This is a genomic window from Cellulomonas carbonis (assembly GCF_014636275.1).
In the GTDB taxonomy this organism is placed as follows: domain Bacteria; phylum Actinomycetota; class Actinomycetes; order Actinomycetales; family Cellulomonadaceae; genus Actinotalea; species Actinotalea carbonis.
Genome location: NZ_BMEB01000003.1, coordinates 165,594 through 277,342, shown reverse-complemented (window position 1 = coordinate 277,342; position 111,749 = coordinate 165,594). Strand labels below are relative to the sequence as shown.

Genomic DNA, 111,749 nt, shown 5'->3' with positions numbered 1-111,749 from the left:
CGAGGGCGCCCTGCGGACGAGGCCGAGGCCCTCGAGCCGGTCGACGCGCCCTGTGACACCGCCCGACGTGAGCATGAGCGAGGCCGTGAGCTGCGTGGGCGACAGCGCGAAGGGCTCGCCCGAGCGGCGCAGCGTCGCGAGGACGTCGAAGTCGGCCCGCGTGATCCCGAACTCGGCGTAGGCAGCGGCGACGGCGTCGCCCGCGACGCGCGCGAGCCGGTACACCCGCCCGAAGATCCCCATCGCCTCGGTGTCGAGCTCGGGCCGCTCGCGCGCCCACTGGTCACGGATCCGGTCGACGCCGTCGCGCGGGACGGGACCGGACGCGACCGAGGCGGCGCCGCGGGCGGCCGGGGTGGAGCCGGCGGTGGAGCCGGCGTCGCGGGCGGTCGGGCTGGCCATGGCTCCAGCGTGGCACAGCCCCTTGCACATCATCTTCTCAGCGGTAATCATCTTAGCGGTAAGATACTTACTGCTGAGGAGAACCATGGCCACCGACGCGGCACTCCGCCGGATCCCGCTCCTGCTCGTCGCGGCCGTGGCGCCCGCGATCTGGGGAACGACGTACCTGGTCACCACCACCTGGCTGCCGGACGACCGTCCGGCGCTCGCGGCCCTGTGCCGCGCGCTCCCGGCCGGGCTGCTCCTGCTCGCGATCGGTCGGCGGCTGCCGCACGGGTCGTGGTGGTGGCGGTCCCTCGTCCTGGGCGCGCTCAACATCGCCGCGTTCCTCACGCTGCTCTTCGTGGCCGCGTACCGGCTGCCCGGCGGGGTCGCGGCGACGCTCGGCGCGGTGCAGCCGCTGCTGGTGGCGGGGCTCGCCGTGGTGCTGCTGGGCGACCGCCTCCGCACGCGGACGCTGGTCGCGGGGCTGCTGGGCGTCGCGGGCGTCGCGCTCCTCGTCCTGCGGGCGGGGGCCCGGATGGACGGCGTCGGCGTCGCGGCCGGGCTGGGCGCCGCGGTCGTGGCCGCGCTCGGCGTCGTGCTCATGCGTCGGTGGGGACGGCCCGTGGGCCTCGTGCCGTTCACGGCGTGGCAGCTCACCGCGGGCGGCGTGCTGCTCGTGCCGGTCGTGGTCGCCGTCGAGGGCCTGCCGCCCGCGCTGACGCCCGTCGAGGTGGGCGGGCTCGCCCACATGGCGCTGATCGGGACCGCGCTGCCCTATCTACTGTGGTTCCGGGGCATGCAGCACCTGCCGGTCACGGACGTGTCCTTCCTCGGCCTGGTCAGCCCCGTCGTCGCGACCGCGCTCGGGTGGGCGGTGCTCGGCCAGGCGCTCGGGCCGTGGCAGCTCACCGGTGCGGCGATGACGCTCACCGGCCTCGTGCTCGCGCAGCTCACCACGGGCGGGCGGCGAGTGGTCGCCGACCCGTCCGGGCCGACGACCACCTCACCACGTCAGTGGAACCAGGCGCCGCCGTTGACGTCGAGCACGGTCCCGGTCGAGAAGGAGCCCGCGGGCGACGCGAGGAACAGCACGGCCTCCGCGACGTCGTCGGGCGTGCCCGCGCGACCCAGCGGGGTGCCCGCGACGGCCGCGCGCTGACCGGCCTCGGGCGTGAACCGCTCGTGGAACGGGGTGTCGCCGATGAAGCCCGGCGCGACGCAGTTCACCGTGACGCCCCTCGGCCCGAGCTCCTTGGCGAGGGCTCGCGTGAACCCGTCGACGCCCGCCTTGGCGGCGGCGTACGCGACCGCTCCCGCGCCGCCGCCGTTCTGGGCCGCGAGCGAGCCGATCGTGACGACGCGGCCCCCGTCGGGCATCGCACCGCCGTCGGCCCGCAGCACCGCGCGGGTCACGAGGAACGCGCTGGTCAGGTTCACGTCGAGCACAGCCCGCCAGTGGTCCTCGGGCATCTCGGCGAGCGGCCGGCGCCCGACGAGCCCGCCCGCGTTGTTGACCAGGACGTCGATCCCGCCGCCCAGGTCGCCGACGGCCCGCGCGACGACGTCGTCGACCGCTGCGGCGTCCGTCGCGTCGAGCGCGTACGCGACGCCACGCCGCCCGAGCGCCTCGACCTCGGCCACCACGTCGGCGGCGTCGTGCGTCCGGTACGTCACGGCGACGTCGGCGCCCGCACGCGCGAGGCGCACCGCCACCGCGCGGCCGATGCCGGTGCCCGCACCGGTCACGAGCGCGCGCCGGCCCGCGAGGGGCAGCGCCGGGTCCGCGGGCGTGGTCGGCGTCGTGCCGGTGGGCGTCGTACCGGCCGCCATCAGCGGTCGACCCGTGCGCTGCCGCCGCCCGCGAGCTTGAGGACCTCGGCCTTGGTGACCATGGTCGTGTCGCCCGGGGTCGTCATCGCGAGCGCGCCGTGCGCGGCGCCGTACTCGACCGCCGTCCGCAGCGGCTGGCCGTCCAGCAGGCCGAAGATCAGGCCCGACGCGAACGAGTCGCCGCCGCCGACGCGGTCCATGATCTCGAGCCGCTCGCGGTGCGTGGACTGCACGACGCCGGTCTCGCGCGACCACGCGAGGGCGCCCCAGTCGTTGATGCTGGCCGAGTGCACGGTGCGCATCGTCGTGCCGATGACGGCGAAGTTGGGGTAGGCGGCAGCAGCCGTCTCGATCATCGCGGCGAACTTGTCGACCTCGAGCGACGAGAGGTTCTCGTCGACGCCCTCGACCTCGAAGCCGAGGCTCGCGGTGAAGTCCTCCTCGTTGCCGATCATGACGTCGATGTGCTCGGCGATGCGCTTGTTGACCTCCTGCGCCTTGGCCTGGCCGCCGATCGACCGCCAGAGGCTCGGGCGGTAGTTGAGGTCGTAGGAGACGACGGTCCCGTGCTTCTTGGCCGCCGTGACCGCCTCGACGACGACCTCCGCGGTCGTCTCGCTCAGCGCCGCGAAGATGCCGCCGGTGTGCAGCCAGCGCACGCCCAGGTCGCCGAAGAGGTGGTCCCAGTCGACGTCGCCCGGCTTCATCTGCGACGCCGCCGTGAGGCCCCGGTCCGAGACGCCGACGGCGCCGCGGACCCCGAAGCCGCGCTCGGTGAAGTTGAGACCGTTGCGGACCGTGCGGCCGATGCCGTCGTACGGGACCCACTGGACGAGCTGGGTGTCGAGGCCGCCCGTGAGCATGAGGTCCTCGACGAGGCGACCGACCTCGTTGTCCACGAGCGCGGTGACGATCGCACCGCGCAGGCCGAACGCGCGGCGCAGGCCGCGGGTCACGTTGTACTCGCCGCCGCCCTCCCACGCGCGGAACGAGCGCGCGGTGCGGATGCGCCCCTCCCCCGGGTCCAGGCGGAGCATGACCTCGCCGAGCGACACCGCGTCGTAGCGGCACTCGTCGGCGGGGCGGATGGTCAGTGCGGCGTGGTCGGCCATGGTGCGGGTCCTCGGTGGTGTCGGGGCGTCGTCGTCGGCGCGGGTGGTCCCGGCGGGTGGTGGAGCCGGCGGGTGGTGGTCGCTGCGGTGGTGGTCGCGGCGGTGGTGGTCGCTGCGGTGGTGGTCGCGGCGCGTGCCGCCGCGGGGGGTGCGGTCAGGCGGCCGGGCGGGTGAGCGCGACGGCCTCGGCCGTGAGCGCCGTGATCCCGGCGAAGTCACCCGAGCGGACCCGGTCCTTGGGGACCATCCACGACCCGCCGACGGCGGCGACGGCCGGGATGCCCAGGTAGTCCTGGACGTTCGTGGGGCCGATCCCGCCGGTGGGCACGAAGCGGACGCCGCCGAACGGTGCGGAGAGCGCGGAGATCGCCGCGGCCCCGCCCGACGTGCCGGCCGGGAAGAACTTGACCGTCGTGAGCCCGAGCTCGAGCGCGGCCTGGATCTCGGTCGCGGTGACGGCGCCGGGCAGCGCGAGGACGCCGTGCTCGCGGCAGCGCTCGACGACGGCGCGGCTCAGGCCCGGCGAGACGACGTACGACGCGCCCGCGGCGACGGCCTGGTCCACCTGCTCGGGGGTGAGCACGGTCCCCGCGCCGACGAGCATGTCGCCGCGGTCCGCCATCGCGCGGATCGAGTCCTGCGCAGCGGCGGTGCGGAAGGTCACCTCGGCGACCGGCAGCCCGCCGGCGACGAGGGCCTCCGCGAGGGGTGCGGCGTCCTTCGCGTCGTCGAGCACGACGACGGGGACGAGGCGGGCTTCGGCGAGGGCGGCGAGGATGTCCATGGCTTCGTTTCGCTAGACGGAATGCACGTGTCGTTGGGCGAAACCATGGTGGCATGCCGACGCGACGCCGGGCAAGGGCCCCCGGGCGTCAGGCGGCGGAGGCGCCCAGGCGCAGCTCGCCGAGCACGTCGTCCGCGAGGACGTCGGCCAGGAGGTCGGCGACCGCCAGGCCGTGCAGGGCCGGCAGGGCTGCGCGCAGGAGGACCGGGTCGGCGTCGGGCTCGGCCTCGAGCGCCGCAGCCGTGACGTCGACGACCGTCAGGAGCTGGGCCCGCAGGCGCCCCGTCGCGTGCGCGGCCCACGCGGCCGCGTGCATCGCGCGCGCCCACGCGCCCGCCGGCCACCGGACCTCCGCGAGCGCGTCGAGCGGCACGGGTACGGCGGGCACCGGCACCCGCACGGCCGCGCCGGCCGCGCTCACGCGCTCCCACGCGCTGCGCAGGACGACGGAGTGCTCCTCCCCCAGGCCGGGCCGCAGCCACGCCGCGACCACCGCGCCCGCGGCGGCCGCGGCGGGTGCGGGGACGTCCCCGACCCCGAGCACCGGCCGGACCGGGGCGTCGGGCCACCGCGCGGCCTCGCGGACCACCAGTCGCGCCACATCCCGCGCACCGCCCAGCCCGCTGCGCGCCAACGCGGTCGCGGACGGCAGCCGGCCGAGCGTCGCGGCGAGCCCGACGTCCGCGGTCGAGGGGACGGCGTCGTCGGCGGCCTCGGCGGCGTCCCACGCACGCTCCGCGGCGCCCGGGTCGACGTCGAGCGCGTGCAGGCCGAGACGGACGGCGGCGTCGTCGGCCAGACGGAAGACGCCCGCGAGCGTGCGGAGCACCTCCGCGCCACCGGGCCGGCAGGCCGCGTCGGTCGCGAGGACCGTCGGCGAGGACAGCGTGTACGGCATGTCGGGCTCCTCCCGGTCTGCCTCCCGAGGCTAACCGGGCAGAGCGGGACGTTCGCGGCGGATCACCCGCACGGACCAACGGGTGCCCTCACGCACGCCGACCCGCCCGCCGCCCCGCGCGGGGCGGGCGAGGCCGGGCGACGTCTCAGGCGGGCCCGGGTCGACGTCGCCCGACGTCGCCCGCCGTCACCTGCCCAGCCGGGCGGCCACGTCACTCCGGCAGCGTGATCCCGTTCGGCAGCAGCGGGGGCAGCACGCGTCGCATCTCGGCGTGCAGCGCGGCGAGGCGCTCGGGGGTCATCCGCTCGGCGGGTGCGGTGACGCTGACCGCGGCGATCGCCGACCCGGACCGCAGGAGCGGCACCGCGACGCAGCTGATGCCGACCTCGTTCTCCTGCTCCTCGGTCGCGTACCCCGTCTCGCGTGCGCGCTCCAGCACCGACCACACGCGGTCGGCGTCGACGGGCCGCTCGGCCTCCGCGGCCCGCACGTAGCCCGCGAGCATCGCGCGGTCCGTGCCCCGGTGCGCGAGCAGTGCGCGCCCGAGCGCCGTCGTGACCGCCGGGCTGCGCCGGCCGATCGCCGACCACACGCGCACCGACCGCTCGGGCTCGACCTTGTCGAGGTAGACCACGTGGCTCCCGCTCAGAACGCCGAGGTGCACGAGCTCGTCGGCGGTCGCGCACAGCGCGACGAGCGCGGGGTGCAGCAGGACGGGCAGGTTCTCCTCGCCGAGGAAGTCGTCGGCCAGCCGCGTCGCGGACGCCCCCAGGAGGTACGCCCCCGTCGTCGGGTCCTGCGCGACGAAGCCCCGGTAGCGCAGCGCCGAGAGCACGCGGTGCAGGGTCGCCTTGTTCAGGCCGAGGGTCGAGGCGAGCTCGGCGAGCCCCGTGCCGTGCGGGCCGGCGGGCGCGAGCGCCTGGAGCACGAGGAGCGCGCGGTCGACCGCCTCGACGGGCGAGCCCGAGGGGCCCGCCGTCGTCTGCCCGGCCGCCGTCCCGGCCGTCGTCCGCTCCGTCACGGCGCCCAGCGTAGGCACTCGGGCCGTCGTCGTACGGTCCCCGGCGCCTGCGCCATCCAGCGCGACCCGGCGCGACCCCCGCGGCTAGGGTCGGTGCCCGTGAGCAGCACCGCGCGCGCCGTCAGCACGACCACCGTCGGGGAGTCCGGCGCCCGGGTGGTCTTCCTGCACGGGCTCTTCGGGCAGGGGAAGAACTTCACGCAGATCGCCAAGGCGCTCGAGCCCGACGCGCGGTCCCTCCTGGTCGACCTGCCCAACCACGGCCGCTCCACGTGGACCGACCGCTTCGACTACGCCGAGATCGCCGACCTCGTGGCGGACGAGCTCCGGACGGGGTTCGCGGCCGACGGGCCCGTGCACGTCGTCGGGCACTCGATGGGCGGCAAGGTCGCGATGGTGCTCGCGCTGCGCCACCCGGACCTCGTGGACCGGCTCGTCGTGGCCGACATCGCCCCGGCGTCCGGCGGCTCGCTGGGCGAGTTCGCGTACCTCCTGGACAGCCTCGCGGCGATCGACCTGGCGTCGCTCGGGCGGCGGCGCGGCGAGGCCGACGAGCGCCTCGCGGAGCGCGTCGACGACGCCCGCGTGCGCGGCTTCCTGCTGCAGAACCTGCGCGCCCACGGCGACACGTTCCGTTGGCGGGCGAACCTCGACCTCCTGCGACGCGAGCTGCCCGCGATCGGCGGCTTCCCCGACGTCGGCGACGCGACCTTCGACCACCCCGTGCTGTGGGTCGCGGGCGACCGGTCCGACTACATCCGCCCGGACGAGCACGGCCCCGTCATGCGCCGGCTCTTCCCGCGCACGACCCTCGTGACCGTCAAGGGCGCCGGCCACTGGGTGCACTCGGAGCAGCCCGAGGCGTTCGTGTCCGCGCTGCGCACGTTCCTCGGCCTCGACCGGGCGTAGGCCCCCGACCCGCCGGCGAGGCGCGCGCCCCGGAGACCGTCAGGTCACCCTCGACGCCGGTCCCACGCCCCCGGGTTGAGCACGTGCTCGGGACGACGACCGTGCGCGACGTCGAGGAGGGCCTGCACCACGTCGGCGGACACCTCGCGCGTGAAGTCCGCCGTCCAGCACAGCGCGTGGGGCGTCACGACGACGTCCGGCATGGTCAGCAGCGGGTCGTCGGCCGCGGGCGGCTCGGGGTCCAGGACGTCGAGCGCGGCGCCCGCGAGCCGTCCCTCGGCCAGCGCCGCGGTGAGCGCCACCTGGTCGACGACGCCGCCGCGCGCGACGTTCACCAGGTGCGCGGTGGGCCGCATCGCGGCGAGGAACGCCTCGTCGACGAGGTGGTGCGACGACGGCGTGAGCGCGGCCGTGACGACGACGTAGTCGGACTCCGCGGCGAGGCGCTCGGTCGGCACCATCACGACGCCGAGCTCGGCCGCGCGCGGCGACGTCCCCGACCGGTTGCTCGCGACGACGCGCACGCCGAGCGGCAGGAGCAGCTCGGCGAGCTCGGCGCCGACCGCGCCGAAGCCGAGGATGCCCACGGTCCGTCCGACGACGCCGGCGCCGCGGTACCGGCCGCGGTCGGCCCACCGCCCCTCGACGGCGGCGCGGTGGTTCTCGGCGAGGCGGTGCGCCTGCGCGAGGAGCAGCGTGAGGGCCGCGACGGCGAGCGGCCGCCGCACCGCCGTCGGCGTGTTCGTGACGACGACGCCCTCGGCCGCCAGGCCGTCGAGGTCGATCCCGTCGTACCCGGCGCCGAACCGCGCGACGTGCCGCAGGCGGGGGGCGGCCGCCACGAGCTCGCGCGGGAAGTGCAGGTGGCCGACCGCGAGCACGGCGTCGTAGCGCGCGACGAGCTCGACGGGCGGGACGTCGCCGTCGACGGCGGGCATGAGCTCCCACTCGAGCCCGGCGTCGACGAGGCGGTGCAGACCGATGTCGCCGAACAGGAGCGACCCGTCGGGGCGCCTCAGCTCGGACGTGACGCCGATGCGGTACCCAGCCATGCTCGTTCTCCATTCGTCGGATCTCTGGGCACCCTATCGCTCCTACGTGACCGGCTGTTCGCGGACGGGTGCCAGGATTCATCAGATGATTGCTACGGTGGTGCCGCCCACCGCAGACACATCACCCACCCGTGCCCACCCGTGCCCACCAGCCCGTCCGTGCCCACCAGCCCGTCCGAGGAGGACGCATGAGGATCACCCACGTCGAGGTCGAGGACGTCCGCTTCCCCACCTCGCTGACCGCCGACGGCTCCGACGCGATGAACAAGGACGGCGACTACTCGGCCGCCTACGTCGTCCTGCACACGGACGGCACCGCAGCCGACGGCACGCCGCTGGCCGGCCACGGGCTCACCTTCACGACCGGCCGCGGCAACGACATCGTGGGCGTCGCGGCGCGTCAGCAGGCCGCGCTGCTGGTCGGGATGGACGTCGAGGAGATGGCGGCCGACATGGGCGCGGTCTACCGGCACCTGACGTCCGACGCGCAGATGCGCTGGCTCGGCCCCGAGAAGGGTGTCGTCCACCTCTCGCTCTCGGCCGTGATGAACGCGGCGTGGGACCTCGCGGGCCGGCTCGCGGGCAAGCCGGTGTGGCGCCTGCTGGCCGACATGACGCCCGAGCAGCTCGTCGACGTCGCGGACCTGCGCTACCTGTCCGACGCCCTGACGCGCGACGAGGCGATCGCGATCCTGCGCGCGCAGGAGGACGGCAAGGCGGCGCGCGTCGCCGAGCTCGAGGCGACGGGCTACCCCTGCTACACGACGTCGGCCGGTTGGCTCGGGTACAGCGACGAGAAGCTGCGCCGCCTGTGCCAGGAGGCGGTCGACCAGGGCTACCGCCACATCAAGCTCAAGGTCGGCGCGGACCTCGAGGAGGACGTCCGCCGCTGCGGGATCGCGCGCGAGGTCATCGGGCCGGACCGCGTGCTCATGATCGACGCCAACCAGGTGTGGGACGTGGACCAGGCGATCGAGTGGACCACCGCACTCGCTCGCTTCGACCTGCTGTGGATCGAGGAGCCGACGAGCCCCGACGACGTGCTGGGCCACGCCGCGATCAAGAAGGGTGTCGCGCCCGTCGGCGTCGCGACGGGCGAGCACTGCCACAACCGCGTGATGTTCAAGCAGTTCATGCAGGCCGGCGCGCTCGACTTCTGCCAGCTCGACGCGGGTCGCCTCGGCAGCCTCAACGAGATCGTCGCCGTCCTGCTGCTCGCCGCGAAGTTCGGCGTCCCCGTGTGCCCGCACGCGGGCGGCGTGGGCCTGTGCGAGATGGTCCAGCACGTGTCGATGCTCGACTTCGTCGCCGTCTCGGGCACGCGCGAGGGACGCGTCACCGAGTTCGTCGACCACCTGCACGAGCACTTCACGGACCCCTGCGTCGTGCGCGACGCCGCCTACGTGGTCCCGAGCCGCCCGGGGTACTCGACCCAGATGCACCCGGAGTCGGTCGCCGAGTTCCGCTTCCCGGACGGCGCGTACTGGTCCGCACGCCTCGCGCGGGCCTGAGCGGTGGGTGCGACGGGCGGCGCGAGGGCCGTGCCGGATACTCCTGCCATGTCACGGACCGACCGCGTCGTCGACGGCATCACGCGGATGATCCTCGACGGCGAGCTGCGCGCCGGGGACCGGCTGCCCGTCGAGAAGGACCTCGCGGCGGCCCTCGACGTCTCGCGGGGCTCGCTGCGCGAGGGGGTCCGCGCGCTCGAGGCGCTCGGCGTCCTCGAGGCGAGGCAGGGCGCGGGGACGTACGTGACGAGTCTCGACCCGAGCCTGCTCGTCGGACCGCTCGGCATGGTCGTCGAGCTCCAGGCCGCGGGCCACGCGCTGCCCGTGCACGAGGTGCGGCGCACGCTCGAGACCGAGGCGGCGGGCCTCGCGGCGCGACGGGCCGACGACCACGCGGCGTCGTCGGCGCTCGCCGCCGCGCGCGCCGCGCTCGACGACGCCGCGGGCGTCCTCGCGTCCGGCGACGTCGACCACGAGCGCCTGCTCGAGGCGGACATCGCGTTCCACCGGGCCCTGGCGGACGCGGCGGGGAACCCCGTCCTCGCCGCGCTCGTCGAGGCCCTCGCCGGCCGCACCGCGCGCCACCGCCTGTGGCGGGGCCTGACCGACGACGGCGCCGACGCCCGGACCCAGCGCGAGCACGAGGCGGTCCTGGACGCGGTCGTCGCGGGCGACGTCGAGCGGGCCCGCGTCCGGATGGCGGCGCACCTGCTCGAGGTCGAGGACTTCCTGCGCCGGTCCGACGACGCCTGAGCGGACGCGCCCGACCCGTCGCACCCGAGCCGCCCGCGCCTCGGGTGCCACCGCCCGGCCGAGTCAGGGACACTGGACCCGACCGACCGCATCACCGACGAGGAGCTCACCGTGCCCCAGGCGACCGTCCGCTGGTTCGACGCCGACCGAGGGTTCGGCTTCCTCGCCCTCGAGGAGGGCGAGGAGGACCTGTTCGTGCACGCGTCCGAGATCGTCAGCCGCGACGGGACGCGCGTGCTCCGCGAGGGGCAGGTCGTCGAGTTCGAGCTGGGCGAGGGCGACCGCGGGCCGCAGGCGCGCCGCGTCCGGGTCACGGGCGACGGCGCCGCCGGTGGGACCGTGGGCGTGCTCGGCACGGTCACCTGGTACGAGCCGGGCAAGGGGTACGGCTTCGTCACGCCCGACGACGGCGGCGCCGAGATCTTCGTGCACAGCTCGGCCATCGTGGGCGGTGGCGTGATCACCGACGGGCAGCGCGTCGCGTTCCTCGTGGTCGACGGCGAGAAGGGCCCGCAGGCCGATCACCTGCTGCCGCTCGGCCCCGAGGCGGGCCGGGCGGGCCAGGCGGGCCAGGCGGGCCACGGCGGCCAGAAGGGTCGCCACGGCGCCGCACCCGACGGCGCCGACGGCACCGTGACCTGGTACGACACCGAGAAGGGCTTCGGGTTCGTCGCCCCGGACGCCGGCGGCGAGGACGTCTTCGTCCACGCCAAGGCGCTCGCCGGTGGACTGAGGGAGCTCGCCGAGGGCGACCGCGTCACGTACGGCGTCACGGCCGGCGACCGGGGGCCGCAGGGCCGCGACGTGCGGCTCGTGGGCGGCTCGGGGTCGCGCGGCGGGTTCGGCTCCGCGCCGCGCGGCGCGTCTGCGGGCGCACCCCGCGGCCGGTCCGGGCACGCGGCGCCGTCCCGCACGCCCGTGCGCGGCGGCGAGGGCGTCGTCGCGCGCTACGACGCGGACCGCGGGTTCGGCTTCATCACGCCCGACGCCGGCGGCGACGACCTGTTCGTGCACGTGTCGGTCGTGCGGGGCTCCGACGTGCTGCAGGAGGGCGACCGGGTCCGGTACGCGGTTCGTCAGGGCGAGCGGGGGCCGCAGGCCGACCGCGTCGAGCTGCTCTGAGCCCCGCCGCCGGGCGCCCGCACGGCCCGGCCCCGGCGCACCCCTGCCCGCGCGCCGTCAGCTGGCCCCCGGGCGGCACGCGGCGAGGCAGTCGTTGTAGCGGTCGGACGCGAGCTGGTACGCGTCACCGGCGTTGTTCGACTTGTCGCGCGCGGTGTCGACCTTGGCGACCGCGATCGCGAGCGCCGTGACGGCCGCGGCGCACGCGGCTCCCGTGAACCCGAACCCGCCGAGGGTCCAGATCGCGACGCCGCAGCTCACCGCCATCGCGGCATCGGCCGCGAGGGCCAGGTTCCTCGCCTCCTCCCAGTCGTCGTAGGCGTTCCGCCACGCCTGGAACTTGTCGTCCTTCCGGTTCAGCTCTGTCGTGCACGGCATGGTGATCAGTCCGTTCGCACAGGTGGGGTGAAGAACATGCTCATCCCGTCGGGACGGAGCAGGGAGTGGTGGCGCAGGCGTGCCGTCACGTCGTCGTACCAGCTCTGCCTGGCCAGGTCCGTCAGGTCGACGCGGTCCACGTCGAGCCCGACGGTCGGCTCCCAGGGCGCCGAGCGGCGCACGAATCCGGTGAGCCGGGTGAACGCGCCGTCCTGGAGCCCGTTGTTGAGCAGGCTGAACATGTGCGCGCGCACGCGCACCGACGTGCCCGTGGCCAGGTCGACGACGTCGCAGAACGTCGAGAACTTGGGCGGGGCGGGGTCGTCCGCGATCGCGAGCCCGTCGACGACGCCCTCGACCGTCACCATGTCGCCCTCGGCGCCCGTGCCGTCGAGGAGCTCCTGGGCCGTGACCGGCTGCCCCTCGGGGACCTGCGACGCGATGGTGCGCGTGTCGGTCCGGCGGCGCTCGTTCGAGTACCACCGGCCGGCGTCGGGCCCGAGCAGCCCGACCTGGACGGTCCACGTGTACGCCAGCACGAGGTGCAGGCGCTCGACGAGCTCGACCACGTCCAGCGCGGAGCGGTGCTCGGCGAGCGACCCCTGCGGGCTCGGACGCTGGTGCAGCAGACCGAGGTAGGCGCCGACGACCATGGCCGCGACGGGTGCGCGCGAGGCGATGCGCGAGCCGAGCGCGACCGCCAGGTCGGCGAACGCGTCCCGGTCGTCCTCGGTGTCGAGGTGGGCGAACAGCGCACCGACCGCGTCGTCGTGGAGGGTGCGCAGCGCGTCCGCCTCGTCCTGCACGACCTGGAGGTCGGCGGGCTGGTCCGGCCCCGCGGCCTGCGCGGTCGTGACGACGTACGCCTTGTGCAGCGCCGAGTCGATCGCGGCCCGTGCCGCCAGGGCCGCGGTCTGGACGCACGCGGCACCGACGACGTCGAGCTCGGCGACCGTCGCGGACCTCTCCGCGTCACGCGCGTCGAAGACCGCGTGGTTCCCCGCGAGGAGCGCGTCGACGAGCGCCTGGGCCGCGGCGGGGTCGCCGAGCTCGGTCGTCGCCTGCGCGAGCAGGGCGTCCCGGATCGCGGTCGCCTCGGGCGAGCCGTCGGCCGCGAGCGCCGCGAACACCTGCGTCAGGCCGGCGTCGCGCTCGGTGAGGTAGCGGGCGTGGTGCGCGTGCAGGACGGCTCGCGCCTCGGCGTGCTCCCGCAGGGCGGCCGCGAGCCCGGCGAGGGTCGCCGCGTGCCCGTGCAGGAGGTCCCAGCTGCGCGCCAGGAGCAGCCCCCGGAAGGCCTCCTGGGCCGCGTCGGCGGCCGCGACCTTCGCGGGAGCCGTGGACGTGAAGGGTGGTAGCAGCTCGAGCGGCAGTGCGCGCAAGCCGGTCATGGTCGCCTCCTCGGAGGTGGCTGTCGTGGGTGGGGGTCGGGCGTCGTGCTCCTTCCTTCCTTCCGGCCGGGCCCCTCTCGGGTCCTGCCTCGGGTACCGCCGGACGTCAGCCGGCGGCGAGCTGCAGCCCGACCTCGACCGCGCGGGCGAAGACGGGGGTCGTGCGCGCCTGGTAGTCGCGGATGATCGACGTCACGCGGACGGGGAGCGTCCCGCGGGCCGAGGCGCGGGTCAGCGACCGCGCGAGGCGGTCGATGATCCAGTGGTTGTGCCCGACGCGCGCGTAGCTGACCTCCCGGCGCAGCTCACCGGCGGCCGGCTCGGACAGCAGGGGGTACGCCTCGAACAGCGCACCGCCGGGTGCGAGGTCGGCGGTCGTCACGTCGGTCGCACCCGTCGTCGCGAACCACGCGTGGCCCCGTGCGTAGTCGAACGGCGACCTGCCGGTGAAGTCGGTGCAGAAGGGGCACGGGCAGTCCCAGGTGAGGGCCGGCTCGCGCGCGAGGCGGTGCGCGACCTTGCGCGTCCGGAGCTTGAGGTGCGCGGGCCGGTCGCTGTAGATGGTCCCGCCCTGCGTCGCGTCGAGGATCGGGCTCGTGGCGTCGAAGCTCAGCTCGGGCGTCCGCCGCGCCGCGAGCGCGAGCAGCGCGATCATGATCGGCGCGCCGACGCCGAGGAAGTGGAACCGCGCGGGCGGGCGGTGCGCGACCTCGTCGTAGCCCTCCCAGAAGCCGACGGCGGCCGCGACGGTCCGCGTGTAGCGCTGCGGGAGGTTCGCGCCGAGGTCGATGCGTCGGCGGTCCCGGTAGAGGTGGTCCGTGAAGTGGTCGTCGGCCATGTACGCGCCGAAGCCCATCGAGATCGAGGTCAGGCCCGCGGCGGCGAACTCCCGGCCGGCGTCCTTCGCGGTGTTGAAGGACAGGGCCGACGCGACGGGCAGGGTCGGGACGGCCGCCGGGTCGCCCCGGGCCGCGGCGGCGCGCACCGCCCGCCGCGCGACGGACCGGTTCATCCGCCGGTAGGCGCGGCGCGGTCGACGCAGGTACGCGGGCTCGACGTCGAGCCGGAGCCAGCACGCCATCGTGAGGTCCTCGACGCCGATCACGCTCGTGGGGTCGAGCGCGTCCTGGGCGAGCGCGAGGGACGCGTCGGCGGGCACCGCGTCGACCGCCGCGCGGCGCACGCGGTCGGCGAGGTCGCCGTACCGGGCGCTCAGGTCCGCCGGGAGGTCCCCGGGCCCGCGCGCGGTCCGGCCGAGCGCCCGCTCGGCGGTGCGGACCTCCTCGTGCAGCGTCCGGGCCTCGACGCCGAACTGCCGCCCGATCGGGCCCAGGAGGGCGAAGTTGCCGTTGTCGACGAGCAGGTCGAACCCGAGCCCCCGGACGAAGCGCGTCAGCTCGAGCCCCTGGCCGGTCGCGTTGCCGGGCGCGACGAGGTACCCCGCCGGGTCGCTCATCCCGCTGACCGCGGCCTGCACCGCGTCGGGCTTGAGGTTGTGCACGAACGTGACCTTCGGCATGGCGCGCGCCTCTCGAAGGAGCACCACCGATCCGGCCAGGCTATGCCTCGGTGATCACCGTGACAATGGTCGTGACCGGCCGTGCGGTACGGCTGCGACACCGCTGCGACTGCGCTGCGGCACGGCGGCGGCACCGCTGCGACTGCGCTGCGGCACGGCGGCGGCACGGCGGCGGCACCGCTGCGACTGCGCTGCGGCACGGCGGCGGCACGCCGCGACCCCCGGCCCGCGCCACGGGCCGGTACGGTCTCGGGACGTGGAGAGCTTCGTGTCCGACGACGGTGTCCGGATCGCCTACCGGGGCTGGGGTGACAGCGACGGCAGGCCCGTGCTGCTGCACCACGGCTTCGGCGCGAGCGCCGAGGTGGACTGGGTCGCGACGGGCGTCGTGGACGCCCTCGTCCGGGCAGGCCGGCGGGTCGTCGCGCTCGACGCGCGCGGCCACGGTGCGTCGGACACGCCGCACGACCCGGCCCGGTACGGCGAGGGGCGCATGGCGGCCGACGTCGTCGCACTCGTCGACCTCCTCGGGGTCCCCGCCGTGGACCTCGTCGGCTACTCGATGGGCGCCGTCGTCGCGCTGCTCACCACGGCGCGCGACCCGCGTGTGCGGCGGCTCGTCGTCGGCGGGATCGGCGCCGCGGCCGTCGAGCAGGGCGGTGTCGACACGGCGGTGCTGGACCGCGAGGCGCTGCAGCACGCCCTGCTGACCGACGACCCGAGCACCATCACGCACCCGGGCGCCGCGGGGTTCCGCGGCCTCGCCGACGCGACGGGTGCCGACCGCCGCGCGCTCGCGGCGCACGCGGCGGCCGTCCACCGCGACCCGATCCCGTTCGCCGACGTCACCGTCCCCACGCTCGTCCTCGCGGGACGCGACGACGCGCTCGCGCGGCGCCCCGACGTCCTCTCCTCGGCGCTGCCGGACGCCACCCTGCGCCTCCTCGACGGCGACCACGGCGGCGTGCTGCACGACGCCGACTTCCGCGGTGCGATCGTCGACTTCCTCAGCCGGTCCGACGACGTGGGCGCGGACGTCGGCACGACCCCCTGACCGCTCCTCGGTCACCCGCGCGCCGACGCGCCGGCACCACGCAGTCGGGCACCGTCCGGCGTCAGGCCGCGCTCATGTCCCCCGTCGCGGGCACGCCGTCGGCCAGCGCGTAGCGCAGCAGCACGGTCCCGCTCGGCCCGGCGGCGGGCGGCTCGAGCAGCTCGAGGCTCGTCGGCACCGCGCCGCCGTCGAAGACCTTCTTCCCCACGCCGAGCACGATCGGGTGGACCCACAGGTCGAGGCGGTCGAACAGCCGCTCGCGCAGCAGGGTCTGGACCAGCCCGAGGCTCCCGACGACCTTGACGTCGTCGTGGCGGTCGCGGACCTCACGCACCGCGGCCGGGAGGTCGGGTCCGAGCCGGGTCGAGCCGGCCCACGAGAGGTCGGGCGTCCCGTGCGACGCGACGTACTTGGGAACGCGGTTGAACAGCTCGGCTATCGACCCGGGGCCACCCTCCTGGTGCGGCCAGTACGCCGCGAAGATGTCGTAGGTCCGCCGCCCGAGGAGCAGCGCGTCGGTGCCCTCGTAGGCCGCGGCGATCTGCTGCCCCGCGACGTCGTCGATCAGCGGCGCCTGCCAGCCGCCGTACGGGAACCCGATCGGGTCCTCGTCGGGTCGGCCGGGCGACTGCCCGACGAGGTCGAGCGTCGCGAACAGCTCGATGCGGATCAGTCCCACGATGCTCTCCTCGCCCAGGTCGACGAACCGGTCAGGGAGGCAGACCCGCCGCGCGCGCCGAACTCATCGCGGCCGGGCCCATCGCGTCAGCGCGCGAGCCACCCGCCGTCGACCGCGACGACCTGGCCGTGCACGTACGCCGCGGCGTCGGACGCGAGGAAGACGACGACGCCGCCCATGTCCTGCGGCGTGCCCCACCGCCCGGCCGGGATCCGCACGGAGAGCTGCTCGAGCCGCACGGGGTCGGCGAGCAGCGCCTCGTTCATGTCGGTCGCCATGTAGCCGGGCGCGACGGCGTTGACGTTGACGCCCTTGCCCGCCCACTCGTTGCACAGCGCCTTGGTGAGCTGCGCGACGGCGCCCTTGCTCGCGGCGTACGCGGGCACGGTGATGCCGCCCTGGAAGGACAGGAGCGACGCGAGGTTGACCACCTTGCCCTCGCCGCGCTCGAGCATGGGCCGGCCGAAGAGCTGGCACAGCTGGAACACCGCGCGCAGGTTGACGTCGATCACGCGGTCCCACGCGTCGAGCGGGAAGTCGACCGCCGGGTGCCGGTCCTGCGTGCCCGCGTTGTTGACGAGGACGTCGACGCGGTGGTCCGCCAGGACGCGCTCGGCGGTCGCGGCGATCGCGTCGCCGTCGCCGAGGTCGAGCGCGTAGTGGCTCACGGTCCGGCCGAGGCCCGCCGCGTACGCGGTCAGCTCGTCCGGCACGGCACCGCGCGACAGCACCACGACGTCGGCGCCCGCCGCCAGCAGTGCCTCGCTGATCCCGCGGCCCAGGCCGCGCCCGCCCCCGGTGACGACGGCCGTCCGGCCCGTGAGGTCGAAGGGCGTGCTCATGCGTCGGCCTTTCCGTCGAGGGGGGTCACGAGGACCTTGAGGCAGTCCTGGCCCGACGTCGCCGCGGCGAACGCGGCCTCGACGTCGCCCAGGTCGTACGCGCGGGTCGGGAACGACCCGAGGCCGAGCGCGTCGTCGGCGAGGAGCTCGATCGCGCGGCGCACGTCGGCGGTCGTGTAGACGCGGACGCCGACCATCGTCTGCTCCTTGAAGCAGACCGCCTGGAGGTCGACCGGCGTCGGCTGCTTGTAGACGCCGACGACGACGATCCGGCCGAGCACGCGCGTCGTCGCGGTGAGCTGCGCGGCGACGCTCGGGTGCGCCGCGGAGTCGAACGTGACGTCGGCGCCCTCGCCGTCGGTCAGCGGCGCGAGCACGTCGGCCATCGACGAGCCCTCGGGCACGACGGTGAACCCCATGCCCTCGGCGACCTCGCGGCGCCACGCGCTCGGCTCGGTGACGACGACGGTGCCGGCGCCCTCGTGCCGCGCGACGAGCGCGGTGAGCACGCCGATCGGCCCCGCGCCGTGCACCGCGACGGTGTCGCCGGGCTGCATGCCGGACAGCGCGACGGCGTGCACCGCGACGGCGAGCGGCTCGGCGAGCGCGGCCGTGCGCGGGTCGACCGAGGACGGGACCTCGTGCAGGACGTCGGGCGGCAGCGCGACGTACTGCGCCATGCCGCCGGGGGCGTCGATGCCGTAGAGCTTCAGGTCGCGGCACACGTGCCCGTGCCCGTCGCGGCACGCGCGGCACGTGCCGCAGCTGATCAGCGGCTCGGCGATGACGAGCGCGCCCTCGCGCGGGCCCGAGGCGCCGGCCCGCTCGACCCAGCCGGAGATCTCGTGCCCGGGCACGAGCGGCGCCTGCGCGCGCGGGTGCCTGCCGTGCAGGATCGACAGGTCGGTCCCGCAGATCCCGTTGTAGGCGACGCGCACGAGCGCCCAGCCCTCGGGAACCTCGGGCAGGGCGACGTCGCGGACCTCGACCGCGTCGGTGCCCGTCCACACGGCGGCGCGCATGCTGCTCGTGTCGGTGCTCATCCGGCTGCTCCTGACGTGGGGGCGGGCGTGGGGGCGGGCGCGGGTGTGGGCGTGCGCACTGCGCGGACGGTCGCGTTGCGGCCGGGGGCCCCCAGCACCTCGGGGTTGACGACGTTGCGCGGCACGCGGTCGGAGCACACGTCGACCACGTTCTCGATCGTCCGGCGCTTGAGCTCGCCGTAGGACTCCTCGGTGTACCAGGCCAGGTGCGGCGTGAGCACGACCGAGTCGAACGACGTGAGCGGGTGGTCGGGTGGCAGCGGCTCCTGCTCGTGGACGTCGATCGCGGCGCCGCGGATGCGGCCCTCGCGCAGGGCGTCCACGAGCGCGGGGGTGTCGACGACGCCGCCCCGGCTCGTGTTGACGAGGATCGCGTCGGCCCGCATGAGCGCGATCTGCTCGGCGCCGACCATGCCGCGCGTCTCGTCGGTGAGCGGCGTGTGCAGCGACACGACCTGCGACCGCTCGAGGAGCTCGGTGAGCGTCACCGCGGGGAACCCGTGGAACTCGGTCCCGGGCTCGGCGAGCACGTCGTACCCGATGACCTCGTACCCGAGCCCGGCCGCCTTGCGGGCGGTCGCGGTGCCGATCAGGCCCATCCCGACGACGCCGAACACGCGCCCGCGCGTCTGGAACAGCGGGCGGACCGCGACGAGGTCGAACGAGCCCGCGCGCACGCCGCGGTCGAGCCGCGGGATGCCGCGCGCCGTCGCGAGCGCCATCGCGATCGCGTGGTCCGAGACCGCCTCGGTGCCGTAGTCCGGCACGTTGCACACCGCGATGCCGCGCTCGGTCGCCGCCGCGACGTCGACCGAGTCGACGCCCACGCCGTACCGGCCGATCGCGCGCAGGCGCGGCAGCGCGTCCATGACCTCCGCCGTGATCGACGCGTACTGGACGAGGATCCCGTCGGCGTCGGCAGCGTTCGCGACGAGCTCCTCGGGCGTCCGCGACTGCGTGAGCACGAGCTCGGCACCCACCGGGTCGACGACGCCGTGCTCGTCCTCGAACGAGTCGTGGTCGCACTCGGTGATGACGATGCGCATCAGCGGGCCAGCCAGCCGCCGTCGACGGGCAGGATCGCGCCGTGCACGTAGTCCGCGGCGCGCGAGCAGAGGAAGAGGACGGCGCCCGCGATGTCGGACGCCTCGGCCCAGCGGCCCGCGGGGATGCGGTCGAGGATCGCCTGGCTGCGCTCGGCGTCCTGGCGGAGCTGGTGCGTGTTCGCGGTCGCGACGTAGCCCGGCGCGACGGCGTTGACGTTCACGCCCTTGTCGGCCCACTCGTTGGCGAGCGCCTTGGTCAGGCCCGCGACGGCCGACTTCGACGACGTGTAGCCGGGCACGTTGATCCCGCCCTGGAAGCTCAGCATCGACGCGGTGTTGACGATCCGCCCGCTCCCCCGCTCGATCATCGTGCGGCCGACCTCGCGCGACAGGACGAACGTCGCGCGCAGGTTGACGTCGACGACGTGGTCGAAGTCCTCGTCGGAGTGCAGCGCGGCGGGCGTGCGGCGGATCGTGCCGCCGTTGTTGACGAGGATGTCGACGCCGCGGCCCGCGAGGTCGGCCGCGAGCGCGGTGACCTGCGCGCGGTCCGAGAAGTCGGCGCGCAGCGGCGTGAACGTGCGGCCGAGGCCCTCGACGACGGACCGCACCTCGCTGTCGCCCTCGGGCATGTCGTGGCTCACGCCGATCACGTCCGCGCCGGCGGAGGCGAGCGCCTCGGCGATCGCGAGGCCGATGCCCTGGCTGGCGCCCGTGACGACGGCGAGCTTGCCCTCGAGGCTGAACAGGCCCTCGACGTAGGCGGCGGGGCTGGTGGCTGCGTTGGTCATGTCGCGGTGCTCTCTGTGGTGTCGGTCGGTGCGTCGTGCGGTCGTGCGACCGGGCACCACGCGCGGGGGTCGGCTCAGCCGACGTGCCCCAGCGCCGCGGAGATCCGGTCGGCGGTGGCCACGGCGTGCGCCGCCATGGCCTCCACCTGCTCGAGCGTGTGCTCGAGGGTGATGGTCGAGATGCTCAGGCCGTACTTGATCGTCCCCGTGTGGTCGCGGATGGGTGCCGCCACGCACGCGACGCCCGGCACGTTCTCCTCGCGGTCCAGCGCGTAGCCCTTGGCGCGCACGTCGGCGATCTCGTGGCGCAGCTGCTCGAGCGACGTGATGGTGTGCTCGGTGCGGCGCGGCAGGCCCGCGCGGACGGCGAACCGGACGAGCTCGTCGTCGGAGTACCCGCTGAGAACGACCTTGCCGATGCCCGACGAGTGCATCGGGATCGACAGGCCCACGCGCGAGGGCATCTGGTACGGCTTGTCGCCGTCGGATCGGATCAGGTAGATGATCTCGTCGCCGTTGACCGCGCCGACGTGCACGGTGCAGCGGACGGCGGCGACGAGCTCGTCGACGAACGGACGCGCGATGGCCGAGATGTCGATGCGCTGCAGCGCACGCCCGGCGAGCGCGAGGATCTGCGGCCCGGGCTGGTAGCTCCCCTCGGCGGTCACCGTGACGAACCCGCGCTCGACGAGCGTCGTCAGGATCCGGTGCACGGTCGCCTTCGCGAGGCCCGTCGCCTCGACGACGTCCGTGAACCGGGCGTGCGTCAGCGCGGCCTCGAGCACGAGCAGCGTCTTCTCGCTCGCGTTCGCGGCGGCGAGCGGCGCGGCGGCCTGCAGCGGCTCGGTGCCGACGTCGCCCGGGTGGGCCCCGGGGGTTGCGGTGGTGACCATGGTCGTCGCCTTCTGTGGGGTGGGGGTCAGCGCATGTCGGCGATCGCGAAGCCGTCCATGTCGTCGAACGACTGATTCTCCCCGGCCATGGCCCACACGAAGCTGTAGCTCGCGGTGCCGACGCCGCTGTGCACGGACCAGCTCGGCGAGATGATCGCCTCCTGGTTCGCGACGAGGAGGTGGCGCGTCTCGTCGGGACGGCCCATCAGGTGCACGACGCGCGCGTCGTCGGGCAGGTCGAAGTAGAGGTACGCCTCCATGCGCCGGTCGTGCGTGTGGGCCGGCATGGTGTTCCACATGCTGCCGGGGTGCAGCGTCGTGACGCCCATGACGACCTGGCAGCTGCGCACGCCGTTCTCGTGGATGTACTGGTTGAGCGTCCGGCGGTTCGACGTGAGCGGGTCGCCGAGCTCGCGCACCGTCCCCTGACCCGCGGGCACGAGCGTCGTCGGGTACGCGGTGTGCGCGGGTGCCGAGACGCCGTAGAACCGCGCGCTGCCGTGCTCGTCGTCGGCGGCGGTCGACGCGAAGACGACCTCCTGGGCGCCGCGGCCCACGTACAGGCACGCGCCGTGGCCGAGCTCGTGCACCGTGCCGTCGACCGTGACGGTCCCGGCGCCACCCACGTTGACGATGCCGATCTCGCGGTGCTCGAGGAACACGTCGGAGCGGATCTCGGGGAACGTCGGCAGGGCGACCGGCTCGGCCGTGGGGCTCGCGCCGACGAGCACGACGCGGTCGTGGTGCGTGTAGACCGCGCGCACCTCACCGGGCACGAAGAGGTCCTGGACGAGGTACCGACGGCGGAGCTCCGCGGTGTCCATGCCGGGGATCTGCTCCGGGCTGGTGGCGTAACGCTGTTCCATCACGTGCCTCTCGGGTCTGTCGGGTACGGCGGGTGTGTCGGTGGGCGGCCCGGGCGCCGGCCCCGTGGAGGCGGGCGCCCGGGCGGCCGGCTACGGCGTGACCAGACCCAGCTGGGTCGGGAGCCACATGCTCAGGGCGGGCGTGAAGATCACCATGACCAGGACGACGAGCAGGGCCGCGAAGAACGGCAGCAGGCGCCGGGTGACGTCCTCGATCGAGATGTTCGCGACCTTGGCGCCGACGAAGAGGATCGGGCCGACCGGTGGCGTGATGGTCCCCAGCGAGAGGTTGAAGACCATCATGATCCCGAAGTGCACGGGGTGGATCCCCATGGCCATGACGATCGGCAGGAAGATCGGCGTGAAGATCAGCACCGCGGGCGTCGGGTCCATGAAGCACCCGATGACCAGCAGGATGACCGCGATGAGCAGCAGGATGACGATCGGGTTGCTGCTGATGCCGTAGATCGCGTCGGCCGCCATCTGGGGGATGCGGGCGAACGACATGACGAAGCCCATGATCGACGAGACGCCGATGAGGAACATGACGACCGCCGTCGTGCGGGTCGCGTCCATGAGCATGCGCGGGATGTCGCCGACGTTGATCGCCTTGTAGGCGAAGGCCAGCACGAGCGAGTAGATGACCGCGATGTTCGAGGCCTCGGTCGGCGTGAAGTACCCGAGGAGGATGCCGCCGATGACGACGACGATGAGCAGCAGCGCGGGGAGCGCGGCGACGACGGTCCTGACGCCCTCGGCGACGCCGATGCGCTCGCTGACCCGCATCTCGGGGCGCTTCCGCGCGTAGAGGAAGACGATGAGCATGCACGCCAGCACCCACAGCGCACCGGGGATGTAGCCGGCCACGAAGAGCGCAGCGATCGACGAGCTCGAGACGAGCGAGTAGACGATCATCAGGTTGCTCGGCGGGATGATCATCCCGGACGGGGCCGACGCGATGTTCGTCGCGGCGGCGAACGGCCGGGGGTAGCCCTCACGGGCCTGGATCGGGCCGATCGTCGAGCCGATCGCAGCGGCGGCCGCGACGCCCGAGCCGGACACGGCCCCGAAGAGCGCGTTCGCGGCGACGTTGGTCTGCGCGAGCGAGCCGGGCGCCTTGCCGACCATCACCTTGGCGGCGTTGACGAGCCGCAGGGCTATCCCGCCGTTGTTCATGATGACGCCCGCCAGCACGAAGAACGGGATCGCGAGCAGCGGGAACGAGTTGATCCCGCGGAACACCTGCTGGGCGGAGGTGAGCACGCCGTTCTCGACGCCGAGCGCCGTGAACAGGGCGACGACCGACGACAGTCCGACGGCGATGCTGATCGGCGCGCCGATCAGGAGGAGGAGCGCGATCCCGCCGAGCAGGATCAGCGCCGCGAGGCCTGCAGCTTCCATGGTCGTCGCCTCAGATCACGTCGGGCTCGGCGTCGTCCACGGCGGCGGTCTCCTCGCCGGTGAACAGCTTGAGCAGGTGGTAGACGGTGTAGAAGGCGATGAGGACGCCCGAGATCGGCAGCGCGAGGTACAGCGGGCCGACGTTGACCGGCAGGCCGGTCAGGTTCTGCTCCCACGCGAGGTCGACGACCCGCAGCCCACCCCACACGAGCGCCAGGCCCGTGAAGGTGAGGACGGCGAGCTGCACGACGACCGCGAGGGTCCGCTGGACCATGACGGGGAGCTTCTTGGCGAGCACGTCGACCGCGATGTGGCCGCGCTCGCCGAAGACGAGCGCCGCCCCGAAGAGGCCCAGCCAGATGAACAGGTACTTGGCGAGCTCCTCGGACCAGCCGCTGGGCTGGTCGAGGACCTGCCGCGCGAAGACCTGCCATGCGACGTCGACCACGAGCAGCGCGAACAGCGCGACGCAGGCCCACGTCAGCACGCGGTCGAGCGCGTTCTTGACGAGATTCACGGGAAGGACCTCTCCGGGGCGACGGTGCGGCTCACTCGGCCGCGGCGCGGACCTGGTCGTAGATGGAGCGGGTCACGTCGTTCGTCAGCTTCGACTCCGTGAGCGGCGCGATGACCTCGGCGAACGCCTCGGCGTCGACCTCGTTGAACTGCGCACCCGCGGCCTCGGCGGCGGCGATGCCCTCGGAGACCTGCTCCTTCCAGAGCTCGGCCTCGTGCACGCGGGCCTCGGCGAGGAGCTCGGTGAAGATCTCCTGGTGCTCGGCCGACATGCCCTCCCAGACGGTCGGGTTGATGATCAGGTAGTCGGGGAACATGAGGTGGCGCGTGTAGCTGTAGTACGGCGCGACCTCGGCGTGCTTGAGGTTCGAGTAGATGAGCTCGTTGTTCTCGCCGCCCTCGATGACGCCCGACTGGATCGCGGTGTAGACCTCGCCCTGACCCATCGGCGTCCCGGTGCCGCCCATCAGCGACATCATCTCGATGTTCGTGTCGGACTCGATGACGCGGATCTTCATGCCGGCCAGGTCGGCGGGCGTGGTGATCGGCTTCTCCGAGTTGTAGACCGACCGGACGCCGCCGTGGAACGCGCTGAGGACCTTGATGCCCTGGTCCTCGAGCGAGGAGTAGAGGTCGCCGACGATCTCCGGGTCGTTCGTGACCTCGCTCTGGTGCTCGGGCGAGTCGAAGACGAACGGCAGGTTGAAGACGACGAAGTCCGGGTTGAAGTTCTCCAGGAGCGGACCGCCGACGTAGGCCATCTCGATCGTGCCGGCCTGGACGAGCTCGATCGTCTCGCGCTGCGCGCCGAGGGTCTCGTTCGGGAAGACCTCGATGTCGTACGCGCCGTCGGTGGCCTCCATGAGCTTGTCGCCGAGCTCGTCGAGGACGATGTACTGCGGATGGGTCTCGGGCTGGTTGAACGCCGCCTTCATGACCACGGTGTCGGCGTTCGCCGCGGGCGCCTCGGCGCCGCCGGCGTCGCCGGTCTCCTGCGCGACCGGGGTGGTGCCGGCGCTGCACGCGGTGAGCGCGACGAGCGACGCGCCCAGCAGCGCGCTGATCGAAACAACCTTGTTCCGCCTCATGCTTGGACATCTCCTCTGCGGTTCAGGGGGCTGAACCTCGTCTGGCCGGGGCGGCGGCGCCACCTCACGGATCGGACCCAACTCCTGTGTTGCGGTCGGTCTGACCTCGGCGTCAGCAGTTGGTTCATGGAACACAGTTCCGGTGTACGGAACCGAAAGTAGCCCTCCTGGCGCCATCGGTCAACGAGACCTTGGTCCCGCCGCATCTCAGGGACGCGGGAGACACTGGCGCACAACCAGCCAGTGGAACTATGTTCCGCCTTACGGAACGACGAGGCTCCTGCGGGTTTCGTCCTCCGCTGAGGCCGACCTCCCCGAGTGGACCGAGGACCGATGGACGACGACGTCGCACGACCCCTCCCCCTGCTGGGCGCCTACGCCCTCGAACCCGCCGACCCCGCCGAGGCGCGCGCGCTGTACGAGGGCGTGGCCGCGCTCGGCGTCGGGGGCCTCGAGCTGCCGCTGCCCGCCGAGCCCCTCACCGACGCGGGCGTGTGGGACGTCGACCCCGCATGGGACCTTCTCGTCACGTGCATCCCGACCGTCATGGGACGGCTCGCGCACGACGCCGCGTACGGGCTCGCCTCCGCGGACGACGACGGCCGGGACCGGGCGGTCGCCGACGTCGCGCGCGCCGCGAGCTTCGCGCGTCGGCTCGCCGACCGCGCCGGCCGTGCGCGCGTCGTCGGGATCGAGGTCCACAGCGCGCCGGGACCCCGCGAGGGATCCACGGACGCCCTCACGCGCTCGCTCGACGAGCTGGTCGCCGTCGACCTCGCGGGCGCCCGCCTGCTCGTCGAGCACTGCGACGAGCGCGTGGGCGACCGACCCGCAGCCAAGGGGTTCCTGCCGCTGGCCGACGAGCTCGACGCCGTCGCCCGCGCGGCCGGCGTCGGCGTCGCGGTCAACTGGGGACGCTCGGCGATCGAGGGACGCAGCACCGCGACGCCCGTCGAGCACGTCCGGGCCGCGCGCGCCGCCGGCGTGCTGGGCGCGGTGGTCCTGTCCGGGGCCACGGACGCCCCGACCGCGTGGGGCGACGCGTGGGGGGACGCCCACATCCCGCCGCGCGGCGACGACCCCGCGCTCGCCGCGTCCGCCGCGTCGCTCCTCGGGGTCGACGAGGTCCGCGACACCCTCGCGGCGGCCGGTCCCGCGACCCTCGTCGCCGTCAAGGTGTCGGTGCGGCCGCGGGACGCCTCGGTCGAGGCGCGCCTCGCGGTCGCACGGGCGAGCCTCGGGCTGGTGGCGGCCGCACGCGAGGTCCGCGAGCGGGCCACGCGCGAGGGTGCGCAGCCGCTCGCGGACGAGGTCGCGCGGTGACCGCCGTCGGGTTCGTCGGCCTCGGCGTGATGGGCGCCCCCATGGCGGAGCACGTCCTGCGGGCGGGCTTCGACCTGCACGTCACGGCGCGACGCCGCGCGAGCGCCGACCGGCTCCTCGCCGGGGGCGCGACCTGGCACGACTCCGCACGCGCGATGGCGGCGCACGTCGACGTGGTCGTGCTCATGGTCCCCGACCTGCCGGACGTCGACGCGGTGCTCGACGGACCCGAGGGCCTGCTCGCGGGCGTGACGCGCCCGGTCGTCGTCGTCGTCAGCTCGACCGTGTCACCCGAGGGGGTGCGCGCTCTCGACCGGCGCGCGCGCTCCGCGACAGGCGGCCTCGTGCACGTCGTCGACGCACCCGTGAGCGGCGGCGAGGAGGGCGCGGTGGCCGGCACCCTGTCGGTCATGGTCGGCGGACCCGCGGACGACGTCGCCGTGGTCGCGCCCGTGCTGGCGGCGACCGGGACGGCCGTCCACCTCGGGCCGCTCGGCGCCGGGCAGGTCGCCAAGGCGTGCAACCAGATGATCGTGGCCGCGACCGTCCTCGCGCTCGGCGAGGCGTCCGTCGTCGCGGAGCGCGCCGGGCTCGACGTCGGCGCGATGCTCGACCTCCTGGGCGGCGGCTACGCGGGCAGCCGTCTGCTCGAGGTCAAGAAGCACCGCTTCGCCGCGCACGACCACAGCCCGTCCGGCCCCGCACGCTTCATGGTCAAGGACCTGCGCTTCGCGGCCGAGGAGGCCGCCCGGACCGGCACCGCGACGCCTCAGCTCGACGCCGTCCGCGGCGTCTTCACCGACCTGACCGCGGCGGGCCTCGGGGACCTCGACACGAGCGTCGTCCAGGAGCACGTCGCGTCGCTGACCCGGGCCGGTGCGCCCACGGCGGGCACCTCCGCGACGGCCCCCGCTCCCCCCGAGCCCGCTGCCACCACCCCAGCCCGCGGCACCCCCGCTCCCACCACCCACGAGGAACCGGCATGAACGACCGACCGCGGACCTTCGGCGTCCTCTCCCCCGGCGGGCTGCGCAACTTCGCCGACACCCTGCGCGCCGAGAACACCGGCGCGCTGCTGCTCGTGGTCGGGGCCGCCGTCGCGCTCGTGTGGGCCAACTCCCCGGCACGCGACGGCTACGCCGCCCTCAGCGGGCTCGTCGTCGGCCCGCACGCGCTGCACCTCGACCTGACGCTCGCGCAGTGGGCGACCGACGGGCTGCTCGCGATCTTCTTCTTCGTCGTCGGGCTCGAGCTCAAGCGCGAGATGGTCGAGGGGCAGCTGCGGCGCCCGTCGACCGCGATCGTCCCGATCCTCGCCGCGGTCGGCGGGATGGCGGCACCCGCGCTGCTGTACACCGCGGTCAACGCGCTGAGCGCCGACGGCGCGGCCCAGGGCTGGGCGATCCCCGTCGCGACCGACATCGCGTTCGCCGTCGCCGTCCTCACGCTGTTCGGACGGCGCCTGCCGACCGCGCTGCGCGCGTTCCTGCTGACGCTCGCGGTCGTGGACGACCTGCTCGGCATCGTCGTCATCGCGGTGTTCTACAGCGACGGGATCGCCGCGCTGTGGCTCGGGGCCGCGCTCGCGCTGGCCGCGGCCTTCGCCGTCGTCGTGCGGCGCAGCGGCTCGCCGTGGCTGCTCGTGCCGGTCGCCGTCGCGACCTGGGGCGCGATGCACGCGTCCGGGGTGCACGCCACGATCGCGGGCGTCGTGCTCGGCTTCACGGTCCCCGTCGCGGCGCGCGCGGGCCGCGAGCGCGGGCTCGCCGAGCACTACGAGCACGTCTGGCGGCCGGTGTCCGCAGGGCTCGCGGTGCCCGTGTTCGCGCTGTTCGCGGCCGGCGTGAGCCTCTCGCCCGAGGCGCTCGCCGGGACCGTCGCCGACCCCGCGGCCCAGGGCGTCGCCGTGGGGCTCCTGCTCGGCAAGCCGCTCGGCATCCTCACCGCGACGTACCTCCTCGTCCGGCTCACACGCGCGAACCTCGACCCGTCGGTGCGGTGGGCCGACCTCGCCGCGGTGAGCGTCGTCGCGGGCATCGGGTTCACGGTGTCGCTGCTCATCGGCGAGCTGTCGTTCGCCGAGACGTCGCCGCACGCGGAGCACGCCAAGGCGTCGATCCTGCTCTCGTCGCTCGCCGCGGCCGCCGTCAGCGGCGTGCTCCTCACGTGGCGCTCACGCGTGCACGCCGCGCGGCAGACCCGGCACCTGGAGCAGGTCCCGAGCGTCTGACGCGGACGGGGCCTCGCAGGCCGGCCGGTCCCGGGTCGACCGGCCGCACGCGTCGGCGTGGGCCGGCCGCGGGGACGGCGCCCGCCGAGCCGCGGCTGGCAGGATCGCCGGGTGAGCGACCGGACGCCCCTGACCCCGCCCGACGTCGACGCCGCCGAGCGGATGTGGGCCGAGTACGCCGCCGCACGGCCGGCGCAGGCCGCGGCCGGGCCCGAGCACGTCGCCGACCACTTCGGCGACTCGGTCGAGCTCTCGGCCGAGCTGCTCGGCCTCGTGCTCTCGGGCGCCAAGCGCGCGACGGCGGCGCTCGCGTCGGACTTCCCCGCGCACGGCGAGCCGCTCCCGCGCATCGGGTCGCACTGGGTCGCGTGCGACGGCGACGGCGCACCCGTCGTCGTCCTCCGGACCACGGAGCTGCGGCTCGGGCCGATCGACAGCGTCGACGACGCGTTCGCACACGACGAGGGCGAGGACGACCGCACGCGCGCGTCCTGGCTCGAGGGTCACCGGCGCTACTGGACGCGGGTCTGCGCCGCGCGCGGCGAGGCGTTCGACGAGGCCGAGGACGTCGTCTTCGAGCGGTTCGAGGTCGTGTGGCCGCCGGAGCACGCCGACCGCTGAGGGCGCAGACCCGCTGGGACCAGGCCGCGGGGATCAGGCCGCTGGGCTCAGCCCGCGAGCGCGGCCCGCAGGAACGCGATGTCCTCGGCCTGGCGCTCGACCGGCGTCTCGACGACGACGTCGCACCCCGCCTCGCGGACGACGTGCGCGATGAGCTCGGGCGGGATCGTGCCCGTGGCGAAGTTCGCGTGGCGGTCGCGGCTCGATCCGAACGGGTCGCGCGAGGAGTTCGCGTGCACGAGGTCGATGCGGCCGGTGATGGCGCGCACGCGCTCCACGATGGTCTCGAGGTCCTCGCCGGCAGCCCACGCGTGGCACGTGTCGAGGCACAGACCGACGTCGTAGCCGCCGATCGCGTCCCACAGCATCGCGAGGCGGTCGAGCGTCCGCGCGCACGCGTTCTCGCCGCCGGCCGTGTTCTCGACGAGGACGAGGACGGGGAACGTGTCGCGCTCGAACGTCTTGCGCCAGTTGTCGACGCCGACCGCGATGTCGTCGCCGTCGCCCACGTGACCGCCGTGCACGATCAGCCCCTTGCCGCCGAGCGCGGCGGCCGCCTCGGCGTGCTGCGCGATCATCTTGCGGCTCGGGATGCGGATCTTGTTGTTGGTCGACGCGACGTTGACCAGGTACGGCGCGTGGGCGTAGAGACCCAGGCCCGACCCGAGGATCGCGTCGGCGTCGTCGCGCGGCACGGGCTTCTTCCACCCCTGCGGGTCGGCCAGGAACACCTGCACGGCCTCCGCGCCGACCGTCGTCGCCGCCTCGACCGGGTCGTCACCACGCACGTGCGCGCCGATGAGCGCCATCGCGCCTCCCTCCGTCCCGGTCAGGCTAGACGAGGGCGTCGGGGCACACGCCCGGGCCGGACCGCCCCTGCGCCCCCGTCGGCCTCACCCGCCCGTCGCGCCGCGCCGCTGCCCGCGCCGGCCTTGGCGGGCGTGCGCTGTCCTGCGCTGTCCTGCGCCGTCCTGCGCCGTCCTGCGCCGTCCTCACTCGCCCGTCGCACCGTCGACGGCCTCGCGCAGCAGGTCCGCGTGGCCGTTGTGCCGCGCGTACTCCTCGACCATGTGGACGAGGATCCAGCGCAGGTTGGGCGCGCTGCCGTCGGCCTTGCGCCGGTCCGCGAGGCGGTCGAGGCCGCCGTCGGCGAGCGCCTGCTCGACCGAACGCCGTGCGCGTACGACGGCGTCCTCGCAGAGCCGTCGGAGCGCGTCCGGCTCGTCGTCGGCGGCCGAGTGCCAGTCCCAGTCGCGGTCCGCGGACCAGTCCACGGTGTCCCACGGCGCGACCGGCTCCTGCCCGAGCAGCACCTCGCCGAACCAGCTGTCCTCGACGTAGGCCAGGTGCTTGAGCAGCCCGCCGAGCGTCATCGTGGACGGCGGGAGCGTCGCGCGCAGGGCCGCCGCGTCGAGCCCGGAGCACTTCCACGCCAGCGTCGCGCGGTGGAACTCGAGGAAGCCCAGCAGGGTCGAGAGCTCGTCGCCCGTGAGCGGCGGCTCCGGGCGGCCCTGCTCGTCGACCACGAGGGTGGGCGTGGGGGTCGTGCGACGGTCGTCGTCCTCCGGCATGGGGCGAGGGTAGGCGCGGGGTGCGCGGCGCCGTCGTCGGCGGCCTGTGCGCGGCGCGTCGCCGTCGTCGGCGCCTGTGCGCGACGCCGTCGCTGTCAGTCGCGCCTCGTACCCTTCCCGGGTGACCTCCCCCTGGCCCGTCGACGTCGAGCCGCCCTTCGACCCCGCGTACGACGACGTCCCGTACGACCCGGCGTACGACGACGCTCCACCGGAGGACCCGTTCGCGTCCGGCCCGTCGTCGGGTGCGTCGCCGGCCGGTTCGTCGGCGGCAGGCTCGTCGTCGGGCGCCCCCGGCCGACGCGCGCGCCCCCCGCTGCCACCCCCGCCGCCGCGCGCGGTCCCGCCCACGGCCGACGACGGCCCTCGGCCCGACCCGCTCGACGTGCTCGGCACGGTGTTCGGGTACGACTCCTTCCGCGGCGAGCAGGCCGAGATCATCCGGACCGTCGTCGACGGCGGCGACGCGCTCGTGCTCATGCCGACCGGCGGCGGCAAGTCGCTGTGCTACCAGATCCCCGCCCTGGTCAGGCCGGGGACGGGCGTCGTCGTCTCGCCGCTCATCGCGCTCATGCAGGACCAGGTGGACGCGCTCTCGGCGCTCGGCGTGCGCGCGGGGTTCCTCAACTCGACGCAGGACCCGGACCAGCGCCGCGCCGTCGAGCGCGACCTCCTCGCGGGCGAGCTCGACCTGCTCTACCTCGCACCCGAGCGCCTGCGCGTCCCGGCGACCGTCGAGCTGCTCGACCGCGCGCGCATCGCGCTGTTCGCGATCGACGAGGCGCACTGCGTGTCGCAGTGGGGTCACGACTTCCGGCCCGACTACCTCGAGCTGTCGATGCTGCACGAGCGCTGGCCCGACGTCCCGCGCATCGCGCTCACCGCGACCGCGACGGCGCAGACCCGCGCCGAGATCGCGACGCGGCTCCAGCTCGAGGACGCGCGGCAGTTCGTCGCGAGCTTCGACCGTCCGAACATCCAGTACCGGATCGTCCCGAAGGCCAGCGCGCGCTCGCAGCTGCTCGACCTGCTGCGCACCGAGCACGCGGGCGACTCGGGGATCGTCTACTGCCTCTCGCGCGCGTCCGTCGAGCAGACCGCCGCGTTCCTCACCGCCGAGGGCATCCCCGCGCTGCCGTACCACGCCGGCCTCGACCGCCGGGTGCGCGCCGCGAACCAGTCGCGGTTCCTGCGCGAGGACGGGCTCGTCATGGTCGCGACGATCGCGTTCGGCATGGGGATCGACAAGCCGGACGTGCGGTTCGTCGCCCACCTCGACCTGCCGAAGTCGGTCGAGGGGTACTACCAGGAGACGGGGCGCGCGGGCCGTGACGGGCTCCCGTCGACGGCGTGGCTCGCGTACGGCCTGCAGGACGTCGTGCAGCAGCGCCGCATGATCGACACCTCCGAGGGCGACGCCGCGCACCGGCGGCGGCTCGGCGCGCACCTCGACGCGATGCTCGCGCTGTGCGAGACGGTCACGTGCCGGCGCGTGCAGATGCTCGCGTACTTCGGCCAGGACGGGCAGGCGTGCGGCAACTGCGACACGTGCCTCACCCCGCCCGAGTCGTGGGACGGGACGGTCCCGGCGCAGAAGCTGCTCAGCACCGTGGTGCGCCTCGAGCGCGAGCGCGGCCAGCGCTACGGCGCCGGGCACCTCGTCGACATCCTGCTCGGCAAGCAGACGCCGCGGATCACGCAGCTCGGGCACACGAGCCTCAGCACGTTCGGGCTCGGCGCGGACCTGTCCGAGGGCGAGTGGCGCGGCGTCGTCCGGCAGCTCCTCGCGCAGGGCCTGCTCGCGGTCGACGGCGACGGGTACGGCACGCTGCGCGTGACCGAGGAGAGCGGCGCGGTCCTGCGCGGCGAGCGCGAGGTGCGGCTACGGCGCGAGCCCGAGCGTGCTGCGCGGGTCCGGTCCCGCGGGTCGCGCAGCGGGTCGAAGCAGCCCGCCGCGGCGGTCGGGCTCGACGACGCGGCCACCGCGACGTTCGAGTCGCTGCGCGCGTGGCGTGCGGGTGCCGCCAAGGAGCAGGGCGTGCCCGCGTACGTCGTCTTCCACGACGCGACGCTCCGCGAGATCGCCTCGAGGCGCCCGACGACGCTCGACGAGCTCAGCACCGTCACGGGCGTCGGCGCCGCCAAGCTCGACCGCTACGGGGCGGGCGTCCTCGCGGCCCTCGCGGGCTGACCCAGCCCAGCCGAGCGCTCCCGAGCCCGCGCGCTGCCGCGCCCGCGCGCTTGCCCGCCCTCCAGCGCGCCCGCGCGCCCGTGCCCGCGCGCTCCCCCGCCCGCGCACTCCCCCGCCCGCGCGCACGCACCCGCGATCCCGCGCGCACGCGCTCCCGCGCGCTCCCCCCGCGCGCGTCCGGGCCCCTTCGAGATAAGACTTCGCGTCGGCGTGTCGCGCGACTCGCTGACAGGAAGTCTGATCTCGACCGAGGCCGGGCGAGCGCGCGTGACCCCGCAGCGAACAGGGGCGTCTGAACGGTGCACAGGCTGGGCGGTCCGTGGGTCGGTCGGCGGGCGGCGTCCGGCATCGTCCGGCCGATGGATCTCCCCGCCGAGCTGCGCCGTCGCCCCTTCACGGTCGCCGAGGCCCGCCGCCTCGGGGTGACCGACTCCACGCTGCGCGCGCGTGACCTCTGCACGGGACTCCGCGGGGTCCGTGCCGCCGACGACGTGCCGGACACGACACGGTCGCTCGCGGCGGCGGCGCTCCTCGTCACACCCGAGGGCGCCGTCGTCAGCCACCTCACCGCGCTGAGGCTGCACGGTGCCGAGCCGCCCTGGCCGCTGGACTCCGACCACCGGGTCCACCTGACCGTCCCGGCGGCGCGAACGATCTCGGCGCGGTCGACGCTCGCGGTGCACCGTGCCGGCCGTCGGCCGCCGTGGGTCCTGGTCGACGACCTCCCGGTCGTGACGCCCGAGATGGCGTGGCTCCAGGTCGCGGCCACCGTCGGCGTCGAGATGGCGACCGTGATCGCGGACAGCCTCCTGCGGAGGGTCGCGCCGATCTCGTCGTCGGACCGCCTCGCGGAGGCGCTCGCAACGCTTCCTCCCCGGACGCGAGGGCGACGTGTCGCGACGTCGGCGTTGGCCCTGAGCCGGCCGGGCACCGACTCGTCGATGGAGACCCGTGCGAGGCTCGCGCTCGTGTCCGGCGGTCTGCCGTGCCCGCTCGTCAACGTCCCGGTGCTCGACGACGACGGGCGCTTCGTCGCCCTGCCGGACATGCAGTACGCGCGCGAGCGGATCGTCGTCGAGTACGACGGTGACGTGCACCGCACCGACCGTGCCGTCTGGCGCCGGGACGTGGAGCGCCGTCAGCGGCTCGAGGAGCTGGGCTGGGTCACGGTCACGGCCACGGCAGACGACGTCCTCCGCGACCGCGACCGGCTCGTCGCTCGCGTCGCGCGACTCCTCAGGACCAGGAGTCGCCTCAGTCATCCGTCCACTACTCGTTGAGGTCAGGCTTCGCGTCGGCGTGTCGAGCGACTCGCCGACAGGAACTCTGACCTCGACGGAGGCCCCGGACCTGGGGCAGAAGCGCACCGGCCACGGGGCCCTTTCTGGGACGATCACGCGCATGCTGCGTCACGAGCCCGACCCGTCCGTCGGGGCATGGATCCGACCCCGACTGGCGCCGTTCGGCGACGTCGTCGGGTCCGTGGTCCCGCGAGGCTTCGAGGCGTACGCACGCATCCTCCATCCCGTCCCCGCACCGCTCGACGACCGCACGACCGTCGACACGGAGCGCCACGTCCGGTGGGCCGACGTCGCCGCGGTCACCGGACGGACCGTGCACCCGACCGCGCAGTTCTGGGCCGTCGCGGCGAGGAGCCAGTGGCGCGACCAGGAACCGGGCACGTGGGCCGGCGGTGAACCCCTGGAGGGCGACCTCGGCCCGGACGCCACCCACGCGCTGGTCGACGTGCTGGCCCGCCACGCGCCCGGCGGCGGCGACGCACAGGTCGTCGTGGCGCTCTGGGACGGGTACGGCTGGATCGAGGGCGGCGGCGCCGTGTCGGTCGTCTCCGTGGACGACGACGGCGTGGGCGCCGTTCGTCACCCGGGCCCCGCCTTCGAGCCGTCGGTCCTCCGGGGCCCACGCCTCGAGCTCCCGCACCGGGAGTACCTGCTGTTCCGTGGCTCCCTCCGCGACGTCACGTCCCTCGGTCACCAGGTGACGCCGTCGTGGTTCGAGGCCCAGTCCCCCAACCTGCTGTGGCCCGTGGACGGCTCGTGGTGCGTCGCGACGGAGATCGACCTCGACTCGACCCTGGTCGGCGGACCCCGGCCGCTCGTCCGTGCCGTCGTGGAGTGCCCGGGGCTGGAAGCGCTGGACGTGCACGTCGACGACCCGATCACGATCGACAGCGACCACCTCAACCGCTGAAGCCAGGACCTGAGGAGGCCTCCGGTCCCGCAGGCCTCCCCCATCCCGTCGAGATCAGAGTTCGTGTCGGCGTGTCCCCCGACTCGCCGACACGAACCCTGATCTCGACGAGGGCGCACGAGGACCGAGCGCGCGGAGTCGGGCCGATCGTCCCTGTCGCCGCCGCCGGTGCGGGCGTTCAGTGGCTGCATGAGCACACTGCGTCGTACCGCCGTCCCCGTCGCCGCTGCCGTGGCGACGGCTGTCGTCGCCGCCTACCCCACCGCCCGCCGCCGGGCACTGGAGTGGGGGGCCACCCCGGACGAGACCACCGCCGTCCTCCCGGGCGACTCTCTCGTCCCCCGCGCCGACCTCGTCGCCACGCGCGCGACCGACGTCGACGTCCACCCCGACCACGTCTGGCCGTGGCTCGCGCAGATCGGGCAGGGCAAGGCCGGCTTCTACAGCTACGAGGCGCTCGAGAACCTCGCCGGCTGCGACATCCACAACGCCGACCGCGTCGTGGGGTCGTGGCAGGACGTCGCCGTCGGCGACGAGGTCCACCTGCACCCCGACGTCGCGCTGCGCGTCGCGCTCGTCGAGCCGCCCGACGCCCTCGTCCTGCACGGCGGCGCACCCACCGACGACGACGGCCCCGCGCTGTTCGACTTCTCGTGGGCGTTCGTCGTGCGGCCCGGCCGCGACGAGGGGCACAGCCGGCTCGTCGTCCGCGAGCGGTACCACTACCGGGCGCCGTGGGCGGGGAGCGTCGTCGAGCCGGTCGCCTGGGTGAGCGCGCTGATGACCGAGAAGATGCTGCGCGGCATCCGTCACCGCGCGGAGGGCGTACCCGTCTGACGGAAAAGCATGGACATGCAGTCCACCGCATGTCCATGCTTCCGTCATGGATGCTCTCTCGCGAGACCTCGAGCTGGTCGTCCCCCTGTGGCGGGGCGGTGGTGACGAGCGCGTCGTCGCGGGCGCCGACGCCCTCGCCGCCCTCGTCCCGCAGCGGGCGCCCCGCGTCGAGGTCCCCGATCCGCACGGTTCCGCCGCACAGCGTCCGCCCGTCACGACGCGCGGCCTCGGCGTCCTCGACGCCGAGGCCGTCGTCGCCCACGCGCGCGCCGTCACGGCGGCACTGCGCGAGTCCCGGGCGTCACGCGTCGTCGCCCTGGGTGGCGACTGCGCGATGGGTACGCCCGTCGCGGGCGCGCTGCTCGACCAGCACCCTGACCTGCACGTGATCTGGGTCGACGCGCACGGCGACCTCAACACGCCCGGGACGAGCCCGAGCGGTCTGGCCTACGGCATGCCGCTGCGCGCGCTCCTCGGCGACGGGCACCCCGGCCTCGTGCCGGACCGGCCGCTGCGCGGCGACCACACCATGCTTCTCGGTGTCCGGGAGCTCGATCCGGCGGAGCGGGACTTCCTCGCCGCCGGCGACGTCGCGGTGGTCCCGCCCGCGGGCGCCGACGCGCTGGTCGCCGCGGTCCTCGACCGCATCCCGGCCGGGGCTCCGGTGCACGTCCACCTGGACCTCGACGTGCTGGACCCCGAGGTGTTCCCCGCCGTCGCCGTGCCCACACCGGGAGGGCTCGACGTGCCGACCCTGGCGGCCGTCGCGACCACGCTCCGCGCGCACGCCGACGTCGTCGGGTTCACCGTCACGGAGTACGTCCCGGAGGTGCCGCACGACCCGGCACCGCTGGTCGAGGTGCTCCACGCGTTCGGCGCCTGAGGCGGTCGGCCTACCGGCCGGTGCCGTCCACGGCGTGCGGCTCGATCGCGGCGAGCTCGTCGTCGGTGAGGTCCGGCCCGCTCAGCGCGGCGACGTTGTCCTCGAGCTGGGCGACGCTGCTCGCGCCGATGAGCGCCGACGTGACGCGCTGGTCGCGCAGCACCCACCGCAGCGCGAGCTGCGCGAGGCTCTGCCCGCGGGCCGTGGCCACGTCGTCCAGGGTGCGGGCCCGCGCGAGGTACTCATCGGAGATGCGCTCGGCCTTGAGGAAGTGCCCGACGGCGGCCCGCGAGTCGGCGGGGACCTCACCGGACAGGTAGCGCCCGGTCAGCAGGCCCTGCTGGAGCGGGCTGAACACGATGGTGCCGACGCCGAGGTCCTCGACCGCGTCGAGCAGCGTCTCGACCTCGCCGTCGGCGACGTGCTCGACGTGCCGGTTGAACATCGAGTAGCTCGGCTGGTGGATGAGCAGCGGCGTGCCGAGGTCCGCGAGGATCCGGGCGGCCTCGCGCGTCTGGGACGGCGAGTAGCTCGAGACGCCCGCGTAGAGCGCGCGCCCGCTGACGACGGCGGTGTGCAGCGCACCCATCGTCTCCTCGAGCGGCGTCGTGGGGTCGAAGCGGTGGCTGTAGAAGATGTCGACGTAGTCGAGGCCCATGCGGCGCAGCGACTGGTCGAGCGACGAGAGCAGGTACTTGCGCGAGCCGCCGTCACCGTAGGGGCCGGGCCACATGTCGTAGCCGGCCTTGGTCGAGATGATCAGCTCGTCGCGGTACGGGCGCAGGTCGAGCGCGAGGGCGCGGCCGAAGTTCTCCTCGGCCGACCCGTACGGCGGGCCGTAGTTGTTCGCGAGGTCGATGTGCGTGATGCCGAGGTCGAACGCGCGCCGCAGGATCGCGCGCTGCGTCTCGAACGGCTTCGTGTCACCGAAGTTGTGCCAGAGCCCGAGCGAGAGGGCCGGAAGGTCGAGACCGCTCCGGCCGCACCGCCGGTAGGTCATCGAGTCGTAGCGGTCGGGGGCAGCGGTCCACGGCGTCGTCACGGGTCCACGCTAGTCCTCGGCGGCGCCGCCGAGGCCCGCGATGCCCACCGTCACCGGAGGTCGTCGAACTCCGTCACGACCGTCCGCCAGTACTCGCTCCCGTCGCGCGTGCGCGTGAGGACCCCCGCGTCGACGAGCTCGCGCCGCAGCCCTACGGGATCCCGTGCCAGGTCGGCGAGGCGCTCCGTCAGCTCGCGCTCGCCGACCGGCTCGTGGACGCCGACGGCGCACGTGCCGAGGTACCGGAGCACGAGGTCCTTGTCGGCGCGGCGCCGCGGCATCGTCTCGAGCCTCCCCCGGAGGAGGAACCGCTCGGGCGGCGGGGCTGGCGCGAGCTCGGGGCTGTCGTCGACCACCCGTCGAGGCTACGAGGCGCGCCGCCGGCCGGGCGACACCCGACCGCCCCGGCCGTCGCCCGGACCCGTGCCACGGGTCAGCGCCCGTGCGACGCGTCAGCGCCCGTGCGTCTCCGCCCGCACGGCCTCCGGGAGCCCGGGGTGCTCGAGCCCCGCGTCGCTCAGCCAGCGCCACGTGTCGCGGACCGTCTCCTCGACCGGCCGTGACGGGAGGCCGAGCCGCCGTGCGCGGGACGTCCCGACCTGCCACGCGGTCGCCGCGACATCGCTCGGCATCCACAGCGGGAGGTCGCGCCACGGCTGCGCTCCGGCGGCGAGCAGGTCTGCCTGCGGCACGGCGACGAGATCCGCGGCGCGACCGCCGTCGGCGGCCACGGCGACCCGGCACGCCTCGACGAGCGCGCCGAAGGTCGTCATCCCCGCGTCGCCCGTCGCGTTGACCGCGCCGGACCAGTCGGCCGCGGCGGCGTCGACGAGCCACCCGCCGAGGTCGCGCGCGTCGACGACCGCGACCGGCTGGTCGAGGCCCTCGGCGGGGACGACGACGCGCTCCTCGCGGGCGATGCGGTCGAGCCACCACGTGAGCCGCTTCGTCCGGTCACCGGGTCCCACGATGAGCCCGGCGCGCACCGCGAGCGCCGCGTCCCCGAACGTCGCCGCGAGGACGCGCTCGCTCTCGGCCTTCATCGGCCCGTACTCGTCGAGGTCCGCGTCCGCCCCGAACGTCGGCGCGCTCTCGTCGGGGACAGGACCCGGTGGCCAGTCGCGGTAGGCGCTGATGCTGCTGACGTACACGTACCGCGGCACGTCGGCGAGCACCTCGGCGGCGGCGCGAGCGCCCGCGACCGTGTAGCCGCAGCAGTCGACGACGGCGTCGACGCGCCGCGCGAGCACGGGCGCGAGCGCCTCACCCAGCGACCCGGCGTCGTCGCGGTCGCCGACGACGTGCCGGAGTGCGCCGTCGTCGGCCGTCGCCAGCATCGGCCGCGTCCCGCGCGTCACGGCCGTCACGGTGTGCCCGCGGTCGAGCGCCGCGTCGACGACGGCGCCGCTGAGGAAGCCCGTCCCGCCCAGGACCACGAGGTGCATGGACCGAGCGTGGACGACGACGAGGGCCGCCGCCAGCACGTCCGCTCAGGGCGGACGGCCGACGACGGCCCTCGGACGGGTCGGCACGGGTCGGCACGGGGTGAGGCGCCACCGGCCTCAGCGGGCGGAGCCCACCTCACCGGTCGACCCACCGGTCGGCCTGGTCGTCACCCGGCGACGACGACCCGCTCGTTCGGCACGCAGTGCGTCATGACGAGCCCGCTGACGTCGCGCGGGCCGTTCTTGCCGAGGTTCGCCAGGCGCGTCCGCTCCTCCTCGGTCAGCGTCTGGCCGGGCAGCGGCTCGAGGTGGCGTACGTCGTCGGCGGTCAGGCCGATGCCGTCGCCGACGCGACGGCCCAGCTCGTCCTCGACCATGAAGAAGTGCCAGAGCATGCGCTCCTGGATCGCGCGGTCGCACTGCGACAGGGCAGCGACGAGGTTCGCGACCAGGTCGTCCTGCTCCCACGGCTCCGACAGGAGGAAGCGCTGACCTGCCTGGAGGTAGTCGTTGGTCCGCTCGATGCGCTCGCGCGTGAGGCGGCCCCTCACGACCGGGCTCTGCTGGGGCGCCGGCTTGGCCGCCTCCCGCAGGCCGCCGGTGATGGACGGCTCGTAGTTGACGTGCGGGTTGGTGCCCACCTCGTCGCGGCCGTACGCCATCTGGCCGCCCTGCTGGTTGGTGTGCACCGGAGCCTTCGGCTTGTTGACCGGCAGCTGCAGGTAGTTCGGACCCACGCGGTACCGCTGCGTGTCGGAGTAGGAGAACGTGCGGCCGACGAGCATCTTGTCGTCCGAGAAGTCCAGGCCGTCGACGAGGACTCCGGTGCCGAACGCGATCTGCTCGTTCTCGGTGAAGACGTCGCCCGCGTTGCGGTCGAGCACCATGCGGCCGACGGGGCGCAGCGGGAACTGGTCCTCGGGCCAGACCTTGGTGTCGTCGAGCGGGTCGAAGTCGAGCTCGGGGTGCTCGTCGTCGCTCATGATCTGGACGTTGAGCTCCCACTCGGGGAAGTCGCCGGCCTCGATCGCGTCGTAGAGGTCCTTGGTGTGCGCACCGAGCGTCTGCGCCTGGACCGCGGCGGCGTCGGCGGCCGTCCACGACCGCACGCCCTGCTTGGGCAGCCAGTGGTACTTGACCAGGACCGTCTCGCCCGCGGCGTTGACCCACTTGTAGGTGTTGACCCCGAACCCCTGCATGGTCCGGTACGACGCGGGCGTCCCCCGCGGGCTGAAGACCAGCATGATCATGTGCATGGCCTCGGGCGTCTGGCTGAAGAAGTCGAACGCGCGGTTGGCGACGTTCGCCTCGAAGGTCACGGGGTCGGGCTTCTGCGAGTGGATGAAGTCCGGGAACTTGATCGCGTCGCGGATGAAGAAGACGCCCAGGTTGTTGCCGACGAGGTCCCAGTTGCCGTCCTCGGTGTAGAACTTCACCGCGAAGCCGCGCGGGTCGCGCGCCGACTCCGAGGAGTCGCGGCCGCCGGCGACCGTCGAGAACCGCAGCGCGACGTCGGTGCGCTTGCCCTTCTCCTGGAACAGCTTCGCCCGCGTGTACCGGGCGATCGGCTCGTCCCCGAGCGTCCCGTACGCCTCGAAGTACCCGAAGGCCGTCGTCCCCCGCGCGTGCACGACGCGCTCCGGGATCCGCTCGCGGTCGAAGTGGCTGATCTTCTCGAGGAACTGGTAGTTCTCGAGCGTCGCCGGGCCGCGCGACCCGACGGTGCGCTGGTTCTGGTTGTCCGCGACGGGGTGGCCCTGGCGGGTGGTCAGCACCGGGCGGTCGTCGGGCTGCTGCTGGTCGGTCATGCGGTTCCCTTCCTTCGTGCGGTCGCCGACGCCGGTGGGCGCGGGCGGTCAGGCCGTCAGGCGCCGGGCGTCGCGCGCGGCGCAGGCCCGGCGGCAGCGGCGCCGTCGGCCGCGGCCGGGACTGCGGGAGCCCCGGCGGCAGCGGCACCGTCGGCCGCGGCGCACGCGGCGCAGCGGCCCCAGAACGTCACCTCGGCCTCGTCGACCACGAAGCCGACGGGCGCACCGTGCGGCAGGAGGCACGGGGCCGCGCCCACGGCGCAGTCGACGTCGGTCGTCGCGCCGCAGCCGCGGCACACGAGGTGGTGGTGGTTGTCCCCGACGCGCGCCTCGTAGAGCGTCGGCAGCCCGGCCGGCTCGATCGCGCGGGCCAGACCCGCGCGGACCAGGGCGTCGAGGCAGTCGTAGACCGCCTGGGTCGAGAGGGACCCGAGGCGCGCGCGGGCCCGCTCGGCGACGGCGGCTGCGGGCAGGTGGTGCTCCGCGGCGGTCAGGGCCTCACCCAGGACGTCGAGCACCGCGACGCGCGGGCTCGTCACGCGCAGGCCGGCGGAACGGAGGCGCTCGACGGAGCTCGGGGCGGTGGGCACGGCGCCATCATGGCAGGTTGTCTGGAACGGTTCCAGTATTGGAGCCCTTCCAGGCGTGGCGCGGGCGGGGCGTCGCCGACGGCGGGACGCGCCCGAACACGAGCACCCCGGGCCTGACAGCCCCGCGCCCGCCGCACCCGCCGCACCCAGCGCAGCCCCCGCACCCCCGCACCCCCGCACCCCCGCACCCCCGCACCCCCGCACCCCCGCACCCCCGCACCTGGCACGATCACCCCGTGCTGCGCGTCATGCTCTTCGAGCCGCGGATCGCCGGGAACACCGGCAACGCGATCAGGATGGTCTCCGGGACGGGCGCCGAGCTGCACCTCGTGGAGCCGCTCGGCTTCGACCTGTCCGAGCCCAAGCTGCGGCGCGCGGGGCTGGACTACCACGACCTCGCGCACGTCACGGTGCACGCCGACCTCGACGCGGCGCTCGCCGCGGTCGCGCCCGCACGCGTCCTCGCGTTCACGACGCGCGCGACGACCTGGTTCACCGACGTCGACTACCGCGACGACGACGTCCTGCTGTTCGGCCCCGAGCCGACCGGGCTGCCCGACGACGTGCTCGCCCGACCCGAGATCACCGCCGAGCTGCGCATCCCGATGCTCGCGGGCCGCCGCTCGATGAACCTCTCCAACGCCGCCGCCGTGGCGACCTACGAGGCGTGGCGCCGGCTGGGGTTCCCCGGCGCGGTCTGACCGCCGCGCCGCGGCCCGCTCACTTCCAGCGCCGCCGGGTCCCGCCGAGGAACTGCGTGTAGCCGACCAGCGACGCCGTCGAGCACAGGACCTGGTAGAGCAGCAGGAAGCCGATGTACCCGAGCCTGTTGCGGCGCACCCGCAGGTCCAGCGGCGCGAACACGTGCCGCGACTGGAAGATCCGCAGGCCCCCGTAGACGAGCAGCGTCACCGGGAGCACCGCGAGCGTCCACATCGAGACGACGAGCGGGTGCCCGAGCAGGAACAGCACGAGCCCCGGTAGCCAGATCAGGGCGTACCCGACGTCGAGCAGCGGGATGAGCAGGTCGATCCCCGCGACGAACTTCGTCAGCACGCGCTCCTGACGCCACGGCGGGACGGCGCGGATCCCCTCGAGCATCCCGCGCGCCCACCGCGCCCGCTGCCGGAAGAAGTGCCGCACCCGCTCGGGCGCGTCGGTGAACGCCACAGCCGTCGGCTCGAAGAACACGCGACGTCCGGCCTCCATGAGCCGCCACGTGACGACGATGTCCTCACCGATCGCGTCGGGCCAGCCGCCGACCTCCCGGACGTCCTCCGTCCGGTAGACCGAGAACGCCCCCTGCGCGACGAGGGTCGACTGGTACAGGCCCTGCATGCGCTTCACCGCGGTGATGCCGAGGTAGTAGTCCCACTCCTGCATGCGGGTGAGGAAGTTGCGCCGCGAGTTGCGGACGAGGACGGACCCCGCGACGGCGACCGTGTCGGCCGGGGCGGCCTCGAGGCGCGCGACCAGACGGCCGAGCGCCTCGCGGTGCAGCAGCGTGTCCGCGTCGACCGTCACGACGAGCGGTGTGGTCACGGTCGCGAGGGCCGCGTTCAGCGCGTGCGCCTTCCCCGGGGTGGCCTCGTGGACGACGCGCAACGGGACCCCGAGGGTCGGTGCGGCAGCGAGCGCGCGCTCGACCGTCGCGTCGGTCGAGCCGTTGTCGGCGAGCACGATCGTGAGCTCGCCCGCGTACTCCACGCGCGCGACGGACTCGAGCGTCGCGACGATCCCCTCCTGCTCGTTCCGTGCGGCGACCACCACCGTGACGGCGGAGGTGGCGTCGCTCGAGCGGAGCGGGGGCTGGCGGTCGAGCGCGAGCGAGACCGCGAGGAACGCGACGACGGCACCGGGCAGGTACGCCACGAGGCCGACGACGACGAACGCCCCGACGGGTCCGACGACCGGCGTGAGCTCAGCGATCCACGGGCGGGACAGGACCACCGCGAGGGTGACCCAGAGCGCGGCACCGACGACGGCGACGAGGAACTTCGCGGCCACCGGGACGTAGCGGTGCCGAGAGCGCGGGACCTCGACCGCACCGGCCTCGGCCGTGGTGTCGACCTGCGGTCCGGCTGGCGCAGGGAGCGCTTCCACGACACCGACGGCGGAGCCGTCACCGGTCCCACCGACGGCAGAGCCGTCACCGGTCCCTGCCAGGACGCCGAGCGGGTCGGCCGGGGCGCGCGGCGTGGGCAGCACACCGGAGGGCGCGTCGTCGCGCAACGGAAATGGGGTGGCGTCAGGTGCCGACATGGGTCCTCTGCGGGGGCTGAGGCAGGACGGCGGCGCGGGCGTGGGGGCGCCCTCGCCGCCGTTGGTCACCTGCTACGTCGTCGTGCACGGACGCGCAGGTGAGCGCGGTCGCGGCGGTTCACCCGCCCGGAGCGGGTGAAACCGGACGCGACCAGCCCGCAGCGGGCACGACGACGCCCGGGTCACCGCGGTGGTCTCCCACCGGGTGGCCCGGGCGTCGGGTGCGGCCTGCGCCGGCCGGGGTCGTCCCCGGCCGGCCGGCGGTCAGTCCTCGGTGCCGGTGCTCTTCGCGTCGTCCGTCGTCGTCAGCGGCGGCATGGACGCCACCGAGACGCCGACGGGCTCGGCGTCGGAGGCCTCGTCGGCCTTGCCGATGCCGCGGAAGATGAACTCCCCGAGCAGGCCCTCGCCCTGGGCGTCGACCAGGACGGTCTGGCCCGGGCGGAGCTCGCCGAAGAGGATCTTCTCCGACAGCACGTCCTCGATCTCGCGCTGGATGGCGCGGCGCAGCGGCCGGGCGCCCAGCACGGGGTCGTAGCCCTTCTCGGCGAGCAGCTGCTTGGCCGCGGGCGTGAGCTCGATGCCCATGTCCTTGTCCTTGAGCCGTCCCTCGAGCCGGGCGATCATCAGGTCGACGATCTGGATGATCTCGTCCTGCGACAGCTGCGGGAACACGACCACGTCGTCGACGCGGTTGAGGAACTCGGGCCGGAAGTGCTGCTTGAGCTCGTCGCCGACCTTCGCCTTCATCCGCTCGTAGGACGTCGACAGGTCGCCACCGGCCTGGAAGCCGGTCTGCAGGCCCTTGGCGATGTCCCGCGTGCCGAGGTTCGTGGTCATGATGATCACGGTGTTCTTGAAGTCCACGACGCGGCCCTGCGAGTCGGTCAGGCGACCGTCCTCGAGGATCTGCAGCAGCGAGTTGAAGATGTCCGCGTGGGCCTTCTCGACCTCGTCGAAGAGGACGACCGAGAACGGCTTGCGCCGCACCTTCTCGGTGAGCTGGCCGCCCTCGTCGTACCCGACGTAGCCGGGGGGCGAGCCGAACAGCCGCGAGACGGTGTGCTTCTCGGAGAACTCGCTCATGTCGAGCTGGATGAGCGCGTCCTCGTCGCCGAAGAGGAACTCCGCGAGGGCCTTGGCGAGCTCGGTCTTCCCGACGCCCGTGGGCCCCGCGAAGATGAACGACCCACCGGGACGCTTCGGGTCCTTGAGGCCCGCACGCGTGCGGCGGATGGCCTGGGACAGCGCCTTGATGGCGTCCTCCTGGCCGACGACGCGCTTGTGCAGCTCGTCCTCCATGTGGAGCAGCCGGCTGGACTCCTCCTCGGTGAGCTTGAACACCGGGATGCCGGTGGACAGCGCCAGCACCTCGGCGATGAGCTCCTCGTCGACCTCGGCGACCGTGTCGAGGTCACCGGACTTCCACTGCTTCTCCTTCTCGGCCCGCTGCGTCCCGAGCTGCTTCTCGACGTCGCGCAGGCGCGCGGCCTTCTCGAAGTCCTGCTCGTCGATCGCCGACTCCTTGTCGCGACGCGCCTCGGCGATCTTCTCGTCGAGCTCGCGCAGCTCCGGCGGGGCCGTCATGCGGCGGATGCGCAGGCGCGCGCCGGCCTCGTCGATCAGGTCGATCGCCTTGTCCGGCAGGAAGCGGTCGTTGACGTAGCGGTCGGCGAGCTGGGCCGCCGCGACGAGCGCGCCGTCGGTGATGGACACGCGGTGGTGCGCCTCGTAGCGGTCCCGCAGGCCCTTGAGGATCTCGATCGCGTGGCCGAGGTTCGGCTCCGCGACCTGGATCGGCTGGAAGCGGCGCTCGAGCGCGGCGTCCTTCTCGACGTGCTTGCGGTACTCCTCGAGCGTCGTCGCGCCGATCGTCTGGAGCTCGCCCCGGGCGAGCATCGGCTTGAGGATGCTCGCGGCGTCGATCGCACCCTCGGCGGCACCCGCCCCGACGAGGGTGTGGATCTCGTCGATGAACAGGATGATGTCGCCGCGCGTGCGGATCTCCTTGAGGACCTTCTTGAGGCGCTCCTCGAAGTCACCGCGGTAGCGCGACCCGGCGACGAGCGCGCCGAGGTCGAGCGTGTAGAGCTGCTTGTCCTTGAGCGTCTCGGGGACGTCGCCGCGCACGATGTCCTGCGCGAGCCCCTCGACGACGGCGGTCTTGCCGACGCCGGGCTCTCCGATCAGGACGGGGTTGTTCTTGGTGCGGCGGGACAGCACCTGCATGACCCGCTCGATCTCCTTCTCACGCCCGATGACCGGGTCGAGCTTGCCCTCGCGGGCGGCCTGCGTGAGGTTGCGACCGAACTGGTCGAGCACGGCCGAGCCCGAGGGCTGACCCTCGGCGGGGCCGCCCGAGGCGACCGGCTCCTTGCCCTGGTACCCCGAGAGCAGCTGGATGACCTGCTGCCGGACGCGGTTCAGGTCGGCGCCGAGCTTGTTGAGCACCTGGGCCGCGACGCCCTCACCCTCGCGGATGAGGCCGAGCAGGATGTGCTCCGTGCCGATGTAGTTGTGGCCCAGCTGCAGCGCCTCGCGGAGCGACAGCTCGAGCACCTTCTTGGCGCGCGGGGTGAAGGGGATGTGACCAGACGGGGCCTGCTGGCCCTCGCCGATGATCTCCTGCACCTGGGAGCGGACGGCGTCCAGGGAGATGCCGAGCGACTCCAGGGCCTTGGCCGCGACGCCTTCGCCCTCGTGGATGAGCCCGAGCAGGATGTGCTCGGTCCCGATGTAGTTGTGGTTGAGCATCCTCGCCTCTTCCTGGGCGAGGACGACCACGCGTCGGGCACGGTCGGTGAATCTCTCGAACATCTGCGCTCCTTGCCAGGGATGTCGTCCTGCAAGGCTAACGGCGGGGCTCCCGCCGGGCTTCCGTGTTCGCCGCAGGCGTGAAAGCGGGGGCCGGCCGTGCGCCGACGGGCCGCACGGCGTCGCGCGGGCAGGGGCGCCGCAGGACACCACCGGGCGCGTGCCCGTCGTCAGGCGACGGGCACGCGCCCCGTGAGGTGCTCGACCGCGGCCGTGACCGTCGTCGGCGCGGCGAGCACGCGGTGGTGCCCGAGCCCCGTCGTCGGCACGAGTCGCGCGTCGTCCCAGGTCGCGACGACCGCCTCGGCGACCGCGAACGGGGTCTCGCGGTCCAGCCGGTCGTGCACGACGAGCGTCGGCGGCATGGTCGCGTCCGCGGCGCAGCGCGCGAGGTCGAACGTCTCGATCGACGACCCGACGATGGCCTCGAGCGTCGCGCGCAGGTGGTCGCGCGTCCGGTCGCTCAGCCGGAGCAGCGTCGTGAACTGGTCGAGGACGTCGACGAACGGGTGCGAGGGCGCGACGAGCACGAGCCGGTCGGGCGCGAGCGAGCCGGACGCGACCGCGCGCGCCGTCGCCATGGTCCCCATCGAGTGCGCGACGACGCCGACGACCGGGCCGGTGCGTGCGGCGACCGCCTCGATCGCCTCGAGGAACTCCATGACCGTGCCGCGACCCGCGCCGAGGAACCCGTCGTCGGCGTCGCCGTGCCCGGGCGCGTCGAGCGCGACGACCCGGTGACCGGCGTCGACCAGGGGCTCGACGAACGCACCGAGCTGTCCGCGCCAGCCGCCCCAGCCGTGCACGAGCAGGACGGTCGGCCCCTCGCCCCACGACTCGGCCGCCACCGTCCCACCGCGGGGGACGGGGACGCGCTCGACGACACCGGGCCTCGGCCGCAGGTCCGTGCGACGCGCACCCTGCGGGAACGTGCACCACAGGTCCAGCGCGAGGCGGTCCGCCGCCGCCGGGGCGACCCGCTCGAGCACCCGCAGGCGCGTGCGCAGCGCCGCGAGCTGCACCGCGGCCGCCGTCCGGCGGCGCGTGCGACGGAGCCGACGGCGGAGGGTCGTGCTCGTCATCGGGCTGCTCCTGCGGTCGCGGGGACGGTCGGCGAGGGGTCGGCCTCGGCACCACTGGCGCCGTCGTCGGTGCCCACGCGGTGGTGGGCGCCGTCGCTCCGCGGCACGCGGACGGCCGCGAGCAGCGCGTCGACAGCGGCGCGGGCGCGCTCCTCGGCCCGCGCGTCCCCGAGCAGACGGTGGCGGTGGTGGAAGCCGAGCATGATCGCGTAGAGGTCGGCCGCGAACTGGCGCGCGTCGGTGCCCGGGCGCAGCAGGCCGTCCTCGACCCCGCTGGTCACGATGCGCGCGATCGTGTCGTCGAGCTGCTCGTGGAGCTCGACGAGCCGGTCGCGCACGGGCCCGGGCTGCTCGTCGAGCTCGGTGCCCGCCTTGACGAAGAGGCACCCGCCGGGCCGGCGCTGACGTCCGCACGTGAGCCAGCTGTCCACGAGCGCGCGGATGCGGGGCTCGCCGCGCGGCGCGCGGAGCGCCGGCTCGACGACGGTCGCCGCGAAGTCCCGGCCGGCCGCGTCGAGGACCGCGATCTGGAGGGCCTGCTTGGACCCGAAGTGCGCGTACATGCCGCTCTTGGACATCTCGACCTCGGCGGCGAGCGCACCGATCGTGAGCCCCTCGAGACCCACGCGGTACGCCAGCGCGATCCCCTGCTCGAGGATCACGCCCCGCGTCCGGTCACCCTTCGCCACCCGAGCAAAATAGCACGATCGTTCGTGCTGGTAGCCGCGCCCCTTTCCGTCGAGATCAGAGTTCGTGTGGGCGTGTCGCCCGACACGCCGACGGCAAGCCTTGTCTCGACGACGGCGGCTGGGGGCCAGGCCTCATCCCGTTCCCAGGTGGCGGTGGATCGCCGAGGCGAACGCGGCGTGCGCACGGTCCGACGCGAGCACGAAGCGCACCAGCCGGACGGCCGGCTCGTCCCCCGCGAGCGCCGCGTGGTCGCGCACGGTCGCGACGGCGACGTCGGCCACGACCTCGACGTCCCACCCGTAGACGCCCGCGCTCACGGCGGGGAAGGCCACGGACCGCGCGCCGACGTCGGCGGCCACGGTCAGGCTCCGCGCGAAGCACGAGGCGAGGAGCGCGGGGTCGGTCTGCCCCGCGTGCCGGTTCGGCCCGACGGTGTGGACCACCCACGTCGCGGCGAGCTCGCCCGCACCCGTCGCCACGGCGTCGCCGACCGGCAGCCCCTGCGGCAGCACCGTCCGGCGCAGCGCGCGGCACTCGGCCAGCAGCGCGGGCCCGGCGGCCGCGTGGATCGCGCCGTCGACCCCGCCTCCCCCGAGCAGGGACGAGTTCGCGGCGTTGACCACCGCGTCGACCCGCTCGTGCGTGATGTCACCCAGGACCGCCTCGACCGTCGCCCGCATGTCCCCAGTCTGCGCCCGCGGTTCACCACGCACGCGGGCGCCGGGCGTGATCGAATCGGTACGAGCGCGCACCGGCCCACGGCCGACGACGACGCGCCCACCACCACGGGCCGCACCCGACGCACGCGCGGCCCGGACGAACCAGCACCGAGGAGCACCATGCAGCAGCGCACCATCGGAGACCGCACCGTCAGCGCGATCGGCCTGGGCGGCATGCCGATGTCGATCGAGGGCCGTCCCGACGAGGACCGCTCGATCGCGACCATCCACGCCGCGCTCGACGTCGGCATCACGCTCATCGACACCGCGGACTCCTACCACCGCGATCCCACGGACGTCGGCCACAACGAGCTGCTCATCGCCAAGGCGCTGCGTCTCGCGGGGCGCTCCGCCGACGACGTGCTCGTCGCGACCAAGGGCGGCCACCGCCGACCGGGCGACGGCTCCTGGTACGTCCAGGGCGACCCCGACTACCTGAAGAAGGCGTGCGAGGCCTCCCTGCAGCGCCTCGACGTCGAGGCCATCGGCCTCTACCAGTTCCACCGCCCGGACCCCGCGGTCCCGTACGCGGACTCGGTCGGCGCGATCCGCGACCTGCTCGACGAGGGCAAGATCCAGATGGCGGGGATCTCCAACGCGAACCCCGAGCAGATCCGGGAGGCGCAGGAGATCCTCGGCGGCCGCCTCGTCTCGGTGCAGAACCAGTTCTCGCCGGCGTTCCGCAGCAGCGAGCCCGAGCTCGAGCTGTGCGCCGAGCTCGACATCGCGTTCCTCCCGTGGAGCCCGCTCGGCGGCATCGCGCGTGCGGGGGAGCTCGGTGAGCGGCACGCCGCCTTCGCCGAGGTCGCCGCGGAGCGCGGCGTGTCGCCCTACCAGGTCTGCCTCGCCTGGGAGCTCGCGCTCGAGTCGGTCGTCGTCCCGATCCCGGGGGCGAGCCGCCCGGAGAGCATCCGCGACTCCGCAGCCGCGGCGGAGCTCGCGCTCACGCCCGAGGAGATCGCGCGCCTGAGCGCCTGAGCCCCTGGGCTCGCACGACGCGCCGCGTCCGCCCTCTCGCGGTGAGCCACCCCCGGCGACGGGGGTGGGCTCACCGCGGGAGGGCGCTCCCATGTCCCGCGCCGAGGCGACCCCGACGGGTCGGCCACGGTCGGGCCGTCAGGCCTCGAGCAGGATCGTCACGGGGCCGTCGTTGACGAGCTCGACCTGCATCATCGCGCCGAAGCGCCCGGTCTCGACCCGCAGGCCGCGGCGCCGCAGGTCCTCGACGACGGCGTCGACCAGGGGCTCCGCGACCGGCCCCGGTGCCGCGGCGTTCCACGTCGGCCGCCGCCCCTTGCGGGTGTCCGCGTAGAGCGTGAACTGGCTGACGACGAGCACGGGCGCGCCGACGTCGACCGCGGACGCCTCGTCGCGGAGGATCCGCAGCTCGGCCACCTTGCGCGCGATCAGCTCGACCTGCGCCGGCCCGTCGTCGTGCGTCGCGCCGACGAGCACGACCAGGCCTGGCTCGTCGATCGCGCCGACGACCTCGCCGTCGACGGTGACCGACGCACGGGTCACGCGCTGCACGACCGCCCTCACGCCCGCTCCTCCCAGACCGCCGGGTCGGTGCCGCCGAACGCGGGGACGACCGCTCCGACCGGCGAGCCGTGACCGAGGACACGCGTCCGCCCGACGGCCCGCAGCGCGGCGACCACGCCGTCGACGTCGTCGCCGTCTCCGCCGCCCGACGAGCGCACCGCGACCTCGAGCGCCGCCGCCATGACGAGGGCCCGCGCGCGCCCACCGCCGTCGGCGATCTTGAGCGCGACCGACGTGCCGTCCGGGAGCGCCGCGGCGTAGACCGCCTCCGCCCCGTCCTTGGCGACCAGGCCGGGGACGGCGCGCAGGAACCCCGTGACGTCGCGCCCCGTGCCGCCCACCAGCGCCGGGCGGGACGCCACCGCGCGACCGACCCGCGCCTCGGGCGACCCGTCGTCGGCGGCCGCCGCGCGCGCGAGGCGCGCGAACCCGTGCGCGAGCCCCCGCAGCGTCGTCGACAGCAGCGGGGCGCCGCAGCCGTCGACGGTCGCGTGATGCACCGGGACACCCGTGAGCTCCTCGACGCCCGCACGCACGGCCTGCTGGAGCGGGTGCGTCGGGGCGAGGTACGTCGACGTGTCCCAGCCCGCCGACGCGCACGTCGCGATCATCGCGGCGTGCTTGCCCGAGCAGTTCTGCGTCAGCGACGTCGGCCCGCGGCCCCCGGCGCGCCACGCGTCGGCGGCGGCGGCGGCGAGCGGCAGGTCGGGCGTGTTCTGGAGGTCGCCCTCGGCGTGGCCCACGCCGGCCAGCACCGCGCGGACGACGGCGAGGTGCGCGTCCTCACCCGAGTGGCTCGCGCACGCGAGCGCGAGGCCGTCGTCGTCGACGTCGAGGCCCGCACGGACCATCGCGACCGCCTGCAGGGGCTTCAGGGAGGACCGCGGCCAGACGACCACGTCGGGGTCCCCGACCGCGAGCACGACCCCGCCGTCGGGGTCGAGCACCACGAGGTGACCGGTGTGCACCGACTCGACGAGCGGCCCGCGGACGACGTGCGCGAGCGCGCCCCCCGGGTCGAGCGGTCGGGCCTCGGGCGCGGCCGTCACCAGCTGCCCGTGCCGCCGCCCGGACCACCGCGGCCCGAGTACGGCGCGACGGCCGGCTTGACGTCGACGAGGTACACCGACGCGGCGACCGCCGAGAGGATCGCGAAGAGCAGCAGTCCCCCGCCGCCCCCGCCGAACGGCGTCGCCACGAAGGACAGCGCGGTCGCGACCCCGAGGATCGCGAGCCAGAAGTTCCTGGTCCGCTTGCCGGCGGCCGTGAAGGCGCGGGCGGGACGGCGCAGCGCGTCGACGAGCGCGACGACGCACAGCACGAGGACCAGCAGGTGGAGCGCGAGGAAGATGGCGCTCTGGACGGCCTGGATCACCCTCAGAGGGTACGGCCCGCGGCCGTGGGCCGCTCCGTCCGCGCGGGTGGCCCGCCCATCCCCGCCACACCGTCGCCTCCCGGGCGGGCCGGCTGGCTCAGAGCTCGGGCAGGCGCTCGCGCGCGGCCGCGGGTGCGACGCCGGCCGTCTCGAGGAGGTCGACGACGAGCGACCGGATCAGCAGGACGACGCCCTGGACGTGCCAGTCGTCCGTCGAGACCGCGCGCGGGTCGGCCGCCGCGGCGACCTCGGCGAGGCGCTCGCGCGCACGGAGCGGCTCGGCGCCCGCGCCGAACGCCACGGCGAGCTCACCCGTCGCCCGCGCGAGCTCGGTCACCAGCCCGGCGAGGCGGTCGAGCTCGTGCGCGGACCCCACGAGCGGCCGGCAGCGGCGCGCGAGGACGCGCGCGTTGCGCATCGCCCGGTCGGCCCGCACGGCAGCGCCCTCGAGGTCGAGCAGCTCGGGCCGGTGCCTCCGGTGGGCCGGTGACACGCGCGCGCCCGCCCGGGCCTGCGCCGCCACCGACCGCCACTGGTCGAGCGTCGGCTGCGACGCCCGACCCCGCACGAGCGCCTCCTCGACGAGCTCCACGTCGTGGCCGGCGAGCCCCCGCGCGAGGTCCCGCAGGAGGTGCGAGACCTCCTCGAGCGCCTCCTCGGCGAGCGACCGCACGCGTCGGCGGGGGTCCTGCGGCCACAGAGCCGTGACGACGAGCGCGACCGCGCCGCCCACGAGCGCGTCCGCCCAGCGCCCGAGCGGCGACCCGGCCTGCGCGGCCGGGAGGCCCACGATGACGATCGCCTGGACGCCGGCCTGGGTCGTGAGCAGGTCGCCGCGGTCGATGAACCGGGCCACGAGCGCCGCGACCGCCAGGACCGCCGCGACCTGCACGGGCCCGCTGCCGATGAGGTGCACGAGCAGGTCGCCCAGGAGCACGCCGACGGCGACGCCGACCGCGAGCTCGGCCACGCGGCGCGGGTGGCGGTCGACGCTGAAGCCGAGCGCGACCCACGCCGAGACGGGCGCGAAGAACGGCGTCGCGTGACCGAGCCCGTACACCGCGATCGCCCACGCGACGCCCGCGGCGAGGCTCGCGAGCACGACGGGCAGCAGCGCACGCCGCACGCGCGCGCTGCCCTGACGCAGCCGCGCGACGACGCGGACCCGCCGCATCCGGGCACGTGCCGACGCGCCCTCCGCCACGGTCAGGCCGAGGGGCGGGGTGCGAGACCGCGTGCGACCGGGGCGCGGGGCGCCGGCCGGTCGACCGACACGCCCTCCCCCGGGACGACGACCTCCTGCGCGGCCGAGACGTCACCGCCGTCGCACGCGACGACGAGCTCGGCCGAGGTGTCCAGGTTGCGCTTGACGAGCGCGAGCGCGACCGGACCCAGCTCGTGGTGCCGAGCGACCGTCGAGACCGCGCCGACCGGCCGCCCGCCGGCGGACACCTCCGCGCCCGGCTCGGGCAGCAGGTGACCGGACCCGTCGAGGTGGAGCATCACGAGGCGGCGGGGCGGGCGCCCGAGGTTGTGCACGCGCGCGACCGTCTCCTGCCCGCGGTAGCAGCCCTTCTCCAGGTGCACGGCCGTGCGCAGCCAGTCGAGCTCGTGCGGGATCGTCCGGTGGTCGACGTCGGTCGCCGCGCGCGGGCGCCACGCCTCGACGCGCAGGGCCTCGGTCGCCCACGTCCCCGCGGTCCGCCACCCGGCGGCCTCGCGCGCCGTGACGGCGTCGACGAGCTCGGCGCGGGGGACGAGCACGAGCCGCCACGCCCGCGCGGAGCCCGGGTGCTCGTCGTCGGCGACCGCGTAGCGCGTGCCGCCGGGGAGGGTCCTCGGCCACGGGTCGCGCCACGTGACGGGCTCGCCCTCGGCGCCCTCGGCGTCGACGGGCTCGCCCACCGCGGCCCACCGGTCGGTCACGTCGGCGACCTCGACGCGCAGCATGAACCGCATCGAGTCGAGCCACGCGGCGAGCGCGGGCGCGGTCTCCGTCAGCAGCCACGTCGTCGTGCCGTCGTCGACGACGCCGGCCTGGTGCTCGACGTGCCCGTGCGGGCTCAGCACGAGCGTCTCGGTCGAGGTGCGCGGCGCGAGGTCGGCGAGCCGCTGCGACGTGATGTTGTGCAGCCAGGACAGGCGGTCCGGGCCGGTGACCGTCACGACGCCCAGGTGGGACTGGTCGACGACGGCACCGCCCGCGGCGAGCGCGCGCTGCTCGGCGGTCGGGTCGCCGTAGTGCCACGCGACGCCGGCGTCGGGCCCCGACGCGGCGACCGCGCCCGTGCGACCCAGGAGCGGGCTCACGGGCCGGCCCGACGACGGGTCCGGTGACGTGCTCGGCGGCGGGCTCACCGTCATGCGTCCTCCTGCACGCGGGTCAGGCGCACCGCCGCGTACGACTGGAGCGGCTCGCCGAACGCCGCGATGTCCCACGTCCACATGAGCTCGCCGTGGACGTTGCCCATGAGCCGCGTCGCGGCGCCGACCTCGGCCGCGTCCGGGGTACGCGCGATGAGGTCGCTCGCGAGGTCGATCCGACCGTTGCCGGTCACCCCGGCGTAGAGCGTCAGGTGGCCGGCCGGGTCGACGAGCAGCAGCTCGACCGGGTGCCGGTCGGCGGGCAGGTCGGCCGGACGCTCGGGCGGGACGCGCCAGTAGCCCGTCTCGGTCGCCCACACGCGCCGCTGACCGGCCCGCTCGGCGGCGTCGCCCGCGGCACCGTGCGCGCCGGCGGCACCGTCGCCGCCGTCGTCGTCGGGGACCCAGGTCGTGACCTGCCAGCGCAGGTACGGGCCGCCGTCGTGGTCGACGACGACCTCCTGCTCGACGGTCGTCTCGGGGATGTTCGGGTAGGCGACGGTGCCCGTCCCGCGCCAGGTCCCCACGAGCCACGCGAGCGGGTAGACCTCAGGGGCCAGACCCTCGGGGATCGTGAACACTCAGCGCTGCCCCTTGTAGAGCTTCCAGACGACGTAGACCGAGAACCAGCCGATCGCGAGCGACGCCGCGACCAGCAGGCCGATGAAGAAGATCTCGAGGGCCTCCATGCCCCGATCCTACGGGTGCCGCGCGGGGTGGACCGCGAGCGCCGACGGCAGGCGCCGGCACGAGCCCGCGACGGCGGGCAGCGGCTCAGCCGACGAGGACGCGACCGACGACGTAGACGAGGATCCCGCTCACCAGGACGGGCAGCACGACCGCCGCGACGGACGCCCAGCGGCTCCGCAGCGCGGGGACGCGGTCGAGCAGCACGTGCAGCGACGCGACCAGCAGCCCGGTCGCGAAGCCCAGGGCCGCACCCGTCACCGACCCGACGGCCGGCATGACGGCGCCGACGCCCCCGCCCGCGATGACGCCCGCGGCCGTGGTCACCGCGGCGCCCGTCCGGACGCCCAGGTGCACCGCGGACACCGCGGCGGACACCGCGAGCGCCGCCGCACCGGTGACGACCAGCGACGTCGCCCCCGGCGTGCGGCCCGCCGCGACCCAGCCGGCCGCCGACGCGACCACGAGCAGACCCGTGACGGTCCCCGTCACCGACTCCACGAGCCGGCGTCGGCCGTCCTGGCGCGCGAGCTCGTTGACGAACGCGAGGAGCACCGCGAGCGCGACGACGATCGGCACGTCCCGCAGGAGCGGCTGACCGCGCGTGGCCGCGACCGCGAGCACCGAGCCGGCGCCGCCGAGCGCGACGACGACCGCCGAGCCGAGCGGGCTCGGGAGCCCCAGCAGGACGGGCCAGCCCGCGGCGAGGAGCAGCGTCAGCGCGAGCGAGACGCCCACGAGCGGCGTCTCGCCGAGGATCGCCGCCCCGGCGACCAGGGTCGACGCCGCCGCGGTCAGGACGGCGCGGGTCGAGACGTCCATCAGGCCATGGCCTCGGGCGACGTGGGGGCGGCGAGCACGGAGCAGAGTCTCGCAGATCGCCCGTCGGCGACAGGCACCCGCGTCGCGGCAGTACCGTGAGCTCGGCCCTTCTGCCGAGGAGGCGAACGACCGGTGGCAGACCTCTTGCTGCTCACACCCAGCGCTGGGGGCTCCGCCCAGGTGCTCCCCGCCCTCGGGCTGCTCCCGCACCGCGTCCGCGTGCTACCCGTGGAGCCGTCCGCGCTCCTCGACGCGCCCGACGCCGACGTCCTGCTCCTCGACGCGCGGCGCGACCTCGCGGCGGCCCGGTCGACGTGCCGCCTGCTGCGCGCGACCGGCCTGACCGTGCCGCTCGTCCTCATCCTCACCGAGGGCGGCCTCACGGTCGTCACGGGTGAGTGGGGCGCGGCGGACATCGTGCTCGAGGACGCGTCCCCGGCCGAGGTCGAGGCGCGCCTGCGTCTGGCGATCGAGCGCGTGCACGGCGACGACGGCGGCGCCGGCACCGAGGAGATCTCGAGCGGCGACCTCATGATCGACGCGGGCGGGTACACGGCCCGGCTGCGCGGCCGACCGCTCGACCTCACCTACAAGGAGTTCGAGCTCCTCAAGTACCTCGCGCAGCACCCGGGCCGCGTCTTCACGCGCGCCCAGCTGCTCCAGGACGTGTGGGGCTACGACTACTTCGGCGGCACGCGCACGGTCGACGTGCACGTGCGCCGGCTCCGCGCCAAGCTCGGCCCGGAGCACGAGCAGCTCATCGGCACCGTGCGCAACGTCGGCTACCGCTTCGACCCGCAACCGCGCCGCGCGCCCGAGGAGGAGCCGGCCGACCACGAGACCGCCGGGCGTCCCGGCTGACCGCCGCATAGGATCGCCCGCGGTGTGCCGGGAAGTCTGGTCGGCGGTCACGTCCGCGACCCCCGAGGAGCACCATGGCCCACGAGCCGACCCCCGCACCGCCCACCGCCCCTGACGGACCCGAGGGACGGGGCCTCTTCCGCGCCCTGACGCCCGGTGGCCTGCGCAACGTCGCCGACACCCTGCGCGACGAGACCGCGGGCGGCGTCCTGCTGCTCCTCGGCGCGGTCGTCGCGCTGGTCTGGGCCAACTCGGCGGCGGCCGACGCCTACGAGGCGCTGCGCGGGACCGTCGTCGGCCCGTCGGCCGTGCACCTCGACCTCAGCCTCGCGACGTGGGCCAAGGACGGGCTGCTCGCGATCTTCTTCTTCGTCGTCGGGCTCGAGCTCAAGCGCGAGATCGTCGACGGCGAGCTCCGCCGCCCGGCGACGGCGGCGCTGCCGATCCTCGGCGCGGTCGGCGGGATGCTCGTCCCCGCGGGGATCTACGTCGCCGTCAACGCCGCGTCGCCCGACGGCGCGCTCCAGGGCTGGGCGATCCCGACCGCGACGGACATCGCGTTCGCCGTCGCGGTCCTCGCGGTGTTCGGCCGCGCGCTGCCTCTCGCGCTGCGCGCGTTCCTCCTCACGCTCGCCGTCGTCGACGACCTGCTCGCGATCGTCGTGATCGCGATCTTCTACAGCGACGGTCTCACGCTCGGCTGGCTCGCCGCCTCGGCCGCCGCGGTCGCGCTCTTCGCGGTCCTCGCGCAGCGCCGCATCACGTCGCCGCTGCTCCTCCTGCCGCTCGCCCTGGCCGCGTGGGCCTTCATGCACGAGTCCGGGATCCACGCGACCATCGCCGGCGTGCTGCTGGGCTTCACCGTCCCGGCGCTGGCCCGCGGTGGCGAGGGCGAGAGCATGGCGGCCCGGTGGGAGCACCGCTGGCGCCCGATCTCGGCGGGCGTCGCGGTCCCGGTGTTCGCGTTCTTCGCGGCGGGCGTGGCGCTCGACCCGGAGTCGCTGCGCGCGGCGGCCGGCGACCCGGTCGCGCAGGGCGTCGCCCTCGGGCTCGTCGTCGGCAAGCCGCTCGGCATCGTGGCGACCACGTGGCTCGTGTCGCGCGTGACGCGGACCCCGCTCGCCGCGGGGCTCGGCTGGCGGGACATCGTCGCCGCGGGCATGGTCGCCGGCATCGGGTTCACGGTGTCCCTGCTGATCGGCGAGCTCGCGTTCGCGGGCGACGACCGCACCGAGGTCGCCCGGGCCGCGATCCTCGTCGGGTCGCTCGTCGCGGCGGTGCTGGGTGCGGTGCTGCTCGCCGCGCGCGGGCGCCACCACGCCTCCAAGCCGCTGCCGGGCGCCGCCCCCGGGTTGTAGGTTCGCCCGGTGACCGACTCGTCCGCCGTGCTGATCGACGGCCCGTGGCGGCACCACTTCGTCGCCGCCAACGGCGCCCGCTTCCACGTCGCGGTGAGCGAGCCCGCGGGTGACGGCGCGACGGACGGGACCGCGCCGCTCGTCGTCCTCCTGCACGGCTTCCCCCAGATGTGGTGGGCGTGGCGCCACCAGCTGCCCGTCCTCGCGGCGGCCGGGTACCGCGCCGTCGCGATGGACCTGCGCGGGGCCGGAGCGTCGGACAAGCCCCCGATCGGGAACGACGTGCCGACGCTCGCGCGCGACGTCGCGGGCGTCGTCCGGTCGCTCGGCGCACGCACCGCCGTCGTCGTCGGCCAGGGACTCGGGGCCACCGTGGCGTGGTCGATGCCGGCCCTCCAGCCGCGCGTGACGCGTGCCGTCGCGGCCCTCTCGACGCCGCACCCGGCCGCGATGCACACCGCGGCGGTCGCCCGCCACCTCGCGACGCGCACGACGGCGCGCCGTCTGGGCTTCTTCCAGCTCCCGTGGCTCCCCGAGCGCCGGATGCTCCACGGGGACCTCGCGGTGCGCCTGCTCACCGAGTGGGGTGCGCCCGGCTGGCTCGACGCCGGGACGGCGGAGACGTACCGCACCGCCGCCCGCGTGCCGTTCGCGGCGCACAGCGGGATGGAGCAGCTGCGCTGGCTCGTCCGGTCGACCCCGCGCGTCGACGGTCAGCGCTACCTGGCGGCGGTGCGGCGCCCGGTCGAGGTCCCCGTGCTCCAGGCGCACGGCACCGCCGACCGGTGCATCCCCGTCGCGGCGGCCCGCGCGGCGGCGGGGACGGCCCCGGGCTCGCCGCTGACGTTCCGCCTGGTCGAGGGTGCCGGCCACTTCCTCGCCGAGGAGGCGCCCGAGGCGACGACCGACCTGCTCGTGGACTGGCTGGGCCGGCTCCCCGTCAGCTGACGGACGCGCCCCGGCGCGGCGGGCCGTCCTTGACGAGCCGCGCGGCCGCCTGCGGGTCGGTCTCGCCCGCGCCGTAGGCGGGGCACAGCCCGGCGAGGGGGCACGCGCCGCACGCGGGACGCCGGGCGTGGCACGTGCGCCGCCCGTGGACGATCAGCCGGTGGCTGAACATCGTCCACGACCGCGGCGGGAGCATCGAGCACAGCTCGCGCTCGACGACGACGGGATCCTCGTCGGCCGTGAGCCCGAGCCGGCGCGCGACGCGGCCCACATGCGTGTCCACCGGCAGCCCGGGGACGTCGAACGCGTTGCCCAGCACCACGTTCGCGGTCTTGCGCCCCACGCCGGGCAGCGTGACGAGGTCCGCCATGCGCGGGGGGACCTCGCCGTCGAAGCGCTCGACGACGGCCTGCGCGAGGCCCAGCAGCGACTGCGCCTTCGCGCGGAAGAAGCCCGTCGGCCGGATCGTCTCCTCGAGCTCCGCACGGTCGGCGGCGGCGAGGGCGCGGGCGTCGGGCCAGCGCGCGAAGAGCCCGGGCGTCACGTCGTTCACGCGCACGTCCGTCGTCTGCGCCGAGAGCACGGTCGCGACGAGCAGCTCGAACGGGGTCGAGAAGTCGAGCTCGCACCCGGCGTCCGGGTAGCGCTCGGCGAGCAGCCGGTCCACCCGGCGGGCACGGCGGGTCAGCGCGAGGGGCGTCGGTGCGGGCCGTGGTTCGGGCACGGGGGCAGCGTAGGGGGCAGCGGACCGGCCGCCGCGGGCTCGCGCCGTCGGCGGGCGGAGCGCGAGGCGTCGAAGTCGCGCGCGGACGGGTGAGCGGCGTCGACCGTTGGGGTGAAGATCATGGAACTGGCTCAAGAGGCCCCCGGCGCCGGTCGAACCCAACCCCGTGGCGAGATGCGGTGTGCATCGCCGGAGCGGAGGAACGATGGCGCTGGTCGAGGTGCAGGGCATCCGCCCGCCCGGACCCGGCGACGCGCACGCCACGCGTCGTGCGCTCCGCGCGGAGCGAGCGCAGCTCGCGCACTGGCGGCGGCTCCTGCGGGCCCGTCTCGACCTCGCGGTCGGCGCCCTGGCCCCGCCCGAGCCGCTCGGCACGCTGAGCTGGGACCTCGTCCCGGGCGTCGAGGGTCTTCTGCCCTCGGCCGCCGACCTCTCCGACGCCGTGGCCACCGACCAGCCGGACGACGTCGTCGACCTGATGACCCGGCTGCGCCGGCTGGACCGGGCGCTCGGCCGCTACGCGGCGCGCCTCGACGAGGCGCTCGAGAGCACGACCGACGAGCTCGTGCTGGGCCTCGCGGGGGTCCTCGACGACGACGCGCCCACCGACCCGGACGGTCGCTGACCTCGATCGCGTGGGGCAGGATGGTGACGTCGACCACGGTCGACGCACGGTTGCGGGCACGACGAGGGCGAGGACGGGACACGTGGACGACGAGGTGGTGCTCTCCGCTCCGCTGTTCGTGGGGATCGACCCCGAGGCAGCGCACGCGCTCATGGGCTCGATGCGGCCCATCCGTCTGAGCCGCGGTCAGTCCGTGTTCTCCGAGGGCGAGCCGGGCGACCGGCTCTACGTCATCGGCTCGGGCAAGGTGAAGCTCGGTCGCCGCTCGACGGACGGCCGCGAGAACCTGCTGGCCGTGCTCGGCCCGGGCGAGATGTTCGGCGAGCTGTCGCTGTTCGACCCGGGTCCCCGGACGGCGACGGCGACGGCCGTGTCGGACACCAACCTGTACGAGCTCGGCCACGACGAGCTGATCAGCTGGCTCGAGCGGTACCCGCCCGTCGCGAAGCACCTCCTGCACGCGCTCGCTCGCCGGTTGCGCCGCACCAACGAGGCGCTCGCCGACCTCGTCTTCTCGGACGTCCCCGGCCGGGTCGCGAAGGCGCTGCTGGACCTCGCGCGCCGCTTCGGCGAGCGCACCGACGACGGCGTGAAGGTCGCGCACGACCTGACGCAGGAGGAGCTCGCGCAGCTGGTCGGCGCGTCGCGCGAGACCGTGAACAAGGCGCTCGCCGACTTCACGACGCGCCGCTGGGTGCGCCGTGACGGCCGGGCCATCGTGCTGCTGGACCTCGAGCGGCTCGAGCGCCGCGCGCGCTGACGGACGCCGGGACGCCAGCGACCAGCGTTGAGCTGACCCGTCCCTCGCGCGCCGAGCGCAGGAGGGACGGGTCAGCTGAGCTCGACGACCAGCTCGATCTCGACGGGCGACCCCAGCGGGAGCGCCGCGACGCCGACCGCGCTGCGCGCGTGCACGCCGGCCTCGCCGAACACCTGGCCCAGCAGCTCGCTCGCCCCGTTGACGACGGCGGGCTGCCCCGTGAAGCCGGGTGCGCTGGCCACGAACCCGACGACCTTCACGACGCGCCGCACGCGGTCCAGGCTCCCGGCGAGCTCGGCGACCGCCGCGAGCGCGTTGAGCGCCGCGGTGCGGGCGAGCCCGGCGGCGACGTCGGGCCGGACGGTCCCCTCACCGTCGCCGACCAGGCCCGTCACCTCGAGCACGCCGCCGACGAACGGCAGCTGGCCCGACGTCCAGACCTGGTTCCCGGTCCGCACCGCCGGGACGTAGGCGGCCACGGGCGCGGCGACCTCCGGCAGCGTGATGCCCAGCTCGCGGAGCCGGTGCGCGACGGTCGCCGGCACGTCAGCGCTCGCCGGTGGGCCGCTTGAGGTAGGCGACGAGGCCGTTGCCGTCGGGCCCCGTCACGACCTGCACGAGCTCCCAGCCGTCGGAGCCCCACTGGTCGAGGATCGCCTTGGTGGCGTGCACGATGAGCGGGACGGTCGCGTACTCCCAGGTGGTCATGGCGCGAGCCTAGTTGCTGCCCCGCGCCCGGTCGCCGACGCCCCACGGCCGTCCACCCGGGCCTCGCCCCGGACGTCCCGGGGCACGTGGCGCGTCATGTGGCGGCCCAGCGGCGTGACGAGCTCGGGCTCGGCCTCGAGCACCTCGCGCCACGAGACGACCTCGGGCCGTCGACGCAGCAGCGCACGGCGCTCGCGCTCGGTCATCCCGCCCCAGACGCCGAACGCGACCCGGTTGTCGAGCGCGTCGACGAGGCACTCGAGCCGCACCGCGCAGTCCCCGCACAGCTGCCGTGCCGTGCGCTGCGCCGCGCCCTCGACGAAGAGCTCGTCGGGCTGCGCCTTGCCGCACAGCCCGTACGCGGTCCAGTGCTGGTCCGCCCCGACGTGCGCCGTCGTCACCTCCTGCCCCATCAGGCCACGGTAGAAGATCAGGACCGCCGGTGACAGGGACCTTCGCACCAGCGGGGCCCGTGCGGGAGGTCGCTCACGTACCCTGTCGGACATGTCGTCCGCCTCCGCGCGCCCGAGAGGCCGCCAGGTCAACTTCTTCCAGGCCCTCGCACTCCTCATCGCCTTCCTGCTCATGGCAGGCGTCGGGGGCGTGCTCGCGGCCGGGCTCGTCATGCCCGCCGTCGCGACGACGAGCGTCGTGACCGACACGTCGGTCCGGCTCTTCGACGACCTGCCGAGCGAGCTCGAGCCGCAGGAGCTGTCCGAGCAGTCGCGCGTGTGGGCGGCCGACGGCAGCCTGCTCGCGACGTTCTGGTACCAGAACCGGATCGTCGTGCCGCTCGAGGAGATCGCGCCGGTCATGCAGCAGGCCGTGGTCGCCGTCGAGGACCACCGCTTCTGGGAGCACGGCGGCGTCGACGTCGCCGGCATGGGCCGCGCCCTCATGACCAACCTGACGTCCGACGACACGCAGGGCGCCTCGACGCTGACGCAGCAGTACGTGAAGAACGTCCTCATCGAGACCGCCATCGCGAACAACGACGTGCAGGCGATCCAGGACGCGCGCGTCGCCGAGGGCACCGCGGGCATCGCCCGCAAGCTCCAGGAGGCCAAGATGGCCATCGCGCTCGAGAAGCGCATGACCAAGGAGGAGATCCTCCAGGGCTACCTGAACATCGCGCAGTTCGGCACGTCGGTCTACGGCGTCGAGGCGGCCGCGCGTCACTACTTCTCGGTCTCCGCGAAGGACCTCAACTACCTCCAGGCGGCGACCATCGCGGGCATCACGCAGGCCCCGAGCGCGAACGACCCGATCGCGAGCCCCGAGCAGTCGCAGGCCCGCCGCAACGTCGTCCTCGGCACGATGCGCGCGCAGGACATGATCACCGAGGAGGAGTACCAGGCGGGCATCGCGACGCCCCTGGCGGACACCCTCAACGTCTCCGACTCGGGCAACAACTGCCAGGCGGCCGGCGGCGCGGCGTACTTCTGCGACTACGTCACCAAGGTCATCCTCGAGTCGCCGGAGTTCGGCGAGACGCGCGAGAACCGCCGTGACCTGCTCTTCGCGGGCGGCCTCGACATCTACACGACCATCGACCTGCGCATGCAGGCCGTCGCCGACGAGGAGATCCGCGCCGCGGTGCCGGACACCGACCCGACCGGCATCGGCCACGCCCTCGTCTCGGTCGAGCCGGGCACGGGGAAGATCCTCGCGATGGCGCAGAACCGCACGTACAACCCACGCACGGACCCGCCCCCCGGGCCGGGCGAGAGCGCCATCAACTACAACACCGACGCCCCCTACGGCGCCTCGACCGGCTTCCAGGTCGGCTCGACCTTCAAGCCGTTCGTGCTCGCGGAGTGGCTCGCGCAGGGCAAGAGCCTCAACCAGTCGGTCGACGCCTCCAGCAAGGAGTACAAGTCGCGCGACCTCAGCGCGGCCTGCATCCCGGGCAACCCCTTCGCGAGCCTCGACGCCGACCCGTACGAGCCGAAGAACGTCGACGGGCAGGGCTCGGGCCGCATGTCGGTCCTCTCGGCCACGGCCAACTCGGTCAACACGGCGTACATGAACATGGCGTCGCAGCTCGACTACTGCGGCATCGTCGAGATGGCCAAGACCATCGGCTTCCACCGCGCCGACGGCGCGGATGTCGAGATCCTCCCGTCGACCGTCCTGGGGGCGCAGCAGGCGTCGCCGCTCACGATGGCCGCGGCCTACGCGACGTTCGCGGCGAACGGCACGTTCTGCGAGCCGATCGCGATCACGCGGGTGACGGACAGCGAGGGGCAGGAGCTCCCGGTCCCGTCGGCCAACTGCCGCGAGGTCCTCGACCCCGCGATCGCCTCGACGGTCACCTACGCGCTGCAGTCGGTCATGACCGACGGCTCGGGCCGGCGCTCGCAGATCTCGGGACGGCCCTCGGCCGGCAAGACCGGGACGACCAACGAGAACACGCACACGTGGTTCGTCGGGTACACGCCCCAGGTCGTCTCCGCCGTCTGGCTCGGCAACCCGGACGTCAAGCTCCCGATGCAGCAGATCCGCATCAACGGCCGGTACTACCCGCAGGTCTACGGCGGCCTGATCGCCGCCGGCACGTGGGACCGGTACATGACCCGCGCGCTCGACGGGCTGCCCGTCGCGACCTTCGCGCCGCCGTCGAACCGGCTCGTCCAGGGCACGCAGACCCGGGTGCCGAACGTCAACGGCCGCAGCGTCTCGCGAGCGACGTCGACGCTCGAGGCGGCCGGCTTCACCGTCCGCGTGAGCGGCACCCAGGAGGAGTCCCGGCAGCCCGAAGGCAGCGTCGCCCGGACCCAGCCCGCGGGCGGCTCGCGCGCCTCCGAGGGGAGCACCGTCACGCTCGTGATCTCGAACGGGCAGCCGCCCGCAGAGGCGTCGGGCGGCGACGAGGACGACCGGGCGAGCCGCGGCCGGGACGACCGCGACCCGCCCCCCGGTCAGGACGACTGAGTGATCGGGACCGTCGGCCGCGCCCTCGCGGGCGCGGCGCTCGCGGGTGCCGCCGGGATCGCGTACGCGGCGGTCGAGGCGCAGCTCTACACCCTGCGCCACGTCACCGTCCCGGTCCTGCCCCGGGGTCAGCGCCCGCTGCGCGTGCTCCACATCTCGGACCTGCACCTGACCCCCTCGCAGGACCGCAAGATCGAGTGGGTGCGCTCGCTGGCGGACCTCGAGCCGGACCTCGTCGTCGACACGGGCGACAACATGGCGCACACCGAGGTGCTGCCCCACCTGCTGCACGCGCTCGAGCCCCTCACGCGCTTCCCCGGGGCGTTCGTCATGGGCTCCAACGACTACTTCGCACCCGTGCCCAAGAACCCCGCGCGCTACCTCCTGAGCGACTCGCGGCGCACGATCTCCGAGCCGCGCCCCCTGCCCGCCGACCAGCTGGGCGCCGCGCTGTCCGAGGCCGGATGGGTCGACCTGTCGAACCGGCGCGACGTCGTCGTCGCGGACGGCCGCACGCTCGCGCTGGTGGGCGTCGACGACCCGCACATCGACCGCGACCGGTTCCCCGCCCCCGACGTGCCCGCCGCGGAGGCGGACCTCCGGGTCGGCGTGACGCACGCGCCCTACCGGCGCACCCTCGACGCCATGCACGCCGACGGGAGCGACCTCGTCATCGCCGGGCACACGCACGGCGGCCAGCTGTGCCTGCCCGTGCTGGGTGCGCTGGTCACGAACTGCGACCTCGACACGAGCCGCGCCAAGGGTCTGCACGGCTGGCCGGGAGCGCGCCCCGACGAGCCGCGCGGGGCCGGGTCGACGTGGCTGCACGTGTCCGCGGGCCTCGGCACGTCGCCGTACGCGCCCGTGCGGTTCGCGTGCCGCCCCGAGGCGACGCTCCTCACGCTGGTCGCGCGCTGAGCCCGCCGCGACCGGCCGGCCGCCCGCGGTGGTGAGCCGCCCGGAGGCGCGCTCGGGACCCGGTTTCGTCGCTGCCCCTCCGAGGGGCTATCCTTCTCGGGTTCCACCGGGGTGTGGCGCAGCTTGGTAGCGCGCTTCGTTCGGGACGAAGAGGTCGTGGGTTCGAATCCCGCCACCCCGACAGACGGCGTCGACGACGTCGAGAACGGCCCGGGCCCTCGCGGCCCGGGCCGTTCTGCTCGAGCCGGGTCGTCGACCGGGCCGGGAGCCCACGCCACGACCGGTCGCTCAGAGGTCCGCGGGCTCCACCAGCAGGTCCGCCGCGTCGGTCACGAGCCCGCCCGCTCCCTGCAGGAGAGCACGCGCGACGGCGACGACGACGGGCGTCGCACGTGCCCGCGCGAACCGGTGGGCGTTGGAGGGTCGCTCGAGGGCGGCCTCGACGGGGTCCGGCGGCGCCCAGCGGACCCGGTGCGCGACCACGGTCCCGACCTCGTGCACGCGCGGCGGGACGACGTCGTCGGACACCACCTCGACGACGAGCGTCCCGTCGCGCCCCAGGTCGGCACCGAGGCCGACCGTGACGCGGTAGCCGAGGGACGCGGTCGCGCGCTCGACGCGGGCCCTCGCCCCCGTGACGCGGTCGACGACGTCCACGACGACGGGGGCCGGCAGGGGTACGGACGCCCACACGGTGAGGTCCACCGCGGCCGCCGGGTCGGGGACGAGGACCGTGGTGCGCGCGCCGTCGGCCGTTCGCACCGCACCGCCGAGGCGCCGCGCGCACGCCACGGCCCAGGTGAGGACCTCGCCCTCGGCGCCGATCGGCACCCCGAACGGGAACGCCCGCCCGAGGCCGTCGGGGTCGCCCAGGATCGGGGGACGCACGGCGCCGCGACGCACCGGCGCACCGAGGACGTAGACGTGCGTGCAGCCGAGCGGCAGCCCCAGCCCGCCGGCGGTGGTGTCGTCGACCTCCCAGGGTCCGGCGAGCTCGACGTCGTCCGCGAGGCGTAGCAGGCCCGGTGGTGCCGCGAGCACCCGGAGCCCGCGCGCCCCGCCCGCGCGGCGCGGCGGCGCGAGGCTCGGCTCGACCTCCCACGCGGCGGCAGGGAAGCGCTCGACCGCGAGGCCGTGGACGTCGGCCGGCTCGGTGTCCGCCGGCAGGGCGAGCAGGTGGCGCTCGGCGACGGCGGGCACGTCCAGGGTCGGCAGGGGCATGTCGCCGAGGCTACGAGCGGCCCTGTTGCGGCCGTGGGTCCGCGCTGTTGCGGTTCGCGCACCGCTGGGCCGAACGGGTGCCGGGCGGCTCCGCGGGCCGCGGCGGCCGGTCCTGGCGGGCGCGGCGCCCGGGCTACAGTCGCCCCGTGCCGATCCCCGAGTTCGTCCTGCGCCTGCGTGAGCGGGTCGGGACCGACGTGCTGTGGCTGCCGGGCACGTCCGCCGTCGTCGTCGACGACGAGGCGCGGATCCTGCTCGGCCGGCGCGCGGACAACGGCCGGTGGGCGGTCCCGAGCGGGATCCTCGAACCCGGCGAGGAGCCCGCGGTCGCCGTCGTCCGCGAGGTCCGTGAGGAGACCGGGATCGACGTCGAGGTCCTCGCGCTCACGGCCGTCTCGACCACGGGCCTCGTCGAGTACCCGAACGGCGACCGCGCGCACTACCTCGACACGTGCTTCTGGTGCCGCCCCGTGGGCGGGACGCTCGCGATCGGCGACGACGAGTCCACGGACCTCGGCTGGTTCGCGCAGGACGCGCTCCCCGAGCCGCTCAACCCGTCGTCCGTCGAGCGGATCCGGCGGACCCTCGACTACGTCGACACGCTCCGGCGCGGCGAGCCCGCGACGGCGTGGTTCGCCCGCTGACCGCGACCACCGCGACCACCCGACGTCCGCGGTGACCGCCGCGCGCGCCGGCCGTCCACGACCACGTCAGGTCCAGCGGAACAGGCGCGCCGCGAGCGGACCGAGCACCGCCGTCCACACGACCATGACGACGAGCTGACGAGCCGGCAGGCCCGACCCGAACCAGGCCTCCTGGAGCGCCTGCGCACCCGCTCCCAGCGGGAGGAACGACGCCACCTCGCGCAGCGTCGCGGGCATGAGCGGCCCGGGCAGCCAGACGCCCGCGACGAACAGCAGCGGGAAGTAGAGCATCATCCCGAACGCGTTCGCGTTGGCCGCCGACCGCACGACCGCGGCGAGGACGCACCCCAGCGCACCCATGTGCGCGACGGTGAGCGCGAAGGCGAGGACCGCGACGGCGGGCTGGGCGGGCGCCGCGATGCCGAGCACGACGCCGGCGAGGCCGAGTGCGAGGCCGACGGCCACCACGAGCGCCCCGAGGCTCACCGCGAGCTCGGCCACGAGGAGGCGGCTCGCGGGCAGCGGGGTGGCCGCGAGCCGCCGCAGCACGCCCCGCTCGCGGTACGTGCCGAAGACCGTCGGGAACGTCGAGACGGCGACGGTCGCGACGGCGGTGCACAGGACGACGGGCACGTACACGTCGATCGTGCGCAGGTGCGTCAGCCCGGGCACCTGGATCGGCTCGCGCATCCCGGGCAGCAGCAGGCCGACGAGGACGAGCAGCACCGCGGGGAACGCGAGCGCGAAGAACGCGTTGCCGGGGTCGCGCAGCAGGAGCCTGGCCTCGTTGGCGGTGAGGGTGCGGACGGACATCTCAGACCTCCTCGAGCGCTCGGCGGGTGGTGAGGGCGACGACGACGTCCTCGAGGGTGCCGCGCTCGGCGGCGACGTGGACCGGCTGCACGCCCGCGTGTGCGAGGCCGAGCAGCGCGGGCCCGACGACGTCCGCGTCGCCGTCGACCACGACGTCGCCGTCGTGCACCGCGACCGACCGCACGGACGGGACGCGGGCGAGCGCCGCGGCGACGTCGGCGGGCACCTCACGGAGCACCTCGTGCGGGCCCACCCCGGCCGACGCGCCGTCGGCGGACGGGACCGGCGCGCGCGGCGAGAGGCGGAAGCGCAGGCGCTGCCCGGGGCTGTGCGCGGCGACGAGCCCCGCGGGCGTCCCGCTCGCGACGACGGTGCCGCGGTCGACGACGACGAGCCGGTCGCACAGCCGCTCGGCCTCGTCCATGAAGTGCGTGACGAGCAGGACCGTCACGCCGGCGTCGCGCACCTGCTCGACCAGGTCCCACGTGTCGCGCCGCGCAGCGGGGTCGAGGCCCGTCGTGAGCTCGTCGAGGACCGCGAGCTCGGGCCGACCGACGAGCGCCAGCGCGATCGAGAGGCGCTGCCTCTGGCCGCCCGAGAGCGCCCCGAACCGCACCGCGAGCCGGTCGGCCAGGCCCAGCTGCTCGGCGAGCTGCACGACGTCCGCCGGGGTCCGGGTAGAACGACGCGTAGAGCCGGAGCGCCTCGCCGACGGTGATCCGGGCGGGCAGCTCGCTGGCCTGGAGCTGGCACCCGACACGGCGACGGACCGTGAGCGGGTCGACCTGCGGGTCGACGCCGAGGACGCGGACCTCGCCGCCGTCGCGGCGGCGCAGTCCCGTGACGCACTCGACCGTCGTCGTCTTGCCCGCGCCGTTGGGGCCGACGACGCCGACGATCTCGCCGCGGTGCACGTCGAGGTCGACGTCGCGGACCGCGACACGCGTGCCGTACTCCTTGCGCAGCCCGCGCACCGTGACGGTGTCGGTGGTGGCCATCCGGACCTCCTGAGGTGTGCCGAGCCCGATCGTGCGGCGGGGCGCGCAGGTGCGGCCCCGTGGTGCGGGCGCGTCGTGGGCGCCCGGGTGGTGGTAGGGGGTGGAGCGGTTGTGGTCGTGGTGGTTCGGGTGGCGAGGCGGTTCTGCTCGCGGTGCGGCTCGGGTCGTGGTGCGGCGGCTCAGGTCGCGGCCGGCGCGACCGCCGTCCGGCGCTGGACGGCCAGGTACGCCACGGCCGCCACGAGCGTCGTCGCGACGACGAGGGTGACCCGCAGCGCGACCCCGCCGGCCGAGCCGTCGACCGGTGCCCCGAGCTCGCCGTCCAGCAGCACCGACGCCACCAGGGCGGGGCTCACGGTGACCGGCAGCGCGAGCGTCGCGACCGTCCAGTGCCAGCGCTTGTAGGCCGCGCCGACGAGCAGACCAGCGACCTGACCGGCGAGGACGAGGAGCACGTGGTCGACGAGCAGCAGCGGGACGGACCAGGAGCCGGAGAGCCCGACGAGGCCCGCGTCGATGCCGTGCTCCCAGCCGAGCGCCCCGTAGACGCCGCGCTCGACGACCATGAGCGCCGCCACCGCGGTGCCGAGCACGAGGGCGGTCGCCCCGGCCACGAGGATCGCGGCGTGGCCGAGGCTCCTGCGCGTGAGGCCCATCGCGACGTGCGGCCCGAGGTACGCCGTCGCGACGATGACCATGAGCGAGAACGGGAACCAGACGAGGCCCTGCCGGCCGAACTGGAGGATCGACACCTCCATGGGCTGCACGCGCTCGAGCACGACGACCGTGACGGCGAGGCCGACGACGACCAGCGCGAGCGCCCACGCGACCACGCGGAGCTGTGTCCGCAGCAGGTACGAGGCCGTCGCGACGACGGCGCCGGGGCGTGCGCCGGCCGCCGAGGTCCGGCTCGGGGTGGCGGCGGTCATCGGACGCCCTCCTTGGCGGTGAGGTCGACGAACAGGTCCTGCAGGTCCACGGGGCCGAGCTCGAGCCCGGCGGCCGACGCCGCGGCGACGTCGTCGGGCGCGAGCCGGCCGAAGACCGTGACCTGGACCGTGCGGCCCAGGCTGCGCCGGCTCAGGACGCGCCGACCGGCGACGAACGCGTCGACGGCGGTGTCCGGCCCGACGACGCTGGTGCCGCTCGCGCGGAGGTCGTCGGCGTCGTCCGCGAGCAGGACGCGCCCGCGGTCGAGGACGACGACGTGCTCGAGCATGCGCTGGACCTCGTCGATCAGGTGGCTCGAGAGCACGACGGTCCGCGGGTGCTCGACGTAGTCGGCGAGCAGCGCGTCGTAGAACGCGTAGCGCGACGGCGCGTCCATGCCCAGGTGCACCTCGTCGAGGAGCGTGAGCGGCGCACGGCTCGCGAGCCCGACGACGACGCCGAACGCGGACCGCTTGCCGCGCGACAGGGACGTCGGCGTCGCGCGCGGGTCGAGCTCGAAGGTGTCCATGAGGCTCTCGGCGAACGAGCGGTCGAACGTCGGGCGCACCTGCTCGAGCAGCCGGACGGTGTCGCGGAGCCGGACCTCGCCCTGCACGTCACCGCTCTCACGGACGAGGCAGACCCCGCTCATGACGCGGGCGTTCTCCCACGGGTCCTCGCCGTCGACGAGCACGGCCCCCGCCGTCGGACGGCGGAACGCGGCGAGCACCGACAGCAGCGTCGTCTTGCCCGAGCCGTTCCGGCCCAGCAGCCCGTGCAGGCGACCGGGCTCGAGCGTGAGCGACAGGCCGTCGAGCGCGGTCGTGGCGGGCCGGCGCCACGCCGGGTAGCGGACGGTGAGGTCGCGGACCTCGACGGAGAAGCCGCTCATCGCGGGTCGCCCTCCTCGTGCGGTGCGGTGGTCGTGGTGGTGGCGGCGGTGGCGCGCGCGGCGTACCCGGAGCGCAGGCGCTCGACGACGGCGTCGACGGGCACGCCGAGCACGGCCGCCTCGGCCGCGACGGGGTCGACCACCTCGACGAAGAAGCGCTCACGCCGCGCGGTCAGGAGGTGCTCCCGCGCGTCGGGGCTGACGAACATCCCGATGCCGCGCCGCTTGTACAGGACGCCCTCGTCGACGAGGAGCGCGAACGCCTTGGCCGCGGTCGCGGGGTTGATCCGGAAGGTCGTCGCGTACTGCGTCGTCGACATGACCTGCTCCTCCCCCGCGAGCGCCCCGCTCAGGACGTCGCCCCGGATGCGGTCGGCGATCTGGAGGTAGATCGGGTCGCGTCCGTCGAACACGGCCGTCCACCTCCGTCGCCTTGTTGGTTCGTTACCTGAGTAATGAACCACAGGAGCGGGGCGCGCCACAAGGGTCGCCCGGACGAGCGGGCCCGGGGACGACCGAGGCCCGGACCCCCGTGGGGGTCCGGGCCTCGCTGCGGGGCTCGTGCGCGGCGTGTCCGGGGGCTCGCGCCGGTGTGTCAGGCGGTGGGCGCCAGGCGCTGGGCGGCGACGAGCTCGGCGATCTGGACCGCGTTGAGCGCGGCACCCTTACGCAGGTTGTCGTTGCTGATGAACATCACGAGGCCGTGGCCGGCGGGCGCGCCCTGGTCCTCACGGATGCGGCCGACGTAGCTCGCGTCGGCACCCGCCGCCTGCAGCGGTGTCGGGATGTCGGTGAGCTCGACGCCCGGGGCGTCGGCGAGCAGCTCCGTGGCGCGCTCGACCGAGATCGGTCGCTCGAACTCGGCGTGCACCGCGAGCGAGTGCCCGGTGAAGACGGGCACGCGCACGCACGTCCCGCTCACCAGCAGGTCGGGGATCTCGAGGATCTTCCGGCTCTCGTTGCGGAGCTTCTGCTCCTCGTCGGTCTCGAGCGACCCGTCGTCGACGACCGAGCCGGCCAGCGGCAGGACGTTGAACGCGATGGGCCGCGCGTACAGCGACGGCTCGCCGAGGTCGACGGCGCCGCCGTCGTGCGTGAGCGCGGCGACGTCCTGCCCCTCGACCGCCTTGACCTGGGTCTCGAGCTCGGCGACGCCCTTGAGCCCGCCGCCGGAGACCGCCTGGTACGTCGCGACGACGAGGCGACGCAGGCCGGCCTCGGCGTGCAGCGGCTTGAGCACGGGCATCGCGGCCATCGTCGTGCAGTTCGGGTTCGCGATGATGCCCTTGACGGCGTCCGCGAGCGCGTGCGGGTTCACCTCGCTCACGACGAGGGGCACCTCGGGGTCCTTGCGCCACGCCGACGAGTTGTCGATCACGAGCGCGCCCGCGGCGGCGAACCGCGGCGCCCACTCCTTCGACGTCGCGCCGCCCGCGGAGAACAGCGCCACGTCGATCCCGCTCAGGTCCGCCGTCGCGACGTCCTCGACGACGACCTCGCCGTCACGCCACGGCAGCGTCGAGCCCGCGGACCGCGCGGACGCGAAGAAGCGGATCGACGCGACCGGGAAGTCGCGCTCCGCGAGGAGGCGCCGCATGACGGCACCCACCTGCCCGGTCGCACCCACGACCGCCACGTCCAGACCGCTCATCGTCATCGCCCCGTCCCGCCGTACACGACGGCCTCGCCCTCGGTGGAGTCCAGCCCGAAGGCCGTGTGGACCGCGCGCACCGCGTCGTCGAGCTGGTCCGCGCGCGTGATGACCGAGACGCGGATCTCCGACGTCGAGATCATCTCGATGTTGACGCCCGCGTCCCGCAGCGCGCCGAACAGCCGCGCCGAGACTCCGGGGTGCGACTTCATGCCGGCGCCGATGAGCGACAGCTTGCCGATCGTGTCGTCGTACTGCAGCGACGCGAACCCGACCTCGGACTGCGCGGCCGTCAGCGCCGCCGTCGCGCGCTGCCCCTCCGACGCGGGCAGCGTGAACGAGATGTCGGTGAGGCCGGTCTGCGCCGCCGAGACGTTCTGGACGATCATGTCGATGTTGAGGCCCGCCTCGGCCACGACCTCGAAGATCCGTGCCGCCGTCCCGGGGACGTCCGGCACGCCGACGACGGTGACCTTGGCCTCGCTCCGGTCGTGCGCGACGCCGGAGATGATCGGCTGCTCCATGCTGTCTGCTCCTTCGGCGACCTCGTCCGTGACGAGGGTTCCCACGTGGCCCGAGAACGAGGAACGCACGTGGATGGGGACGTTGTTCCGCCGCGCGTACTCGACGCAGCGCAGCATGAGGACCTTCGCGCCGCTCGCGGCCATGTCGAGCATCTCCTCGTAGGTGATGCGGTCGAGCTTGCGCGCGGTGGGGACGATCCGCGGGTCGGCCGTGAAGACGCCGTCGACGTCGGTGTAGATCTCGCACACGTCGGCGTCGAGCGCCGCGGCGAGGGCGACCGCGGTGGTGTCCGAGCCGCCCCGCCCGAGCGTGGTCACGTCGTTCGTGTGCTCGGTGACGCCCTGGAACCCCGCGACGATCGCGACGGCGCCGTCGTCGAGGGCCTGGCGGATGCGGCTCGCCTTGACGTCGATGATGCGTGCGCGGCCGTGCACGTCGTCGGTGATGACTCCCGCCTGCTGGCCCGTGAACGAGCGGGCCTCGACGCCGAGGTTGGCGATCGCCATCGCGAGCAGCGACATCGAGATCCGCTCGCCCGCGGTGAGGAGGATGTCCATCTCGCGGGCCGGCGGCAGGGGCGTGATGTCGTTCGCGAGGTCGATGAGCTCGTCGGTCGTGTCACCCATCGCGGAGACGACGACGACGACGTCGTCGCCCGCGCGGCGCGCCTCGGCGATGCGCTTGGCGACGCGCTTGATGCTCCCGGCGTCCGCGACGGAGGATCCCCCGTACTTCTGCACGATCAAGCCCACGGCGACGCTCCGGTGGTCGTTCGGATGGATGCCGCGAGGATAGGCCGGTCCAGCGCGTGGACAGGTGGGTGTCCGGGATCCGGATCGCGGCGGGAGGACGAGTCCCGTCCACAGGTCAGCCCTCAGGGGGACCCGGAGCGTCGCACCCCGCGCCTACGCTCGCGGCCATGAGCACCCCCACCCCGGCGCGGCCGGGTCCCGGCGGCATCGTCACCCAGGACGTGCGGCGGCACTTCGGTCCGGTGCGCGCCGTCGACGGCATGGACCTCGTCGCGCACCCCGGCGCCGTGACGGCGCTCGTCGGCCCGAACGGGTCGGGCAAGACGACGCTGCTGCTCATGCTCGCGGGCCTGCTCCGGCCCGACGCCGGGACCATCACGGTCGCGGGGGTCGACCCGACGGTCGACGGGCTCGGCGCCCGCGCCGTGACGGGGTGGATGCCGGACGCCTTCGGCACGTGGGACTCGCTCACGGCGCGCGAGATCCTGCTGACGTTCGCGGCCGCGTACCGCGTCCCCGCCGAGGTCGCCACGACGCGCGTCGCCGAGCTGCTCGAGACGGTCCACCTGGCCGACCTCGCCGACCGCCCCGCGCACGTGCTCTCGCGCGGGCAGAAGCAGCGCCTCGGCCTCGCGCGGGCGCTCGTGCACGACCCCCAGGTGCTCCTGCTCGACGAGCCCGCGTCGGGCCTCGACCCACGGTCGCGGGTCGACCTCCGGGTCCTGCTGCGCGGGCTCGCCGCTCAGGGCCGCACGGTCCTCGTCTCGAGCCACGTCCTGACCGAGCTCGACGAGATGGCCGACGACGCCGTGTTCGTCTCGGGCGGTCGCACCGTGGCGCGGCAGACCGTGGAGGAGGCGACCGCGACGCGGCGGCCCTGGCGGCTGCGGGCCCTGTCGCAGTCCGGGCTCGCCGCGTGGCTCGACGCAGCCGGAGTGCCCTGGACCCCGGAGGACACCTTCGCGCCACCCGCCGACGTCCCGGGCGGGGTGCTCGTCGAGCTCGACGGCGAGGAGGCCGCCGCGGCGCTGCTGCGGACGGCCGTCGGCGCGGGCGTCCCCGTGACGTCCCTCGCGCCCGCCGCAGGCGCGCTGGAGTCCACGTACCTGGCCCTCGAGGAGGAGCGTCGATGAGCGCCGACCTGCAGACCCCGCCGGCCGCCGCGCCCGACGACGCGGCCGGGCGGCCCGACCGTTCGACCGGCGCGTGGAGCCTCACGTGGGCGGGCGTGCGGACCGTCGCGACCCTCGAGCTGCGTCAGCGCGTGCGGTCGACGCGGTGGGTCGTCGCGCTGGTCGTCTTCGCGGTCGTCGTCGGCGCGGTGACCACGCTGACCTTCCTCGCGTCGTCGAGCGCCTCCGCGACCATGTCCGACGACGGCGTGAGCGTCGGGCGCACGATGTTCGGCTTCATCGTGTTCTTCGTCCTGTTCCTCGGGCTGCTCGTGTCCCCGACCCTGTCCGCGACGTCGATCAACGGCGACCGCGCGGCGGGCACCCTCGCGACGCTCCAGGTCACGCTCCTGAGCCCGGCCGAGATCGTGCTCGGCAAGCTGCTCGCTGCGTGGGTCGCGTCGCTCGCGTTCCTCGCGGTGTCGGTGCCCTTCGTCGTGTGGGCGTTCGCGGCGGGCGGCACCCCCGTCGTCGGGCTGCTCACGACGCTGCTCCTCCTGGCCGTGGTGCTGGCGGTGGTCTGCGCGGTGGGCCTGGGCTTCTCCGCCCTCGTGAACCGCGGCGCCGGGTCGGCGGTCCTCACCTACGTGACCGTGGCGGGCCTGTGCGTCGTGACGCTCGTCGTCTTCGGGCTCTCGATGTTCCTCGTCTCGGGCGACGAGGAGGTCCAGGTCAACCAGCTGCCGTGGAGCTCCGACCTGCAGTTCGACGACTTCGGCAACCCGATCGGCGACGTCGAGTGCGAGCTCGTGACGCAGGAGCGGTACGTCGCCCACACCGAGCGCACGTGGTGGCTGCTCGCGCCGAACCCGTTCGTCGTCGTGGCCGACGCGCTGCCCGGCGGCGACATCCAGACGGCGAGCGACCCCATGACGCTCATCCGGTACGGCGTGCGCAGCGCGCGCGTCGGCGTGCAGGAGCCGCTCGAGGAGTGCTGGAACGCGGGCGACTGGGAGGAGCGGCAGGCCGAGCAGATGGAGCGCGTCGAGTCCTCGGGCGCGGTCTGGCCGTGGGGCCTCGCGACGCTCGTGCTGCTCGGTGCAGGCGGCGTCGTCGTCGCGGTCCGCCGGCTGACGATCCCCCAGGCGACGCTCCCGCGCGGGATGCGCGTGGCGTGACGGCCGGCGGCGCGGCGCCGGTCAGGCCAGGACGTCCCACCCCAGCCGGACGATGAGCGCGCCGACGACGACCAGGAAGACGACGCGGACGAATCGGCTGCCGCGGGCGATCGCCATGCGGGCGCCGAGGTAGGCGCCCGCGATGTTCGCGACGCCGACGGCGAGTCCGAGCCCCCACAGCGGCGCGCCCTGGAGCGAGAACACGACCAGCGCGCCGAGGTTCGTCGCGGCGTTGACGATCTTCGCCTTGGCCGACGCCTCGAGGAACGCGTAGCCGAGCAGGCCGACCAGGCCGATCACGAGGAACGTCCCGGTCCCGGGCCCGACGAGCCCGTCGTAGGTGCCGATGCCCGCGCCCAGCACCGACGCGACGACGACGTGCCGGCGTCCGGTCCAGCGCAGCTCGGTCGCACGCCCCACCCGCGGCCGCGCGACGGTGTACGCCGCGACGAGCACGAGCGCGCCGAGGATGATCGGCTCGATGACGGACTCGGGCAGCAGCACCGCGAGCGACGCACCGCCTGCGGCGCCCACGAGCGCGGCGAGCGCCATGGGGGTCGCGGTCCGCATGTCCGGCTGGATGCGGCGGTAGAACGTCGCGGCGCTGACGCTCGTGCCCATGATCCCCGCGAGCTTGTTGGTCGCGAGCGCCTGGACGGGGCTGATGCCGGGCACGAGCAGCAGCGCGGGGAGCTGGACGAGCCCGCCACCGCCGACGACGGCGTCCACCCACCCGGCGAGGAACCCGGCGAGCACGAGGAGCGCGACCGTTCCCGCGGCGATCTCCAGGCCGCCGCTGATCACGACGCCATCTAGGGGTGGAGGGCCTGGAACTCCGCCTCGGCCGCGACGTCGTCGTCGACGTCCAGACGCAGGTGGGCGAGGATCGTCTGGAGGACCCGGAGGACGGCGGACGCGCGCTCACCCCAGTTGGCGAGGTACGAGTACTGCCACCACCACAGGGCCTCGAGCACCTGGCCGTTGTCGAAGTGCCGCTGCCCCTGGACGAGCGCGCCCGCGACGAGCACGAGGTCGCCCGACACCGACGACGAGACGAGCTGCTCGCCGAGCAGCGGGTCGTCGACCTCGACGTAGTCGTCGATGCCCTCGAGCACGTTCTCGAGCGCGGCGCGCAGCGGGTCGAGGTCCGCGTCGGGGCCGACGTCGGGCTCGAAGCGGTCGGGCGGGACGACGTCGGTCATCGCGCCGAGGCGTGCGCCCGCGGCGAGCACGTCCGAGACGGCGAGCAGCAGGAGCGGGATCGCGACCTCGGGCAGCGTGTTCGCGGCGACCTCGGTCACCGTCGTGACGAAGCGGCGGGCCTCGTCGGACACGGAGCGGGCGACGTCGACCAGGTCGGCCGGTGTGGCCGCCTCCGCGCTCACGGCGAGCGACGGGTCGGGGTTGTCAGGCACTGATCTGCCTCCGTCCTTCGAAGGCCCGCCCGAGCGTGACCTCATCGGCGTACTCCAGGTCCCCCCCGACCGGCAGCCCGGACGCGAGTCGTGTGACGCGCAGGCCCATCGGGACCAGCAGGCGCGCGAGGTAGGTCGAGGTCGCCTCGCCCTCGACGTTCGGGTCGGTCGCGAGGATGACCTCGGTGACCTGCCCGTCGGCGAGGCGGCTCATGAGCTCCTTGATGCGCAGGTCGTCCGGGCCGACGTTGTCGATCGGGTTGATGGCGCCGCCGAGCACGTGGTACTTCCCGCGGAACTCGCGAGTGCGCTCGATCGCGACGACGTCCTTGGGCTCCTCGACGACGCAGATCACCGACGGCGACCGGCGCGGATCCCGGCAGACCCGGCAGAGCTCCTCCTGCGCGACGTTGCCGCAGACGCTGCAGAACTGCACCCGGGCCTTGACCTCGGTCAGCGCGTCGACGAGGCGGCGCACGTCGGCCGGATCCGCCGCGAGGAGGTGGAAGGCGATCCGCTGCGCGCTCTTGGGACCGACGCCGGGCAGTCGCCCGAGCTCGTCGATCAGGTCCTGGACCGCGCCCTCGTACACCCGACCAGGGTAGTCGTCAGCGAGCTCCGCGGCGTGCCGCGACCGGCCGGGGCCGCGGGCCCGCGGTGGTCCTCGGACGGTGGCGTCAGAACCGGGACCACCACGGCGGCCGCGGGACGAGCCCGACCGAGCGGGCCCACCGCGACGCGAGGCCGGCCCGACCGGCGCCCTCAGCGCGTCCTCGATACCGTCGTCGCGGACCCTGCGGGAGGAGCGCCCATGGCCAGGACCGGCGACGACGTCGCTCTGGAGCTCGCGCAGGACCCGCTCGTCGTCGCGCTCGACGTGGGGTCCACCGCGAGCCGGGGCGGGCTGTACGACGCGACGGGACGCCCGGTGAGGGGACACCAGCACAAGGTCCCGCACGCGTTCACCGTCGCCGCCGACGGCACGTCGGTCATCGGCCCGGACCAGGTCGCGGACGAGATCGCCGCGATCCTGGACGCGGTGACGACGGGCGTCCCCGTCGGCCGCGTGGCCGGGGTCGCGATGGACACGTTCGCGTCGTCGCTCGTCGCCGTCGACGCGGGCGGGGGCGCGCTGACGCCGTGCTTCACCTACGCCGACTCGCGCTCCGCGGGTGAGGTCGTCGCGCTGCGGGCCGAGCTCGACGAGCGCGCGCTGCACCAGCGGACCGGCACCCGGATCCACACGAGCTACCACGCACCGCGTCTGCGCTGGCTGCGGGCGACGCGACCCCGCGCCGTCGACGACGCGGCGGCGTTCTGGTCCCTCGGTGAGCACGTCCTGAACCGGCTGGTCGGCGAGCCGCTGTGCGGCACGTCCACCGCGGCCTGGACGGGCCTGCTCGACCGCCGGACGGGCGTGCTCGACCCGGAGCTGCTCGACGCCGCCGGGGTCGCCGCGGACCGGATCTCCGCGGGGCTCGACCCGTCCGCACCCGCGCACCCCGAGGTGCCGTCACGGTGGCCGGCGCTGCGGGGCGCCGCGTGGTTCCCGGTCGTGACGGACGGCTTCGCGAGCAACGTGGGGGCCGGCGCCACCGACGCGACGGTCCTGGCCGCCGCGACGGCGACGAGCGGGGCGCTGCGCGTCCTCCTCGACGGCCCGGCCGACCCGCTGCCGTTCGGGCTGTGGAGCTACCGCGTCGACGCGCGGCGGACGCTGCTGGGCGGGGCCCTCAACGACGTGGGCAGGGCGGTGAGCTGGGCCGAGAGCACCCTGCGTTTGGGACCGGACCTGCGCGCGGTGCTCGCCGCACCGCCGACGACGGCGACCCCGCTGGTCCTGCCGTACCTGACGGGTGAGCGGGCACCCGGGTGGGTGAGCGACGCGCGCGCCGTGATGACGGGGCTCTCGGCGGCGACCGATGCGGACTCCGTCTTCCGCGGGATCGTCGAGGGCGTCGCGATGACGTACGCCCGCGTCGCCGACGAGCTCGGCCCCGCGGCACCCGACGTGGTCGAGGTCGCCGCGTCCGGGCGGGTGACCAACGACCACCCGCAGTGGCTGCAGGTGCTCGCGGACGTGCTCGGGCGCCCGGTGACCCACGTGACCCGCAAGCGGTCGACGGCACGCGGGACCGCCCTGCTCGCCCTGGACGTGCTCGCGCCGGACGTCGCGCGGGCGCCCCGCGTGACAGGCCGGACGTACGAGCCGGCTCCCGCGCACGCCGACCACTACCGCGAGCGCCGCCGGCAGTTCGCCCGTGTCTACGACGAGGTCCTGCTCGCCTGACCGCGATCTCCTTGCCTGCCGGGGACCGGCAGGACCGGGCCCTCAGCCGTGCCGGGACCGGCGCGACCGGCCTCAGCGGGCGCCGGAGAGGCCCGCCTCGGCCGGACGCCACATGGCGACGAGCTCCGGACCGCCGTCGGCGAGCAGGACGCGACCGGACGCCGACCACCCGTTCCGCTCGTAGAACGGGACGACCGAGGGGTTGGTCGTCTCCAGGTGCACGCCGAGCCCCCGCTCCCGCGCACGCACGAGGCCGTGCCCGAGCACCTCCCGTGCGAGTCCCCGGCCCCGGTGCTCCGGGTCGACGGCGAGCATGTGGAGGTACGCGTGCGGCCGGCTCGGCACGAGCGGACGCATGCGCGCGAGCCCGGCGCCGACCACCGTCGCGTGGCCGGCGCCCACCAACGCGGTGAGCAGCCCCGGCACGGACGGGAGGGTCCGCGCTGACGGGACCGGGTCGTCGGGCAGGCGCCAGGTGGCCACGGCGACGACGGCGCCCTCGCGCCGCACGACGTCGACGTGACCGGCCTCGAGCGCCCGCTCGGCGAAGAGGCCGACCCACGCGGCGACCGCGTCGAGGCGCGTCGCCTCGTCCGGGAAGGCCCAGGCCATCAGCGGGTCGTCGACGTAGGCACGCCCGAGGACCGTCCGGACCTCGGGCGCGGTCGCCGGTGGGCGGGACGTCATGGCGTCAGACGTCGTCCGGGATCTCGTCGATGACCGTGCCGCCGAGCATCTGGGCGATGAGCGGGGCTCCCACGAGGCCGGACGCGCCGATGTCGGGGTCGTCCGGGTCGGCGTCCTCACCGTCGTCGTAGCGCGGCCCCGCAGCGGGACCGGCGGCAGCTGCGGCCGCGAAGGCACGAGCGCGCGGCGACTGAGCCGGCCCGCCCGGGCCGCCCGTGGCTCCTGCGTCGCCTCCGGCGCCCGCGGTCCGCGCCCCTCGGCCGGGTGACGACGACGGGGCGGCGTACTCGTCGAACGGCTCGGGACCGTCCGGGATCGGCTCCTCGCCGGGCACGTCCCACGGCGGCGGGGGCTCGTCCGCCTCGGGGCCGAGGTTCGCGGCGGGCCGCGCGCCGGCGTCCCCCGTGCCGACGGCGGGGCGGGAGCCCGCGTCTCCAGTGCCGACGGCGGGGCGGGAGCCCGCGTCTCCCGTGCCGGCGGCGGGGCGGGACGGCCCGGCGGCACCAGGTCGATCGGCACCGCCCTCCACGACGGCCGACCGACCCGAAGGCCGGTTCCCGCCTGTGGTGTCCGGCGCGCCCGGGCGTCCGTGCGACGCCCCCTGGCCGGGACCGGTCGGTGCGTCCGCCCGTCCCGGTCGGTCGGAGGCGGCGGGGCGCTCGCCCTCAGGTGCGGCGGCGGGTGCGACGCGCGCGACCGGGACGTCCCACGACGCCGCAGCCTCAGCGGCCGAGACCGCGCGCGGGCCACGGTCAGCGGCAGGCGTGGACGACGACGGGGCAGGTGCGGGGGGCTCGTCGGCGAGCGCGGTCTCCACGCGCACCTCGAGCCCGAGCGTCTCGTGGAGCGCACGACGCACGTTGTCGGCGTGCGGTCCGCTGCGGAACGTCGTCGCGAGCTGCGGGGTGCTGAAGGCGAGGGTGAGGCGGTCGCCCGTGATCCCCGCGACGTGCGCGTTCTGGCTCACGAGGACCCAGGTGGCCATCCGCAGCCCCTTGAGGGTCTGCAGGACCTCGGCCCACCGGCGGCGGACCGTCTCGGCGTCGACGCCACCTGCCGGACCGGTCGCCGCAGGGCTGTGCGGGAGGTCGTCGGGCGCGGACCGGGGCTGCCGGGCGTCGGGCGTGGAGCCGGACTGCCGGGCTTCGGGTGCGGGCGCGGGCTGGGCGGCATGCCCGCGCGGCTCGTCGCTCGCGGCGGGAGCACCGGGTGCGGCGGTCGCAGCAGGCGCGACTGCCGCAGCAGGTTCGGCTGCGGCAGCAGGCTCGGCTGCCGCCCGTCCCGACGGTGCCTGCGGCACGCGCGTCGGCGCGTCTGCGGATCCGGCCGGACCGTGGGCCGCGGCCCCCTGACCGAGGCCCTGACCGGGTCCGTCGTCGTCGCCGGACGCCACAGGGACCGGAGCGGGCGTCGCCGGCCGCGCGGGGACCTCCGGGTCCGGAACGGGCGCCGCCACCGGAGCAGCAGCCACCGGCTCCCGTCGGACGGTCGCGACGGGCACCGGGTCGGGCACCGGGGCGGGCGCGGCCGACGCCGGGACCGCACGCACCCCTCCGGTCATCTCGCGCTCGAGCCGCTCGACGCGGGGCGCGAGGCCGCGCGCACCGTCGTCGACGGCGGGCAGCAGGAGCCGCGCGACGAGGAGCTCGAGGTGCAGCCGGGGCGACGTCGCGCCGGTCATCTCGGTGAGCGCCTCGTTGACGAGGTCGGCCGAGCGCGACAGCTCGGCCGGGCCCAGGGTCGACGCCTGCGCGGCCATCCGCTCGAGCTGGTCGGTCGGCAGGTCCCGCAGCACGGCGCGGGCCGCGTCGCCCGAGGCGGCGATGACGATGAGGTCGCGGAGGCGCTCCAGGAGGTCCTCGACGAAGCGCCGCGGCTCGTGCCCGGAGGAGATGACCCGGTCGACCACGCGGAACGCGCTCGCCCCGTCGCGCGCCGCGACCGCGTCGACCGCGTCGTCGAGCAGCGCGGCGTGCGTGTAGCCGAGCAGCGCGACGGCGCGCTCGTAGTCGAGCCCGCGCTCGTCGGCCCCGGCCACGAGCTGGTCGAGCACCGAGAGCGAGTCGCGGACGGATCCGCCGCCGGCCCGGACCACGAGGGGCAGGACGCCGGACCCGACGGCGACGCCCTCGGCCTGGCACACCTGCTCGAGGTAGGGCTGGAGCGTGTCCGGCGGGACGAGGCGGAACGGGTAGTGGTGCGTGCGCGACCGGATGGTGCCGATGACCTTGTCCGGCTCCGTCGTCGCGAAGACGAACTTCACGTGCGGCGGCGGCTCCTCGACGATCTTGAGCAGCGCGTTGAACCCCTGCGGCGTGACCATGTGGGCCTCGTCGAGGATGAAGATCTTGAAGCGGTCACGCGCGGGGGCGAAGGCCGCGCGCTCGCGCAGGTCCCGCGCGTCGTCGACGCCGTTGTGGCTCGCCGCGTCGATCTCGACGACGTCGAGGCTCCCCGCCCCGCCGCGCGCGAGCTCGACGCACGACGGGCACACGCCGCACGGGGTGTCCGTCGGGCCCTCGGCGCAGTTGAGGCAGCGCGCGAGGATGCGCGCCGACGTCGTCTTGCCGCACCCGCGCGGACCCGAGAACAGGTAGGCGTGCGTGTACTTGCCCGCGCGGAGCGCCTGCATGAGCGGTCCGGTGACGTGCTCCTGACCGATGACCTCCGTGAAGGTCTCGGGCCGGTAGCGGCGGTACAGGGCTTGGGTCACGGCTCCGAGGGTAGACGCCGACGCCGACAGCCGGGACGTGGGCCGACGTGCCCGTGGACGGGCGTCAGCCGGCGGCCGGCAGCTGCTCGCGCAGCGCCGCGAAGACCTCGTGGAACTCGGGGAACGTCTTGCGGACGCACGCCGGGTCGTCGAGCGTCAGGCCGGGCGTCCGCAGGCCGGTCACCGAGAAGCTCATCGCGATCCGGTGGTCCGCGAAGCACGCGATCTCCGCTCCGCGCGGCGTCCCGGGGTGGATCTCGATCCAGTCCGGACCGGTCGCGACGTCGATCGCGAGCCGTCGCAGGTTGACCGCGCACGCCTCGAGCCGGTCGCTCTCCTTGACCCGCGTGTTCGCGACGTCCTCGATGCGCACGGGGCCGTCCGCGAACGGCGCGATCGCCGCGAGGGTCGGCATCGTGTCGCTGATGTCGCGCATGTTCACCGTGAGCCCGCGCAGCCGCCCGGTGCCGGTGACGGTCGTCCGGTCGGCCTCGACGACGACGTCCGCACCCATCCGCGCGAGCACGTCGACGAAGGCGAGGTCCCCCTGGAGCGCACCCCGACCGAGACCCGGGACCGTCACGGTCCCGCCCGTGAGGGCCGCGGCCGCGAAGACGTAGCTCGCGGTCGACGCGTCGGGCTCGACCGGGTACCGGCGCCCCGCGTAGTCCTGGTTGGCGACCGTGAACGTGTCGCCCTCGCGCCCGACGACGACGCCGAACGCCTCCATCATCGCGACGGTCATGTCCACGTACGGCCGCGACACCATGTCGGTCACCTCGACGCGCAGCCCGCGCGGCATGCGCGGCGCCGCGAGCAGGAGCGCCGTGAGGAACTGCGACGACACCGACGCGTCGATCGCGAGCCCGCCGCCCGTGCCGCCCTCCGCGTCGGTCGTGACGACCGTGATCGGCAGGTGCCCCTCGGCGCCGTCGTGCGTGACCTGTGCCCCGATCGCGCGGAGCGCCGCGACGAGCGGGCCGACCGGACGCCGCCGCATCTGCTCCGACCCGTCGAACCGGTACGTGCCGCGCCCGACGGCGGCCAGCGCGGGCAGGAAGCGCGCGGCGGTGCCCGCGTCGCGGCTGAACACCGACGCCTCGGCGGCGGGCGGCCCGTCGGGGCTGCCGACCACCGTCCACGCGCCCGGCGCGAGCCGGACCTCGTAGCCGAGCGAGCGGAGCCCCTCCGCGAACGCCTCGGTGTCGTCCGAGTGCAGCGGCCGCTCGAGGACGGTCTCGCCGCGTCCGCCCGCCGCGAGGGCGAGGGCGCGCGCGGTCACGGACTTCGATCCGGGGATCTCGACGACGGCCATCGGGCTGCTCCTCCCGCCCCCCGTCGGCCGAGGAGCACGGCGAGGTTACCCACGCACGCCGCGCGACGACGTCGTCGTCCGCCTCCCGGGGCGACGGACCCCACCGGGCGGGCGGGCACCCTGGGAGGGCGCTCGCCACGGCCGGTCGGGCGCCGCGCCTACCCGATGAGGAAGAAGACCACCGCGATCGCGAAGCCCATGAGGCCGATGAGGGTCTCCAGCACGGTCCACGTCTTGAGCGTCGTGCGGACGTCCATGCCGAAGAACCGGCCGACGAGCCAGAACCCCGAGTCGTTGACGTGCGAGATCATGACCGACCCGGCGGCGACGGCGAGGACGATCGCGGCGGACTGGATCGCGCTGAAGTCCCCGGCCGCGACCGCGGGCTGGATGAGGCCTGCGGTCGTGATGAGCGCGACGGTCGCCGAGCCCTGCGCGACGCGCAGGATCGTCGAGATGATGAAGCCGGCCGCGATGATCGGCAGCCCGACGTCCCCGAGCACGTCGGCGAGCGCGTCGCCGATGCCTGAGGCGCGCAGCACGCCGCCGAACATGCCGCCCGCCCCGGTGATGAGGATGACCGACGCGACGGGGCCGAGCGCCGAGTCGAGCAGCTTCTCGATCACGGTCTTCTCGCGTCCGCGGCGCCGTCCGAGCACCCAGGCGGCGACGAGGACGGCGATGAGCAGCGCGACAGGCGTGGAGCCGAGCGTCCGCAGGACGGCGACCCACGTCGCGTCGCCGTCGACGACGCCCGCGGCGCGCAGCGTGTCGAGGCCCGTGTTGAGGAAGATGAGGACGAGCGGCAGCAGCAGGAGGCCGACGACGGTGCCGAGCGACGGCGGGTTGTCGGGGTGGTCCTCGTCGGCGCGGCCGAGGATCTCCGGGACGGGCAGGACCCACCGCTTCCCCGCCCAGACGCCGAACAGGTACGACGTGACGTACCAGGTCGGGATCGCGAGGACGAGGCCGAGCAGGATGACGAGGCCCGGGTCCGCGCCCAGCAGCTCCGACGCCGCGACGGGGCCCGGGTGCGGTGGGACGAACACGTGCATGACCGAGAACGCACCCGCGACCGGGAGGCCGTAGAGGAGCATCGAGCCGCCCACGCGCCGCGCGACGGCGAAGACGATGGGCAGCATCACGACCAGGCCGGCGTCGAAGAAGATCGGGAAGCCGAAGAGCAGAGACGCGACGCCCAGCGCGAGCGGAGCCCGGTCCTCGCCGAACCGGCGGACCATCGAGTCCGCCATGACCTTCGCGCCGCCGGACGTCTCGACCATCCGGCCGAGCATCGCGCCGAGCCCCACGAGCAGTGCGACGGAGCCGAGCGTCGTGCCGAACCCGCCGGTCAGCACGTTGACGACCTGGTTCGCGGGGATGCCCGCCGCGACGGCCGTCAGCAGGCTGACGACGATCAGGGCGAGGAAGGCGTGCACCCTCAGCCAGATGATCAGGACGAGCAGGACGGCGATCGCCGCCGCCGCGATGGCGAGCAGCGGACCCGCGGTCAGCGTCTGCTCCCAGCCCTCTGGTGCCACGATCTCCCCCTTGCCGCGCCGGTGGCGCTGGTCGTGAATGTCGTCGGGTCGTCAGTCCTTGATCTCGTCGTCGGCGCGCGACTGCGCGTCGAGGCCGAGGCCCGCGAGCGCACGGTCCGCGACCTCCTCGGGCGGCACGTCGACGAGGACGACGACGCCGTCCTCGTCGGGCTCGAGCGGCTCGAGCGAGCCGAGCTGCGACGGCAGCAAGGAGGCCGGCATGAAGTGCCCGGTCCGGCCGCTGATGCGCCGCTCGATGAGGGCAGGGTCCGCCGTGAGGTGCACGAACCGCACACGTCCCTGCGCCTCGCGCAGCACGTCGCGGTAGGAGCGCTTGAGCGCGCTGCAGGTGACGATGGCCGAGCGCCCCTCGCGCGCGTGCTCGGTCAGCGCGTCGCGCATCTTCTGCAGCCAGGGCAGGCGGTCCTCGTCGGTGAGGGGCGTGCCCGCCTCCATCTTCGCGATGTTCTTCGGCGGGTGGAACTCGTCCGCCTCCGCGTACGGCCAGTCGAGCCGCCGTTCGAGGATCAGCGCGAGCGTCGTCTTGCCCGAGCCGGACACCCCCATGACGACGAGGTGCTGCACCTCGGCGTCGTCGCCGTCGTCGCTCATGGGGACCACCATGGTCGGTCCGGCCGCCGCGCGCGACCTCTCGCGCCCGCCCGGGCGGAGGCGCCGTCGGCCGCGGGACGGACGCGCGGGCTCGTCCCCGGGACGGATCCGGCCGCGCGCGGCGCCGTCCTAGCGTGACGCCATGCTGATCGCCGAGGACCTGCTGCTCCTGCTCATCGACGACGCGACCGGCAAGGCCGTCGTCGACGGCCAGCGCCTCGACCTGGCGCTCGCCGGGTCGGTGCTCGTCGAGCTCGTCATCGCGCGCCGGGCCGAGGTGCGGACGGTGCAGGGTCGGTTCACGAGCCGCGCGGTGGTCGTGCCCGTGACCGGTGCGCCCACGGGCGACCCGGTCCTCGACGAGGCGCTGCGACGGCTCGCCGCGGGCGCACCCCGGACGCCGCAGAACGCGCTCGGCCCGATCGGCAAGGGGCTCAAGGACGCCCTGCGCGACCGGCTCGTCGCGCGCGGCATCCTGCGCGCCGAGCACGGGACGGTCCTGGGGATCTTCCCGACGCGGGCGTGGCCCGCCGTCGACTCCTCGCACGAGGCGGCGGTCCGTGCCGGGCTCCGTGACGTCCTGCTCACCGGCCGCCCGCCGAGCGACCGCGAGGCGTCGCTCGTCGCGGTCCTGCACGCGCTCGACGTCGTGCCGAAGCAGTTCGGCGACCTCGGCCTCGACCGGCGGACCCTCAAGGCCCGGGCCGGCGCGATCGCACGCCACCACGTCGCGGGCGACGCGGTCCGCAAGGCGATCGAGGCGGTCAACGCCGCGACGATGGCGGCCGTGACGGCGGCGGGCGCGGCGGAGGCAGCGAGCAGCTGAGGCGGGCCGGGCCGCCCGGGCGGACCTCCGGGGCGGACCTCCCGACCGCGGACGACGCCGCTGCTCCATCCGGGCGAATCCGGCGTTTCGGGCTCAAGGCGTCTCCAGGATCCGTCGATGCGCCGATGGACGGTGACGTCCAGGAGCGATGGGTCGTGGTGCAGGTGCGGGCAAGGGTGCGCGGGGTTCAGGTCCGGACGAGGGCGGGGCGCGGGGCGGGACTGGCCGCCGCGGCGGTGCTGGGGCTCGCGGCGTCGCTCGTCGCCCCACCGGCGGCGGCAGCCCCGCCGACCGCGACGACCGGGACTGCGACGACCGCACCGACGGAGACCACGGACACCGCCACCGCAGGCGCCCTCGCCGGCACCAGCGCCTACGTGCCGGTCGCTCCGGCGCGCGTCCTCGACACACGCTCCGGCCTCGGCGCCCCGCAGGGTGCGCCTCGTCCGGGCGCGCAGCTCCACCTGCAGGTCACCGGGCGGGGCGGCGTCCCGTCGAGCGGCGTGACCGCCGTGACCCTCAACCTCACGCTCGTCGGCTCCAGGCAGCCGGGCTACGTGCAGGCGCTGCCGACGGGCTCGGGGACGCTCGGTGCGTCGTCGAACCTCAACGCGATCCGCGGCGGCCAGACCGTCGCCAACCTCGTCACCGTCCCGGTGGGCGACGGCGGTCGGGTCACGCTGTACGACGTCGCGGGCGGCCACCTCGTCGCGGACGTCATGGGCTACTACACGTCGACCGACGCGAGCGCCGCCGGCCGCTTCCACGGCGTCACGCCGACCCGCGTGCTCGACTCGCGCGACCGGACGGGCATGCCGGCTCTCCTGGTCACGGCGGCCCTGCCGAACCCGGGCAACACCAAGAACTGCGGCGACTTCTCGCGGTGGTCCGACGCGAACGACTGGTTCTGGCGCTACTACCCCGAGTACGGGGACGTCGCGCAGCTCGACGCCGACGGCGACCTCATCCCGTGCGAGTCGCTGCCGGGCGCACCGTCGAGCCCCGTCCCGCCGCCCACCACCCCGCCTCCGCCGACGACGCCGCCTCCTCCCCCGCCGCCCGCGCCGGACCCCACGCCCGCGCTGCGTCCGGGCGAGAGCGTGACGGTGGCCCTCGCCGGGGCCGCCGGGGTGCCCTGGAACGCCTCGGCCGTCGCCCTCTCGGTCACGGCGACCGAGAGCCTCGCGCCCGGCTTCGTCCAGGTGGTGCCCGACGGCGGCCCCACCGCGCTCGGCACCACGTCGAACGTCAACCTCACGGGCGCCGGGCAGACCGTCGCGAACCTCGTCGTCGTGCCGCTCGGGGCGGACGGGTCGGTCCGCCTCTACACCGCGAACGGCACGCACGTGATCGTCGACGTGCTCGGCTGGTACACGGACGAGACCGCAGCGGTGTCGACCGAGGGACTCTTCGTGCCCGTGACACCCGCACGGCTCACGGACACGCGACCGGGGTCGCCGCTCGCGTCGGGCGGTCAGCTCGAGGTCGCACCCGCAGGGAGGCAGGGGCTGCCGTCGGAGGGCCTCGCCGGCCTGGTCACCAACGTCACCGCGACCGAGACCGCCGGCACCGGCTACCTCCAGGTGTTCCCGACGGGCCAGGGCTCGCCCGGCGCCTCGTCGAACGTCAACTACGTCGGCAGGGGCCAGACGGTCGCGACGGCGGTCATCGCGGCGCTCGGTGACGGCGGGCGCTTCACCGTCTACACGCCCACGCGCACCGACGTGATCGTCGACGTCTTCGGCTACCTCACCGGGCCGCCCAGCGGGCCGGCGCCCGGGTCCGACCTGCTCGACGCGCTCGTCGTGGCGCCCGCCTCGTCGCCGGTCCCCTACGACCGGGACGAGTGGAGGCACTGGGTCGACGCCGACGGCGACTGCCAGGACACGCGTGACGAGGTGCTCATCGAGGAGTCGCTCGTCCCCGTGACGCTCGACGCCGCGGGCTGCAACGTGGTCGCCGGCGCCTGGTACGACCCGTGGGGCGGCACGTCCTGGACGCTGCCCGCGGACGTCGACATCGACCACACGGTCGCGCTGCACAACGCCCACGTGTCGGGCGGCTGGGCGTGGGACGCCGCGACCAAGCAGGCGTTCGCCAACGACCTCGTCCACGACGGGCACCTCAACGCCATGGAGGACGGGCTCAACCAGGCGAAGAGCGCCCACGGGCCGGAGGTCTGGCGCCCGCCCGCCGTCGGGTCGTGGTGCGCGTACGCGACCGACTGGGCGACGATCAAGGTCACGTGGTCGCTGACGGTGACGTCGGCCGAGCGCGCGGCCCTGGCGGAGATGCTCGCGACCTGCTGACGGGGCGGCTCGGGCGCGGTGCGTGGCACCGGGGGCGCGGTGCGGGGCACCGGGGGCCCGGTGCGGGGCACCTGGGGCGCGGTGCGTGCCACCTGGGGCGCGGCGTCGTCGTCGTGCACCGAACCGCACCGCACGCGCCCGGGCATGCAAGGACCCCCCGCACACCCGCCAGAGCTCACCTGCCCTTGCTGCCTTCCGGCCCTGGGGGAGTTCAGCGAGATGACGCCGCACGAGGGGTCTGGGACAAGCCTAGCCCAGCTCCACGGGTGCCCCGACGCACGCATCCCGGTGCCCGGGCCGGCAGCCGGGTGGATCCGACCGCGTCGGGCGCGGGTCGATCCACCCGCTCGACAGGGGCACCTCGACCGCGCCGGGGCGTGGGTGGATCCGCCCGCGCGGGGTGCGGGCCGGTCCACCCGACGAGGCGCCGCGCCGTTGACATGCAAGTGGCTGCTTGCCTATGGTCGACGCATGGGCGACGTCTACCGAGCGATCGCCGACCCGACCCGGCGCGCGATCCTCGACGAGCTCGTCGAGCGTGACGGGCAGACCCTGTTCGAGCTCTGCACGCGCCTGGTCACCAAGCACGACGTCGCGTCGTCGCGCCAGGCGGTGTCGCAGCACCTCGACGTCCTCGTCGACGCCGGCCTCGTGTCGCGCCGCCGCGAGGGCCGCTACACGTTCCACCACGTCCACACCGCACCCCTGGGCGAGATCCCCGCCCGGTGGCCCACGACCGGAGGGTGACCATGCCGCGCATCACCATGACCAGCGTGTTCGTCGACGACCAGGAGAAGGCGCACCGGTTCTACACCGACGTCCTCGGCTTCGTGACCAAGGACGACATCCCCATGGGCGAGCACCGCTGGCTCACCGTCGTCTCCCCCGACGACCCCGACGGCGTGCAGCTCGTCCTGGAGCCCGACGAGCACCCTGCCGCCAAGCCCTTCAAGGCAGGCATCAGCGCCGACGGCATCCCGTTCACGGTCTTCGGCGTGGAGGACGTCGCCGCCGAGTTCGAGCGGCTGCGGGCCCTCGGTGTCACGTTCACGCAGGAGCCCGCGCCGATGGGCCCGTTCGTCACCGCCGTCCTCGACGACACCTGCGGGAACCTCATCCAGATCGCCTCCCCCGCGCAGCCCTGACCTCTACGGTCCGACCATGAGCGACGGCGCCCCGCCCTGGAACCACGTCGTCGGACGGATGGCCGCCGTCGGCTGCCGCACGGCGCGCGGCGAGCTGCGGTACCGCGAGCCCGGCGGCGGCCCCGACGACGACGCCACCGAGGGCACGACGCGGTTCTGGCACGCGGCGCCGCACCTCTGGCGCATCGAGGACGACGACGGCGTGCGCTACGTGCGCGGACCCGACGGCACGTTCGTGCGGTCCGGTGGCCGTGCGATGCAGCGCCTGAGCCCGAACGCCATCGTGCACCTCGGCGGGCCGGGCGACCCGACACTCCTGCTCACGGGCACGGTCGAGCGGTTCACGGACCGCGACGACTTCTCGGTCCCGCTCGGCCTCGGGGCGGAGGTCCGGGTGGCCGGCCGGCGCGCGTGGGAGTACGTGCTCGCGCCCCCGCCGCACAAGCCGCACCCGCTCCGCGTCGCCGTCGACGACGAGACCGGGACCGTGCTGCGCCTGGCCGTGCCCGAGGCGGGGGTGCTCGTCGAGATGACGGCGTTCGAGCCCGACGTCGAGGTCCCGGACGGGACGTTCGGCTGGGACGGGCTGGTCCGGACGGACCTCGCGGCCGAGATCGCGGCCGACGACGAGCGCCGACGGGCACTGTCGGAGATGCACGTCCCCGTGCCGAGGTGGTGGCCCGACGGCGTCGCGCGGCAGGTGCTGGACGGCGACCCCGCGACCGGCGCCTTCAGCGCGACGCTCGAGGTGCGCGGCTGGGCGGAGATCGCGCGCTGGCCCACCGACGGCACCCCGCCGCCCCACTGGCTCGACCGCTGGCCCGACCCGGACGGCCGTGGGCACGTGCACCGGTGGGACGCCGACGGCTGGCACTGGGAGCTGGCCGTGCCGGGCCCCCTGCCGGACGAGGTCCTCGCGCGGGTCGTCGCGTCGATCGGCGACTGAGGGGCGGGCGTCGTCGGCGGCCGTGGACACCCCGTTCCCGCGGCGGGTGACGCGGGTTACAGTCGCGCCATGCCTCTGCTCCTGGTCGCCCGGGTCCACGTGGACCTGCGCCGTACGGCCAGCTGCCTGTGTCCGGGTCACGCGCACCTCCGCTGACCCCGACCGCACGCACCAGAAGGCCCCGATCACCCATGAGCACCTCCATGCCCGCACCCCTGCCTGCCTCCATGCCGGCCCCCACGTTCGCTCCCACGCCTGCCGCCCACGCCGACGCCGACGCGACCACCGGACCGCGCCCGGCGGCCCTGCCCGTCCTCGACCTGTCGCTCGCGGACGACCCGGCCACCGCCGAGCAGTTCCGCACCGACCTGCGCGAGGCGACCCACAGCTACGGCTTCTTCTACCTCGTCGGCCACGGCATCGACACCGACCTGCCCGGCCGCCTCGTCTCGACCGCACGCGAGTTCTTCGCGCTCCCCGAGGCGGACAAGCTCGCGATCGAGAACACCCACAGCCCGCACTTCCGCGGCTACACGCGCGTCGGCGGCGAGCTGACGCAGGGCAAGGTCGACTGGCGCGAGCAGATCGACGTCGGCCCCGAGCGGCCCGTGCTGCCCACGGGCGACGGCCACCCCGACTACAACGTCCTCCAGGGCCCGAACCTGTGGCCCGCGCAGCTGCCCGCGCTGCGCGAGGTCGTCACGGAGTGGAACGCCGCGATGGAGTCGGTCGCGGACCGCCTCCTGCGCGCGTGGGCCGAGTCGCTCGGCCAGCGCCCCGACGTGTTCGACGACGCATTCGGCGACCTGCCCGCCTCGCTCACGAAGGTCGTCCGCTACCCCGGACGCGTCGAGGGCGGCACCGACCAGGGCGTCGGCTGGCACAACGACTTCGGCGTCCTCACGCTCCTGCTCGTCGAGCCGGGCAAGGCCGGGCTCCAGGTCGAGTACCAGGGTGAGGCGATCGACGCCCTGCCGATCGAGGGCGCGCTCATCGTCAACATCGGCGAGATGCTCGAGTGGGCCACCGACGGCTTCCTCCGCGCGACCCGCCACCGCGTGCTCGCCCCGCCGCCCGGCACCGACCGCGTGTCCGTCCCGTACTTCCACAACCCGCGGCTCGACGCGCGGTTCCCGCGGCTCGAGCTCCCGGCCGAGCTGGCCGTGCGGGCCCGCGGTGTGGCGCGGGACGCCGACGACGACGAGATCCGCGACGAGTACGGGTACAACGCGCTCAAGAGCCGCGTGCGCGCCCACCCGAACGTCGTCGAGGCGCACCACCAGCACCTGCTCGTCCGCTGAGGAGCGCCGGTCACCCGTAGCGGGCGCCGGGCCCCGGCCGTGCACGACCACGGTCGGGGTCCGGTACCCTCTACGGGCCGGGAGGATTCGCCTAGTGGCCTATGGCGCACGCTTGGAAAGCGTGTTGGGGTAACACCCTCGGGGGTTCGAATCCCCCATCCTCCGCCGGAAGAAGGGCCCGTGACCTGCGTCAACGCAGGGAGCGGGCCCTTCGTCGTCAGCGGGCGCGGGCCGTCTGGAGGCCGCCTCCGTCACCGCGCCAGGTCGCGCCGTCGGAAGCCCGCGAAGCCGACGGCGACCAGACCCGCGGTCACCAGGGAGACCCACCCGAGCCCCGACCAGTCCGGGCCGACGGCGGTGACGGCGGGCACGTGCCAGAAAGGGCTGATGCCGAGGACCCAGTCGTCGAGCCCGAACGTCGGGCCGAGGAGCGTCAGGCCGAAGGAGAGCAGCACCCCGACCCACGCGACGAGGCTCGCAGCCGGACGGGCGCCCACCACCGCGACCGACACCGCGACGACGGTCCAGACGGCGGGCGCGATGGCGACCGCCTGGAGAAGGACGTCCGCGAAGGTGACCCCGACGTCGGCCCTCGACGCCAGGAGCGCGACGAGCGTGCCCGCGAGCAGCACGTAGACGGTCGACCCGGCCACGGCGAGCAGCACGTTGCTGGCGTAGTAGCGCTCCCTGCGGACGGCGCCGGCCATGACCGGCTCGACCCGGTCCGCCAGCTCCTCGGCCCGGACCTTGAGGAGCACCTGCACCCCCGGCACCGCCGCGATGATGCCGACGAGGCTGAGGATCGTGCGGACGAACGCCGCCGTGAGCTCGTCCGGCGTCGTCGCGCCCGACGCGAGGATCTGCTGGACCCCGGCCTCGCCGCTGAACAGGTCGTCGACCGAGGCGACGAAGTACCCGAACACCACCCCGAGCATCGCGAAGGCCACGGTCCAGGTGATCGCCTGCGGGGCGTTGAGGCGGAGGGCCAGCCGCCACGTGCTGCGGGCGGCACCCCGCGCAGGACCGGGGCGCTGCGCGATGGAGCCCTGCCCGAAGTCCCGCCGACCCTGCAGCACGAACGCCACCACGACGAGCGCGACGGTGAACGCGAGGGCCAGCAGCAGCGGGCTCCAGCGGTCACCGCTCGCGGGCCGCGTCTCGAGCGTCCAGCCCAGCGGGTTGGCCCAGACCGTCCAGGACGGCAGCTCGAGCGAGGTGCAGAACCCGCGCAGCACGTAGAGCGCCCCGAGGGTCCCGACCGCGAGCGAGCTGGCCGTGCGCGCGTCGCCGCCGAGCTGCGCCGTCACCGCCGCGACGGACGCGAACATCCAGCCGGTCGCCGTGAAGGTCGCGCCCAGCAGCAGCGAGGTCTCCCAGCCCCCGCCGCACAGCACCGTGACGACGCCCGCGACGACGCCGGCGGCCACCGACCCGAGGAGCGCGATGCCGATGCCGCTCATGAGCCGGCTGGACCGACCCATGACGCCGGATGCGAGGAGCTCGGCCTGACCCGAGTCCTCCTGCGCCCGCGTCGCGCGGACCACCGCGAAGATGGCACCCAGGCCGACGAGGAACCCACCCAGCGCGAGGCTGCGCCAGGCGTTGAAGCCGTCGACGGTGCTGAGGTCGCGCGCCGGACCGAAGATCAGGCCGAGCGCGGGGTTGGTGCCGATCGCTGCGGAGAGCGCCAGCCGGTCCGACTGGTCCGGGAAGACGAACGGGTAGATCAGCACGGACGACGCCGAGAGGACGGTCACGGCTGCGACCCACGGCGCGAAGAGGCGCCCGTCGTGGCGCAGCGAGGCGTGCAGCAGCTGCCTGGTCCCCGTGAGCGGGACGGCGACCGCGCTCATCGTGCGGCCTCGACCGTCTCTCCGGCGTAGAGCCGCAGGAAGAGGCTCTCGAGCGACGGCGGCGTGACCGTCAGCGACGTGAGGCCCGCAGGGGTCAGCACGGCCATGACCTCACCGATGCGCTTCGACTCGACGGTCCCCCACAGAGCGCTCCCGTCCGTGTGCACGTCGTCGAACGCGGCCAGGGCGGTGCCGTCGGGGACCCGCTCGAGGGTCGCGCGGATGGTCGTGCGCGTCCTGCCACGCAGCTCGGCGAGGGTGCCCCGCTGCACGATGCGGCCGTCGCGGATGATGCTCAGCCGGTCCGCCAGCGTCTCGACCTCGGCGAGGATGTGGCTCGACAGCAGCACCGTCGTCCCGCGTGCCTGCGCCTCGGCGATGACCTCCTGGAACACGTTCTCCATGAGCGGGTCGAGGCCCGAGGTCGGCTCGTCGAGCACCAGCAGCTCCGCGTCGGACGCGAGGGCGGCCACGATCGCGACCTTCTGGCGGTTGCCCTTCGAGTACTGCCTCCCGCGCTTGGTCGGGTCCAGCTCGAACCGCTCGACGAGCTCGGAGCGCCGCCTCTCGTCCAGGCCGCCGCGCAGGGAGCCGAGGAGGTCGATGGCCTCGCCGCCGGTCATGCCCGGCCACAGCGACACGTCACCCGGAACGTACGCGAGCCGCCGGTGCAGCTCGACGACGTCCGTCCACGGGTCCCCCCCGAGCAGTCGGACGTGCCCGCCGTCGGCCTTGAGCAGACCGAGGAGGACCCTGATCGTCGTCGACTTGCCCGCCCCGTTCGGGCCGAGGAACCCGTGCACCTCGCCGCGGTGCACCTCGAGGTCGAGGCCGTCCAGGGCCCGGAACCTCCCGAAGGCCTTCGTCAGCCCCTGGACGTCGACCACCGCACGTGACTCGCTCATCGGTCTTCTCCTCGTCGCGGCCGCGCGGCGCGCTGCCGACCTCCGCCCAGTTAACTCCGCAGGTGGGGAATTCCACAAGTGTGGAGTTAGAGTGGCCCCATGGCGGGCGAGACGACGGCGCGGCGGCGCCCGACGGGCCGGAGGGCGGGCGACAGCGGGACCCGGGACGCGATCCTCGACGCCGCCCTGGCGCTCTTCGCCGAGCACGGCTACGACGGCGCGTCCCTCCGGGCGATCGCCGGAGCAGCCGGCGTCGACCCGGCCCTCGTGCGGCACTTCTTCGGCGACAAGGAGACCCTCTTCGCCACCGCGGTGGCGGACCGCACGACCATCCCGCTCCAGGTGCTCTCCCAGCTGGGCGGGGACCCGTCGTCGGCGGGGCGGGCACTGACCACCGCGTACCTGCGGGTGTGGGAGGACCCGGGCACACGACCCGTCGTGCTCGCCCTGGTGCGGTCGGCGACCGCGTCGCCGCGGGCGGCCGAGATGCTCCGCGACACCCTCATGTCCCGGGCCGCGGACCAGCCGGGGATGACGCCCGAGCGCCTGCGTCACATCGCGCTGGCCGCGGCCCACCTCTTCGGCGTCGCGGTGGCGCGTCACGTGCTCAAGGCGCGGCCCATCGCGGACCTGACCGTCGAGGAGCTGGTCGACGAGGTCGCCCCGACGATCCAGCGGTACCTGACCGGCACCCACCGAGGCCCGGACCTCTAGCCGGCCCGGAGCACCCGCCGAACGGAACGGGGCCTCCCCACCTCACCCGAGGTGGACGCACCGCGCGGCGACCGACAGGGTGACGTCGTCGGAGGTCGCGGTCGGGACGAGGGGGCAGTCATGACACCGGACGAGGGACGCACGGATCAGGGCACGGGGCGTCGGCCCGCCGGACGGTCCGACGACGAGCTGTGGGCCTTCGTCCGCGCCGAGCGGGCCGCCCTCGCCGAGGACCTGGCGGGCCTCACCGCCGAGCAGTGGCGGCACGGCACCCTGTGCGGCGAGTGGGACGTCGAGGACGTCGTCGCGCACCTCGTCGCCGCGGCGAGCACGACCCGGTGGGCGTGGCTGCGCAGCATGGTCGGGGCGCGCTTCCGTCCCGACGTCCACAACCGGCGGCGCATCGACGAGCACCGTGGGGGCACGCCCGCAGCGACGCTCGACCGCTTCCGCGCCGTCGTCGGGAGCACCACGGCACCGTCGCGCGACACGGCCGCCTACCTCGGCGAGGTCGTCGTCCACGCGCAGGACGTCCGCCGGCCGCTCGGGCTGACGCGCGTGCCGGGCGTCGCGGCGCTCACCGCCGTCGCCGACTTCTTCGCGCGGCGCGACTTCGCCGTCGCGAGCCGGACACATGCGGCGGGTCTCACCCTGGAGGCCGACGACGGCCCGTTCCGCGCGGGCGAGGGACCGCGCGTGACCGGCTCGACGCTCGCCCTGGTGATGGCCATGGCCGGTCGGCCCGCCTACCTGGAGGAGCTCGACGGCCCCGGCGTCCCCCTGCTGCGGGGACGGCTCAGCGCGGCGTAGGGCGCCCCTCGAGCGCACCCCGGAGCGCCTCGCGCTCACCGTCCCCCAGCCGCCCGACGAGCTCCTGGAGCGCGGCCGCCCGGTCCTCCGCGCCGCGGAGCGTCTGGACCATGCAGCCCGCGACGTACTCGCTGCGGCTCATGGTCGGCCGGTACGCCCACGACCGCAGCGTGCTCATCCGCTCGAGCATGCCCTTGCGCGTGAGGTTCGTGAGCACGGTCGCGACGGTCGTGTAGGCGAGCGACGTCGTCGCGAGCCGTTCGAGCACACGGCGGGCGCACAGCTCGTCGGGACAGTCCCACAGGACGTCCATCACCTGGTGCTCGAGCGTCCCGAGCCGGGGGTACTCCTCAGCCACGCGGCACCGCCGGCACCGCCGGCACCGGGCACGCGACCTGGCCGCGCAGCCGGACGACGAGCGCCCCCGCCGTGAGCAGGAGCGCGACGCCCGCGAGGTACGGCTGCACGGGCGCGAACCACGTCAGCGCACCGGAGTAGCCGAGCGCGAGGAGGGCGACCTTGTTGCACACGGGGCAACCGACGGCGAACCACGTGAGCACGCCGCCGACCATACCTAGGCGGCTCGGGCGGTCGACCTCGTCCGGGGCGTCGCCCGCGAGCGCGCCGCCGTCGACGGCGCCGGGCGCGCCGGCGAGCCGGCGGGGCCGGACGTACGTGGCCGCGAGCATGCCGGCGAGGACCGAGGTCGCGATCCACGCCGGGTAGTTCCACGCGACGACCGGGATCTCGCGGCCGAACACCGGGTTCGGGATGAGGACGGTCGGGATGCCGATGAGCAGGGCGAACGCCACGGTGAAGAGCCCCGCCGCGACCCACTGCCGCGGTGTCCACGACCGCAGGGCGACACCGACGGTCTCCACCGGCCCAGGAGCGGCGGGCTGAGTGGCGACGTTCATGGGGACTCTCCGTTGTCGTCGTCGGGGTTCCGGGCATCGCCCGGGCCGTGCCTACTATGGTGCATAGAGCGCTACGACGCCAGATAGTAGACCGAGGCGGCCGGCACTCGCGCAGGCCGGCATCGGCGACGCACACCACCCCTGGGAGACGACCTCGTGACCTCACCGCGCCCCGACGCACCCCACCCGTCCCGCCGCTCGTGGACGGCGCCGGTCCTCATCGCGCTCGTCGCCCTCGCGCTCGTGGTCGTCGCGCTGACGCAGACCGGCCGTTCGCCGTCCGCGGCCGCCGGCACCGCGCCCGCTGCGGGGCAGGCTGGGCAGGACGACGGCGCGCAGGAGGACGGCGCGCCGGAGGACGGCCCGGCGGCGCGCGTCGTCGAGCCCGAGGACGAGCCCGAGATCGACCTGGCGCGCCGCGACCCCGCGGACCCGCTGGCCGTCGGGCCGGTCGACGCCCCGGTCGTGATGGTCGTCTACTCGGACTACCAGTGCCCCTTCTGCGCCGTGTGGTCGGACCGCACGCTCCCCGCGATGGAGCCGTACGTCGAGGCCGGTGACCTGCGCATCGAGTGGCGCGACATCGCGGTCTTCGGCCCCGACTCCGCCCGCGCCGCCCGGGCCGCCTACGCCGCCGGGCTGCAGGGCGGCTTCCTCGACTACCACCACGGGCTCTTCGCGGACGGCGAGAAGCGCTCCCGCGACGAGCTGAGCGAGGAGTCGCTCGTCGCGCTCGCCGACTCCCTCGGGCTCGACGCCGACCGCTTCGCCCAGGACCTGACCTCGGCCGAGGTCGACGCCGCCGTGCAGGTCAACGAGGACGAGGCGGCGGCGGTCGGCGCGTTCTCGACCCCCTCCTTCCTGGTGGGCGGCACGCCGCTCGTCGGGGCGCAGCCGACGGAGGTGTTCGTCACCGCCGTGGAGCAGGCGCTCGCGCGGGCGGCGGGCTGATGGAGGTCGGCTACCTCACCGCTCTCCTCGGCGGAGCCCTCGCGCTGCTCAGTCCCTGCGGTGCGCTCCTGCTGCCCGCGTTCTTCGCGGGCACGATCGGCGCCGGCCCGCGTCTCCTGGCCCACGGCACCGTCTTCTACCTCGGCCTCACCGTGACCCTCGTGCCCCTCGGCCTGGGTGCGGCGCTGCTCGGCGCGGCACTCACGCAGCACCGCGACATCCTCGTGGCGGTCACCGGCTGGCTCGTCATCGCCTTCGGTGTGATGCAGGCGCTCGGACGCGGCTTCGACCTGCGCCGTCTCGTCCCCGGCTCCGGCCGTCTCGAGGTGGCCGGACGCTCGCGCGACGGCCTGCCCCGCACCTTCCTCCTGGGAACGGTGTCGGGCGTCGCGGGCTTCTGCGCCGGGCCGATCCTCGGTGCCGTCCTGACCCTCGCGGCCGCGAGCGGCTCCGCGGTCCTGGGCGGGACGATGCTCGCCGTCTACGCGGCGGGGATGGTGCTGCCGCTCGTCGGCATCGCGTGGCTGTGGGCCCGCCGTGGCGCGAGCGTCGGACGGTCGTTCCTGCGAGGCCGTGAGGTCGCCGTCGGCCGCCTGCGGCTCCACAGCACGTCGCTCGTGACGGGTCTGCTGCTCGTCGCCGTGGGCGTCGTCTTCGTGACGACCAACGGCATGACGGCGGCCCCCGAGCTCGTCCCGACGCACGTTCAGGCGGACCTCCAGGAGCGCGTGGTCGCCTGGGGCGCCGCGGTGCCGGACGTCGTGACGGTGGGTGTCCTCGCGATCGGCGCCCTCGCGCTGTGGTGGCTCGTGCGCCGCCGCGCGACGACGAGCGCTCCCGAGCACGCCGAGGACCGCCCGTGAGGCGCCCGCCGGTGCGCGCCTCGACGTCCACCGCCGTCGTCTCCGCGGCCGTCGTGGTCGCCGGGTTGGCCGCCTGCACGGGACCGGGCGGGGCGCCGCCCGCGGTGACGGCCGCGGCGTCACCCGCCCCGCTCGAACCGCCGGTCGCGGGCGGGGAGCCGGCGCCGACGGCCGAGCCCGACCCGGGCATGCTCCCGTACGGGTACGTCGACCACGACGCGGTCGCACCGGGCTGGGTGGGTGCGCCGCTCGAGGCCGACGGCGTCTTCGTCGGCCCCGGCACCACGCCGGCGGGCGACGACGCCGTCATCGCCGTCGACTCCACGGGCACGGTCCTGTGGACGGCGAGCGGGCCCGACACGACGCGCGTGGACCTGACCCGCGCCGACGGGCGCGCGCTCGCCGTGCTGAGCGTGCCGACGGGCGGCACCGACTGGTCGGCCGCGGCGTACGACCTCGTCTCGGGTGAGCCCGTGTGGGGTCCGGTGAGGGTGCCCGGGGAGCCGGCCGGCCCGGGGCTCGTCGTCGGGACGGGCGCGGCGCGGGTGGCACTCGACGCCCGCACGGGCGCGACGGTCGACGCGCCCGCCGACGGCGTCGTGCTCGCGGAGCGCGCCGGCGTCGTCGTCAGCCGCAGCGGCACGGACCTCCGGGCGACGCACGACGGCGACCTCCGCTGGACCGTCGGCCCCGCGGAGCTGGACCTCCCGCCCGACGCGACCCCCGCCCTGGTCGCGGAGGCGACGCCACCGCCCGGGATGCTCGTGGTCGGCGCGGACGACGACGGCGGGCCGCGGACCGGGACGCTGGTGGCCCTGGACGACGGCGCGGTGGTCGCGACCGACGTGCGCGACGTCCGCGCGGACGCGGTGCTGGGTGGCGTCGTCGCGCTCGGCGACGGGACCCTGAGCGCCCACGCGGACGACGGGCCCGTGTGGTCGCGCGACGTGCCCGAGGGCGCGGAGCTCGCGGCGGTCGCCGGTGTCCTGGCGTACCTGCGGGTGGGCGACGAGGTGATGGTCGTCAACACGGCGACGGGTGCCGACGCGGTCGCCTACGACGCACCCGGCCCGGGCGGGCTCGCAGTACCCGCCGTCGTCGCCGCGACCGGCGCGGCGGCGATGCTCACCGACGAGTGGGTGCTCCTCACGACGTCGACCCCTGACGGGCGATGACCGCCGCCCGCTGACCGCCGCTGACGGCCACCGCTGACCGCCCGCTGACCGCCGCTGACGGCCGCCGCGCGTAGCATCCCGGGCGCAGCGCCCCGCCGGGGCGCCTCGGCGGACGAGGTGGCGGTCGTGGGTCCGGAGATCAGGTGGTGGGCGGTCGTCGCGGCGACCCGTCGGACGACGACGGGCTCGCTCGACCTGGGTTCGCCCGCATCATGACGCGCGCGACGAGGCCGTCACGCTGTCCGTGCAGCAGCGGGCTGACGTACGAGGAGTGCTGCGGCCCGTTCCACGCGGGCGCGTCGGCACCCACGGCCGAGGCGCTCATGCGGTCCCGGTTCAGCGCGTTCGCGGTCGGGGACGCCGAGCACCTGCTGCGCACGTGGCACCCGAGCACCCGGCCCACGGACCTGGTGCTCGACCCAGGGACGCGCTGGTACCGCCTCGACGTGCTGCGCACCGACCGCGGACGGCTCCTCGACGACGACGGCGTGGTCGAGTTCCGCGCCTTCCACCGGTCACCCGACGGCTCCGGGACGCTGCACGAGGTCAGCCGGTTCGTCCGGTCGGGGCGGCAGTGGCTCTACGTCGACGGGGACGTCGGCACGTCCTGACCCGCTCTTCCCTCCCCGCCCGCGCTCCCTCCCCCGCTCCCTCCCGCCCCTCCCCGCCGCGAGTTCGCGTGTCCTGGGTCGAGCTCGCGTTCCTCGGACGCGAACTCGGCACGGGATGCGCGAACTGGGCGAGGGGAAGCGGACGCGGGGCGGCGGGCGAGGGGTGGCGGGCGCGGGGTGGCGGGCGCAGGGCGACAGTGGGTCTTCGTCGACGGGGGCGGCGGCTGGGCGCGGCGGCGTCACGGCGCGACGGCGAGGTCTCCCGGTGCGAGCCGCACGTCGTCGCCGACGAGGCGCGCGCGGAATCCGTCGGGCTGCACCTCGACGTCGTCGAGCACCATGCCCTCGGGCAGCCCCTCGATCTGGTGCTCGATCGTCACGAGCTCGCGCACGACCGTGCCCAGGACGTCGGACAGGAACGCAGGTCCCCCGACGTCGATCGACGTCGGCTCGATGACGAGCCGCCCTCGCACCACCTCGACGGTCCCCGTCGCGGACACGTCCAGCCGACGGCCCAGCAGCTCCGCGCCGCGCGTGACCGTGGCCTGACCACGCGGCCCCGCCCCGACGACGACGCCGTCGCCGACCTGCTCGGCGACCAGGTCGAACGGCACCGTCGCGTCGAGCACCATCGACGCCGCCGTCAGCCCTTCCGGGCCGGTCCGGACGTCGACGCCGTCGGCGCGCACGTCGTGCAGGACGCCGTCGGCGGTCGCGAGCGCACCGGCCTCGAGCGCGACGTCGCCGAGCCACACCTCGCCGTCGGCGAGATCCGTCGGGGGCGCCGCCGCTCCTTCGCCGTCTCCGCTCGCGCCGGGCCTGACACCACCACCCGCCGACGACGACGCGGCGCCCGCGTCCCCCGCGGGCTCGCTCAGCAGGAGGAACGCGACGACGGCGAGCAGCACCAGGACGAGCAGCATGACGGCGGCTCCGACCAGACCGTCGAGAACGCGCCGTCGCTCCATGCCGGCCAGTCTGTCGTGGTCGCGCGACGGCGGCACGGCCTGGCGTGTCACCGAGTCGCCACGCCGCGACCAGGCGGCCCGCACACGGCATGCTCGGTCCCGTGACCACGACGACCCCCGACGCCGAGGCCCCCACCGCGACGTGGGCGAGGCTCGCGCCGGCCGTCGGGCTCTCGGCGTCGGCCGTGCTCATGTTCGGCCTGCACGTGCGACCGCTCGCCTACGTGGTGCTCGTGGCGAGCGTCGTCGCCGCGTTCCTCGTCGACCGCGGTCTCGGCAAGGACCTGTTCCTCATCGGCCTCGGCGTCGCGATCGTCAGCACGACGTCGATGGAGGCCGACGTCTCGTGGCCACGCTTCATCGCGATCGGCACGGCCCTCACGCTCGCGGTCGCCGTGCCGTTCCTCGTCGACCGCTTCGTGTTCCGACGACGCGCGATCCGGTTCCCGTGGCGGACCGGGAAGAGCTGGCCGACGATCGAGAAGGCCTACATCGTCGCGGTGCCGCTGCTGGGCTGGGCGATCCTGCCGTTCTACTTCATCCGGTCCGGCGCCTACCGGAACTGGCCCGAGATCACCGAGACCGACCAGCTCGCGCGGTTCTTCGTCGGTGTCAACGGGGTCGGCACGTGGGACGAGCTGTTCTTCATCTGCACGTGCTTCGCGCTGCTGCTGCGCCACTTCCCGTGGTGGCAGGCGAACCTGCTCCAGGCCGCGATCTTCGTGTCGTTCCTGTGGGAGCTCGGCTACCGCTCGTGGGGGCCGCTGCTGACGATCCCGTTCGCGCTGCTCCAGGGCCTGATCTTCAAGCACACCGGGTCGCTCACGCTCGTCCTGGTCGTGCACCTGCTGTTCGACGCGATCGTGTTCATGGCGATCGTGCACGTGAACGTGCCGTCGCTGTTCCCGATCTTCGTCTACTGACGTCGGGACGCGACCCTCCCCCGACCGCAGACGGTCACCGCACGGACGGCGCCTCGAGCAGCCGGCGCGCCGCGACCCCGATCGCCGCGCTGTACGTCGGGTACGCGAACTCGACCTTCGCGAGCGTTGCGACGTCGACCCCGGCCGCCATCGCCGTCGTCACCGACTGGATGACCTCGACCGCGTTCTCCCCGACGGCGTGCGCGCCGAGCAGGTACTCGCGACGCCGGTCGGCGACGAGCTTGAGGAAGCCCCGCGGCCGGTCGTCGATGACGGGCCGCTCGAGCTCGGCGAGCTCGACCAGCGCGACGACGCAGTGCTCGTCGCGCTCGCGCGCCTGGTCCTCGGTGAGGCCGACGTCGGCGTAGTCCGGGTCGGTGAAGCCGCCCGCGGGGAGCAGGTGGTGCGGCGTGCGGACCGTCGTGCCGAGGACGGCGTTGCGCGCCGCCGCCTCCGCCTCGGCGTTCGCGGCCTGGACCAGCATCGCGATGCCGTTCGCGTCGCCCGCGACGTAGACGTGGCCGACGTTCGTCGCGAGGTACTCGTCGACCGGGATGCGTCCCTTGCCCGCCTCGACGCCCGCGGCCTCGAGCCCGAGGTCCTCGATCGCGGCGGGCCAGCCCGTGCTCATGACCACCGCGTCGACGACGACGTGGTCGCTCCCCCCGCCGTCGCCCGCGCGCCAGCTCAGCCGGATCCCGTCGTCGACCCGCTCGAGCCCGTCGACCGTCTCGACGCCCACCTCGACGCGCACGCCCTGCTCGCGGAAGGCCTTCTCGACGTGCGCGGACACGTCGGCGTCGGTCTGAGCGAGGATCCGCGGCGCGACCTCGAGCAGCGTCACGTCGCTGCCGAACGCGTTGAAGATCGTCACGAGCTGCGCGCCCGTGTTGCCCGCACCGACGACGGCGACGCGGCGCGGCAGGTCGGGCAGGTCCAGGACGTCCTCGGGCATGGTCGCGAGCTCAGCGCCGGGCACGGGCAGCCGCCGCGAGTGCCCGCCGACGCACAGGATCACCCGCTCGGCGCGGACCCGCCGCACGTCGCCGTCGTCGGCGGCGGTCACGTCGAGCTCGTGCGGCGACACGAAGCGCGCGCGGCCCCGGAGCAGGTCGACGCCCGCCTCGGCGAAGCGGCCCGTGTCGTCCTTGGCGGCCCGGACCCGGTCGACCGTGGCCCGGACGCGCGCGACCGTGGTCGGCCAGTCGATGTGCTGCTCGGTCACCGAGATCCCGTACGCGTCGGCCGTGCGGACCTCGCGCATGAGCCGCGCGGTCTTGGCGAGCACGCGCGTGGGGACGCAGCCGGTGTTGACGCACGTGCCGCCCGTCGGGCCGGACTCGACGACGCCGACCCGGGCGCCGAGCTCCGCCGCGCGCAGCGCCGCCGCCGTCCCCGCGGGACCCGCACCGACCACGAGGACGTCGTAGGAGTCGATCATGCGCCCATGCTCCCGGCTCGCGGACCCGCCCGCGAGGCGGCCGGGCGATTTCTCCCGGCGAGTTCCGTGCGCAGCCTGGGCCCGAGGTCCGTGGCGGGGCGTCCACCGGCCCGCGAGCCTGGCGGTGGAGCCAGCGTCGACTCCGGCCCCCGTCACGGGGTGGCGACCGTCGCCGTCCGGAGCCGCGCTGCGCGAGACCGATGGAGGTCGGCGTGAGCGACGAGTCCGCGAACCGGGTCAGCGTGAGCGTCGACGGCCGCGAGCTCCGGCTGCGCGAGGACCTCACGATCCTGCGGGCGCTCGAGGCCGAGGGCGTGGACGTCCCGTCGCTGTGCCACGACGTGCGGCTCGAGCGCGCCAACGGCAACTGCGGCCTGTGCGTCGTCGAGGTCGGCCTCGGCGAGGACCGGCCGCGCGACGTCAAGGCGTGCGTCACGCCCGTCCGCGCGGGCATGAGCATCACGACGCGGTCGCCGCGCCTCGAGGCGTACCGCAAGGTCCGGCTCGAGCAGCTGCTGTGCGACCACAACGCCGACTGCATCGCGCCGTGCGTGAGCACGTGCCCCGCCTCGATCGACATCCAGACCTACCTGCGCCACGTCGCCGACGGGAACTACGAGGCCGCCGTTCGCGTGATCAAGGACCGCAACCCGTTCCCGTCGGTGTGCGGCCGCGTGTGCCCACACCCGTGCGAGGAGCAGTGCCGCCGCTCGCTCGTCGATGAGCCCGTCGCGATCAACGCGGTCAAGCGGTTCGCGGCCGACTGGGACATGGCGCGCGAGGAGCCGTGGACGCCGCGCGTGGGCGAGCCGACGGGGCGGCGCGTCGCCGTCGTCGGTGCGGGTCCGTCGGGCCTGGCCGCGGCGTACTACGCGGCGATCGCCGGGCACGCCGTGACGGTCTTCGAGAAGCAGGACCAGCCGGGCGGGATGCTGCGCTACGGCATCCCCGAGTACCGGCTCCCCAAGGCGACCCTCGACCGCGAGATCGGCGTCATCGAGTCGCTCGGGGTCGAGATCGTCACCGGGCGCGGCCTGGGCACGCACCTGCAGCTCGAGGACCTGCGCCGCGACTTCGACGCCGTGTACCTCGCGATCGGCTCCTGGCGGGCCACGCCCCTGCAGATCGACGGCGACCACCTCGACGGCGTGTGGCTCGGCATCCACTACCTCGAGGAGGTCACCAAGGGCACCGCGATCGACGTCGGCGACCGCGTCGTCGTCGTCGGCGGCGGGAACACCGCGATCGACTGCGCGCGCACCGCGCTGCGCCAGGGCGCCCGGCACGTCACGCTCGTCTACCGCCGGACGCGCGACGAGATGCCCGCCGAGCCGTTCGAGGTGCACGAGGCGCTCGCCGAGGGCGTCGAGATGCTGTTCCTCGCCGCGCCGAGCCGGATCACCGCTGCCGACGACGGGCTCCGCCTGCACTGCCTGCGGATGGAGCTCGGCGAGCCCGACCGGTCCGGCCGGCGCCGGCCCGTGCCCGTCGCGGGCAGCGAGTTCTCGGTCGGCGCGGACACGGTCATCGGCGCGATCGGCCAGGCCACCGACACCGCCTTCCTCTACAACGACCTGCCGCTGCGCCTCAACGCGTGGGGCGACGTCGACGTCGACGGCCGGACCATGGAGTCCTCCGAGCGCAAGGTGTTCGCCGGTGGCGACTGCGTGACCGGACCCGCGACCGTCGTCCAGGCGGTCGCGGCGGGGCGGCGGGCCGCGGCGGCGATCGACGACCTCCTCACGCGGGGCTACGTGCGCCCGGGCGAGGAGGACTACTCGTGCAGCCGCGGGACGCTCGAGGACCTCCCGCGTGACGCGCACGCCGACGTCGTGCGCGTCGCACGCGTGACGCCGCCGTCGCTGCCGGTCGAGGACCGCGTCGGCTTCGCCGAGGTCGAGCACCCGCTCACCGCGGAGCAGGCGCGGGCCGAGGCGTCGCGCTGCCTCGCGTGCGGGTGCGCGAAGCAGGACCACTGCTCGCTCCGCGACGAGGCCACGGCCCACGGCGTGACCTTCGGGCCGACGCTGCACGTGCGGCCGTGGACGCCGCTCGTGCGGGACCACCCGTTCATCGTGCGCGACCACAACAAGTGCATCTCGTGCGGGCGCTGCGTCGCGGCGTGCGCCGAGATCGAGGGGCCGGGCGTCCTCGCGTTCCAGCTCGAGAACGGGCGCCTCACCGTCGGGACGCGCAGCGGGCTGCCGCTCAGCGAGACCGACTGCATCTCGTGCGGGCAGTGCGTGCGCGCGTGCCCGTGCGGGGCGCTCGACTACGTCCGCGAGCGCGGCGACGTGTTCACCGCGATCAACGACCCGGACACCGTCGTCGTCGGCTTCGTGGCGCCCGCGGTGCGGACGGTGATCGCCGCGGAGTACGGCGTCCCGGCCGTCGAGGCGTCGGCGTTCGTCGCCGGGATGATGAAGCGCGTCGGCTTCGACAAGGTGTTCGACGTCGCGTTCGCGGCCGACCTCACGGTCATCGAGGAGACGACGGAGTTCCTCGGCCGGGTCCGCGGCGGCGGCGTGCTGCCGCAGCTCACGTCGTGCTGCCCGGGCTGGGTCGCGTGGGTCGAGCGGCGGTGGCCGGACCTCATCCCCCACCTGTCGAGCTGCCGGTCACCCCAGCAGATGATGGGCGCGACCGTGCGGAACCACGTCGCGCGGCACGACGGCCTCGAGGGCCGGCGCGTCTTCGTCGTGTCGGTCATGCCGTGCATGGCCAAGAAGGCCGAGGCGGCACGGCCCGAGTTCGCGCCCGACGGCGTGCGCGACGTCGACGCGGTGCTGACCACGACCGAGCTGCTCGAGATGGTGCAGATGCTGCGCCTCGAGCCCGAGGACCTCGTCCCGGCCGAGTTCGACGCGCCCTACGCGCGCACGACGGGCGCGGGGATGCTGTTCGGCGCGTCGGGCGGCGTGGCCGAGGCGGCGCTGCGGATGGCGCTCGAGGAGCTCACGGGCGAGCGCCCCGAGTCGGTCGACCTCCACGAGGTCCGCGGGCTCGAGGGCTTCAAGGAGGCGACCGTCACGGCGGGCGGCACGACGGTGCGGGTCGCCGTCGTCTCGGGCCTGCGGAACGTCGAGGACCTCGCGCAGCGCATCACCGCGGGCGAGGACGTCGGGTACGACCTCATCGAGGTCATGGCGTGCCCGGGCGGCTGCATCAACGGGGCCGGCCAGCCCGTGCCGCGCCAGGTCGGGCAGGTCGCCGCGCGGCAGCAGGTGCTGCTCGACATCGACGAGGCGTCGGTGTGCCGCACCTCGCCCGGGAACACCGACCTCCTGCGGCTGTACGACGACCTCTACGGCACGCCCAACTCCGAGACCGCACACCGTCTGCTGCACACGACGTACGCGCCCGTGCGGCGCTGAGGGGGACCACCGTGGACCGACGACGTGCGCACGACCGACCCGGGGCCCCGGCCGCCCTCGCGACCGCGCTCGCGCTGACGGCGCTGCTCGCGGCCTGCGCGACGACCGCGCCCGCCACCTCCCCGGCCGCCCCCGCCGCGGCGTCGTCGGCGGACCCCGCGCGCTCGGCCGACGACGACGCCGCGCGCGTCGACGCGCCGACCGTCCGGGTCGCGTCGCTCAAGGGCCCGACGACCATGGGCCTGGTCGGGCTCATGGACGACGACGCGCACGGGCGCGCGGCGCAGGACTACGAGCTCACGATGCACGGGACGCCCGACGAGGTCGTGCCGCTCGTCGTCCAGGGCGCCGTCGACGTCGCGCTCGTGCCCGCGAACCTCGCGAGCGTGCTGCACCACCGCACGCTGACCGACGACGGGCCCCAGGTGCAGGTCGCGGCGGTCACGACCCTCGGGACGTTCGAGGTCGTCGAGCACGGCGGCACGGTCGACGACCTCGCCGACCTGGCGGGCCGCACGGTGTACAGCTCGGGCAAGGGCGCGTCGCCCGAGTACGTGCTGGACCACCTGCTGCGCGGCGCGGGGCTCGAGCCCGGCGTCGACGTCACGGTCGAGTACCGCAGCGAGCACACCGAGGTCGCCGCGCTCGTCGCGAGCCGGCCGGGCGCGATCGGCGTGCTGCCGCAGCCGTTCGCGACAGCGGCGATCGCGCAGAGCCCCGCGCTGCGGACGGCGGTCCGCCTCGCCGACGTGTGGGAGGCGGTCGAGGGCACGCCCATGGTCACGGGTGTCGTCGTCGTGCGGACCGCGTTCGCGCACGAGCACCCGGACGCGCTCAGCACCTTCCTGGCCGACCTTCAGGCGTCGACGGCCCTGACGAACGCCGACCCGGCGACCGCGGCGGTCCTCGTCGCGGACGCCGGGATCCTCGGCTCGGTAGCCGTCGCGGAGGCGGCGATCCCCGTGTCCGGCATCACCTACCTCGACGGCGCGGAGATGCGGTCCGCGCTCGACGCGTACCTGCGGGTCCTGGCCGCCGCGGACCCGGCCTCGGTCGGCGGGAGCGTGCCCGATGAGCTCTACGTCGACCCGTGACGGCGGCGGCGGCCGGCCCGTCCACGCCGCACGTCGCGGCGGGCGGCCTCACGCGCGGGCAGCCGCGGCGGGGCGGGCAGCCGCGGCGGGGCGCCCCGCCTGGGCGGGTGCGGCGGGGCGTGCGTCCCTCGTCGCGGCGTTCTGGCTCGGGGTGTGGCAGGTCGCGAGCCTCGTGGTGGGGCACGCGCTGCTCCTCGCGTCGCCGGTCGACGTCGTCGCGCGGCTCGGCGTGCTCGCGACGACGGGCGAGTTCTGGCTGACCGTCGCGCACACGCTCGCGCGCGTCGCCGTCGGGTTCGGGCTCGGCGTCGTCGTCGGGACGGCCGGGGCCGCGGTCGCGTCGACGTCGCGCGTGGTCGACGCGCTCACGGCGCCACTGATGTCGGCGATCCGCAGCGTGCCCGTCGTCGGGATCGTCGTGCTGCTGCTCCTGTGGGCGGACAGCGCGCGTCTCGCGGCGGTCGTGAGCTTCCTCATGGTGCTGCCGATCGTGTGGACGAGCGTCCGCGAGGGGGTCCGGCAGCGCGACCGGGCGCTGCTCGAGGTCGCCGAGGTGTTCCGCGTCCCGCTCGTGCGGCGGCTCGCCGCGGTCGACCTGCCCGCGGTGCTGCCGCACCTCGCGGCCGCGTGCTCGATCGGCATCGGGCTCGCGTGGAAGAGCGGCGTCGCGGCCGAGGTGATCGGCATGCCCGACGGCAGCGTCGGCGAGCAGATGCAGCAGGCGCGCGTGCTGCTCAGCAGCGCCGACCTGCTCGCGTGGACGGTCGTCGTCGTCGTGGCCGCGCGCGTGAGCGAGCTCGCGGTGCGTGCGCTGCTACGGCGGGTAGGTGGAGCGCGGACGCCGGGGTCGCGCCCGGGTGATCCCGGGTCGCCCGCCCCGCGGACGGGAGGCGGACCGTGATCGCGCTGCGGGGGGTCCGGGTCCGCTACGGGGCGCACGTCGTCCTCGACGGGTTCGACCTCGAGCTGCCCGACGGGTCGATCACCGCGCTGACCGGGCCCAACGGCTCGGGCAAGACGACGGTCGCGCGCGTGCTGCTGGGGCTCGTCCGGCCCGACCGCGGCGTCGTCGTCGGGACCGCGGGCCTGCGCCGCGCCGCGGTGTTCCAGGAGGACCGCCTGTGCACCAGGCTCTCGGCGGTCGACAACGTACGGCTCGTGCTCGGGTCGGCGCGCGACGCGGCGGCCGGGCGTGCCGCGCTGGACGCGCTCGCCGCGGTCGGGCTCTCCGGGCGCGACGTCGTCGTACCCGTGCGGGACCTGTCGGGCGGGCAGCGGCGACGCGTCGCGATCGCGCGTGCCCTGGCGGTCGACGCCGACCTCGTCGTGCTCGACGAGCCGTTCACCGGCCTCGACGCCGACGTGCGGCCGCTCCTGACGGAGCGCGTCCGCGAGCGCTGCCACGGCCGGACCACGCTGCTCGTGACGCACGACCCGGACGACGTCGCGCGCGTCGGGGCGCGGCCGGTCGCGCTGCGGAGCGCGGCCCCGGTCCCGGTCGGCGTC

General features: G+C 74.9%; 110 protein-coding genes, 2 tRNA genes, 1 other RNA gene and 2 pseudogenes (2 of these 115 cut by a window edge). 48 read left to right on the top strand and 67 right to left on the bottom strand.

Features of this window, described 5'->3' with window-relative positions:
* Window positions 1-402, bottom strand: partial view of a MarR family transcriptional regulator gene (locus IEV86_RS11325; RefSeq protein WP_081978784.1) — the 5' portion only. Its footprint begins 195 nt before the window's first position; 402 of the gene's 597 nt are visible here — the first part of the coding sequence; it begins with the start codon at window positions 400-402; its stop codon lies off the left edge, out of view.
* Here IEV86_RS11325 and IEV86_RS11320 point away from each other — a divergent pair.
* A pseudogene (locus IEV86_RS11320) lies at window positions 401-1,318 on the top strand (EamA family transporter); the annotation flags it as partial. The gene IEV86_RS11325 and the pseudogene IEV86_RS11320 overlap by 2 nt on opposite strands.
* 80 nt (window positions 1,319-1,398) lie before the next feature.
* Here IEV86_RS11320 and IEV86_RS11315 read toward each other — a convergent pair.
* The 5 genes from IEV86_RS11315 to IEV86_RS11295 form a co-directional block, all read right to left on the bottom strand.
* Complete coding sequence (locus IEV86_RS11315; protein WP_043607519.1) at window positions 1,399-2,217, bottom strand: SDR family NAD(P)-dependent oxidoreductase; 819 nt, start codon at window positions 2,215-2,217, stop codon at window positions 1,399-1,401.
* Window positions 2,217-3,329, bottom strand: coding sequence for a sugar kinase (locus tag IEV86_RS11310; RefSeq protein WP_043607518.1), 1,113 nt, complete (start codon window positions 3,327-3,329; stop codon window positions 2,217-2,219). Before IEV86_RS11310 ends, IEV86_RS11315 begins: the two co-directional genes overlap by 1 nt.
* A 154-nt stretch (window positions 3,330-3,483) precedes the next feature.
* Window positions 3,484-4,113 (bottom strand): bifunctional 4-hydroxy-2-oxoglutarate aldolase/2-dehydro-3-deoxy-phosphogluconate aldolase, encoded by a 630-nt coding sequence (gene eda, locus IEV86_RS11305; protein ID WP_043607517.1) that lies wholly within the window; start codon window positions 4,111-4,113, stop codon window positions 3,484-3,486.
* 88 nt (window positions 4,114-4,201) lie between these two features.
* Window positions 4,202-5,011, bottom strand: a complete 810-nt coding sequence (locus IEV86_RS11300) for a hypothetical protein (protein ID WP_188484671.1) — start codon at window positions 5,009-5,011, stop codon at window positions 4,202-4,204.
* 211 nt (window positions 5,012-5,222) lie between these two features.
* Window positions 5,223-6,032, bottom strand: a complete 810-nt coding sequence (locus tag IEV86_RS11295; RefSeq protein ID WP_052426552.1) for an IclR family transcriptional regulator — start codon at window positions 6,030-6,032, stop codon at window positions 5,223-5,225.
* A 99-nt stretch (window positions 6,033-6,131) separates the two neighbouring features.
* Here IEV86_RS11295 and IEV86_RS11290 point away from each other — a divergent pair, with 99 nt between their 5' ends.
* Window positions 6,132-6,941: an alpha/beta fold hydrolase gene (locus IEV86_RS11290; protein ID WP_043610052.1), complete on the top strand. Its 810-nt coding sequence runs from the start codon at window positions 6,132-6,134 to the stop codon at window positions 6,939-6,941.
* Window positions 6,942-6,985: 44 nt separating this feature from the next.
* On the opposite strand, the gene IEV86_RS11285 is transcribed toward IEV86_RS11290, so the two are convergent.
* Entirely contained in the window at window positions 6,986-7,993 is a 1,008-nt protein-coding gene (locus IEV86_RS11285) for a 2-hydroxyacid dehydrogenase (RefSeq protein WP_043610045.1), read from the bottom strand.
* 188 nt (window positions 7,994-8,181) lie between these two features.
* Here IEV86_RS11285 and IEV86_RS11280 point away from each other — a divergent pair, with 188 nt between their 5' ends.
* From IEV86_RS11280 to IEV86_RS11270, 3 genes are all read left to right on the top strand, one after another.
* Window positions 8,182-9,504: an L-fuconate dehydratase gene (locus tag IEV86_RS11280; protein WP_043610043.1), complete on the top strand. Its 1,323-nt coding sequence runs from the start codon at window positions 8,182-8,184 to the stop codon at window positions 9,502-9,504.
* A 48-nt stretch (window positions 9,505-9,552) separates the two neighbouring features.
* Complete coding sequence (locus IEV86_RS11275) at window positions 9,553-10,257, top strand: FadR/GntR family transcriptional regulator (RefSeq protein ID WP_188484670.1); 705 nt, start codon at window positions 9,553-9,555, stop codon at window positions 10,255-10,257.
* A gap of 111 nt (window positions 10,258-10,368) precedes the next feature.
* Window positions 10,369-11,379, top strand: coding sequence for a cold-shock protein (locus IEV86_RS11270; RefSeq protein ID WP_188484669.1), 1,011 nt, complete (start codon window positions 10,369-10,371; stop codon window positions 11,377-11,379).
* Between the two features lie 57 nt (window positions 11,380-11,436).
* Here the strand turns inward: IEV86_RS11270 and IEV86_RS11265 are convergent, their stop codons facing one another.
* The 3 genes from IEV86_RS11265 to IEV86_RS11255 form a co-directional block, all read right to left on the bottom strand.
* Window positions 11,437-11,757, bottom strand: coding sequence for a hypothetical protein (locus tag IEV86_RS11265; RefSeq protein ID WP_043607585.1), 321 nt, complete (start codon window positions 11,755-11,757; stop codon window positions 11,437-11,439).
* Between the two features lie 5 nt (window positions 11,758-11,762).
* Window positions 11,763-13,145 (bottom strand): hypothetical protein, encoded by a 1,383-nt coding sequence (locus IEV86_RS11260; protein WP_043607583.1) that lies wholly within the window; start codon window positions 13,143-13,145, stop codon window positions 11,763-11,765.
* Window positions 13,146-13,251: 106 nt separating this feature from the next.
* A complete protein-coding gene (locus IEV86_RS11255) occupies window positions 13,252-14,691 on the bottom strand; it encodes a hypothetical protein (protein WP_188484668.1) in 1,440 nt (479 codons plus the stop codon).
* A gap of 229 nt (window positions 14,692-14,920) precedes the next feature.
* On the opposite strand from IEV86_RS11255, the gene IEV86_RS11250 reads away from it, so the two are divergent.
* Window positions 14,921-15,718, top strand: a complete 798-nt coding sequence (locus IEV86_RS11250; RefSeq protein WP_043607580.1) for an alpha/beta fold hydrolase — start codon at window positions 14,921-14,923, stop codon at window positions 15,716-15,718.
* Window positions 15,719-15,779: 61 nt separating this feature from the next.
* Here IEV86_RS11250 and IEV86_RS11245 read toward each other — a convergent pair whose 3' ends face one another.
* The 10 genes from IEV86_RS11245 to IEV86_RS11200 all read right to left on the bottom strand — a co-directional run bounded on the left by IEV86_RS11245 (window position 15,780) and on the right by IEV86_RS11200 (window position 24,883).
* The gene (locus IEV86_RS11245; RefSeq protein ID WP_043607579.1) at window positions 15,780-16,397 is read right to left on the bottom strand and encodes a dihydrofolate reductase family protein; all 618 of its coding nucleotides are present in this window, start codon (window positions 16,395-16,397) and stop codon (window positions 15,780-15,782) included.
* 86 nt (window positions 16,398-16,483) lie between these two features.
* Window positions 16,484-17,239, bottom strand: coding sequence for a glucose 1-dehydrogenase (locus IEV86_RS11240; RefSeq protein WP_043607578.1), 756 nt, complete (start codon window positions 17,237-17,239; stop codon window positions 16,484-16,486).
* Window positions 17,236-18,282 carry a zinc-dependent alcohol dehydrogenase gene (locus tag IEV86_RS11235; RefSeq protein WP_052426305.1) on the bottom strand — a complete coding sequence of 349 codons (1,047 nt, stop codon included), beginning with the start codon at window positions 18,280-18,282 and terminating at the stop codon, window positions 17,236-17,238. Before IEV86_RS11235 ends, IEV86_RS11240 begins: the two co-directional genes overlap by 4 nt.
* A complete protein-coding gene (locus IEV86_RS11230; RefSeq protein ID WP_081978791.1) occupies window positions 18,279-19,328 on the bottom strand; it encodes a C-terminal binding protein in 1,050 nt (349 codons plus the stop codon). The genes IEV86_RS11235 and IEV86_RS11230 overlap by 4 nt, the downstream gene beginning before the upstream one ends.
* Window positions 19,328-20,119, bottom strand: coding sequence for an SDR family oxidoreductase (locus IEV86_RS11225; RefSeq protein ID WP_052426304.1), 792 nt, complete (start codon window positions 20,117-20,119; stop codon window positions 19,328-19,330). The genes IEV86_RS11230 and IEV86_RS11225 overlap by 1 nt, the downstream gene beginning before the upstream one ends.
* A gap of 74 nt (window positions 20,120-20,193) precedes the next feature.
* On the bottom strand, window positions 20,194-21,012 hold the full coding sequence (locus tag IEV86_RS11220; RefSeq protein ID WP_081978790.1) for an IclR family transcriptional regulator: 819 nt from the start codon (window positions 21,010-21,012) through the stop codon (window positions 20,194-20,196).
* 26 nt (window positions 21,013-21,038) lie between these two features.
* Window positions 21,039-21,878: a 5-dehydro-4-deoxy-D-glucuronate isomerase gene (gene kduI / locus IEV86_RS11215; protein WP_043607577.1), complete on the bottom strand. Its 840-nt coding sequence runs from the start codon at window positions 21,876-21,878 to the stop codon at window positions 21,039-21,041.
* A gap of 90 nt (window positions 21,879-21,968) precedes the next feature.
* Window positions 21,969-23,279, bottom strand: a complete 1,311-nt coding sequence (locus IEV86_RS11210; protein ID WP_043607576.1) for a TRAP transporter large permease — start codon at window positions 23,277-23,279, stop codon at window positions 21,969-21,971.
* A 10-nt stretch (window positions 23,280-23,289) separates the two neighbouring features.
* A complete protein-coding gene (locus tag IEV86_RS11205) occupies window positions 23,290-23,796 on the bottom strand; it encodes a TRAP transporter small permease (RefSeq protein WP_043607574.1) in 507 nt (168 codons plus the stop codon).
* Between the two features lie 31 nt (window positions 23,797-23,827).
* Window positions 23,828-24,883, bottom strand: coding sequence for a TRAP transporter substrate-binding protein (locus IEV86_RS11200; RefSeq protein ID WP_043607572.1), 1,056 nt, complete (start codon window positions 24,881-24,883; stop codon window positions 23,828-23,830).
* Window positions 24,884-25,216: 333 nt separating this feature from the next.
* On the opposite strand from IEV86_RS11200, the gene IEV86_RS11195 reads away from it, so the two are divergent.
* The 4 genes from IEV86_RS11195 (at window position 25,217) to IEV86_RS11180 (ending at window position 29,057) form a co-directional block, all read left to right on the top strand.
* On the top strand, window positions 25,217-26,206 hold the full coding sequence (locus IEV86_RS11195) for a DUF4862 family protein (RefSeq protein ID WP_081978789.1): 990 nt from the start codon (window positions 25,217-25,219) through the stop codon (window positions 26,204-26,206).
* Window positions 26,203-27,192: an NAD(P)-dependent oxidoreductase gene (locus tag IEV86_RS11190; protein WP_229734614.1), complete on the top strand. Its 990-nt coding sequence runs from the start codon at window positions 26,203-26,205 to the stop codon at window positions 27,190-27,192. The genes IEV86_RS11195 and IEV86_RS11190 overlap by 4 nt, the downstream gene beginning before the upstream one ends.
* A complete protein-coding gene (gene nhaA, locus IEV86_RS11185) occupies window positions 27,189-28,436 on the top strand; it encodes a Na+/H+ antiporter NhaA (RefSeq protein ID WP_043607570.1) in 1,248 nt (415 codons plus the stop codon). The genes IEV86_RS11190 and nhaA (IEV86_RS11185) overlap by 4 nt, the downstream gene beginning before the upstream one ends.
* Window positions 28,437-28,547: 111 nt before the next feature.
* Window positions 28,548-29,057 carry an ASCH domain-containing protein gene (locus IEV86_RS11180; protein ID WP_043607569.1) on the top strand — a complete coding sequence of 170 codons (510 nt, stop codon included), beginning with the start codon at window positions 28,548-28,550 and terminating at the stop codon, window positions 29,055-29,057.
* A gap of 47 nt (window positions 29,058-29,104) precedes the next feature.
* Here IEV86_RS11180 and IEV86_RS11175 read toward each other — a convergent pair whose 3' ends face one another.
* Together IEV86_RS11175 and IEV86_RS11170 are read right to left on the bottom strand one after the other, a co-directional pair.
* Window positions 29,105-29,866, bottom strand: coding sequence for a deoxyribonuclease IV (locus IEV86_RS11175; protein ID WP_043607567.1), 762 nt, complete (start codon window positions 29,864-29,866; stop codon window positions 29,105-29,107).
* 183 nt (window positions 29,867-30,049) lie between these two features.
* Window positions 30,050-30,628, bottom strand: a complete 579-nt coding sequence (locus IEV86_RS11170; RefSeq protein ID WP_052426303.1) for a DinB family protein — start codon at window positions 30,626-30,628, stop codon at window positions 30,050-30,052.
* 121 nt (window positions 30,629-30,749) lie between these two features.
* Here IEV86_RS11170 and recQ point away from each other — a divergent pair, with 121 nt between their 5' ends.
* From recQ to IEV86_RS11145, 5 genes are all read left to right on the top strand, one after another.
* Window positions 30,750-32,819 carry a DNA helicase RecQ gene (gene recQ / locus IEV86_RS11165; RefSeq protein ID WP_081978788.1) on the top strand — a complete coding sequence of 690 codons (2,070 nt, stop codon included), beginning with the start codon at window positions 30,750-30,752 and terminating at the stop codon, window positions 32,817-32,819.
* 359 nt (window positions 32,820-33,178) lie between these two features.
* A complete protein-coding gene (locus IEV86_RS11160) occupies window positions 33,179-34,099 on the top strand; it encodes a DUF559 domain-containing protein (protein ID WP_043610481.1) in 921 nt (306 codons plus the stop codon).
* Between the two features lie 121 nt (window positions 34,100-34,220).
* Window positions 34,221-35,030: a hypothetical protein gene (locus IEV86_RS11155; protein WP_043610482.1), complete on the top strand. Its 810-nt coding sequence runs from the start codon at window positions 34,221-34,223 to the stop codon at window positions 35,028-35,030.
* A 189-nt stretch (window positions 35,031-35,219) separates the two neighbouring features.
* On the top strand, window positions 35,220-35,867 hold the full coding sequence (locus IEV86_RS11150; RefSeq protein WP_081978928.1) for a hypothetical protein: 648 nt from the start codon (window positions 35,220-35,222) through the stop codon (window positions 35,865-35,867).
* Window positions 35,868-35,913: 46 nt separating this feature from the next.
* Window positions 35,914-36,750, top strand: coding sequence for an arginase family protein (locus tag IEV86_RS11145; RefSeq protein WP_043609872.1), 837 nt, complete (start codon window positions 35,914-35,916; stop codon window positions 36,748-36,750).
* 10 nt (window positions 36,751-36,760) lie between these two features.
* Here the strand turns inward: IEV86_RS11145 and mgrA are convergent, their stop codons facing one another.
* From mgrA to IEV86_RS11120, 5 genes are all read right to left on the bottom strand, one after another.
* Window positions 36,761-37,792, bottom strand: a complete 1,032-nt coding sequence (gene mgrA / locus IEV86_RS11140; protein ID WP_043609875.1) for an L-glyceraldehyde 3-phosphate reductase — start codon at window positions 37,790-37,792, stop codon at window positions 36,761-36,763.
* 50 nt (window positions 37,793-37,842) lie between these two features.
* Complete coding sequence (locus IEV86_RS11135; RefSeq protein WP_052426543.1) at window positions 37,843-38,148, bottom strand: DUF2087 domain-containing protein; 306 nt, start codon at window positions 38,146-38,148, stop codon at window positions 37,843-37,845.
* Window positions 38,149-38,244: 96 nt separating this feature from the next.
* A complete protein-coding gene (locus tag IEV86_RS11130; protein ID WP_081978930.1) occupies window positions 38,245-39,237 on the bottom strand; it encodes an NAD-dependent epimerase/dehydratase family protein in 993 nt (330 codons plus the stop codon).
* A 167-nt stretch (window positions 39,238-39,404) separates the two neighbouring features.
* Entirely contained in the window at window positions 39,405-41,045 is a 1,641-nt protein-coding gene (locus IEV86_RS11125; RefSeq protein ID WP_043609883.1) for a catalase, read from the bottom strand.
* Between the two features lie 56 nt (window positions 41,046-41,101).
* Window positions 41,102-41,635, bottom strand: a complete 534-nt coding sequence (locus IEV86_RS11120; RefSeq protein WP_188484667.1) for a Fur family transcriptional regulator — start codon at window positions 41,633-41,635, stop codon at window positions 41,102-41,104.
* A gap of 236 nt (window positions 41,636-41,871) precedes the next feature.
* Here IEV86_RS11120 and IEV86_RS11115 point away from each other — a divergent pair, with 236 nt between their 5' ends.
* Entirely contained in the window at window positions 41,872-42,336 is a 465-nt protein-coding gene (locus IEV86_RS11115) for a tRNA (cytidine(34)-2'-O)-methyltransferase (RefSeq protein WP_043603329.1), read from the top strand.
* A 19-nt stretch (window positions 42,337-42,355) separates the two neighbouring features.
* On the opposite strand, the gene IEV86_RS11110 is transcribed toward IEV86_RS11115, so the two are convergent.
* The 5 genes from IEV86_RS11110 to IEV86_RS11090 all read right to left on the bottom strand — a co-directional run bounded on the left by IEV86_RS11110 (window position 42,356) and on the right by IEV86_RS11090 (window position 49,163).
* Window positions 42,356-43,897, bottom strand: coding sequence for a glycosyltransferase family 2 protein (locus IEV86_RS11110; protein WP_081978509.1), 1,542 nt, complete (start codon window positions 43,895-43,897; stop codon window positions 42,356-42,358).
* 264 nt (window positions 43,898-44,161) lie between these two features.
* A complete protein-coding gene (locus tag IEV86_RS11105) occupies window positions 44,162-46,714 on the bottom strand; it encodes an ATP-dependent Clp protease ATP-binding subunit (RefSeq protein ID WP_043603326.1) in 2,553 nt (850 codons plus the stop codon).
* A 167-nt stretch (window positions 46,715-46,881) separates the two neighbouring features.
* The gene (locus IEV86_RS11100; RefSeq protein ID WP_052425900.1) at window positions 46,882-47,793 is read right to left on the bottom strand and encodes an alpha/beta fold hydrolase; all 912 of its coding nucleotides are present in this window, start codon (window positions 47,791-47,793) and stop codon (window positions 46,882-46,884) included.
* Complete coding sequence (locus IEV86_RS11095) at window positions 47,790-48,482, bottom strand: TetR/AcrR family transcriptional regulator (RefSeq protein ID WP_043603323.1); 693 nt, start codon at window positions 48,480-48,482, stop codon at window positions 47,790-47,792. Before IEV86_RS11095 ends, IEV86_RS11100 begins: the two co-directional genes overlap by 4 nt.
* A gap of 132 nt (window positions 48,483-48,614) precedes the next feature.
* Window positions 48,615-49,163, bottom strand: coding sequence for an O-acetyl-ADP-ribose deacetylase (locus IEV86_RS11090; protein WP_043603320.1), 549 nt, complete (start codon window positions 49,161-49,163; stop codon window positions 48,615-48,617).
* Window positions 49,164-49,322: 159 nt separating this feature from the next.
* Between IEV86_RS11090 and IEV86_RS11085 the strand changes: the two genes are divergently transcribed.
* Window positions 49,323-50,180 carry an aldo/keto reductase gene (locus IEV86_RS11085; protein WP_043603317.1) on the top strand — a complete coding sequence of 286 codons (858 nt, stop codon included), beginning with the start codon at window positions 49,323-49,325 and terminating at the stop codon, window positions 50,178-50,180.
* A 138-nt stretch (window positions 50,181-50,318) separates the two neighbouring features.
* On the opposite strand, the gene dtd is transcribed toward IEV86_RS11085, so the two are convergent.
* From dtd to IEV86_RS11050, 7 genes are all read right to left on the bottom strand, one after another.
* Window positions 50,319-50,744 carry a D-aminoacyl-tRNA deacylase gene (gene dtd / locus IEV86_RS11080; RefSeq protein WP_043603314.1) on the bottom strand — a complete coding sequence of 142 codons (426 nt, stop codon included), beginning with the start codon at window positions 50,742-50,744 and terminating at the stop codon, window positions 50,319-50,321.
* Window positions 50,741-51,793 (bottom strand): asparaginase, encoded by a 1,053-nt coding sequence (locus IEV86_RS11075; protein WP_152605555.1) that lies wholly within the window; start codon window positions 51,791-51,793, stop codon window positions 50,741-50,743. The genes dtd and IEV86_RS11075 overlap by 4 nt, the downstream gene beginning before the upstream one ends.
* Window positions 51,790-52,119 carry a DUF2516 family protein gene (locus IEV86_RS11070; RefSeq protein WP_081978508.1) on the bottom strand — a complete coding sequence of 110 codons (330 nt, stop codon included), beginning with the start codon at window positions 52,117-52,119 and terminating at the stop codon, window positions 51,790-51,792. Before IEV86_RS11070 ends, IEV86_RS11075 begins: the two co-directional genes overlap by 4 nt.
* A 97-nt stretch (window positions 52,120-52,216) precedes the next feature.
* Window positions 52,217-53,293: an FUSC family protein gene (locus tag IEV86_RS11065; RefSeq protein ID WP_043603381.1), complete on the bottom strand. Its 1,077-nt coding sequence runs from the start codon at window positions 53,291-53,293 to the stop codon at window positions 52,217-52,219.
* A 32-nt stretch (window positions 53,294-53,325) separates the two neighbouring features.
* Window positions 53,326-54,483, bottom strand: coding sequence for a CAF17-like 4Fe-4S cluster assembly/insertion protein YgfZ (ygfZ, locus tag IEV86_RS11060; protein WP_052425898.1), 1,158 nt, complete (start codon window positions 54,481-54,483; stop codon window positions 53,326-53,328).
* Window positions 54,480-55,064 (bottom strand): heme-binding beta-barrel domain-containing protein, encoded by a 585-nt coding sequence (locus tag IEV86_RS11055; RefSeq protein ID WP_043603309.1) that lies wholly within the window; start codon window positions 55,062-55,064, stop codon window positions 54,480-54,482. Before IEV86_RS11055 ends, ygfZ begins: the two co-directional genes overlap by 4 nt.
* A 193-nt stretch (window positions 55,065-55,257) precedes the next feature.
* Window positions 55,258-55,992 (bottom strand): hypothetical protein, encoded by a 735-nt coding sequence (locus IEV86_RS11050; RefSeq protein WP_043603306.1) that lies wholly within the window; start codon window positions 55,990-55,992, stop codon window positions 55,258-55,260.
* A gap of 132 nt (window positions 55,993-56,124) precedes the next feature.
* On the opposite strand from IEV86_RS11050, the gene IEV86_RS11045 reads away from it, so the two are divergent.
* The 3 genes from IEV86_RS11045 (at window position 56,125) to IEV86_RS11035 (ending at window position 59,159) form a co-directional block, all read left to right on the top strand.
* Window positions 56,125-56,853, top strand: a complete 729-nt coding sequence (locus IEV86_RS11045) for a winged helix-turn-helix transcriptional regulator (RefSeq protein WP_043603304.1) — start codon at window positions 56,125-56,127, stop codon at window positions 56,851-56,853.
* A 74-nt stretch (window positions 56,854-56,927) separates the two neighbouring features.
* Window positions 56,928-58,211, top strand: a complete 1,284-nt coding sequence (gene nhaA / locus IEV86_RS11040) for a Na+/H+ antiporter NhaA (protein WP_043603302.1) — start codon at window positions 56,928-56,930, stop codon at window positions 58,209-58,211.
* Window positions 58,212-58,220: 9 nt separating this feature from the next.
* Window positions 58,221-59,159, top strand: a complete 939-nt coding sequence (locus IEV86_RS11035) for an alpha/beta fold hydrolase (RefSeq protein ID WP_043603299.1) — start codon at window positions 58,221-58,223, stop codon at window positions 59,157-59,159.
* Here IEV86_RS11035 and nth read toward each other — a convergent pair.
* Window positions 59,152-59,883 carry an endonuclease III gene (gene nth / locus IEV86_RS11030; protein ID WP_043603296.1) on the bottom strand — a complete coding sequence of 244 codons (732 nt, stop codon included), beginning with the start codon at window positions 59,881-59,883 and terminating at the stop codon, window positions 59,152-59,154. The two genes, IEV86_RS11035 and nth, sit on opposite strands and share 8 nt — an antisense overlap.
* 205 nt (window positions 59,884-60,088) lie before the next feature.
* Here nth and IEV86_RS11025 point away from each other — a divergent pair, with 205 nt between their 5' ends.
* Together IEV86_RS11025 and IEV86_RS11020 are read left to right on the top strand one after the other, a co-directional pair.
* Complete coding sequence (locus IEV86_RS11025) at window positions 60,089-60,508, top strand: hypothetical protein (protein WP_052425896.1); 420 nt, start codon at window positions 60,089-60,091, stop codon at window positions 60,506-60,508.
* 82 nt (window positions 60,509-60,590) lie between these two features.
* Complete coding sequence (locus IEV86_RS11020) at window positions 60,591-61,268, top strand: Crp/Fnr family transcriptional regulator (protein ID WP_043603293.1); 678 nt, start codon at window positions 60,591-60,593, stop codon at window positions 61,266-61,268.
* Window positions 61,269-61,339: 71 nt separating this feature from the next.
* Here the strand turns inward: IEV86_RS11020 and IEV86_RS11015 are convergent, their stop codons facing one another.
* From IEV86_RS11015 to IEV86_RS11005, 3 genes are read right to left on the bottom strand one after another with little or no spacing between them, the layout of a single operon-like run.
* Entirely contained in the window at window positions 61,340-61,813 is a 474-nt protein-coding gene (locus tag IEV86_RS11015; RefSeq protein ID WP_043603290.1) for a RidA family protein, read from the bottom strand.
* Between the two features lies 1 nt (window position 61,814).
* Window positions 61,815-61,976, bottom strand: a complete 162-nt coding sequence (gene sp36 / locus IEV86_RS11010; RefSeq protein ID WP_152605554.1) for a Sp36 family protein — start codon at window positions 61,974-61,976, stop codon at window positions 61,815-61,817.
* Window positions 61,973-62,389 (bottom strand): WhiB family transcriptional regulator, encoded by a 417-nt coding sequence (locus tag IEV86_RS11005; RefSeq protein WP_081978506.1) that lies wholly within the window; start codon window positions 62,387-62,389, stop codon window positions 61,973-61,975. Before IEV86_RS11005 ends, sp36 begins: the two co-directional genes overlap by 4 nt.
* A 91-nt stretch (window positions 62,390-62,480) precedes the next feature.
* Here IEV86_RS11005 and IEV86_RS11000 point away from each other — a divergent pair, with 91 nt between their 5' ends.
* The 3 genes from IEV86_RS11000 to IEV86_RS10990 all read left to right on the top strand — a co-directional run bounded on the left by IEV86_RS11000 (window position 62,481) and on the right by IEV86_RS10990 (window position 66,009).
* Entirely contained in the window at window positions 62,481-64,910 is a 2,430-nt protein-coding gene (locus tag IEV86_RS11000) for a penicillin-binding protein (protein ID WP_052425894.1), read from the top strand.
* Entirely contained in the window at window positions 64,911-65,828 is a 918-nt protein-coding gene (locus IEV86_RS10995) for a metallophosphoesterase (protein WP_043603288.1), read from the top strand. It abuts the gene before it with no gap.
* Window positions 65,829-65,935: 107 nt separating this feature from the next.
* Window positions 65,936-66,009 (top strand) — tRNA-Pro (locus IEV86_RS10990).
* Window positions 66,010-66,116: 107 nt separating this feature from the next.
* Here IEV86_RS10990 and IEV86_RS10985 read toward each other — a convergent pair.
* Entirely contained in the window at window positions 66,117-67,049 is a 933-nt protein-coding gene (locus IEV86_RS10985; protein ID WP_043603285.1) for a hypothetical protein, read from the bottom strand.
* 146 nt (window positions 67,050-67,195) lie between these two features.
* Between IEV86_RS10985 and IEV86_RS10980 the strand changes: the two genes are divergently transcribed.
* Window positions 67,196-67,693 carry an NUDIX hydrolase gene (locus IEV86_RS10980; RefSeq protein ID WP_043603282.1) on the top strand — a complete coding sequence of 166 codons (498 nt, stop codon included), beginning with the start codon at window positions 67,196-67,198 and terminating at the stop codon, window positions 67,691-67,693.
* Window positions 67,694-67,759: 66 nt separating this feature from the next.
* Here IEV86_RS10980 and IEV86_RS10975 read toward each other — a convergent pair whose 3' ends face one another.
* The 8 genes and pseudogenes from IEV86_RS10975 to IEV86_RS10945 all read right to left on the bottom strand — a co-directional run bounded on the left by IEV86_RS10975 (window position 67,760) and on the right by IEV86_RS10945 (window position 74,254).
* The gene (locus IEV86_RS10975) at window positions 67,760-68,506 is read right to left on the bottom strand and encodes an ABC transporter permease (RefSeq protein ID WP_043603279.1); all 747 of its coding nucleotides are present in this window, start codon (window positions 68,504-68,506) and stop codon (window positions 67,760-67,762) included.
* Window position 68,507: 1 nt separating this feature from the next.
* A complete protein-coding gene (locus tag IEV86_RS10970; protein ID WP_438501591.1) occupies window positions 68,508-69,164 on the bottom strand; it encodes an ATP-binding cassette domain-containing protein in 657 nt (218 codons plus the stop codon).
* An 82-nt stretch (window positions 69,165-69,246) separates the two neighbouring features.
* Window positions 69,247-69,504, bottom strand: a pseudogene (locus IEV86_RS18275) (ATP-binding cassette domain-containing protein); the annotation flags it as partial.
* 179 nt (window positions 69,505-69,683) lie between these two features.
* On the bottom strand, window positions 69,684-70,433 hold the full coding sequence (locus IEV86_RS10965) for a hypothetical protein (RefSeq protein ID WP_043603276.1): 750 nt from the start codon (window positions 70,431-70,433) through the stop codon (window positions 69,684-69,686).
* Complete coding sequence (locus IEV86_RS10960) at window positions 70,430-71,326, bottom strand: ATP-binding cassette domain-containing protein (protein ID WP_043603273.1); 897 nt, start codon at window positions 71,324-71,326, stop codon at window positions 70,430-70,432. Before IEV86_RS10960 ends, IEV86_RS10965 begins: the two co-directional genes overlap by 4 nt.
* On the bottom strand, window positions 71,323-71,739 hold the full coding sequence (locus tag IEV86_RS10955; protein WP_043603271.1) for a GntR family transcriptional regulator: 417 nt from the start codon (window positions 71,737-71,739) through the stop codon (window positions 71,323-71,325). The genes IEV86_RS10960 and IEV86_RS10955 overlap by 4 nt, the downstream gene beginning before the upstream one ends.
* 182 nt (window positions 71,740-71,921) lie before the next feature.
* A complete protein-coding gene (locus IEV86_RS10950; protein ID WP_043603366.1) occupies window positions 71,922-72,977 on the bottom strand; it encodes an aspartate-semialdehyde dehydrogenase in 1,056 nt (351 codons plus the stop codon).
* Between the two features lie 2 nt (window positions 72,978-72,979).
* Window positions 72,980-74,254, bottom strand: a complete 1,275-nt coding sequence (locus tag IEV86_RS10945; RefSeq protein WP_043603268.1) for an aspartate kinase — start codon at window positions 74,252-74,254, stop codon at window positions 72,980-72,982.
* A 167-nt stretch (window positions 74,255-74,421) separates the two neighbouring features.
* Between IEV86_RS10945 and IEV86_RS10940 the strand changes: the two genes are divergently transcribed.
* On the top strand, window positions 74,422-75,387 hold the full coding sequence (locus IEV86_RS10940; protein WP_043603266.1) for an ABC transporter ATP-binding protein: 966 nt from the start codon (window positions 74,422-74,424) through the stop codon (window positions 75,385-75,387).
* On the top strand, window positions 75,384-76,544 hold the full coding sequence (locus IEV86_RS10935; protein ID WP_052425893.1) for an ABC transporter permease: 1,161 nt from the start codon (window positions 75,384-75,386) through the stop codon (window positions 76,542-76,544). Before IEV86_RS10940 ends, IEV86_RS10935 begins: the two co-directional genes overlap by 4 nt.
* A 21-nt stretch (window positions 76,545-76,565) precedes the next feature.
* Here the strand turns inward: IEV86_RS10935 and IEV86_RS10930 are convergent, their stop codons facing one another.
* From IEV86_RS10930 to recR, 3 genes are read right to left on the bottom strand one after another with little or no spacing between them, the layout of a single operon-like run.
* Entirely contained in the window at window positions 76,566-77,348 is a 783-nt protein-coding gene (locus IEV86_RS10930; protein ID WP_043603263.1) for a sulfite exporter TauE/SafE family protein, read from the bottom strand.
* Between the two features lie 8 nt (window positions 77,349-77,356).
* Entirely contained in the window at window positions 77,357-77,959 is a 603-nt protein-coding gene (locus tag IEV86_RS10925) for a DUF5063 domain-containing protein (protein ID WP_052425892.1), read from the bottom strand.
* A complete protein-coding gene (gene recR, locus IEV86_RS10920; RefSeq protein ID WP_043603261.1) occupies window positions 77,952-78,551 on the bottom strand; it encodes a recombination mediator RecR in 600 nt (199 codons plus the stop codon). Before recR ends, IEV86_RS10925 begins: the two co-directional genes overlap by 8 nt.
* A gap of 219 nt (window positions 78,552-78,770) precedes the next feature.
* Here recR and IEV86_RS10915 point away from each other — a divergent pair, with 219 nt between their 5' ends.
* Window positions 78,771-80,249, top strand: coding sequence for a gluconokinase (locus tag IEV86_RS10915; RefSeq protein WP_043603258.1), 1,479 nt, complete (start codon window positions 78,771-78,773; stop codon window positions 80,247-80,249).
* A 72-nt stretch (window positions 80,250-80,321) separates the two neighbouring features.
* Here IEV86_RS10915 and IEV86_RS10910 read toward each other — a convergent pair whose 3' ends face one another.
* The 5 genes from IEV86_RS10910 to IEV86_RS10890 form a co-directional block, all read right to left on the bottom strand.
* Window positions 80,322-80,936, bottom strand: coding sequence for a GNAT family N-acetyltransferase (locus IEV86_RS10910; RefSeq protein WP_052425891.1), 615 nt, complete (start codon window positions 80,934-80,936; stop codon window positions 80,322-80,324).
* Between the two features lie 4 nt (window positions 80,937-80,940).
* Window positions 80,941-83,649, bottom strand: coding sequence for a DNA polymerase III subunit gamma and tau (locus IEV86_RS10905; RefSeq protein ID WP_043603256.1), 2,709 nt, complete (start codon window positions 83,647-83,649; stop codon window positions 80,941-80,943).
* 64 nt (window positions 83,650-83,713) lie between these two features.
* A complete protein-coding gene (gene aroA, locus IEV86_RS10900) occupies window positions 83,714-84,964 on the bottom strand; it encodes a 3-phosphoshikimate 1-carboxyvinyltransferase (protein ID WP_043603254.1) in 1,251 nt (416 codons plus the stop codon).
* A gap of 158 nt (window positions 84,965-85,122) precedes the next feature.
* Window positions 85,123-86,505, bottom strand: coding sequence for a GntP family permease (locus tag IEV86_RS10895; protein ID WP_043603252.1), 1,383 nt, complete (start codon window positions 86,503-86,505; stop codon window positions 85,123-85,125).
* 51 nt (window positions 86,506-86,556) lie between these two features.
* Complete coding sequence (locus tag IEV86_RS10890; protein WP_052425904.1) at window positions 86,557-87,117, bottom strand: gluconokinase; 561 nt, start codon at window positions 87,115-87,117, stop codon at window positions 86,557-86,559.
* A 142-nt stretch (window positions 87,118-87,259) separates the two neighbouring features.
* On the opposite strand from IEV86_RS10890, the gene IEV86_RS10885 reads away from it, so the two are divergent.
* Together IEV86_RS10885 and IEV86_RS10880 are read left to right on the top strand one after the other, a co-directional pair.
* Complete coding sequence (locus IEV86_RS10885; RefSeq protein WP_043603250.1) at window positions 87,260-87,943, top strand: GOLPH3/VPS74 family protein; 684 nt, start codon at window positions 87,260-87,262, stop codon at window positions 87,941-87,943.
* A 125-nt stretch (window positions 87,944-88,068) separates the two neighbouring features.
* Window positions 88,069-90,252 carry an HNH endonuclease family protein gene (locus IEV86_RS10880; protein WP_161784015.1) on the top strand — a complete coding sequence of 728 codons (2,184 nt, stop codon included), beginning with the start codon at window positions 88,069-88,071 and terminating at the stop codon, window positions 90,250-90,252.
* Window positions 90,253-90,397: 145 nt separating this feature from the next.
* Here IEV86_RS10880 and ffs read toward each other — a convergent pair.
* An RNA gene (gene ffs / locus IEV86_RS10875) (signal recognition particle sRNA small type) lies at window positions 90,398-90,494 on the bottom strand.
* A 229-nt stretch (window positions 90,495-90,723) separates the two neighbouring features.
* On the opposite strand from ffs, the gene IEV86_RS10870 reads away from it, so the two are divergent.
* The 6 genes from IEV86_RS10870 to IEV86_RS10850 all read left to right on the top strand — a co-directional run bounded on the left by IEV86_RS10870 (window position 90,724) and on the right by IEV86_RS10850 (window position 93,809).
* On the top strand, window positions 90,724-90,999 hold the full coding sequence (locus IEV86_RS10870) for an ArsR/SmtB family transcription factor (RefSeq protein ID WP_043603248.1): 276 nt from the start codon (window positions 90,724-90,726) through the stop codon (window positions 90,997-90,999).
* Between the two features lie 2 nt (window positions 91,000-91,001).
* Entirely contained in the window at window positions 91,002-91,397 is a 396-nt protein-coding gene (locus IEV86_RS10865; protein WP_043603347.1) for a VOC family protein, read from the top strand.
* A 16-nt stretch (window positions 91,398-91,413) separates the two neighbouring features.
* Window positions 91,414-92,343, top strand: coding sequence for a hypothetical protein (locus tag IEV86_RS10860; RefSeq protein ID WP_043603246.1), 930 nt, complete (start codon window positions 91,414-91,416; stop codon window positions 92,341-92,343).
* 69 nt (window positions 92,344-92,412) lie between these two features.
* Window positions 92,413-92,499 carry a putative leader peptide gene (locus IEV86_RS18230; RefSeq protein WP_368731351.1) on the top strand — a complete coding sequence of 29 codons (87 nt, stop codon included), beginning with the start codon at window positions 92,413-92,415 and terminating at the stop codon, window positions 92,497-92,499.
* 35 nt (window positions 92,500-92,534) lie between these two features.
* A complete protein-coding gene (locus tag IEV86_RS10855) occupies window positions 92,535-93,644 on the top strand; it encodes an isopenicillin N synthase family dioxygenase (protein ID WP_229734613.1) in 1,110 nt (369 codons plus the stop codon).
* An 80-nt stretch (window positions 93,645-93,724) separates the two neighbouring features.
* A tRNA-Ser gene (locus IEV86_RS10850) sits at window positions 93,725-93,809 on the top strand.
* A gap of 86 nt (window positions 93,810-93,895) precedes the next feature.
* Here the strand turns inward: IEV86_RS10850 and IEV86_RS10845 are convergent.
* Together IEV86_RS10845 and IEV86_RS10840 are read right to left on the bottom strand one after the other, a co-directional pair.
* On the bottom strand, window positions 93,896-95,497 hold the full coding sequence (locus IEV86_RS10845) for an ABC transporter permease (protein ID WP_043603243.1): 1,602 nt from the start codon (window positions 95,495-95,497) through the stop codon (window positions 93,896-93,898).
* Entirely contained in the window at window positions 95,494-96,402 is a 909-nt protein-coding gene (locus IEV86_RS10840; RefSeq protein ID WP_043603241.1) for an ABC transporter ATP-binding protein, read from the bottom strand. Before IEV86_RS10840 ends, IEV86_RS10845 begins: the two co-directional genes overlap by 4 nt.
* A gap of 99 nt (window positions 96,403-96,501) precedes the next feature.
* Here IEV86_RS10840 and IEV86_RS10835 point away from each other — a divergent pair, with 99 nt between their 5' ends.
* Entirely contained in the window at window positions 96,502-97,116 is a 615-nt protein-coding gene (locus IEV86_RS10835; RefSeq protein WP_043603240.1) for a TetR/AcrR family transcriptional regulator, read from the top strand.
* Between the two features lie 120 nt (window positions 97,117-97,236).
* Window positions 97,237-97,926, top strand: coding sequence for a maleylpyruvate isomerase family mycothiol-dependent enzyme (locus IEV86_RS10830; protein WP_081978503.1), 690 nt, complete (start codon window positions 97,237-97,239; stop codon window positions 97,924-97,926).
* Here the strand turns inward: IEV86_RS10830 and IEV86_RS10825 are convergent.
* Together IEV86_RS10825 and IEV86_RS10820 are read right to left on the bottom strand one after the other, a co-directional pair.
* Complete coding sequence (locus IEV86_RS10825; protein ID WP_043603238.1) at window positions 97,913-98,284, bottom strand: BlaI/MecI/CopY family transcriptional regulator; 372 nt, start codon at window positions 98,282-98,284, stop codon at window positions 97,913-97,915. The two genes, IEV86_RS10830 and IEV86_RS10825, sit on opposite strands and share 14 nt — an antisense overlap.
* Window positions 98,277-98,843, bottom strand: a complete 567-nt coding sequence (locus tag IEV86_RS10820) for a hypothetical protein (RefSeq protein WP_043603236.1) — start codon at window positions 98,841-98,843, stop codon at window positions 98,277-98,279. Before IEV86_RS10820 ends, IEV86_RS10825 begins: the two co-directional genes overlap by 8 nt.
* Before the next feature lie 156 nt (window positions 98,844-98,999).
* Between IEV86_RS10820 and IEV86_RS10815 the strand changes: the two genes are divergently transcribed.
* From IEV86_RS10815 to IEV86_RS10800, 4 genes are all read left to right on the top strand, one after another.
* On the top strand, window positions 99,000-99,794 hold the full coding sequence (locus IEV86_RS10815) for a DsbA family protein (RefSeq protein ID WP_043603235.1): 795 nt from the start codon (window positions 99,000-99,002) through the stop codon (window positions 99,792-99,794).
* A complete protein-coding gene (locus tag IEV86_RS10810; RefSeq protein WP_043603233.1) occupies window positions 99,794-100,657 on the top strand; it encodes a cytochrome c biogenesis CcdA family protein in 864 nt (287 codons plus the stop codon). The genes IEV86_RS10815 and IEV86_RS10810 overlap by 1 nt, the downstream gene beginning before the upstream one ends.
* On the top strand, window positions 100,654-101,832 hold the full coding sequence (locus IEV86_RS10805) for a hypothetical protein (protein ID WP_152605551.1): 1,179 nt from the start codon (window positions 100,654-100,656) through the stop codon (window positions 101,830-101,832). Before IEV86_RS10810 ends, IEV86_RS10805 begins: the two co-directional genes overlap by 4 nt.
* Before the next feature lie 212 nt (window positions 101,833-102,044).
* Complete coding sequence (locus IEV86_RS10800) at window positions 102,045-102,443, top strand: YchJ family protein (protein ID WP_043603338.1); 399 nt, start codon at window positions 102,045-102,047, stop codon at window positions 102,441-102,443.
* A 239-nt stretch (window positions 102,444-102,682) separates the two neighbouring features.
* Here the strand turns inward: IEV86_RS10800 and IEV86_RS10795 are convergent, their stop codons facing one another.
* Window positions 102,683-103,411, bottom strand: a complete 729-nt coding sequence (locus IEV86_RS10795; protein ID WP_043603229.1) for an LmeA family phospholipid-binding protein — start codon at window positions 103,409-103,411, stop codon at window positions 102,683-102,685.
* A 101-nt stretch (window positions 103,412-103,512) separates the two neighbouring features.
* On the opposite strand from IEV86_RS10795, the gene IEV86_RS10790 reads away from it, so the two are divergent.
* Entirely contained in the window at window positions 103,513-104,334 is an 822-nt protein-coding gene (locus IEV86_RS10790; protein WP_043603336.1) for a CPBP family glutamic-type intramembrane protease, read from the top strand.
* 34 nt (window positions 104,335-104,368) lie between these two features.
* Here the strand turns inward: IEV86_RS10790 and IEV86_RS10785 are convergent, their stop codons facing one another.
* A complete protein-coding gene (locus tag IEV86_RS10785) occupies window positions 104,369-105,775 on the bottom strand; it encodes a dihydrolipoyl dehydrogenase family protein (RefSeq protein ID WP_043603226.1) in 1,407 nt (468 codons plus the stop codon).
* A gap of 212 nt (window positions 105,776-105,987) precedes the next feature.
* Here IEV86_RS10785 and IEV86_RS18200 point away from each other — a divergent pair, with 212 nt between their 5' ends.
* The 4 genes in view from IEV86_RS18200 to IEV86_RS10765 are tightly spaced (at most 11 nt apart) and all read left to right on the top strand, a layout consistent with a single transcriptional unit that may run on beyond the window.
* Complete coding sequence (locus tag IEV86_RS18200) at window positions 105,988-109,149, top strand: NAD(P)-binding protein (RefSeq protein ID WP_272913598.1); 3,162 nt, start codon at window positions 105,988-105,990, stop codon at window positions 109,147-109,149.
* Between the two features lie 11 nt (window positions 109,150-109,160).
* A complete protein-coding gene (locus IEV86_RS10775) occupies window positions 109,161-110,243 on the top strand; it encodes an ABC transporter substrate-binding protein (RefSeq protein ID WP_052425887.1) in 1,083 nt (360 codons plus the stop codon).
* Window positions 110,221-111,144 carry an ABC transporter permease gene (locus IEV86_RS10770; protein WP_188484666.1) on the top strand — a complete coding sequence of 308 codons (924 nt, stop codon included), beginning with the start codon at window positions 110,221-110,223 and terminating at the stop codon, window positions 111,142-111,144. Before IEV86_RS10775 ends, IEV86_RS10770 begins: the two co-directional genes overlap by 23 nt.
* Window positions 111,141-111,749: the 5' portion of an ABC transporter ATP-binding protein gene (locus IEV86_RS10765; protein WP_081978896.1), read on the top strand. Its footprint extends 42 nt past the window's final position; 609 of the gene's 651 nt are visible here — the first part of the coding sequence; it begins with the start codon at window positions 111,141-111,143; the stop codon falls past the right edge of the window. Before IEV86_RS10770 ends, IEV86_RS10765 begins: the two co-directional genes overlap by 4 nt.

What these genes read in the sequence shown, in the direction of transcription:
- IEV86_RS11315 (WP_043607519.1), bottom strand. Translation starts at nt 2,217, where the DNA reads ATGGCGGCCGGTACGACGCCCACCGGCACGACGCCGACCACGCCCGCG.
- IEV86_RS11310 (WP_043607518.1), bottom strand. Translation starts at nt 3,329, where the DNA reads ATGGCCGACCACGCCGCACTGACCATCCGCCCCGCCGACGAGTGCCGC.
- eda (WP_043607517.1), bottom strand. Translation starts at nt 4,113, where the DNA reads ATGGACATCCTCGCCGCCCTCGCCGAAGCCCGCCTCGTCCCCGTCGTC.
- IEV86_RS11300 (WP_188484671.1), bottom strand. Translation starts at nt 5,011, where the DNA reads ATGCCGTACACGCTGTCCTCGCCGACGGTCCTCGCGACCGACGCGGCC.
- IEV86_RS11285 (WP_043610045.1), bottom strand. Translation starts at nt 7,993, where the DNA reads ATGGCTGGGTACCGCATCGGCGTCACGTCCGAGCTGAGGCGCCCCGAC.
- IEV86_RS11280 (WP_043610043.1), top strand. Translation starts at nt 8,182, where the DNA reads ATGAGGATCACCCACGTCGAGGTCGAGGACGTCCGCTTCCCCACCTCG.
- IEV86_RS11275 (WP_188484670.1), top strand. Translation starts at nt 9,553, where the DNA reads ATGTCACGGACCGACCGCGTCGTCGACGGCATCACGCGGATGATCCTC.
- IEV86_RS11265 (WP_043607585.1), bottom strand. Translation starts at nt 11,757, where the DNA reads ATGCCGTGCACGACAGAGCTGAACCGGAAGGACGACAAGTTCCAGGCG.
- IEV86_RS11260 (WP_043607583.1), bottom strand. Translation starts at nt 13,145, where the DNA reads ATGACCGGCTTGCGCGCACTGCCGCTCGAGCTGCTACCACCCTTCACG.
- IEV86_RS11240 (WP_043607578.1), bottom strand. Translation starts at nt 17,239, where the DNA reads ATGAGCACGCCCTTCGACCTCACGGGCCGGACGGCCGTCGTCACCGGG.
- IEV86_RS11235 (WP_052426305.1), bottom strand. Translation starts at nt 18,282, where the DNA reads ATGAGCACCGACACGAGCAGCATGCGCGCCGCCGTGTGGACGGGCACC.
- IEV86_RS11230 (WP_081978791.1), bottom strand. Translation starts at nt 19,328, where the DNA reads ATGCGCATCGTCATCACCGAGTGCGACCACGACTCGTTCGAGGACGAG.
- IEV86_RS11225 (WP_052426304.1), bottom strand. Translation starts at nt 20,119, where the DNA reads ATGACCAACGCAGCCACCAGCCCCGCCGCCTACGTCGAGGGCCTGTTC.
- IEV86_RS11220 (WP_081978790.1), bottom strand. Translation starts at nt 21,012, where the DNA reads ATGGTCACCACCGCAACCCCCGGGGCCCACCCGGGCGACGTCGGCACC.
- kduI (WP_043607577.1), bottom strand. Translation starts at nt 21,878, where the DNA reads ATGGAACAGCGTTACGCCACCAGCCCGGAGCAGATCCCCGGCATGGAC.
- IEV86_RS11210 (WP_043607576.1), bottom strand. Translation starts at nt 23,279, where the DNA reads ATGGAAGCTGCAGGCCTCGCGGCGCTGATCCTGCTCGGCGGGATCGCG.
- IEV86_RS11200 (WP_043607572.1), bottom strand. Translation starts at nt 24,883, where the DNA reads ATGAGGCGGAACAAGGTTGTTTCGATCAGCGCGCTGCTGGGCGCGTCG.
- IEV86_RS11195 (WP_081978789.1), top strand. Translation starts at nt 25,217, where the DNA reads ATGGACGACGACGTCGCACGACCCCTCCCCCTGCTGGGCGCCTACGCC.
- nhaA (WP_043607570.1), top strand. Translation starts at nt 27,189, where the DNA reads ATGAACGACCGACCGCGGACCTTCGGCGTCCTCTCCCCCGGCGGGCTG.
- IEV86_RS11175 (WP_043607567.1), bottom strand. Translation starts at nt 29,866, where the DNA reads ATGGCGCTCATCGGCGCGCACGTGCGTGGTGACGACCCGGTCGAGGCG.
- IEV86_RS11170 (WP_052426303.1), bottom strand. Translation starts at nt 30,628, where the DNA reads ATGCCGGAGGACGACGACCGTCGCACGACCCCCACGCCCACCCTCGTG.
- IEV86_RS11160 (WP_043610481.1), top strand. Translation starts at nt 33,179, where the DNA reads ATGGATCTCCCCGCCGAGCTGCGCCGTCGCCCCTTCACGGTCGCCGAG.
- IEV86_RS11155 (WP_043610482.1), top strand. Translation starts at nt 34,221, where the DNA reads ATGCTGCGTCACGAGCCCGACCCGTCCGTCGGGGCATGGATCCGACCC.
- IEV86_RS11150 (WP_081978928.1), top strand. Translation starts at nt 35,220, where the DNA reads ATGAGCACACTGCGTCGTACCGCCGTCCCCGTCGCCGCTGCCGTGGCG.
- IEV86_RS11145 (WP_043609872.1), top strand. Translation starts at nt 35,914, where the DNA reads ATGGATGCTCTCTCGCGAGACCTCGAGCTGGTCGTCCCCCTGTGGCGG.
- IEV86_RS11130 (WP_081978930.1), bottom strand. Translation starts at nt 39,237, where the DNA reads ATGCACCTCGTGGTCCTGGGCGGGACGGGCTTCCTCAGCGGCGCCGTC.
- IEV86_RS11125 (WP_043609883.1), bottom strand. Translation starts at nt 41,045, where the DNA reads ATGACCGACCAGCAGCAGCCCGACGACCGCCCGGTGCTGACCACCCGC.
- IEV86_RS11110 (WP_081978509.1), bottom strand. Translation starts at nt 43,897, where the DNA reads ATGTCGGCACCTGACGCCACCCCATTTCCGTTGCGCGACGACGCGCCC.
- IEV86_RS11105 (WP_043603326.1), bottom strand. Translation starts at nt 46,714, where the DNA reads ATGTTCGAGAGATTCACCGACCGTGCCCGACGCGTGGTCGTCCTCGCC.
- IEV86_RS11100 (WP_052425900.1), bottom strand. Translation starts at nt 47,793, where the DNA reads ATGACGAGCACGACCCTCCGCCGTCGGCTCCGTCGCACGCGCCGCCGG.
- IEV86_RS11090 (WP_043603320.1), bottom strand. Translation starts at nt 49,163, where the DNA reads ATGCGGGCGACGGTCGAGGCGGTCCTGGGTGACATCACGCACGAGCGG.
- IEV86_RS11085 (WP_043603317.1), top strand. Translation starts at nt 49,323, where the DNA reads ATGCAGCAGCGCACCATCGGAGACCGCACCGTCAGCGCGATCGGCCTG.
- IEV86_RS11065 (WP_043603381.1), bottom strand. Translation starts at nt 53,293, where the DNA reads ATGCGGCGGGTCCGCGTCGTCGCGCGGCTGCGTCAGGGCAGCGCGCGC.
- ygfZ (WP_052425898.1), bottom strand. Translation starts at nt 54,483, where the DNA reads ATGACGGTGAGCCCGCCGCCGAGCACGTCACCGGACCCGTCGTCGGGC.
- IEV86_RS11050 (WP_043603306.1), bottom strand. Translation starts at nt 55,992, where the DNA reads ATGGACGTCTCGACCCGCGCCGTCCTGACCGCGGCGGCGTCGACCCTG.
- nhaA (WP_043603302.1), top strand. Translation starts at nt 56,928, where the DNA reads ATGGCCCACGAGCCGACCCCCGCACCGCCCACCGCCCCTGACGGACCC.
- IEV86_RS11025 (WP_052425896.1), top strand. Translation starts at nt 60,089, where the DNA reads ATGGCGCTGGTCGAGGTGCAGGGCATCCGCCCGCCCGGACCCGGCGAC.
- sp36 (WP_152605554.1), bottom strand. Translation starts at nt 61,976, where the DNA reads ATGACCACCTGGGAGTACGCGACCGTCCCGCTCATCGTGCACGCCACC.
- IEV86_RS11005 (WP_081978506.1), bottom strand. Translation starts at nt 62,389, where the DNA reads ATGGGGCAGGAGGTGACGACGGCGCACGTCGGGGCGGACCAGCACTGG.
- IEV86_RS11000 (WP_052425894.1), top strand. Translation starts at nt 62,481, where the DNA reads ATGTCGTCCGCCTCCGCGCGCCCGAGAGGCCGCCAGGTCAACTTCTTC.
- IEV86_RS10985 (WP_043603285.1), bottom strand. Translation starts at nt 67,049, where the DNA reads ATGCCCCTGCCGACCCTGGACGTGCCCGCCGTCGCCGAGCGCCACCTG.
- IEV86_RS10975 (WP_043603279.1), bottom strand. Translation starts at nt 68,506, where the DNA reads ATGTCCGTCCGCACCCTCACCGCCAACGAGGCCAGGCTCCTGCTGCGC.
- IEV86_RS10965 (WP_043603276.1), bottom strand. Translation starts at nt 70,433, where the DNA reads ATGACCGCCGCCACCCCGAGCCGGACCTCGGCGGCCGGCGCACGCCCC.
- IEV86_RS10960 (WP_043603273.1), bottom strand. Translation starts at nt 71,326, where the DNA reads ATGAGCGGCTTCTCCGTCGAGGTCCGCGACCTCACCGTCCGCTACCCG.
- IEV86_RS10950 (WP_043603366.1), bottom strand. Translation starts at nt 72,977, where the DNA reads ATGAGCGGTCTGGACGTGGCGGTCGTGGGTGCGACCGGGCAGGTGGGT.
- IEV86_RS10940 (WP_043603266.1), top strand. Translation starts at nt 74,422, where the DNA reads ATGAGCACCCCCACCCCGGCGCGGCCGGGTCCCGGCGGCATCGTCACC.
- IEV86_RS10935 (WP_052425893.1), top strand. Translation starts at nt 75,384, where the DNA reads ATGAGCGCCGACCTGCAGACCCCGCCGGCCGCCGCGCCCGACGACGCG.
- IEV86_RS10915 (WP_043603258.1), top strand. Translation starts at nt 78,771, where the DNA reads ATGGCCAGGACCGGCGACGACGTCGCTCTGGAGCTCGCGCAGGACCCG.
- IEV86_RS10910 (WP_052425891.1), bottom strand. Translation starts at nt 80,936, where the DNA reads ATGACGTCCCGCCCACCGGCGACCGCGCCCGAGGTCCGGACGGTCCTC.
- aroA (WP_043603254.1), bottom strand. Translation starts at nt 84,964, where the DNA reads ATGGCCGTCGTCGAGATCCCCGGATCGAAGTCCGTGACCGCGCGCGCC.
- IEV86_RS10890 (WP_052425904.1), bottom strand. Translation starts at nt 87,117, where the DNA reads ATGAGCGACGACGGCGACGACGCCGAGGTGCAGCACCTCGTCGTCATG.
- IEV86_RS10885 (WP_043603250.1), top strand. Translation starts at nt 87,260, where the DNA reads ATGCTGATCGCCGAGGACCTGCTGCTCCTGCTCATCGACGACGCGACC.
- IEV86_RS10880 (WP_161784015.1), top strand. Translation starts at nt 88,069, where the DNA reads ATGGACGGTGACGTCCAGGAGCGATGGGTCGTGGTGCAGGTGCGGGCA.
- IEV86_RS10870 (WP_043603248.1), top strand. Translation starts at nt 90,724, where the DNA reads ATGGGCGACGTCTACCGAGCGATCGCCGACCCGACCCGGCGCGCGATC.
- IEV86_RS10865 (WP_043603347.1), top strand. Translation starts at nt 91,002, where the DNA reads ATGCCGCGCATCACCATGACCAGCGTGTTCGTCGACGACCAGGAGAAG.
- IEV86_RS10860 (WP_043603246.1), top strand. Translation starts at nt 91,414, where the DNA reads ATGAGCGACGGCGCCCCGCCCTGGAACCACGTCGTCGGACGGATGGCC.
- IEV86_RS18230 (WP_368731351.1), top strand. Translation starts at nt 92,413, where the DNA reads ATGCCTCTGCTCCTGGTCGCCCGGGTCCACGTGGACCTGCGCCGTACG.
- IEV86_RS10855 (WP_229734613.1), top strand. Translation starts at nt 92,535, where the DNA reads ATGAGCACCTCCATGCCCGCACCCCTGCCTGCCTCCATGCCGGCCCCC.
- IEV86_RS10845 (WP_043603243.1), bottom strand. Translation starts at nt 95,497, where the DNA reads ATGAGCGCGGTCGCCGTCCCGCTCACGGGGACCAGGCAGCTGCTGCAC.
- IEV86_RS10840 (WP_043603241.1), bottom strand. Translation starts at nt 96,402, where the DNA reads ATGAGCGAGTCACGTGCGGTGGTCGACGTCCAGGGGCTGACGAAGGCC.
- IEV86_RS10835 (WP_043603240.1), top strand. Translation starts at nt 96,502, where the DNA reads ATGGCGGGCGAGACGACGGCGCGGCGGCGCCCGACGGGCCGGAGGGCG.
- IEV86_RS10830 (WP_081978503.1), top strand. Translation starts at nt 97,237, where the DNA reads ATGACACCGGACGAGGGACGCACGGATCAGGGCACGGGGCGTCGGCCC.
- IEV86_RS10820 (WP_043603236.1), bottom strand. Translation starts at nt 98,843, where the DNA reads ATGAACGTCGCCACTCAGCCCGCCGCTCCTGGGCCGGTGGAGACCGTC.
- IEV86_RS10810 (WP_043603233.1), top strand. Translation starts at nt 99,794, where the DNA reads ATGGAGGTCGGCTACCTCACCGCTCTCCTCGGCGGAGCCCTCGCGCTG.
- IEV86_RS10800 (WP_043603338.1), top strand. Translation starts at nt 102,045, where the DNA reads ATGACGCGCGCGACGAGGCCGTCACGCTGTCCGTGCAGCAGCGGGCTG.
- IEV86_RS10795 (WP_043603229.1), bottom strand. Translation starts at nt 103,411, where the DNA reads ATGGAGCGACGGCGCGTTCTCGACGGTCTGGTCGGAGCCGCCGTCATG.
- IEV86_RS10785 (WP_043603226.1), bottom strand. Translation starts at nt 105,775, where the DNA reads ATGATCGACTCCTACGACGTCCTCGTGGTCGGTGCGGGTCCCGCGGGG.
- IEV86_RS10770 (WP_188484666.1), top strand. Translation starts at nt 110,221, where the DNA reads ATGAGCTCTACGTCGACCCGTGACGGCGGCGGCGGCCGGCCCGTCCAC.